The organism is Bacillus sp. CFBP9009 (genome assembly GCF_036541465.1).
In the GTDB taxonomy this organism is placed as follows: Bacteria; Bacillota; Bacilli; order Bacillales; family DSM-1321; genus Peribacillus.
On sequence record NZ_JAZHFU010000010.1, the window covers coordinates 1 to 115,343 of the forward strand.

Sequence of the window (115,343 nt, forward strand, 5' to 3'; positions counted from 1 at the left end):
TATTCTGCATTAATAATTCCTCCTTCCAATCAACCCTATCACAAATTTATGTTTAATATACTAACCATACTAACTAATGAACTAAACTGCCCCGTTAGTTCCATAAGAAAAAAGAGCTGCCAAAGCAACTCCCTTATTGAAGTAAAGCACCCGTTAGTTGAATAAGAACAATAATTATAAACTCATTAAATTCCCAGTAACGATTATTGCTAATGTTGCCCATACAAGAAAAAGGATTGCAGTAAGATGCGGGGATACTTCCTCTTTGATAGCTTTTATTAAATGTAAATATAAAACTATATCCAAAAATGAAAAATAAAATTACATCCAGAGCATGACTTTTTCCATTTTATTCAATTTTAAATACCCTTGTTTTAATTATCGAAACCAGGTTAGTTAACAAAGGGGCAAAATTATTTGACTTAATTATTGTTTGCGTATATATTATTTGCATGCGCAAGTAATTAAATAATATTTTTGTTGCTTGCGCAAACAACTAAAAAAGGAGACGATTTTTATGGCAACTTTACCAACGCCATTTACTATAAAAGGGTTAGAACTTAAAAACAGAATCGTGATGGCACCTATGTGTCAATATTCAGTAGATAAACAGGATGGTACGCCAAACAACTGGCACTTTGTTCATTATGTTTCAAGAGCAGTAGGTGGAACAGGACTTATCATCGTTGAAATGACAAGTGTTGATCCTGAGGGGCGTATTACAAATGGAGATTTAGGGTTGTGGTCAGACGAACAAATTCCTGCATATAAAAGAATTGTCAATGAAGTTCATAAATATGGAGCGAAAATTGGTATTCAAATTGCACATGCTGGTCGAAAAGCTGAAGATGCAACTCAACCAGTAGGGCCCTCAGAGATCGTAGTGGAACCTTTACCAGAAGAAAGCAAAAATGGAGAGTTAAAACCACCAAGAGCTCTGACAACAGAAGAAGTAAAAACAACAGTAGTTCAATTTAAGGAGGCTGCACGTCGAGCTGTTGAAGCTGGCTTTGACACAATTGAACTTCACGGTGCACATGGCTATCTAATGCATCAATTTCTATCACCGTCTATTAACAATCGCATTGATGAGTATGGTCAAGACCTATCTAGATTTGGAGTGGAAGTTGTTCAAGCTGTGCGCAGTGTTATGCCAAAGGACATGCCCCTTATTATGAGAATGTCAGCTATTGAATATATAGATGGCGGTTATAAGATTGAACATGCTATTGAAATGGCTAAAGAATTTAAAAAAGCCGGTGTCGATATGTTCCATATTTCAAGTGGTGGAGAAGGACCTCCAGGCGAATTAAAGCCAGCAAATCATCCGGGTTATCAAGTACCTTTTGCACGTGCATTCAAAGAAGCATTAAATATTCCCGTTATTGCAGTAGGTAACTTAAGTGACTCACAGGTAGCAGAAGCTACACTTGCAAATGGAGATGCAGACCTTATAGCTGTAGCTAGAGGAATGTTAAATGACCCATATTGGGGATTGCATGCTATAAAAGTAGTAGCTCGAACAGTAACACCACCTGTACAGTACGAGAGAGCAATTCGATAACGTTTTATAAAGCATTTCTTAAATAACTCTATAGTCTTGTTTCAAAATGTGTGCATGCGCTTTTAAAACAAGACTGATACTAATAAACATTAAACAAAGGAGATATTACAACATGACAAACATTACACGAGGCATTGACCATATTGGAGTAACAGTACCCGATATCGAAGAAGCTACAGTTTTCTTTAAAAAAGCTTTTGACGCTAAAATTGCTTATGATAATAAAAAATTAGAAGATGAACCTTTAGCCGGACCCGATGTAGAAAAAACATTAGGACTCAATAAAGGAACAAGAGTTGTCCATATGCGTATACTTTCTTTCGAAAATAGTGCTAGTATCGAACTATTTAAATTCGTAGATACTGATCAACGACAACCGTCTATTGCTTCTGATTACGGTGTTCAACATTTTGGCTTCTATGTGGATGAAATAAAAGAAGCTGCTAATCGTTTCGTTGAAGCAGGCGGAGAACTATTAAATGATCCTGGCGAATTGTTAGGTGATGTTGAAGATGGAACAGGACATTTTGTATATGGTCGTGCACCTTGGGGAATGTTAATCGAACTCATTAGCTATACACCAAATGGATTAGATTATCCAGAAGAGAGTGAAGCAAAACGTTTCACACCTTAATGGCTAATCTGGAGACTAGTCATATTTAAGATATAAAATAACAACTCAAAAGGCACATTTCTATAAATTAATATAGGAATGCGCTTTTTGTTCATTGAAATAGTAAGTTCTCTTTCTCTAAAAAATTATTTACTATATACTTTAAGTACAGATCGTAGAAGTTAATATATTATTTATAGGAAGGCGATTACTTTGAACACACAAAAAAACGTACTTAATCCTTGGGTTAATTTTTCAAAATACCACAACAGAATTTCAAATTCTCTTGACCATATACTTCAAGAGAATTATCAACTTGGTCTTAAAGAATTTTATTTAATGATGTTTTTATATGAGTCAGAAGAGAAGAAACTTCGACTTTCACAGCTCCAAAAAATGGTGGATCTAAGCCTGAGTGCTGTTTCAAGATTAGTTTCGAGATTAGAAAATCATAAATATAAGGCAGTAAAACGTTCTACTTTCGAAGGAGACAAACGAGGTTTTTATGTTGTACTTACTTCTGAGGGAGAAAAGCATATTGTTAAAATTATTGAAGAAGTAAATAAAACTCTTAATGAAGCGATGTCTGAAAAAGACATTAATAATTTACGTTTATTTACAGACTAAACAATTCTCAGTAGCAATCAGCTCTGTCGACCATAAAAGAGTTATGGGAGGACTATAATGATAATTTTTTTAATTATATTTGCATTATTAGCTGGCATGGCTTTACCTACTCAATTTAGTGTCAATGCTCAATTGAGATCTGTCGTACAATCCCCTATCATTGCCTCAACTATTTCTTTTATAGTTGGTGCAATTGTTTTGATTCTTATATCTCTGTTCGGAAAAGGCATGAGTGTAAATAAAGAATGGTTCGCAGCACCGTGGTGGGTATGGACCGGAGGCCTGTTAGGAGCTTTTTATGTAGTTGCATCTATTGTACTTATACCTCGTCTAGGAGCTACTGCTACAGTTGCTTATATTCTTGCAGGTCAGATGGTTGCTTCTACTTTAATTGACCATTTTGGATTAATAGGAGTGCATGTGCACTCTTTAAGTATTCCTAGAGCAATAGGAATACTTTTAATCATTTTTGGAGTTATTATCATTCAAAAATTTTAAAATACAAAATATAGAAGAAAATTGTTGTGAAATCGAGGTAGGAGCTCATGACAATGGCAGAAAATGATACAAATACATCAATATAGCAGCCTATATGGTTGCAAGAATATATTGATTCACCAGAAAGACAAATACATCTTTATAAAAAAACATTAAGAATTTTGATTTTTTCATATATCTTTGGGGGAGCAGGACTCGGAGCCGGTATAACAGTAGGAACGCTTCTTGCACAAGACATGCAAGGGACTGAAAATGCATCAGGGATTCCAACTGCCCTATTTACTTTAGGTTCTGCAGGAGCTGCCCTACTTATAGGCCGGTCTTCACAACGTTTTGGCAGTAGAGCAGGACTTGCAGGTGGGTTAGGTGCTATCGGTGTTATTATTGCAGCTTTAACCAACAGCATCGCACTTTAAATCAGAATTTTGTTGAACTATCCTGCCCCGTTAGTTCATTAAGAAAAGCCATTCATATTAAAAAATAGCGCCCGATTGCTGAACAAAAAAATCCTGCACATCAACACAGGACCTTTGATAAAACTTTTATATAAACGATCAGGCTTTATGTAGTAAACAACGTTCCATTTAGTGCTTTAACGTACCTAGTTGCAGATTTTTGAACTTGGTTATGGGCTTCTTCTTTAATTACTCGGTGAAAAGCGTCATATAACCGACCAAACTTAAATTCATTAACCCGATTTGCGATTCTTTCTACTGTTACACTGGGCATTGGGATGAAGTTTGGATAACTATACATAAAACTTACCCATTGGCGATCAGCAACGATCCGAATGATATCCCCAGTCAGTAATATTCCGTTCTGGCTGAATCCGTTTTTCCATTCTAAAACGGTGCCGCCTTTAAAATGTCCACCAATTCTCTGAAGTATGACACCTTGCTGTAATTCAAGCGATTCTCCAGACCAGAAAATGATTTTTTCGCTTGGCCTCGTTACCCAGTCTCTTTCATCTTCATGAATATAAATCGGAGCGTCAAAAGCTTCGGCCCATTCCACTTGACTAGAGAAATAGTGAGGGTGAGATAACGCTATAGCATCGATTCCACCTAAATCTTCAATTTGCGTAACCGTATCTTGATCAATATATGTAATACAGTCCCATAATAAATTAAAATTCTTATCTTTTATTAGATAAGCAGTTTGTCCGATTCCAAAATTCGGAATAGTATTTATGCTATATAACCCCTCTTCGTCAAGATTAATAGAATTTTTAAATATTCCATCTTTTTTCATCATTTCTAATGTTGTCCATGTTTGCCCTTTAGGACTAACATATTGTCTTTCTTCCCCGCAAATCAAACATTGATTAGGTACTTCTTTAGAGCCTTCATATTGGACTCCACATGTCTCACAAATATAATTAACCATAACCTTTTTCCCCCATATCTACAAAACCTTAACATTAATTATTATATATAAATAAGGTAAAATTTTTAAATTTAATGCTCAATTCCACTTCCTTTATGTTTGGGTTATATATAAAAAAATACAAATTCTTTAGTGGTCATTTATTCAACAATCTGGCCCAATTGTTGAACAACTCCATATGCACTCTTGAACTATCCTGCCGTTAGTTCTATAAGAAAAAGCCGCCTTAAAGACAGCTCCGATCTTCAGCTATAGCACCCGTTAGTTGATGAAGAATTAAAGTTTTTTGTATTTAATTCAAGAAAGGTTCATTGTCATTAATATTCGAGACTCGTTTGTCACAAAGCCGTTTTTTCTGAAAAACAACTCCGGCTTACCTTTGCCTCTCTCGGTTGATAAATATGCGGCATCGACTTTTCTCTGTTTAAGGATATTCCCTAAATATTTTAGTAAACTCGAACCAACCCCGTTTTGTTGGATATTATTTAGAACGCAGATTTCATTTATGTAAAAGTTCTTGCTATCAGCCCATTGCTCTTCATTTCCGACTAAAAAGCCAATCATTTGATTATTAGAATTAAAATAACCTATTCCTATATAGCCAGGGGTCTTACTTATATCTAACAATCGTTTGTAAGATGTTTGAAAAATCCAAGGTTCGTTCCAAGGATTAGAGCTAAAAACATTGGTGAAAATCTTTGATACTTCTTCTAAATCTTTTTCTGACAATACACGAATTGTATTCTGCATTAATAATTCCTCCTTCCAATCAACCCTATCACAAATTTATGTTTAATATACTAACCATACTAACTAATGAACTAAACTGCCCCGTTAGTGCCATAAGAAAAAGAACTGCCGAAGCAACCCCTTGTTAAAGTAAAGTGTTGTAATTCTTGTGCGAAAAGTGTTAGTTCACTAGAGATGATAGGATTCATAAAAAAACACCATCCTTTCTCGTAAACTTCTTACAATAAGCATAGCGTTTTTTCATTTTTGAAGGTATCGTTTTAACTTTGCTTGATGGGCATGTGAAGCTACCCTATCAAGTTTATCTTAGGTGATGTTTGACCATTTTTTTATATAAAGTAGTTCGGTGGATGCCGAGAATTTTAGCTGCCTTCGATTTGTTTCCGTCTACTTTCTGTAAGATGTTTAAAATAAGTTCACGTTCACGTTCTTCGTTCGCCACTTTTTCATTAACCAGCAAATTAGAGGTTGTTGAACTATTTCCTTGGTGAGGAGAACCTAATTGCTGATCTAATTCTAGCTCAGTAGTTATAAGAGGATTAATAGTATGAGTTGAGATTTGGCCTGTTTTTTCACTAGGATATTTACTATATTTATTTTTAGTCCTCATAAGATAGTCTGTAAGATGTGGTGGCAGATCTTCTAGTTGAATTCGTGCTTGATCTGAAAGAACAACTAAGCTTTCTAAAAGGTTTGCCATTTCCCGAACATTTCCAGGCCAATCATATTGAATGAAACTTTCCAAGACTTCTCGACTTAATTTAACGGGGGGGATTTGGTATTTGTTGTAACAATCTTCTAATAATTTCGATACTAAAATAGGAATATCTGTTTTTCTATTTTTAAGGGGAGGGATGTGCAAACGAATGATATTTAGACGATAGAATAAATCTTTTCGAAAGGTTCCCTTTTCAACCAACTGCTCTAATGGCTGGTTCGTTGCGGCAATAATACGTACGTTCACATGAATTTCATTAATGCCCCCAATCCTTTCAAATTTTTGTTCCTGCAAGATGCGGAGCAGTTTAGCTTGTAGATGAAGGGACATGTCTCCAATTTCATCCAAAAAAAGCGTTCCGTTATGAGCCAATTCAAATTTCCCTGGTTTTCCTCCCTTGCTTGCTCCTGTAAAAGCTCCATGGTTATACCCAAAAAGCTCAGATTCAAGCAACTCATCAGGAATAGCCGCACAGTTAATGGATATTAATGGACCATTTTTTACTGGACTTAAATTATGAATAGCTTTGGTAAACAACTCTTTTCCAACACCGCTTTCACCGATAATTAAAATCGTAGCCATTGTCTTTGCTGCTCGACGGGCTATTTTTTTAACTTCACCTATAGAGCTACTTTCACCGATGATTTTATCAAATGTAATCGTTTCTTCATCTTTCTTGGGATATTCAAGTGTAACCTGTTTATGACCCGATTTATCCTTAAGGGTCTGCATCCTATCAAAGACTTTAGAGAGCTCTGAAACTCCTTCGAAAACAAGCATTCCTATTGCACCAATCACTTTATCATTTCTCCATATCGGAATTACGCTAGCAATCATTTCTTGTCCCTGCAAAATGACCGCATTATTGCGTTCAGGAATTCCCGTTTCAAGAACAACTGGCAACCGGGTATTGTCAATTACTTCAGTACAATGCTTACCTATAACTTCTTCCTTCCTCTTTTGTACGAAACGGCTGTAGGAATTATTAAAAAGTTGGATTACGCCGTTTTGATCTACTACAGTTATACCTTCATAGGCTGTATCAAAACAAAGATCGTACATTTTTACTATTTGATCTAATGATTGTACTTTTTCGTTCAATACAAAGAATTGGTTTAGCAACCTTCTCGTTGAAGGGAAACGACCAATAAGACGTCCATTTCTATCTAATACTGGAATACGCGTTCCAAACTGAAAGGAAAGTTCGTTTATAGGATCGTCAGCATAGCAAGCAGGGAACTTCTTAATCATGATATTTTGAATTTCTTGTTCTAAAGGTGTGCCATCCATAAATGCTCTCATTATTATTGAGAAGGTGACAATCCCCTTTACTATACAATCTTCGTTAACCACTGCTATGTTATCTATTTCGTATTTCGACATGATATTAGCAGCTTTATAAATAGAGTCGTGAATTTGTAATAAATAAGACTCTTCTTCCATCCAATCTTCTACGATTCCGTCCTTAAAAATATTATAGGAGACGCTTTTATTATTTAAAACATTCATCAAGAATCACCTATCTTATATATAATTTTAAATTGAACGTGAATTTTGAATAATATTAATATTCAAAATAATACTAAAGGAAATTGTTGTCATTTGTCAACGAAGTTGTTCTTGTTTATCTACATAATTATCGATCGAGTGTCGCTTTTCGAAAACAGATATTTAAGAAACGGATGGGCACTTACAGGAGATTTGGCTTAATAACGAGTTGGCACAACTCTTGCATTATTTTATAACTGAAAGTCAATTTTTTATCAGGGGGTGCAGTATGAATTTCATTGGAGAATTACGTACGCCTAATATTGTATATTATGGAAATCTAAGCCTTTCTAAACTAGGCAAAGTGGCAAGTGATTTAGGTTCCAAAGCATTGTTAATCAGTGACAAGCCTATGAAGGATTTAGGTTATGTGGCTAGGGTTATTAGATATCTTCAAGGTGAGGGTGTTCACTCAATTACATATTTGGGAGTGGACTCAGAAACAAAAGATACTCATGTTGAAGAGGCTTTAACTCTTTTTAAAGAGAAGGAATGTGATTTAATTGTTGGCCTAGGCGGAGGAAGTTGCATTGATGCTGCTAAGGCGGTAGCTCTATTGGCTAGAAATGAAAGCGCATTAATTGAATATATGGGTGTGGAAAATGAGATTATAAATGATCCCGTTTCAGTAATAGCTATTCCAACAACAGCTGGAACAGGATCTGAGGTGACTGATGCCTTAGTTGTGACTGATACAATTAAAGATTTAAAAATGATGATTAAACAACCTAAAATAATGCCACAGGTAGCTATTGTTGACCCAAGTCTAACGCTTTCATCACCAAAAATGTTAACAGTTGCCACAGGGATTGATGCATTATGTCACGCTTTAGAAGCTTATATCTCACGTAAGTCTCATCCTTTAACTAATACACTAGCTTTATCATCTATCAAATTAATTATAGATAACATTCAACGTGTTTATGAAGATGGAAATGATTTAGAAGCAAGAACACAGATGGCTTTAGCTTCAATGCAAGCAGGCATTGCTTTTTCTAATTCATCCGTATGCCTTGTTCATGGGATGTCTCGGCCAATTGGTGCCTTGTATAAAGTACCTCATGGGATTTCGAATGCAATGCTTCTATCAACTGTGTTGGAATTTAGTGAAGGCAGCTGCGTTGAAAAACTAGCTCAAGTAGGTCGGACAATTATGGAGGGCATGGAGCAGCAAAGTGATGTGGTCGTGGCAAAAGAAACCGTATTATTCATTAAAAAACTATGTGTTGATTTAAATATTCCTAATCTTAAAGCATGGGGAATTAATGAAGAAGATTTTGAACAATCTTTAGAGAAAATGGCAACTGACGCATTAGCAAGCGGAAGTCCAGGAAATCACCCCCGAGTTCCTAGCAAAGAGGAAATTATTGATCTATATCGGGTCTCCTTTACTAATGACTATTCAACTATGAAACTACTCAAAAAATAATATTGAATTTGGAAAGGGGGGATTGGTTAATATGGCAATTAGTTTTTTAGGTTTAATAGTAGGTCTTGGACTACTCATGTATATGACCATTAAAGGGATAAACATCATTATTGCAGCTGTGTTGTGTTCTGTAGTTGTAAGTATCACAGGCAAGCTTAATCTAATGGAAGCGTTAACAACAGACTACATGGGGGGCTTCACTGGTTTCTTTGCTTCCTGGTTTTTAACATTTTTACTAGGGGCAATTTTTGGGAAAGTCATGGAAGATACAAAATCTGCAAATTCAATTGCAGATTGGGTTCAGCGTAGATTCGGAGCTAAGCGTGCAGTATTTGCTGTTGTAACCGCGTGTGCGCTTATGACGTATGGTGGTGTAAGCGTATTCATCGTTGCCTTTTCCGTATATCCTATTGCAGTTTCTTTGTTTAAAAGTGCTAATTTACCTCATCGTTTTATACCTGGTGCACTTGTCTTTGGATCCATCTCTTTCACTATGACATCGCCAGGGTCACCAGAAATACAAAATTTAATTCCTACTGAACATTTTGGTACGACTCCAACTGCTGGAGGTTGGGTGGGTGTGGTTATTGCTCTATTAATTATGGTTGGAGGTGGAATTCTCTTAGGAAGGATGGTTCAAAAAGCTGTAGATAGAGGAGAAACTTTTTCTATGGACCACATTGCTGAAGGTGCATCGAATGAGGTTGCTGCAACTCGGCTGGAAACAGAGGATGACCCGAATCGAGGAGTATCTGAAAAGGGCTTGCCTAATATAATTATTTCAATCATTCCTTTGATCTCTGTAGTAGCAGTCTTAAATATTGTTGCCAAGTATATCCCGACGGATCAAGCGGTTTTGGTTGCTTTATTTGCGGGAATTGTTGTGGGATGGGCGCTTATGTATAAAAATTCCATTGGCACTCATTGGAAAGCTCTTACTATAGGGGCAGAAAATGCACTTAATGCCATTGCTAATACATGTGCTGTGGTAGGATTTGGTGCAGTTGCAGCAAAAGTACCAGCATTTACTGCTATTGTGGATACGCTTACTAATATGCCTGGGCTAGAATATGCGGGTCTTGCTTTGGCTGTTACGACTATAGCCGCTATTACGGGATCAGCCTCTGGCGGTTTAGGAATCGCCTTACCTATACTTGCACCTATTTATCAAGCACAAGGTTTAGATCCAGGAGCTATGCATCGAATTTCATCCATTGCTTCCGGTGGACTAGATTCTTTACCACATAACGGATACGTCGTTACTACTATCAGAGCGGTATGTAAAGAGACACATCAACGAGCATATAAGCCAGTATTTGTTCTCAGTGTGGTCGTACCTACAGCAGCTTTAGCTTTAGCAGTTATCTTATATATGTATTTTTACTAGATGATACCTGAAGGAGAGATAGAGAGATGAGTTTAAAACATAGGATAGGGTTTATCGGATTAGGAAATATGGGGTTACCTATGGCAGAGAATTTGATTAGTCCCGAACATATAGTATACGGTTTTGACATTAATCCAACAGCCATTGTCAAATTTCAAGAAAATGGTGGACATGTATGTCAAAGTATTAAAGAAGTACTCCAAAATGCAGATGTGATTTTTATTAGTTTGCCTTCACCAGCTATTGTTGAAAAGACATTTTTCGAAGAAGGTATTATTAAGTATGGTGCTGATAATTTAATGATTATTGATACAAGTACAGTAACACCAGAATTAAACCGTAAAGTTTTTACTGCTTGCCAGAAAAATAACTTAAGATACTTAGGTTCTCCAGTAAGTGGCGGTGTTATTGGTGCCGTTAATGCAACCCTAACATTTATGGTTGGCGGACCTAAAGTATACTTTGATGAAGTACAGCCACTGCTAAATATTCTAGGAAAAAATCTGTTTCATGTTGGAGAAAATCCAGATAGTGGCACTGTGATTAAGTTAATCAATAATTTGATGATCGGCTTCTATACCCAAGCAGTTGGGGAAGCGCTAACTCTTGGTGAAAATATGGGCTTAGATCACGAGCGTATGTTTGAAATCCTAAATGTAAGTTATGGCCAAAGCAGAATATATGAAAGAAATTATAAGGAGTATATCGCCGAAAATAACTTTGAACCTGGCTTTACAACAAATCTGTTGTTAAAAGATTTAAAAATAGCTAAGCAAATGGCTGAGGAATGTGAAATTAAACTGCCAATTGGAGACCACTTGGTAGATTGGTATACGCAGGTAGCGAATGAAGGTTATGGAGAGAATGATATGTCTGCTGTTTACTTAATGACTAAGAAGCTAGCTGAAAAAGCAATACCAAAAAAATATTAATAAATTTGGAGGAATAAATAATATGACTATGATTAAAAGTGAATTTAATACGAAAACATTAACTCATTTTATTGGTGGAGAAATGAAACCTGGCAGAAGTGAACGCTTTGGAAAGGTATATAATCCTTCAACGGGTGAAGTAACGGCTTTTTGTCCATATGCTTCTGTAGAGGAAGTAAATGAAACAATTGAAGTGGCACATTCGGCTTTTGCAGCTTGGAAAAATACGTCTGTAGCAAAAAGAGTGGAAGTTATTCATCGCTTTAGAAGCCTTCTAATAGAAGAAACAGAACGACTGGCAAATATAATAGGTCTTGAAAGCGGCAAAACAATTTCTGATGCAAAAGGTGAAATTAGTAGAGGAATTGAATCGGTTGATTTGGCAATAAATGCTCCACATATGTTAAAAGGTGAATACTCTGTCAATGTTGGTGGAAATATCAACTCTTTTTCAATGAAACAGCCTCTAGGTGTGGTTGCAGCGATTTCTCCATTCAATTTTCCAGTAATGGTACCGCTCGCAATGACTTCTATGGCAGTTGTTTGTGGAAATGCAGTAATTTTAAAACCATCTGAACGTGTTCCGAACTCAGCTTTATTTATCTCGGAGCTATGGAAAAAAGCGGGTCTACCAGATGGGATTTGGAGTATCATTAACGGTGACAAAGAGGCAGTTGATGCATTACTTAAAAATCCAAAAGTATGTGCTATATCTTTTGTAGGTTCTACTAGGGTAGCTGAATATGTTTATCACGAAGGAAGCCGTAATAATAAGAGAGTAGCTTCTTTTGGTGGAGGAAAGAATCATATGATTATTATGCCGGATGCTGATTTAGATCAAGTTGTTACTGCCTTCCTAGGTGCAGCATTTGGTTCTGCATCCCAACGCTGTATGGCGATCTCAGCAGCTGTTCCGGTTGGTAAAGCAACAGCTGATGCATTTGTAGCAAAATTAAAAACTCGTGTACTAGAATTAAAAGTAGGGGCATATAATGACAAGAATGCAGACTTCGGAGCTGTAATTACACAAGAATCAAAGGATACTGTTATCAAGTACATTAATGAAAGTCTTGAAGAAGGTGCACAATTATATGTGGATGGCCGGAATCCTAAAATATGTGAAACGGAAAAAGGTTTTTATTTAGGACCAACGATTTTAGATCATGTTACTCCTGATATGAAAATTTATCGTGATGAGGTGTTCGGACCGGCACGTATTGTGGTACGCGTGAATAGCTTAAACGAAGCAATTGAATTAATTAATAATCACGAATATGGTAATGGGGTTACGATTTTTACAGAAAACGGACCTGCTGCAAGAAAGTTCTCAGAACAAATTGAAGTGGGAATGGTCGGTGTGAACGTACCGATTCCGATACCAGTCGGATACTACAACTTTGGAGGGTGGAAGCGTTCGAAATTCGGGGAAGGCCACATGTTTGGTCCAGACACCGTTCGCTTTTTTACAAAAACCAAAACGGTTTCAGAAAGATGGCCGGAATCCAAAGACAACGAAAATAAAGCGGAATTTTCTTTTCCAAGTAATCAATAACTAAATAATTTCATTACGTTGAGATAAGTCGAATTTTCATAGGGAAATGTAATTAACAAATGAAATATATTGAAATAAGCGCAAAACGCTTGGATGATTTTATGATTCCAAGCGTTTTTTGCTAATGAATTTATTAATTTATCTACGAAATTAAGGAACTCAAGATAATGGACAAAGAAAATTAGACATCTATCAAATAATTGCTACTGTGCTAAGTTGTTCTCCTTATCAAAGAGTGAAGTATATAGCAACATTCCCTTCTCTGTCCTTTTACCTGAGAATTTACTCTATGCTAAAAAGAGTCTTCCCCTTTGTGGCGTTTTATAAACGCGCTCTCCAGAGTTGCGTCCTATTATGTTCTTTTACCTGAGAGATTTGTTCCAAGGGTTTTTTTTGGAATTTGCTCCTTCGGTGGCTGTCTACATTGCACTCTCCCACAATCGTCATCCGTTATACATTTTTTAAACACTCTAAATAGACGATTATTTACATAAGTGCTTTTTATGATATCGCCTCTATATTTTCAGGAAACAAAGAAAAGATAAAACGGAGGAAAATCACTTTATATCAGCAAACGCTTTCAAATTTAACAGACTAATACTTCTTTATGAAGTTCTGCTCTTGATGATCGCTGATTGCATCCTGATTTTTCTCTTTTTCTTTTAAAATATAACTAAGCAAGTCTAATGAGAGGCGTGCTGCCACTTGTCCAGTTATTCCCGTATGATCGTAAGGAGTAGCTACTTCTACCATATCAAAACCGATTACTTCTCCTCTTTTTGCAATTCCATGGAGTAATTCGTTGACTTCATCATAAAGCAGGCCTCCAGGAGAAGGTGTGCCTGTCGCAGGGGCGATCGATGGGTCGAGGCCATCAATGTCCATGGTAATATAATATTTTTCACCTGCTGGAATAAGTTCCAGAACCTGTTCAAATCCCATCTTTCTCATTTGGCGGGGAGACAAGATGACACTTCCGTATTCTCTGGCAGCATCGACATCTTCTTTTTTACTGCTGCTGATTCCACGAATGCCCAATTGGAAAATCTTTTGAACATGATTCATTTCAGATAAGCGGCGTATGCAACTTCCATGTCCTACCCGCATTCCTGAACGGTGATCTGCCCAGTCTAAATGCGCATCAATCTGGATCACATGAAATGGCCCGAGTTCACCCAAGCCCTTTCCTACTGGAATTGTAATGGAATGATCTCCCCCTAAAACAACCGGCATTGCACCTTTTGAAACGATTTTTCGAATGGCTTCTTCCGTATTATCATGGGATTGCATCATATCCCCATGTACCATGTCTACATCGCCGCAATCAACAACTTTCCATTTCGGGCCAAGATACGTGATATCATTTTCAATATCATAGGCTCCATCTAACCCGAAACTATATAATGTAGAGCCTTCACGAATTCCTCTTGGACCCATTCTTGCGCCTGACTTCCATTGTGTTCCCATATCATTTGGAACTCCAATGACAGCTACATCTGCATCTAGCTGGTCTAGATCAGGACATACGGGATATTTCCCGAAAGTACAGATTCCGGTAAAAGGTAAATTAAGATGTTGTTTTTCATTATTCGACATATACTTTGCCTCCCACTTGTATTACGTTCTCGTTAATATATATGCAAGCTTCATGCCAACCTATAAAACTAGGCAAAACGGAATTGTGTAGTCACTAATGATTACCAGGAACCAACATATTTTCTGATTACTGGATTCTCCTTAGTAAACGCCACAGAGAAAGAGCGCGGGGAATATAATTCATATACAGTAAAATATTATTCTTGTCTTATTACTTTTTACTCGTAAAATAAACAAATAGGCTGACAGCTTTCTTTCTGTTAAAGCCCATCTCCAGAATTAATGTTTGAAAACAAAAATTTCTTCGATGTAAGCATTACTCACTCTCTTTTACTCATTTATCTCTACTTCTCCATTTTTAATGATCAAACCACTTGGTTGGCTCCACTTCTAAATTAATGTTGATTTGTTTTACCTCACTAAACTCATCTAACCCAAAAGTTCCTAACCCCCGACCAATCCCGCTCTGCTTATAGCCTCCCCACGGGGCTTCATTGTAGGCTAAATTATAGGCATTAATCCATGTAATCCCGGCTCTTATTTTCTTAATCACTTTTAAAGCCTTTGCACCGTCTTGGGAAAATACACCTGCCGCGAGGCCATATGGGGTATCATTAGCAAGCTGGATGGCTTCCGCTTCATCTTTAAACTTTTGTACAATCAGTACTGGCCCAAATATTTCTTCCTGAACAATTCTCATGTCCGGTTTGGTATCAACAAATATTGTCGGCTCAACAAAATAGCCCTTTTCAAGCCCATTGCTTGTGATACGCTTGCCGCCGCAGGCTAATGTCGCCCCTTCTTCTATGCCATGTTGAATATATTGGAGTACCTCTTTCATATGTGCTTCACTGACAAGGGCACCCATTTCTGTAGATGGTTGATCACCAGGGCCGACCCGGATCTTTTTCGCTTTCTCTATCAGTCTATCGATAAACTTGTCGTGAATGCTCTCTTCAAGCAGCAAACGCGATCCTGCATTACAAACTTGGCCGGCGTTGACAAAAATTCCATATAAAGCATAATCCACGGCCGTCTCAAAGTCTGCGTCGGCAAAAACGATGTTAGGTGACTTGCCGCCTAATTCGAGTGCAATGTTTTTAATATTTCCAGCTGCTTTTTGCATGACGTTTCTTCCTGTTGACGTGCTGCCAGTAAAGGAAACCATATCGACTTTATCGCTTTCAGCTAGTTCATTTCCTACTGTTCCCCCACCACCCATAACTAGGTTTGCAACGCCATCTGGTATGCCAACTTCTTTGATAATCTCGAACAATTTAGTGGTGGTAACCGGAGTTATCCCGGCTGGTTTAAACACGACCGTATTTCCTGCAGCAAGGGCAGGGGCTATTTTCCAAGCTCCCGTCAGTAAAGGAAAATTCCACGGAGCGATCAGTCCACATACCCCTACCGGCTCTCGAACAACCATAGCCTGTACAGGACCAGAAACAGGATACGTTTGGCCGTCAGGTTTAGTGACTAAGCCGGCATAATAACGAAAACAATCCGCTGCGTCAGCAATGTCAAACTCTGACTCTTTAAGAGGTTTTCCGGTATTGGCTGTTTCAAGTTGGCTAAGCTCAGATACATTTTCTTCAATTTTCTCTGCTATTTTAAATAAATAGGAAGCCCGTTCCGAAGCCGGTAAGTCCGACCAAATCCCGGAATCAAATGCGGTTCGTGCCGCATCAATGGCCATCTTGGCATCTTCTGCATTTCCGTTAGGAGCCTCTGCAATGATCTTGCCGTTTGCCGGATTTACAATATTTTTCTTCTGTTTACTTAAAGAATCCATCCACTCACCATTTATAAACATTTTCAACTTATGCAATTTGAAAAACCTCCAGTTCGTTATTCCTACTTTATAGCAATCTCATATCCATAAATAGCTAATTATGTACCCGCAGCAAGTGGGCATACGCATGTTTTCTGTAAACCATGGCGGCCGCCCAATTAAAACTCCCATTAAGCCGACCGCCGATTCAAAAATTCTAGATCAACATTAATCTAGTTAAATTTTTAAATTAATGTTGTGTTTTTCGCCTCATAAGTCTTTTGAAATAATTCCAAATAATCTGCAGGTGTCACTTTTCGTGAATTAGTCTGTGTACACAAATGAACGGATGCTCCTTCAGCAAGGAATGGGAAATCTTCAGGATTGATATTATTTAAATCTCGGAAATCAGGAATGCCAATTTTACGTGCAAGCTCTTTTAACAATACAACACCTTCATAGGCAGTTTCCTCTATTGTTTTACCTTCTTTATTTGCTCCAAGCTTTTCAGCTACAATCGCATGCTTTTCCGGGTTTGAAGGAATATTAAATTCAAAAACATGTGGAAGAAAGATAGAATTTGCTACCCCATGTGGAGTATCATAAAGACCTCCAAGTGGTTCAGCCATAGCATGTACAGCACCAAGATCCGCGTGATTAAATGCCATACCTGCAATTAAACTGGCTACAAGCATATTTTTCCTTGCTTCTAAGTTGTTCCCATTTTCTACAGCTAACGGAAGGTACTTAGCAATTAATTCAATTGCATAAAGACTGAGAGCATCTGAAATCGGTTCAGCAATATTGCTGGTATAAGCCTCTATAGCGTGTGTAAGTGCATCCATTCCGGTAGCAGCAGTAATAGATTTAGGCAGAGTTAGAGTTAATTCAGGATCCAAAATTGCTAGTTTCGGAGCCAGTCTAATGTCAAGTATAGCCTCTTTCTGTTTTGTAACTGTATCTGTAATGACAGAACCTGTTGTAACCTCACTTCCAGTACCTGAAGTTGTAGGAATACAAATAAGCGGAGTGATTTCTCTCTCTAGTAAATTAAAACCGTAACGATCTCTAAGCTCTCCTCCATGGGTTAAAAGTGTACCAATTGCTTTTGCTGTATCCATCGAACTTCCGCCGCCAAGACCTATCAAAAGATCTATTTCCTCATCTTTAAATTGTTGATAGGCTCTATGGCAATCTACATCTTTTGGATTAGGAGTAATTTCATCAAAAACAATATAATTGACACCTTCTTGGTCTAACGAATCGGTAACCTTTTGTAAAATTCCAGTTTGCGCCAGTCCTTTATCGGTAATTAGAAGTGCCTTTTTTCCTCCTAGCTCTTTTGCTCTTTTCCCAATATTTTTAACTTTTCCGTTCCCAAACTCTATAGAAGTAGGAAGATTGAAATTAAAATCCCAGATCATCATTAATGTCCCCTTTCAATTTTTCAAACAGTGTAATAGTACAGTGACTCACTCTCTTTTACTCTTTTACTCCTTTACTCTTTTACTCTTTTACTCTTTTATATCTACTTCTCCATTTTTAATGATCAAACCACTTGGTTGGCTCCACTTCTAAATTAATGTTGATTTGTTTTACCTCACTAAACTCATCCAAACCAAAAGTTCCTAACCCACGGCCAATTCCGCTCTGTTTGTAGCCTCCCCACGGTGCTTCATTGTAGGCTAGATTATAAGCATTAATCCACGTAATTCCGGCTCTTATTTTCTTAGTCACTCTTAAAGCCTTCGCGCCGTCTTGTGAAAATACACCTGCTGCGAGGCCGTATGGAGTATCATTGGCAAGTTGGATGGCTTCCGCTTCATCTTTAAATTTTTGCACGGTAAGTACTGGCCCGAATATTTCTTCCTGAACAATGCTCATGTCCGGTTTGGTATCAACAAATATCGTCGGCTCAACAAAATAGCCCATTTCAAGTCCATTGCTTGTGATACGCTTGCCGCCGCAGGCTAATGTCGCCCCTTCCTCTATGCCAAGTTGAATATATTGGAGTACCTTATTCATATGTGCTTCACTGACAAGGGCACCCATTTGTGTAGACGGTTGATCACCAGGGCCGACCCGGATCTTTTTCGCTTTCTCTATCAGTCTATCGATAAACTTGTCGTGAATGCTCTCTTCCAGCAGCAAACGTGATCCTGCATTACAAATTTGGCCGGCGTTGACAAAAATACCATATAAAGCATAATCCACGGCTGTCTCAAAGTCTGCGTCGGCAAAAACGATGTTAGGTGACTTGCCGCCTAATTCGAGTGCAATGTTTTTAATATTTCCAGCTGCTGCTTTCATGATGCTTCTGCCTGTCGATGTACTGCCAGTGAACGAAACCATATCAACTTTATCGCTTTCCGCTAGTTCATTTCCTACTATTGCACCACCACCCATAACTAGATTTGCAACGCCATCTGGTATGCCAATTTCTTCGATAATCTCAAATAATTTAGTAGTCGTAATCGGAGTGACCTCGGATGTTTTAAATACAATCGTATTTCCTGCAGCAAGGGCAGGGGCTATTTTCCAAGCTCCCGTCAGTAAAGGAAAATTCCACGGAGCGATCAGTCCACATACCCCTACCGGCTCTCGAACAACCATGGCCTGTACAGGACCTGAAACAGGATACGTTTGGCCGTCCGGTTTAGTGACTAAACCGGCATAATAACGAAAACAATCCGCTGCATCCGCAATGTCAAACTCTGCTTCTTTAAGAGGTTTTCCGGTATTGGCTGTTTCAAGTTGGCTAAGCTCAGATGCATGTTCTTCAATTTTCTCTGCTATTTTAAATAAATAGGAAGCCCGTTCCGAAGCCGGCAGGTCTGACCAAATCCCGGAATCAAATGCGGTTCGTGCCGCATCAATGGCCATCCGGGCATCTTCTGCATTTCCGCTGGGAGCCTCTGCAATAATCTTGCCGTTTGCGGGGTTTACAACATTAGTCTTCTGTTTACTTAAAGAATCCATCCACTCACCGTTTATAAACTTTTTCAGCTTCAACAATTTGAAAAAACCTCCTGTTCGTTATTCTTACTTTAACGATCTCGCTTTAAAAATAGGTAGCGCTTTCATTTTTCTTTATTTTCAAAATATTAGCACCTCCTTTAGTTACATATACTTACTTCAGTGTAAAAAACGGATTAAAAGTCTTCTACCTTTTGGGAAAGAACTTTTTCATTCATATCTTCTACCTCTTGAGGAATGATCTCTTCATCAAAATTAAACTCAGGAAGAGGCTTGCGAAAAAATTTTGTCATATTAAGAAGATATGCTAAGCCACATACCACCCAAATGCCTCCAAGGATCAATGCCTCCATTTCTAGATGTGACCATAACCACATAGTAAATGCTGCACCCATGAGCGGTAAAAATAAATAACTTATGCAGTCGTTAAAAGAACGTTTCTGATTTCTTATAAAATAATGGGCGATGACAGATAGATTAACAGATGTAAAAGCAATGAGCCCTCCAAAATTGATAAACTTGATGACTTGCTCCAGAGTTAACACGACACCTAGTAAAGAAATTATACCTATCACGATAATACCGTGTGACGGTGTTTTAAATTTGGGATGAATATAATCAAATTGCTTAGGCAATACAGAATCCCGGCCCATTGCATATAACACACGTGATGCGCTCGTAATTGAAGCAACGCCTGAAGAAAAGTTACCAATAATTACTGCAGTAATAAATAATGATTTGAATAGGTTTCCTCCAACTAGTATAGCGATTTCCATGGCTGCTGAATCAGTGTTTTCAAATGAAAAGCCCGGATAGACCAATTGTGCTAAGTAGGAAGAGCCAATATACAAAACTCCTATAAACAGCAACATTATGATAATAGCTCTTGGGATGGTTTTTTCAGGATTGATTGTTTCCTCTGACAAGGTAGTAAGTGAGTCAAATCCAAGAAAACTAAAACAAAGAATTGAAGATCCTGCTAAGATTACTGAAACGGGAACCTCTGAATTGAATAATGGTTTAATCGAGAAAAGAGTGCCTGTCCCTACTCCATCTAATAAATTTTTGACGGTTAATATCCAGAAAAAACAAACGAAAATGATTTGAGCAATAACGAAAATTTTACTTGCGGATGCTGATGTCTTTACCCCTAGTATGCTCGGTACAACTATGATAGTAGTTAAAAGAATAATCCACACATAATGTGGAATCCCTGGAAACACTGCACTTAAAAAGACAGTGGACATCAAACACGTCACCATAGGTGTTAACATATAATCAAGCATAATTGTCCAACCAACAATAAACCCAACTTTAGGATTAATAGATTTTTGAGTAAATGTATAAGCTGAACCTGAGATAGGGTATGCCTTTGCCATCTTTCCATAGCTGAGCGCTGTAAAAAATATTGCTAGAAATGCAATACTATACGCACCCGTAATTACACCATGTGAGGTTACGGCAGCTATTCCATAGGTATTAAAAAATACCATGGGGTTATTCCAAGCAATCCCTAAAAAAACAACCTGTGACAAAGTAAGTGTTCTAGCAAGTTTTTTCCGTTTCATAATCAGCTCCCTCACATTTATAAAGAATACTCAGAAGATTTAAATTATTGTGTATTTTGATTATAAAGGTTGTTGTTACACAAAGGTCAACACATGTATTATATTTTTTAAGGGGGCGATTAAACTGAAAGAAAAATTAACTATTGGTGAGATGGCAAAGTTACGAGGGATGACTACGGAGACCTTGCGCCACTATGATCGGATTGACTTATTCAAGCCGCAATATATCGATCCAAACTCGGGGTATCGCTTCTATTCTATTTTCCAGTACGAGGTTTTAGGAACCATTAAAGAGTTACGGCAACTTGGAATGAGTACGGACGAAATAAAGGATTATTTCAATGAACGCAATTTTAGTAAGTCTTTGGACATTCTTAAAGCAAAGCACGAAGATCTTGTTTCAAAGCTGAACGAATTAACTGACTTGGAGGAAAATATCCGGGAAAAAATTGTATATTTGGATCTCGTAGCAAGAGAAAAGGAACTTCAAACGGTTATGTTTCGTGAAATAGGACGCAGGAAGTTAATTACATTGAATGAAAAAATCAATAATAATTTGGAACTCTGTTATGGTGTTATAAGACTAGAAAATATGCTTGCTGAGAAGACACCGATTCTGGCCAGTAACAGACTAGGCATTCTCATCCAGGAAGCGGATCTTAGAACTAAACGTTTTGAAGAACCATCAGTCATTTTTGTTGTGGCAAAAAGTAAAGAAAAAATACCAAAACAGTACCAACGGATTGTTCCGGCTGGGTTATTTGCGTGTATCCGTTATAACGGAGAATTACTATGGAACCGAAGCGAAAGCTTGAGTAAAATATTTGATTATCTTGATGAAGGTGGTTATCAAATTACCGGCGATGCGCTGCAAATTATGCATGTTGATATTACGATCACAGATAAACCAAACGAGATTACCTTTGAAATTCAAGTTCCCGTTCAAAAGGTCTGACCTATTTGCGCAGGACAAATGTTTATGTGTATGGTTTAGACGAAAGATATCGGAGAAGTTTTGATATGGAATTGAACTAGCTAATGGCTAGTTCTTTTTTCAGAAGGGATGCCAACGAAAAACCAATTAAATGGGAATCTTCACTCTTCGCGTTGTAAAATAGCTCCTTGAATGGGAGGCTAAATATATTGTTTTCAACAGTATATCACCTTGTTCAACTAACTCACCCCTTTAGCTCCATAAGAAAAAAGAGCTGCCAAAGCAACCCCTATTCTTGAACTAACACCCGTTAGTTCATTAAGAGTTGAGTTAATAAATATATTTAAAAGTCTCATTTTTTTCCATACTTGATAACAGTTTTAAATTCTTCTCCACCATTTTTATCCTTTAACAAAGCATCCATCTTATCATCTTTAATACTGTAATGTCTCTTATTCAGAAAGCCTACACTTCGGATTGTTTGATGGTCTAAAATTGGTGATAAGTCACCATCTAACACATTAGTATCAACAAACCTGAAGTCAATTAGGTTAGGAAATTGATTTAAAAATTTCAAATTATCAAGATTACCGCAAGAATTAAGGCACAGAACCCGAAGATTTTTCAGAGAGAATAATTCTTCATTTGGTACAAATTTCTTTGATTGATTAATATGTAAATGTTCTAGCGTATTGGCTAATCCAGAAAAAACAAAGTCATTTTGTAATTTAGTACAATAATGTAATTCTAAACGCTATAATTTATTCATTTTTTCTATCCCAAGGAAATCTTGTATATTGGACCAGTTTAATTCTAGATAGAGGAGATTTTCAGGAATACCAACAAAGTTGCCCAGCTTATTCTTTTTATGATGCCAAAGAGTTAAATACTCAATGTTTTCAAGCTCCATCTCATTAAACTTATCTTCTTTTAAGCTTAAGTAAGACTGAAGATTATCTGGTATTTGTTCAAACCAAATCGTATTATTTCTCCAGTTATCCATTATGAACCTCCCCTATATTCGCCATCATCATTTCTTTTATCTTATCATTAGAACTTATTAATCTAAACTGCCCCGTTAGTGCCATAAGAAAAGAGCTGCCTTAAAAGACAGCTCTGATCTTCAGTTAACGGAACCGTTAGGTCAATAACAAAGCTTACCACTATGGTTGATGAGGTGTATTTTTATTTTTATTTTTATTTTTATTTTGGTTTTATTCTCCCCTTACATATTCAGGATTAAATTCGAATGGCATAATATCTGTTTTTTTGTAAGTGACGGGTTTTTCATTCGGCATCGTTATAGTAATTTCAGTTTTTTCCTTGTTCATTTCTAACGTTAGAAATGAAGTCCTATTTGAATCTTCACTATAAATTATAGCAGTTAGCTTATTTCCAGTTGATTCGGTTAACTGTATATGCTTTACGACTTTCTCTTTTCCCTTTTTCGGAATTTTTTGCAGTATATACTTAGCAGATCCTTTGATGTCGCTGCTACCATTAATCATTATGTAATATTCACCATTTGTCCAACCGCCCGTCATATGATACCTTGGTGCATCGTAAGAAGGCTCTGGGGGGGAATCTTGAACCTCGTTTTGTTGAGGAGTATCAACTAATTCATTTTTAAAGTCTAGTTCATTGTCACAAGCAGCAAGAATTCCTATAACCAGGAGTCCTACAGTGACTTTTTTAAAATTAAACAAAGGTATGTCCTCCTAAAAGATGAATGTAAATTTCAAATGATTAAATTATCCACCCTAACATTGAGTGTTGAAGACAATATCCCAAATATAATACCATAATAAACCAATTCCTTATACAACTATCCTGCCCCGTTAGTTCTATAAGAGGTAGCATCAGGAAATGGTATAGATTAACGATTAAGTAAACTGAATGAATAAAAGTTTTTGAGATGCATTAAAAATATTCTTGTTAAAGTCACAAAACTGAAGGTTTCACTGAGTTTAAACTTTCAGATGTAAACCCAGTGGCAATAGATCTATGGAACTACCAAGCAAAATATTTGAATAATCTGAAAACTTTAAGTATAATAAAAAAAAGGTCAAGGAGTTGGTTTCCTATGGAAAGGAATTTGGTTAATACGCCACCACAACCTGAAGTAAACGCCAAGGACTCTGAATTTGCTGAAATGGTGTTAAACAACGCCCTTCTTAATTTCCGAAAAGAGCAAATCCGAAAAGAGATTGACCAATCATTACAGGACCGAAACAAAGAAGAATTCCTACGATTAACTGGGGAATTGAAAAATATTTCTTAAAATATTGTATTATATATCGAGATGATTTTGAAATGAACTTAACATAATCATTGATTATCGGCATTGAAAAAGGATCTTCAAACGAAGATCCTTTTTAGCTGCTTGTTCAATTAAAACGCCCGATTGCGGAAGAACAAAATAATGATAATAATTGCTGCCTTTAGCTTAATGAACTAACGCACTCGTTAGTTCATTAAGAAAAACGATTCTTATTAAAGAATCGCGCCCTTTAATGGTTTATAAACTCTATAATTACCAGACAGGTCTTAACCTCGATGATAGTTTATCTTCATTTTCTTCATAAACTAATTTTGTTAAATCTTCTTTGAGCATTTGCAGGCGTTCAGCACCTATGTTTTCAATCCAACGTTGCTCAATCTCAGTTAGTATTTTCTCTTTTGCTTTCACTACTAACCAACCTCGTTCTGTCAAAACAATAATTTTCCCTCTCTTATCAGTGGGATGAGCTTTGCGCATTACATAGCCACTTTTCTCAAGATAATCCACCATTTTACTCACAGCTTGCTTTGTAATTCCTAAATATTCGGCTAGTTCTATACCTGTTGCTCCATTGGGAGTGATGCATTTAAACATAAAACCATGTGCAGGTCTAATATCTCCAAATCCCAATTCACTCAATCTGTCATGTAATTCATTAATTAATGTACTAAAGGATAATGATAAAAGTGATGTAAGATCCAATTCACTAAATACTTCATGATTCATAAATAAAACCTCCTTAAATAAAGTCAATTAGGTTGACTTTATTTGAAATCCATTGTACTATACACCATGTAGTCAATCAAGTTGACTATAGTTCAATTATAAAAGAAATAGGATTCACCTAAACAAAATTAATACATTATGGAGGGTTCTCATGGCTAACATCGTTAAAATTAGAGGAAGTGTATTTGCACCGTATGCTTGGTTGGAACCTATTAAAGATCCTGCAACAGAAAAGATATTCGAATACACTGGTGATGCACGTGAATTTACACCAAACGCTGTAAACACTATGCGGTCAAGATTAGAGCAAGAAGTGATTATTGATTTTTATAAAAAAGAAATTGCCACCTATACAAATGCTTGTACCGTAACTGTAAAAGTTACAAATCCAGATGGTTCTATTGATTATAAAAAAGGAAAAACAAGTACAGAAAATATTGTATGTATTAATGTTATTTGGGGCACTGATGAAGTTTCTTTTGAAATGAGGGCAAGTGCAAGCAACCCTTTAAATGCAGCAGCACCTGCGGCTGATTATTTATTAACTATACATGTTAACAAGAGTGGTGTTGCACAAATTGAAGGTGCACATGATGGGTTCCCCTGCTATGAATTTTATAAACAAACAGATTTTGGTCCATTTGAATTAATATATACACATGATTTCAGAAAAACTGGTGACACTCCAGCAGCGCTAGCTGGGGAAATGGAATACAGTTTTAAAACGACAATCTAGATATAAATACTAAGTAGAAGTTTACAAGCAGCAAATATTAAAGGAAAAGCAATAATTTATACGAAAGAAAATGCGATCTGCTTTGCTCAATGACTCAATATTATTATCCATAAAATTAAAAATCATAGAGGTATGTCTCATGACTAATATCGTTAAAGTTAGAGCAAGTGTATTTATTCCAATGTCTTGGACTGAACCTAAGAAGGATACTCAAACAGGAAACGTGATTCAATTCGAAGGTGACTCACGTGAATTTACACCATATGCTGTAAACGCTATGCGTTCCAGAATTGAACAAGAAGTAGTGGTAGATTTTCATAAAAAAGAAATCTTCACATATGCGAATACTGGCATAACAACAGAAAAAATCACAACTCCTGATGGTTCCGTTAATAAAAAAACAGGAAAAGCTAGTACGGAAGGTATTTTGTGCACTGATGTTGTATGGAGATCAGATGACGTCAAATTTCAAATGAGTGCTAGTGCTAGCAACCCATTAAATGTATATGCACCTCCCGTTGATTATCTATTAACTGTACATGTCAAAAAAGATGGTACTATCGATATTCAAGGTGCACATGACGGATTCCCTTGTTATGAATTTTATAAGCAAGTAAACTTTGGTCCGTTTGAAAAGATTCATACACATGACTTCAGAGAAACTGGTGATACAGCTGAAGCTCTAGGTGGAGACATGGAATATAGTTTTAAAAAGATAATGTAAAGACAATAGGATTCCCTTTTTAGTGAATAAATATATAACAACATAAGAGTGAGTAACAGGAGGAAAATAGAATGACAACAGTATTATTTGTAAAAGCAAACAATCGCCCCGCAAACCAGGCGGTGAGTGTGAAATTATATGAGGCTTTTTTAGCAAGCTATAAAGAAGCACATCCAAATGATACAGTGGTAGAACTTGATTTATACAAGGAAGAATTACCATATGTAGGAGTAGATATGATTGACGGTACATTTAAGGCTAGTAGAGGACTTGATTTAACAGCAGAAGAAGCAAAAGCAGTAACTGTTGCTGATAAATATTTAGAACAATTCCTTGCAGCTGATAAAGTTGTGTTTGGATTCCCATTATGGAACTTAACAATTCCAGCTGTACTACACACATATATTGATTATTTAAACCGCGCGGGCAAAACATTTAAATATACGCCAGAAGGTCCGGTAGGTCTTGTTGGAAATAAGAAAATTGCATTATTAAATGCAAGTGGCGGTGTGTATTCTAAAGGACCAGCAGCTGAAGTAGAAATGGCTGTTAAATATGTAGCAAGTATGATGGGCTTTTTCGGTGTAAAAGATATAGAGAAAATAGTGATTGAAGGTCACAACCAATTCGCAGATAAAGCAGAAGAAATTATTGCTGCAGGGCTTGAAAAAGCTGTTAAAGTAGCAAGTACGTTCTAATTAATAAAAAACTTGTCACTCAATATAGCAGTACCAACACTTTTATAGTGGTGGTACTGCTTTTTTTATTTGCTTATCTTGCTACTTTGAGAGGAGTTAGAACCCAATTGATGTAATAATTCCATTTTAATCTTATAAAACGATAGAAAGAAGGATTACATTACAATGAAAAGTTGATGGACAAAATATATATAAACTTGATTTCCTTATTCAACTAAACTGCCCCGATAGTTGCATAAAGAAAAAGCTGCCTTAAAGACAGCTCCGATTTTCAGCTAACGCACCCGTTACTTTAAGTACTGCCTGTATTTTTTCTTCTAAAGAAAATCTCGCCATAAAAACTGCACCTCCAATGCTATTGCATAAGACAGAGCAAACTTTTGAGGACGTGATTTCATAACTGAGCTCAAGGTATAGGTTTATTTAAATGAACCGAATATTTCTGCTGCCAATTTACGTCCTGTCGGAGTGGCAGCTAGACCGCCCTCTGCCGTTTCACGTAGTGCAACTGGCATGGTCAAGCCAATTTTATACATGGCATCGATAACTTCGTCACATGGAATGCGGCTCGTAATGCCTGCAAGTGCCATATCAGCTGCCGTTATCGCGTTAGATGCCCCCATTGCGTTACGTTTCACACAAGGAACTTCAACCAAACCTGCCACTGGATCACAAACCAATCCAAGCATATTTTTCAATGTGATTGCCATCGCTTCTGCGGCTTGACTTGGTGTACCGCCGGCCAGTTCTACAATCGCAGCTGCCGCCATTCCACTTGCTGAACCCACTTCTGCTTGGCAGCCTCCAGCTGCTCCAGAAATGGAAGCGTTGTTTGCTACCACGAATCCGAAGGCAGCGGAAGTGAAAAGAAAATCAATCATCTCCGCCCGGGTCGGGTTTAGTTTTTCTTTTACGGCAAATAACGTACCGGGAACCACGCCAGCAGAACCGGCAGTTGGTGTGGCACATATCATCCCCATTGCTGCATTCACTTCGTTCGTCGCAACAGCTTTACTGACGGCATCCAATAATAAATTGCCTGCGAGCGCCTTGCCCGTCTTGATATAATTTTGTAAAAGAACGGCATCTCCGCCCGTTAGGCCTGTAACGGATTGCACTCCTTTCAGACCTCTTTCCACCGCTTGTTCCATCACAGTCAAATTCCTGTCCATCTTTTCGATGATCTGTTCTCTCGACAAACTTAAGAACTCCATTTCTTGTAAAATCATGATTTCCGCGATTTTTACATTTTTACTTTCAGCAAGTTCAACCAACTCTGCTACATTTCGGAACATGTTTTTACCTCCATATCTATGCCCACACTTTTAATGATTATCATTCAACCATCCTTATGACTTGCGACACGTTTTCCAATCCTTCAATTTCCTTCATGACATCGCCCTTGATTTTCTGATCGACTTCAATCACCATAAGGGCCATTTGACCTTTTTCTTTTCGTGAAACTTCCATATGTCCAACGTTAATCTCATGATTAGCCAATACTGTCGAAACGGAAGATATGATTCCAAACACATCGTTATGCACGACTAAAATGGCTGGGTTTTCACCTGACAATTTAAGCTTGAACGTATTCAACTCCGTTATTTCTATCGTTCCGCCGCCAATCGAGATCCCAACAAGTTCCAATTCTTTATCTTCGTCGAACAGTCTGATTTTGACTGTATTAGGATGATCCGTCACAGTATCCTCGATTGTAAAGGAAACTTCCATACCGGCTTCTTCCGCTATCGTTAAAGAGGCAGGGATTCGTTCATCATCCGTATCGAAATCCAATATCCCGCCTACGACAGCAACATCCGTACCGTGTCCCCTGTATGTTTTTGCAAAAGAACCATATAAAGAAATAATGGCTTTCTTCGGTTGCTTTCCGAATAATGTCCTTGCTACTCTGCCAATTCTGGCAGCTCCTGCTGTATGTGAACTGGAAGGTCCAATCATGACGGGACCGATTATATCGAATGCAGATCTGTATTTCATTGTGTAATGCCCCTTTTCTGGCAAAGAAATTTGTTTAGCCGTCTTTCAATTGCTGCTTTTTGTTTTTCATTCACCCTTATTTGTGAAACAGTTCTAATCTTTTAATTCTGAACACGATTGAGCCAAGGAAACCTACCCCAGCTCCAACAACTGCACATATCCCAGCAGTGATCGTCACTTTTACAGGATCATTGAAACTGTACATAACTGCCAACCCTGCGATTGGTGTCGACGTCCCGGTTGCATTATGGATCAGAAGCATGGAAAAAGTTTTACAAGCAGAGAACGGCCGTTGAACGCGTCAATGCCTATTTAAAAGAATTCTTTCAACTAAAAATGTCCGTTATCGAACAGGCGAAAAAGCCAAAGTTCAGTTCAATCTTACCAGGCTTGTTTATATTTATAATCCTCCGAAATTAGCAGTAGATCTCCTCAATCAACAAATGCACAAAATGAATCAAGCTGTTAACCGTTTTTTTAATGTAGACTAAAATTCTGTAACTCTCACGAAAGAAAAACTTTTTATGAAATTGATTCAATTATAATAGAAATGGACATGTGGGTATTAATATAGGAATAGGTATAACTAGTACTGGTGTCCCGTTTGAGGTATGACAAAATACTCACAAGGTCGAGTATTTTGTCTGTTCTAATAGAATTAGTAGAAAAATCTTTGAAAATATTGAAAAAATATAATAAGTTACTCAATTATCTTTAAAATTTTTGTTTATCCCTATCTTTGAAGCATCTTAATATTGTACTCAATCAAACACGATTGTTTTATTACCATGAATAATAACTTTATCTTCAATATGCCAGGAAACAGCTTGGGCAAGAACTTGTCTTTCCACATGACTTCCGGCAACCTTTAATTCTTCTATTGTATGTCTATGATTAACCCGCTTTACATCTTGCTGAATAATGGGTCCTTCATCAAGATCATTCGTAACATAATGAGCAGTTGCTCCTATTAACTTAACACCACGATTATAGGCTCTCGCATAAGGATTTGCTCCGACAAACGCCGGTAAGAAAGAATGATGAATGTTAATAATTTGATTTGGAAACTCCGATATAAATGCAGGGGAAAGAATTTGCATATATCTAGCCAAGGCAATAAAGTCTACTTTCCCTTTCAGTAGTTCTAGCGCTTTCTGTTCTGCTTGTTGCTTCGTTTCATGAGTTAAAGGAATATGGTAATAAGGGATATCATAACTTTCTACTATTTTTTTAAAATCAGGATGATTACTGATCACCATCGGGATTTCTACTGGAAGTTCATTTGATTTCCAACGCCATATAAGCTCCATAAGACAGTGATCCATTTTGGATACAAAGATGGCCATTCGTTTTCTTTTCTTATTACCACTTAAGCTCCATTCCATCGCATAAGCCTGAGCCAGCACATGTAAGTCCTCCTCAAGTTTTGCATAGGAAGCATCAACATCGTTTAAATCAAATTCGATCCTCATAAAAAACATACCTGCTTGTGGATCCGTCGTATGTTGGTCAAAATGAACAACATTTGCTTTGCTTTCTAATAAAAGGTTAGATACAGCCGAGATAATACCTGGCTTCTCTGGACAAGATATTAATAATTTAGCACGGTTAACATTCACTTCTTTATACAATGGTCTCTCACCATCCTTTAGAGTTGTACTTAAAAGTTGTAAAAAGCTTTCGAATTCAGAATGATGGCTAAACACAACTGCTTTTGGTGTCTGAAAAATACTGTTACTACAATTCTGGCCTTCTAGATCTACGTTGAGGGCGGGCGATAGAACCTTAAAAATTACTGACAGACGTTTTTCCGTTCACACCTTCATATCTTCAGTTTTCATAGTGCTTAAAATAGAGGAAATATACTACCTGATACTTAATGCCTTGCTTCTCCCACCTATCAGAAGGTTCGCCCTTCCCACTATGAAGGAAGAGGTGCTCGCCTCTATTCTTTTACTATTTTTTTAGTTAGGCGTGTATTTCCTTACCATATACAGCTAGGGCAGCTTCCCCAATTGCTTCCGCTAATGTAGGATGAGGGTGTATCGTATGCGCAATATCCATAGCTGTTGCATTTAATACTCGTGCAAGACCCGCTTCTGAGATCATATCGGTTACATGAGGCCCAACCATATGCGCTCCTAACAACTTACTAGACTCTTCTTCAACAACGAGTTTGACAAAACCGTCTGATTCACCAAAAACAAGAGCCTTTCCAATCGCACGAAAGGAGAATTTCCCTGTTTTTACTTGATACCCTTTCTCCTTCGCATCCTCTTCTGTTAGTCCAACACTAGCTATCTCCGGGCTACTATATATGCATTTTGAAACAAGCGATGGATCAAGTGGCACAGGGTTTTCTCCTGCCATATGTTCAATTGCGATGATTCCTTCATGTGAAGCAACATGGGCAAGCTGCAATCCTCCAATTACATCTCCAATTGCATAAATGTTTGGCTCAGTCGTTTGATAATACTCATTTGTTTGAATAACACGTTCAACTTCAACTTTCGTATTTTCAAGGTGAATGCCTTCTATATTTGGTAATCTTCCGACAGATACTAATAATTTTTCTGCTGAAAATGTCGTGTCTTTCCCTTTATATTCCGCCTTAATAGAGACACCCTCACCTTTTTCTAACGATTCTGGAAGCACCTTTGCCCCTGTTACGATTTTCACACCTTTTTTCTTCATTAGTCGCTGTACTTCCTTTGAAATATCTTTATCTTCCGTCGGTAAAATGCGATTGGCATACTCTATCACAGTTACTTCTAATCCAAAGTCAATAAGCATCGAAGCCCATTCTATTCCAATAACACCGCCGCCGACAATAATGATGGAATTTGGGAGCTCTTTCATTTGTAGAGCTTCATCCGATGTCATCACATATTCGCTATCTGCTTCTAGGCCGGGTAATGTCCTTGGACGAGATCCTGTTGCTATTAAAATATTTCGAGGGTTCAATATCATTTCCCGTTCTTCATGATTCAATTTCACTAAAATATCTTTCGACTGTAAAATACTTCCTTTACCTTCAAACACATCTATTTTCCCTTTTTTCATTAAATGTTGTACACCTTTAAATAAGCGTTCAGTAATTTCTTCTTTCCTGGCCTGTACTTTTGAGAAGTCCAGTCCTACTTCCGGTGCAATAACACCGTATTTTTCAGCGTTCTTTGCATTCGAATATACCTCTGCACTTCTTAATAATGCTTTACTTGGAATACAACCTGCATGAAGGCATGTTCCACCAAGTTTACCTTGTTCCACGACCGCCGTTTTTAATCCTAATTGAGACGCACGAATGGCCGCAACATATCCACCGGTGCCGCCCCCAATGATAACAACGTCATATTCTTGATTCACCTAATACATCCCCCTTTTGTTTTCATAACCATGGATATATGGATAGAGTATGAAAAACAACTTATTAAACACGATCTATTCTATCAATAGGTAAGCCGTGACGATTCATTAATTTATTTCAATGGCACATGTACTGGATGCAAAGCTTTCTCCAACAATAAAGCCACGATCTTCTAAATAATCAATTTGTGTCTCTTCATCTAAATAGCGTTTTGTAAAATGATCTAATCTAAGCTGAACTCCCTCATATTCAATAATTGCATCGTTTCTGCGGGGCTCGTCCAATACGAGGGAGAACTTCACCGACACCCCGCAGCCGCCGGCTATAGCAGCATCAATGCGAGGAATTTGCGCATCCTTACGTGTCATTTCCTTCAGTTTATTCATGGCTGCCTCTGTTATTTTGACTATCATCTGATTCTCCCCTTTCTTAATGGATTATTGAAAAATGATTACGCATTAGCCTTAGTTGCACGGACTTGTTCATCTGCATGATAGGAGGAGCGAACAAGCGGACCGGCTTCGCAATGACTAAACCCTTTTGACATGGCAATGTTTTTCAATTCTTCAAACTCTTCTGGACTCCAATATTTTTCGACCTTCAAATGTCGTTTAGTCGGCTGTAAATATTGACCAATAGTCATAATGTCCACTTCATTAGTACGAAGATCATCCATCGTTTCCATAATTTCTTCTTTTGTTTCTCCTAGACCAATCATAATGCTTGATTTCGTCGGGATAGTGGAATTCATTTGCTTTGCCCGCCTTAAAAACTCTAGTGAACGTTCATATGTTGCACGTGCACGAACTTTTGGAGATAAGCGCTTTACTGTTTCAATGTTGTGATTCAAAATGTCTGGCCTTGTATCCATCAATGTTTTTAAGTTGTCATATTCCCCATTCAGATCAGAGGGGAGAACTTCAATGCTGCAAAATGGATTTTGCCGCCTCACTGCCTTTACAGTTTCCGCAAATACCTCTGCTCCGCCGTCTTTTAAATCATCACGAGCAACAGCGGTAATCACAACATGCTTTAAGCCCATTTGCTCTACTGATTCTGCGACACGTCCGGGCTCTTCCCAATCAAGCTCTGATGGTAGCCCTATTTGAACTGCACAGAACCTGCAAGCTCGCGTACATACACTTCCTAAAATCATGAAAGTTGCCGTTTTTCTGACCGCCCAGCATTCATGAATGTTAGGACATCTTGCTTCTTCACAAACAGTATGAAGCTTTTTTTCACGCATCATTTTCTTTAAGCCCGTATATTGGTCATTCGTATTTAATTTAATTTTAAGCCATTCTGGTTTACGAAGATTACTGATGGACATTTTATTTCTCACTCCTATGAGCAGATGTAATTTTAGCTTTAAAGAGGTTGTTCAATAGTCCTATAAAAAAACCGATTGAGTTTCTCCGTTCCTCTGACTTTTTGGTTCTCAAGACTATTTCTCCTTGCACTTCTTGGCTCTTTTGTCATCCTTTTTACACGCGTTTATATGAAACCACCATGAATGAAATAATGAGATTCTTCTCTTTATTTTCATCCCTGGTGGTCCATGTTCAAGCATTTATTTATGACTTTACCGTTTCTTCCTCTACTACTTCCTCTTTGGAATAACGCAAGATTGGTTGTCTAGCTGCTTGGACCTCATCCAATCGCCCAATGACCGTAGTATGTGGTGCGTCTAAAACAACCCCTGGGTTTTCTTCCACTTCTTTGGCAATTTGAATCATTACATCCGCAAAAGCATCGAGTGTTTCCTTCGACTCTGTTTCTGTCGGTTCAATCATCAAACATTCCTCAACATTTAACGGGAAATAGATGGTCGGCGGATGGTAGCCGAAATCTAGCAGACGTTTTGCCATATCAAGCGTTCTTACACCTAGCTTTTTCTGCCTAGATCCGGATAGAACAAATTCATGCTTGCAAATTTGTAAATATGGCGCTTTAAAATATGGCTCTAATCTTTTACGAAGGTAATTAGCATGAAGCACGGCACTTTCAGATACTTGGCGCAGCCCTTCAGGCCCCATCGTGCGAATATAAGTATACGCCCGCAAGAGAATTCCGAAGTTTCCATAATACCCTTTTACCCTTCCGATAGAGTGCGGATAATTAGCCTTCAGCACATATTTATCACCTTCTTTTTCTATGCGCGGCACTGGCAAGTAAGGAGTAAGTTTCTCTTTCACACCGACAGGGCCTGCCCCTGGACCGCCACCTCCATGAGGCGTCGTAAATGTTTTGTGAAGATTTAAGTGCACGATGTCAAAGCCCATTTGACCTGGTGTTGTTTTACCTAAAATGGCATTGGCATTCGCTCCATCATAATATAATAGGCCCCCTGCTTCATGGACAACCTGGGCGATTTCCACAATTTCTTTTTCAAAAAGTCCAAGGGTATTCGGATTCGTCAACATTAGCGCAGCTGTATCAGGTCCTACATGTTTCTTTAATTCTTCTAGGTCAACCAATCCATTTTTATCGGATGGGATCGTGATCGTTTGAAAACCAGCAACACTTGCACTTGCAGGATTTGTACCGTGCGCGGAGTCTGGAACAAGTACTTTCGTTCTGGTTTCACCTTTTTGAGCATGATACGCCTTAACCATCATTAAACCTGTCCATTCCCCTTGAGCCCCTGCAGATGGCTGTAAAGTTACAGCATCCATTCCTGTAATGACAGCTAGCTCTTCTTGTAATTCATATAAAACTTCTAATGCACCCTGTACTGTTTCAACGGGCTGATATGGATGAATGCGGCTAAAGCCTTCCAGACGTGCCACATCTTCATTTATTTTCGGATTGTACTTCATGGTACAAGAACCCAATGGATAGAATCCATTATCGATCCCATGGTTTTTATTAGAAAGCGCGGTGTAATGGCGGACAAGCTGCAACTCTGATACTTCTGGGAGCTCCGCCGGTTCGTCACGAATTAAATGCTTTGGAAATTTGTCATTTATATCAACATAGTCAACGTCACTATCCGGAATACTTGAACCTACACGTCCTGGACGACTTATTTCAAAAATTAACTCATTATATTCAACCATTTACAATCGCCTCCAAAGCATCAACAAATTGGTCAATTTCTTCTTTTGTTCGCTGCTCAGTCACAGCTAGCAGCATTTGATTTCCAAAGCCGTAATCACTTTCTAAATCAAATCCACCGATAATACCCGCCTTAAGAAGTTTTGCATTGACTTCCTTTACCGGTCGAGGAAGCCCGACAACAAACTCATTGAAGAATGGTGCTTCATTGATTATGGTAAAGCCCTTCTGTTTTAAAGTTTTCGCCATGTAATCAGCTTTCTCAATATTTAGCTGTGCCATTTGACGAATCCCTTGCTTTCCAAGTGATGTCATACAAATAGAGGAGGCAAGAGCATTTAATGCCTGGTTGGAACAAATATTGGATGAGGCTTTATCACGGCGAATATGCTGTTCACGGGCTTGCAGTGTTAACACAAATCCACGTTGTCCTTTTTCATCTGCTGTTTGCCCTACAATACGTCCTGGGATTTTGCGCATGAGTTTCTTACTTACCGCAAAATAGCCGCAGTGTGGACCGCCAAAGGACATCGGGATTCCTAATGGCTGCATATCACCGATCACAATATCTGCCCCAAGTTTCCCAGGAGCTTGCAAGAGTGCTAGTGCAAGAGGATTGGAGCTTACTATTAAAAGGGCACCTTTTTCTTCCGCAATTTTCTTAATTGCGTTTAGATCCTCAATGGAACCGAAGAAATTTGGATATTGAACAATTACGGCAGCAGTGTCCTTATCGATTTGTTCTTGCAGCTTCCCTAAATCTGTAACCTCATCAGCAAGATTTACTTCCTCAGCTGTGTATCCCGGACCTCCGGCTACTGTATGTAAAATAGCTCGGGATTCAGGATGTACCGCTTTGGATACAAGTACTTTTGAACGCCTTGTAGATGCAACGGCAAGTGATGCAGCTTCTGCAAGCGATGTAAAACCATCGTACATGGAAGAGTTAGCCACATCCATTCCTGTCAACTCACAAACCATCGTTTGAAATTCAAAAATTGCTTGTAATTCACCTTGACTGATTTCCGGTTGGTAGGGTGTATAAGCTGTGTAAAATTCGGAACGTGAAATCATATGATTTACCACACTTGGAATATAGTGATCATATGTACCCGCACCTAGGAAAGTTGGGTAATGATTTGCATTTTTGTTTTTTGTAGCAAGCTGATTCATTTTTTTCAAAAGAAGCGGTTCAGGAACCGCCTCTGGAATGTTTAGCTCATCCTGCAGGCTAATTTCAGCTGGAATATCTTCAAATAACTCATCTATTGAAGAAATATTTAAAAATTTGAGCATTTCCTCTTGGTCCTGTTTCGTATCAGGGAGGTATCTATAAGTGGCTGTCATATTATTCCTCTCCTTCATTAGTAAATGCTTGATATTCATCTTCGTTTAGAAGTGAATCTAATTCTTCTGGATTGGACATTTCTACTTCGACTAACCACCCTGCTTCAAATGGATGCTCGTTAATCGTCTCTGGAGCGCCTTCTAACTCTTCGTTTACAGTAACTACCTTACCTGAAACAGGTGAGTAAAGTTCGGAAACGGCTTTAACTGACTCGATCGTTCCCATCGATTCATTGACAATTACTTCATCATCAATCGCTGGATTTTCAACAAAGACGATATCACCTAACGCCTTTTGTGCATAATCAGAGATTCCAATACGTACATGATTTCCTTCTAATTGTTGCACCCACTCATGTTCTTTGCTATATCGTAAACTTGATATTACTTTCGTCATTGTATTTTCCCCTTTTCATTTTTACTATTGCCATAATTCAGAATATATTTTAGATAATTTACTCATAGCAGGTTTTCGATTTCGGGCTGCATGCAAAGTAACCGAATTCGACTTAAAACTACACGATAACTCAATTAAAATATTTCCACTTATCTTTTGTAGAATGGTGCATTAACAATAACGGCTTCAATCAGTTTATTACGAATTTCCACTTTTATCGGCGTCCCCACTTCAGCTTGGTCGGCTGATACCAAGGCAAGACCTAAGCTTTTCTTCAAAGATGGTGATTGTGTTCCGGATGTAACAATACCTATTTCCTCTCCACCTTTAGAAATTACCTTGTAACCATGACGCGGAATCCCTCTGCCTGTTACTTCAATCCCTACTAATTTTCGTTTTAATCCAGCTTCTTTTTGTTCTGTAAGAGCAGATTTTCCGATAAAGTCACTTTCTTTGTTCGTCTTTACGACAAAGCCGATTCCTGCTTCAAGCGGGCTGATATCGTTACTGAGTTCTTGTCCATAGAGTGCAAGACGTGCTTCAAGTCGAAGCGTGTCCCGTGCACCAAGTCCACATGGTTGTAATCCATTCGTGGTTCCTGCTTCTAAGAGCTTTTCCCAGAGTACTACCGCTTTGTCTGCTGCTAAATAAAGTTCATATCCATTTTCTCCTGTGTAACCTGTACGGGATACAAGTATGTCGGTAATCCCGGAGATGTTGACATGTTGGGCGAATTTAAAAGAGCCAATTTCTGATAAATCTATTTCCGTTAACTTTTGCAAAATGCTTTCTGCCTTTGGACCTTGGATGGCAAGCTGAGCGATGTCTTCCGAAATATTTTGGAGCGTCATCTCTCCTTTTACATGCTGCTTCATCCATTCGTAATCTTTCTCAATGTTTGCGGCATTAATAACGAGTAAATATTTTTCATTCCCTAATTTATAAACTAATAAATCATCGACCGTTCCGCCGTCTGGATAGCACATTGCGGTATACTGTGCTTGATTGATGCTAAGCTTTGTTACATCGTTTGTAACAAGGTAATTAATATAACTCTCGGCATCTTTCCCTTCCACAAGTACTTCTCCCATATGAGAAACATCAAAAAGTCCTGCTTCTGTTCGAACAGCTTCATGCTCTCCTAAAATGCTGGTAAATTGAACTGGCAGAGCCCAGCCACCAAAATCAATAACTTTTGCTCCGTATTTTTTATATACTTCAAAAAGCGGTGTTTGCTTTAATGCTGTTTCAGTACCCATGATTTACCCCCAATTATGTTTTTTTGCAAAATAGATGTTCTTTTCCTGTTTACCGGTTTCTTTCATCGCCAGGCCTCCAAAAGACGTTTCTCGAAGGGTCCTTGGCATACCATTTCCTATACCTTATACATGGCTTCAATTACCTCATTTACACAGTAATTGGCTGTTGAAATAACGGATAAACATCACAAATCCCTTTGGTTGTTTCTCTTGCTTTCTGAAGAACGTCTTTATTCCCTTTACTCTTTAGAACAGTTGCAATCACTTCACCGATTTTCACCATTTCATCCTGCTTCATGCCTCGAGTTGTTAAAGCTGCTGTTCCCATTCGGATCCCACTCGTAACAAATGGCTTTTCTGGATCATAGGGAATCGTATTTTTATTAGCGGTAATACCTGCTCCTTCTAATAATTTCTCTGCTTCTTTTCCTGTTAAATTCCAAGGACGCAGATCTAAAAGGACAATATGATTATCTGTTCCACCAGAAACAAGGGTTGCACCTTCATTTTTTAATGTTTCGCCAAGTGTTGCAGCATTTTCAATGACTTGTTTCGCATAATCCTTAAAGCTTGGTTGTAAAGCCTCGTTGAAAGCAACCGCTTTTGCTGCAATGATATGCATGAGTGGGCCGCCTTGAATTCCTGGGAACACGGATTTATTAATCGCTTTGATAATTTCTTCATCGTTCGTTAAAATGATCCCCCCCCGCGGTCCTCTCAATGTTTTATGAGTTGTACTTGTCACAACATCTGCATATGGGATTGGGGATGGGTGAAGACCAGTTGCTACCAGCCCGGCTATATGAGCCATATCCACCATAAGTTTTGCACCAACTTGATCGGCAATTTCTCTAAATCGTGCAAAATTAATCGTTCTTGGATAGGCACTTGTCCCTGCAATAATCAATTTAGGTTTTTCTTTCTTTGCGATAGCTTCCAACTCATCATAATCAATTAGTTGAGTATCTTCTTTAACTCCGTATGACACAACTTCAAACCATTTTCCTGAAACGCTGACTGGACTTCCATGAGTTAAGTGGCCACCATGTGAAAGGTTCATTCCCATCACTTTATCACCAGGCTGCAGCAGTGCGAAAAAAACTGCGAAATTGGCTTGTGCACCTGAGTGTGGCTGAACATTTGCATATTTTGCACCAAAAAGCTTTGTTAAGCGCTCAATAGCTGCTTGTTCTGCCACATCGACAAATTCACATCCACCATAATAGCGCTTTCCTGAATAACCTTCTGCATATTTATTTGTCATCACGCTTCCCATTGCCTCTAATACATCTGGGCTAACGAAGTTTTCTGATGCAATTAATTCCAGGGTTTGAAGTTGACGTTGTCCTTCCTTCTCAATCGCTTCAAAAATGGTTAAATCATTTTGTTTTAAACTCATTTTATTTTCCTCCTAGACATTTTTTAATTATTCTGAATTTTAATGTGGTTCAAGACACTAAAATCTCTTTCCCGCTACAGCTACTTTTCTATGAAGACTGTTAAAAACAGTATGATTTACTACCTTTTTTGCACGCAAAAAAGGACAGAAAAGGGTAACGTAGCGTTCACGTTCTCTACCCTTCTCTGTCCTTTTACCTGAGAGTTTAGCTCCATTTTAAATAGAACCTTTCCCCTTTGGTGGCGTACATGTTTATACGCGCTCTCCAGAGGTGCGTCCAGTTGTGGTTCCATCTACCTGAGAGATTTGTTCCAAGGGTCTTTTTGGAACTTGCTCCTTCGGTGGCTCGTGTCGCATTGCACTCTCCCACAACTGTCATCCGCTTATTCAATTTGGTACATTTAGAATAGTAGTTGTGATTAATTATGTCAAGCAATTTTGAAAGCGCTAACAACACTATTCTAAAATAATCTTTTTCTCATCAAAATATGATCATTCAGATATCATAATGGTTGCTTATTAAAGCGGGCAGATTGCCGCTTAATTTCCCGCTACCTTCCTCTGATCCATCTGATCTACCTTCGTTTTCCGCATCTTATAAATCGCAATCAGCGAAATAAACCAAACAGGAGTTACGAACAAGGCAACACGAGTATCTTCTGAAAGTGCAAGCACAACAAGTACGAACGCTAGGAAAGCAAGGATCAAGTAATTAGAAATTGGATAAAGTGGTAATTTAAATTTGTTCATTTTCGCTAGATCTGGCCTTGTTTTGCGGTATTTCAAATGACTGATGACAGTAATTCCCCAAATAAAGATGAAACATACTGTAGAAATACTTGTAATTAACGTAAATACTCCTTCTGGCATTAAATAATTCAAAACAACGGAAGTTAGAATGACAACAGTTGAAAAGGCCAATGCATTGGAAGGTACTTTACGGGCATTAAGTTTTGCAAATGGCACAGGTGCATTTTTATCTTTGGCAAGTGAGTATACCATCCGGCTTGTACTGAAGATTGCGCTGTTACATGCCGAAGCAGCCGATGTTAGGACGACAAAATTGACGATACCAGCAGCTGCAGCGATACCAACAGCCACGAATACTTGGACGAATGGGCTTTCCGATGGGATGATTGCGTTCCACGGATAAACACTCATAATGACAATAAGTGCGCCAATGTAGAAAATTATAATCCGAATAGGAATATTATTGATTGCTTTTGGGATAACTTTCTCTGGATCTTCTGTTTCACCTGCTGTAAGTCCTACAAGTTCAATACCAACAAACGCAAACACTACCATCTGGAATGAGAGGATAAAGCCATTCATTCCATTTGGGAACATACCTTCGTGGCTCCATAGATTCGTGAAACTGGCTGCGCCTGAATCTGTGGAAAAGCCTTTAATAATCATGAAAATACCGATAACAATTAGTGCTAGAATAGCGATAACTTTAATTAATGCGAACCAGAATTCCATTTCGCCAAAAAGTTTTACGGTGGCTAGATTCATAAATAGCAAAATGACAAGCGCAATTAAACCTGGCATCCACTGTGGTACGGAGGGAAACCAATACTGGGTATAAAGACCAACTGCTGTTAAGTCGGCCATTGCGATTGAAATCCAGCAAAACCAGTAGGTCCAGCCAGTAACAAATGCTGCCATATTACCTAAATAGTCTCTTACAAAGTCAACAAAAGAATGATAGTTCAAATTAGATAAGAGTAGTTCTCCAAGAGCGCGCATGATTAAAAAACAAATGACGCCTGTAATCAAGTAAGCAAATAAAATTGATGGTCCTGCTAAATGAATAGATTTTCCTGCCCCAAGAAATAATCCCGTTCCGATTGCCCCACCAATAGCGATGAGTTGTACATGTCTGTTTTTTAGGCCTCTCTCCAACTTTTGTTCCTGCATACGATTTCCCACTTTCTACTTTTATAGGCTATTTGTGATTTTTTCCTGATTAAAGGGTCAGTCCTTCAATGAGTTAAATAATTAGCGTACTGGGAGACTGACCCCACTAATGTAAGCGCTTTCTCGAATAGGTACTAGATATAGACTTTTTTCAAAATAGATTCATATTCTGTCCCCTTTTTTAATTTTTTTTCTAATCTACCAACCTTTTTGAAAAAAATATTGTGCGTTAATCGTTAAAATTAAAAGATTGACTCTTTTTTTAACAGATTTCAATGCACACTCCTCTCTTTTTCCTTTTTTTATCTTTCCAAATCAAAAAGGACAGAGGAAAGATAGGGGGTTTCCTAACTTCCTCTGTCCTTTTACCTGAGAGTTTAACTCCTTCGGTGGCCTATGGCTCTCTCCAGAGACGCGTCCAATTGTAGTCCATTTACCTGAGAGATTAGTTCCCTATTTTTAGGGTTTGCTCCTTCGGTGCTAAACAACGTTTAGTCTCTCCCACAATCATCATCCGCTGATATAAAGTTGCTTTAATAGTTGTATATTAACGGGTTTTAATGGGAATTTCAACGACTATCTGAAAAATCCTTATTTTCTGAAATTTAAACATAAACGATATTGATTTTTCTGACAGTTCATAAATTAGAAGTTATTAGCTATGCAAAATCAAATTTGTTGTATCGTAGGTGCAAACCGATCCACTTTTGAACGGATGCTGAGAAAAACGAAGGATTTAGGCATTTAGTCGATTGAAAATACATCTAAATCTAAAGGTGGGAAAGGACATAATGTCTATATTTTTAACACAATTAATGTATGGAAAAAGAGAAAATTGACGTATTGCGAGACTCGCGAGAATCCTTGCAGCAGTATTGATGGCTTAGAGGAACCATCCTTCTCTTCTTTCTTTTCCTCCTTAGGTTCAGCAGTAGTTTCAGTAGCCTTCTCTTCTTTAGCAACTTCCTCTTTGTCCCAATCACTTGCTATATTAGCAATGACGATAATTGCTAGAACCCATCCCCACCACTTCTTTGGCTTCTTTAGCTTGATTTTCTTTTCCTTACTCATTTTAGCTCATACCCCCTTTACAGTTCAGATCGACAGTTGTAAACAGAAATAGAATAACCTCGACTTTCAATATTTAACACTAGATTTTTACCCATTACGGCTAAACCTATCACACCGATTTGTTGTTTTGCCATGGTCCTTTCGTCCCTTCTTAATTATTCGAATTAAGCTTAGCTACTTTGAAATCAAACTTTAAATCTCGTCTCTAGTTATACAATAATAAACCTTATTGATCCAAATTATTTACTTGGATATACGTTACTCCGGTTCTATCTTCTCTTTTCAAAGCCTAGTTTTCAAGGTAGATAAACACATATTCTTCATGTAAGATTTAACTCCCGGCTGATAAACGGATTCAATACTATAAAACAAGAAGGAAAGGAGATTCACGTTTTCAACAAAAACTGTATTTCTAATGCAGTTGGTTGACTGGATTAAGCATTATCAATGTACCCATATTGTCTACTGGAAACCATGTGTGAATTTACTAGATGCTGAAGATATTGAGTTTTTGCCCAACATATGAAGCAGTCTGATAAAACTGATGTTGCAAAATGGATTGCTATTCTAATAGTTGAACTTACAGAATCCCGTTTAATTATCTAGTGGTGATAGGAGTGCCCTAACATATTTCAGATTATGAAATGGTATTAACCCCCTCCCTTACAAGGAGAATGCTTAATCACCCTAGCAATGACAATAATTTTTAATTTAGTTCTTCTTTTTTCGCCTGGATCATTTCTTTGATTTTATCTCTAAACCTCTCATTCGTGAAAATATCCTGTGTGGTTGTCATGTGTCGTTTGGCATGTCTGGAGAAGTTCGTCGCTGCCAACCACTGACCACAATAAGGACATGGTAGCTGTGCGTCTACTTGCCATTGTGTCGTTACGAATCTATTTGTATTTGAACGACTTCTTTTCGCAACCTTATTGACTACCTTTGTATTCGTATCGACTACATCATCATTCATTTTGTATTCGTCTGTGATTGCTAGTTCACTGGATACACTTTCATTCCCTGTCATTTCACGTTCTACTAGCAGACAAACCGCTTCACTGATAGATAAATTCAGTTCGTCACAGTAACCTTTGAAATCCCCGTACAAGCTTTCTGGAATGCGTGCGGTTAATACCTCGGTCTTTTCTCTTCTTCTCCGATTACGTGCGAATTGTTCCAAGTATGTCATCCCATTCCCTCCTAAATTCACTTATTGATTTATTCGGTACACATCCCGCTACCTCCTTCAACTCATTCTGTATACAATTCGAATCACAATCAAATCACTTTGAAACATTTTTATTAGGTCACCTTGTATACTTGTATAATAGATTGAAATATATATTCTATCGAGGTTATTCCTGAAATAACTAAGATGTAAACCTCACTATAGTAACTGATAAATTTGTCTCCTGGAATCTATGATGATTGTTCTTTATGACGCTCATACCGAGTAGTTTTTTTGTGCAAAATAAAAACGACATTTAAGTCGCCTTTTATCTATCTTTTTAATAAAAATCTCCTAGCAGCAAGTTTTGTTGTCCCACCCATAGCCCCCATCATGCCTCTGCCCGACCCAGATGAATACCACATGTTTCTAAGGACCGAAGGACTCTTAATCAAGAGAATACAGCATCCCATGAGTAATAGAAAATTAAGAAATGTAAGGTTTTCATTGATTAATATACTTAAAGCTATTACAAATAAAAAGATTTTGGAAAGAATCGTAACGATCAAACTTAGTAATTCACGCCACCAAACTCCTAAATATTCATTATCATCCGCAATAACCGACACACATGCCAAAGGGCTTAATAAATATAAGAACATCACATCCGCGTGGAATATCGCTACTGAAAATAAGAATGCAATAAACGCTATTGCAAAGACAGCTAATAATATAAGAAGTGCTGCCCCTTGGAAATGAAGTGCCTCAAAGTTGTTTGGTGCTAACATGTTTTCTATTTTTTCCTTACTAACCTTACTTCCTTCCCCAATCATCCAGTTTCCCATATTATAAGCAACTTCTTCTAATAAGATTTTCTGAACAAAAGGCATCGCTGGAATCAGTAGGGCGCTTTTTAACGTATTTACAATCACAGGTCCGTACGCAACGGCATCTCCTGCCGCATTCCTTGACATAACCTCTATAATTTTATATAAAATGATCGTTACAGCTATTGTTGAGGTTAGGGCAAGCAAAAGATTATTGACCGATGAAAGGAACTCTACTTCAGCGTTTTGCTTCAGTAACAGATCATTACACATTAAAAGTGCCCATTCAATAAAATCCTCTAGCATTCCCTGAATGGCTTCTACAATCTTTTCCTTAAAATCAAACAAATTGACTCACCTCTTATTCAGGATCCTGAACGGCTACGATTTTCCAAACTTCTTCCTGTTTATCTAAGGTGATCAATTTGTGATCAAAACCACTGCGCTCTATATCAAAAGTGAATATTTTCTTTTCTTGGTCAAGTGAAACATCTTTCATTTCTGTATTATGTGTAAATAATATATTAGATTTTGTTTCTCCATTACTAAGATCGTCAGCTTTATTAAGCGTCAAAAGATAAAGTAACCTCTTTTGATCCTCCTTTGATAAATCTTTTGAGATAGCAGCAATATTTTTTTCTTTTAAGTTCTTCCAAGCGATTATATTTGCTTCATCCCTTGTTTTTGCTTCAGCCACCTTCTCTTGATCCTCAAATGAAGTTAACACACTGTTTATCACTGATGTCGCCTTTTCTTGCTCAACCTTCGGATCAAAGCTTTCAGCACCTCCATTACATGCAGCCAGTAATAGAAGTAAAATGAATGATGGTATTAACAAAGGTACTTTTTTCAACTTAAGATCCCCCTTTTTTTGATGGATTGGTACTAGAAGTATCATTCATTTGAGAAAAGAAGCTCATGGCCAGTTCCTCTTGTCTTTCAGCCTCTTTTTCAGCTTTTACGACCTGTTTCTCATACATTTCAACGTCCGCTTTTTCTAATGTTTCTTGCCGTTCCGTTGATCTAAAATACTCATCATATTCCTCTCTTTTCCCTTCAAGCCAATCCAACACCTCTTGAGATGGTTTATTCTGATAACTTAATTGGCTTACACGTAATGAGCTCGTTACATTTGGAAACAGGACATATTGATAGGCTTTTTTAACCCTTGTTGGGTGTTTTCCAGTGATGATTACGATAGCGTCATCTTTATGCATCGTTAAAATTTCATCAACATTCATCAAGTTGCGTGCTGAATAAGAAAAGCTTGAGGAAGAAGACGAACTGGATGATTGTCCTTTTGATTTTGAAATTGAACCAGTTTCCATTTTTGCGGTGGTTTTCCCCATTAACCCTGAAAAGTATTTAGCGGTCGTTTCATTGACATTCCCTAAACAGATTTTTGTTCCACAGTTCCCTAAAATGGATTCTGCTTGTTCCCGGCCATACTTCTCTTGCAATTGAGTGATGCTTTGAACGATGGTAAGTACGCCAATGCCGTAGCCCCGGCAGGTTGCCAAGAATTTTTCATAGTCGGGAAACTTCCCTAAGTTCGGAAATTCATCCAAAATAAAAATCACTGGTTGAGGCAGCTTTGCTCTGTTTTGAGCCCCTACTTTATATAACTCCTGAAACATTTGGTTGAAAAATAAATTAATTAATCCTTCCCATGTAGAATCCATAACGGGAATAATCACATATAAGGCCATTTTCCTTTTTCCCACATCGCCTAAAAAGAAGTCGGAAAAGCTTGTAAATCGAGAGACCGAACTTGAAGTAAAGTCACCTATCGTCGTAAGTAAAGAAATAATAATATTCGCTCGCGTCTTTTCTTGGGATTTTTTAAATCCTAACTCATAAGCCCTTCTAGCTGGATGTGATTTGTCCATTCTTAAAAACTGTCCATCTAGCTCACTTGCTCCGTCTTTACTTGCTTCTGGGTCAAATTCCTGTAAGAAATCTAACAAACCCGTCATGTTACGTTGTTCGGGTGGTAATTCATGAACGGCGTATAAGATAAGTGCTTTTAACAAACTAAATTGGGCATTGTACCAAAAATCTTTTCGTTTCGGGTCATTTTTAGAAGCTATAATGGCATTCGCTACCGTGGAAGCTTGTATTTCCTCTCTAACGTAATCGAAGGGATTATATCGATCTGAGTATCCCATTTCTGAAAAATTCACCACATGGACTTCATAGCCTTGTCTACGTTTGACTTCGGAAGTTAGTTCATAGACCTCGCCTTTTGGATCCGTTACCACTAAGGAACATTCTTTTTCATGTAACACATTAGGCACAACATACCCTTGCGTTTTGGATGAGCCAGGGCCCCCGACTACAAAGTGGTTTCGGTTTGGAAGATTCGAATCCGTTGGCTGCACAATCACTGAATGGTTTAAAACGCCTGCTATGATCCCATTATTTTTCATATAATCGGAAGCCATGTCATTTTTCCCCTTTCGAATCTAGCATACTCGCATCAAGATCCTGCATAAGCTGTTTGGCTGGAACCTCCGCCGTCTCACCATGCGTAAATATTTCGTGCTTTTGAGCAAATCTACTTGAACCATGAACACCGTATTTATCTGCTAATTCATATCTACCCTTGCCGCCATTCGTAAAAAAGACCATAAAGACGGCTAATACGATTACAGCTGCACTACCAATGAAGAAAAGTGGATTCTTCTTTTCAATCATGCTGGTGGATGTTCCAATAGGGTTCATGAGGTTTTCTGTTACAAAGTCCATAAACGGGGCACTGGATATGTTGGCTTTATGTGCCGCAAGAAACGGAAGGATCCCCGCTATGTTGATCACAATCAGTTCAAATATGGCTAATAAAAAGGCCATTAACAACAGGCGTATTCCCATCACTTTCAAAAGGATCCACTCCTTTTTGATTACTTTCAATCTCTACAAATCCGGCAAAACACTCGATACACTCAGTTCTCTTCAAAAGGTTCGAAGGACCCCATTAACTCTAATTTATCAACGAGCCTTTTCTCTCCATCCAAAGCGATCGTGACCTCATATAGTTGATTTTTCCTAGGGAATGCACTGCCACCTACCGAGTATTGTGTTTCCATCTTTACAAGCGCTTTTGCTTGGTCCTTTTCAACAGCACTTAGATAAACATGTAAAGACTTCACTTCATTTTTGAATTCAATTTCCATACTGCCCATTTCTCCTGAAGCCTTCAATTTTGAAATAACGGACTCTGCTAACCGATCCTTGACCTGATCAAAACGTGAAGCATAATTTTTGTTATCGTAATTAAATAGTCCTCTAAAAGTTTCGTCTACAAAGCATTTAACCTCTTCACTATGTTCAATTTCATAATAGGTTACATTCCGTTGAAAGGTATTCAGTTCCTTGTCTTTTGCATTCACTTTACTTTTCAACTGAATCATCTGTTTTTGGGTTTCGATATTTTGATCCTCTGCTTGAGTCATCATGGTCTTTTGACCAACATACATAAATCCTAAAAACATATTCGCTAGGATGGATAGTCCTAACAATGTAGCGAAAAATTTATTCATGATGTTTCCTCCTAATGGGACACTCTACCAAAACCAGCTAAATGAGATTTCCAGTAAGGCGAATGTATGTCATGGATTCCAATACCCGAACCGTTAGAATCAAACATTTTGCCATCTCCTATGTAAATCCCGATATGTGTGATATATTTGTTGGTCTCATAAGTTCTAGTAAAATAGATAAAATCACCTGGTCTTGCTTCAGATGGCGGGATTTTCGACGACACATCATATTGTTCTTGAGCAGTTCGTGGTAGCTTTATCCCCACTTTAGCAAATATCCATTGTGTAAATCCTGAACAATCAAATCCTCTATGGGGATCTGAACCTCCCCATACATATGGCCAGCCTACATATTTATTCGCTTCTGTGATAATCGCATTAAATGCTTGTTCCCCCAAGGGGGAAACATCTTCATTCCCGACAGCAATTCCCGTCGGCATTAGATTTCCCATCACTTTCTCCACATACGTATAGTCTCCATAGCAGTAAGGTGCCCTCCAATCCGAACAACTCCATCCTTGTTTTTCAGTTTGGGCCAATGAGAATTGTTGGGCTAATTCAACTGAATGTTTTTTTCCGTTTGAAGAAATAAAACTCAGGTAACCAGAACCGAAATTGTATGACTGAACAATAGCTGGAAAATCCACCCCGTTCTTTTGTCCATCCTCTAACACCGATTTAAAATGTTGAACCCCTAAATTCACGGACATTACCGGGTTTTGAATGGCGTTTGGCGGTAACCCGACAGATTCAGAACTTTGCATAATATCCAAGGTTTGTGAGTTTCCTATTTCCTGATACATGAGGGCCAGTAGAAAATCTGTGTATTCCGGTATTCCGTACTTCGTCGTATATTCATGAAGCAGGCCCTTCCATTGTTCAATATGCGGTGGAACATTAGCCGTTCCAAATGGCGAGTTAATATATCCCTTTGGCTCCTCTTGAGATTGAGTTCCGAGTAATAAGCCCGCCATTAATATTAAGGAGAATACGACGCCTATCGTAATTTCCTTCCAGTACCGGACGACAAAAACGGTTCCCTTCACAGCGACTGTTACGGACACTTAATTAAAACCCAATTTCTTATCAAGTTTATCAAGTTCCGTTTTATATGTTGTGAGCTCCTTATTCTTTGGATCAAGCTGTTCCTTAATATCTTTTGATTTCACGTCTTTCTTTTTTTTGAGATTCTTTATTTGTTGTTCTAATTGAGCCACTTGGTTTTGCAATTCCTTTTTTCTGATCGTAACCGTTAATTCTTTGTTTTTTAACCTCTTATTGAGATCGTTGGCATCTGTTAGATCCCCGTGTTCAGCAAAGGCTTGTCCGATTCGAAGTTGTTGGTCCTCATCCTTTGTAAAAGCCTGCATCGATAACAAAACACTGTAATCATAGCTTACTATTTTCTTTTCGATGTCCAGATAGTCACTTTCGGCTTCTAATTCTAGTATTTTTTCCTTTTTATTCGCTTTATATAAGGCTTCCACACTAGGCTTTATCAAGTTATCGTCTGCCTCTATTGCCTTTTGATATTCACCTTTTTCAAAGTAAAGATTCGCAAACTCTTTTTTTGAACCACCCGTTTTCTTCAGCAAGGAAAGGGCATCATCATATTTGTCTTCACTTAATAGTTTATAAAATGTTGATTTTTGTTCAGCTTTTTCAAGTTCTGTTGCATAAACCGTTTCAGCTTCCTTGACTGCCATTTGTTGAAGAAAAAGAGCCAAAGTAAAGACTGCAGCAAAGATTCCGATAGAAATTCCTGTCAGGATCCTTTTTTGCTTTTTGATTTTTTGTTTTTCCGCTTCTAATCCGAAAAAATGCAGCGTTTCCGCCTCCTGAAGTTTACTCGCAATCAGCTCTTTCAAATCCTCAACGGAGCCAGCATTTTCAATCCGGAAGAAAAATTCATCTTTTTCCTTTTTAAGCAGATTTTCTTTTTCCCGTTTATACTTTTCATAGGAAAAACGGGAAAACATAGATAGGGTTAGAATTTTGTATTGTTCTAGTTTTTCAATATGGCCTTCAAAGGGCAACCATTGATTGCTTCTGTATAGAAACTTTAGTTTTTTCATATCTTTAAAGAAAATATTTCTTGGGTGGATCAGCACTCTCCCCTTAAAATTGTGTAAAGGATCCAATTCTAGCAACTGATTTAATAAAGCAAGCCGTAATACGATTGAATATGATTTTGCTATTTGAAGAGGTTGGTAACCTTCCTCCATTTCATAATCAAGAATCAAGCGATCGTTTTCTTTTTTTATATCTTTTAGGGTAAAGAAATACGGATGTTCTTTCTGAAGTTCTGTAAGGTCCTCTACCCGTTCAGCCAACACCTTATTTGTCGCAATTTCTAAACGATAGTGCCTATTTTTAAGGATGAATAACGTTCCGAGTTCAAATAATTGGATTTTCACTGTTGTCTCCCCCTTTACAGAACAAAATTTCGAACTTCTTCTTTTTCAATGGGAGTCATTTCATTCCTTCCCTCATAATCAGGGATTTCATTAGGATCTAAACCATATTTTTCAAGGTACCGTTTTTTATTCCAAAGACGTAGCTCTTCTTGCGTGAGCTCAACCCGAATAAATGCACGTTGAGACCCGTAAACAATTAATGCCTCTCCCTGACGTTTCGCTCGTAATAAGGAAATCTCTTCATCAGAGAATGATAGATTAATTTTTTTAACCACATCTTCAACACCCTTATTATCCAGTCCAAAAAATATTTTTGTATGACTATTTTCAATCATAGCTGCCCCTAGGTTATCCTCAGTATCAAGCACATCGATTATTTGTTGCGTGCCTGCGATAGCGCCGGCATTATACTTCCTAAATCGTTTATAAGCTTGATAAAAGAATCTCATCGAATCCGGGTTCTTTGATAAGAAATGGAATTCATCAATAAATAGGTACACCAATTCCTCGTTTGTTTTCGTCACTTCATCCCATAGGAAACCAAAGATATTAAAGTAACAAGCAGCCTGCACATCCACTTCATTTTGTAGGGATTTTAGATTAAAAGAGAATAGAGAGTTATTGATATTCACGTTCGTATGGCCATTAAATAACGAGTTAGATCCATGAACATAACTTTCCAGGATAAAATAAAAATCCTGTATTTTTTCATAGCGTTCTAAATCATTTGTCTTCAATGTACCTAAATCGTCATAAAAGTCCTCGAGAATTGGGAAGTCCTTAGCCATTAAACTTGTAAAATTGCTCTCTTCATTAATGGAAAAACGATTGTAAAGGTTGATCAGTGTCTTATCTAAAATACTAGATTCAACTTGGGATAAGTCAGCTTTTAAAACTTTGAAAAAGGCCTTAAGACGTTGAACCTTTTGTTTAACAAGGTCCCTTATGAATTCCGAATCATCATTAAAATCTTCGGTGTCCGTAATTCTTGTAGAGAATATCTCCAAAGGGTTGATTTTCGTTGAACTATTACTACTGAGATGAACAACTTCACCTCCAAGGATTTTCACAATATGCGAGTACTCATTTTCTGGATCAATGATATATATCTTGATTCCCATGGCGTAGCAGCGAAGAATCTTTTGAACCATAAAGGTAGATTTTCCAACACCTGATGTCCCAATGACCACCATATTTTGATTTAATGTACGTTGTGTATCCAAATAGTCTATCGCAACCAACGAATTGGTTGTCTTATTGATCCCTTCCACCTGAGCCGTCGGGGATAAATAGCAAATCTCTGAATCATCAAACGGAAAGAAAGAAGAGGCCGCTTCACTGTTGCACATCTGATAGGTATAATCCTTTAATTGATTATCCCCTAAAGGCAGAGCCGACCAGAATGCCATCGGTGTTGCGTAATGAGGGTTTAAAGCTTTCATTCTTAGTTTCGTTAAAATCCTCTGGACATTGTCTTCTAAGGTCTTCAGATCTTCTAAGGATGCAGCTTGTATGAAGATGTATGTATACAGATACATAAAGGTAGAACGGTTTGATAATACCTGATTTAGTTGATATTTTGCGCTTTCCAGTTCGGATTGCAACCTGATGCGAGTGGCTGGATCTCTTGTTTTTAATAGTTCCGCATCTTTATTTTTAATAGAGTCATTGTAATAGCTAATCATGCCTTCTGAATTGGACGGTTCTAGGTACTGGACAAAGGATATGTTTCCTTTTAACCGCTTCAGATCCGATAGCCAGTTCCCTTTTTGTTCTTTAGGATAAGCAACGACAGCCAGCACCTTAATAAAGTTGCCACCACTTTCGATATAATTCTTATTTTCCTTCCAGACAAAAGGATAAATGGAATTAAGTTCTTCGGTCTCTAACATCCCATGTAAAATGTCTTCGGGACTTTGTTTCACCTGTTCGTCCTGCTTATTTTCACGTTTTATTAAAGAAAATAAAGTAGCTAAAGAAAAAGGCATTTGACTTGCTCCTTTCCACTGGTTATCCGTATAGTTTTGACATTTCAAAATCAAAGGATCTGTATAGCAACGATAACGTATTTTTCTCAGACAATTTTCTAATCGTTATATCGTACGTTTCAAAAATGGATCGCAGGGAGTTTGTCATTTCCTCCACCTTTTTTGTTAGAATAGTTTCAGCACGTTCTAAATCTTGGAACGTACGTTTATTCATTTTCTCCCTAATGACAACAAAATGTTGTTTTGTCGACATTTCATCTTTCATCCTTATCCCTTGGAAGTGATCGATGTAAGATGTGATTAGGGTTCGCTTGTATTCATTACCTGTGTTTTCCATATCCTCTAGTTCATGCAAATAGCGTTTTTTCCAACCTAAGTTATAGGAACGGAAATCCACTGGAACCGTCATCGATATGGTTTGTAATTGATCATGGACTTGACTCATTAAGAATGAACCGTAATCTTCAAATAAACGATTCTGTTCATACTCCGCCAACAAATCTAGGTTGATACCACTCACTTGCAGAATGGACGTCAGATAACCATTTTTCAAAAGGACATAGTCTTTGTATATCCCTTCTATAATACTTATGTCTTGAATTGTCGATTCTCCTTTTTTTATAAGGGTTTCTACTTCATAGTCAAATTCTTTCCTATCCATTTTCTTATTATGATTAGCCACGGAAATCATCCCTTTTATTCGATTTCATAAAGAACATCTTCTGTCTATTGTTGTAATGAATAATTCGTTTTAAATAGCTACTATATGTGATATTGGGCCGAGAAGATATGGGCCGTAAAACAGCAAAGGTTAAGGAGCCTAACAGCAAAAGAGCCATAAAGAACAATTTAACCATCATAAATCCTAATGAATAAGGGGGAATGAACAAGATAATGGCGGAAATAACGACCGCCGGTAATATATATCTAAAGAAATTCATTAATGATAAGCCTTTAACAATGTTATATGATCGATCGACATTATCAGGGAAAACAAACGTTTTCCCCTTGCGACTGTCTTTTTCTCCAAGTAACTCTTTGAGAGCCTCTCTAAGCTCTTCTTTTGCCGTCATCTAGTTCACCTCAATTAAGCGAATAACGCGTACATCCACGGAACAAGCCATACGATTGCGGCTGCTAAGCCTACCCCTGCCAAAGCCATTCCTACTCCACGAAACATTTCGTTTTTAGTATGCGGATCATCCACGCCTGGTAGTTTTTTAATGATGATCCAGATGGAGACGCAGATGCCGACGGTAACAACAAGCCCCGTTAACAATGTTTGAACTTGTTTCAGTCCCTCTTTGATTTTTGCTGATACATTTGCTGCTGCAGATGCTTGCTCTGGGGCGATATATAAAAGTAAAAGAATTGCAGCAAACATCAGTAAGAGTTGTAATTTTTTTAACGAAGTCATATATTTCCTCCTTAGTCGTTTCCCCTAATTTCTTTGAATTGAATATCGGTTTCCACCTCTTTTACCTGTATTTCTTTCAGCTTTTCTAATTGAATATGATTATTTAAGCTTCCCAACTGTTTCTCGGCCTCTTTCTCAGAGAAGTAAGGGGAAACTTTCTTCACTTTGCCACTGCCACTCAATTTCCCAATATACGAGCCAACTTGATTTGAAATCACCTCAAAATCATGTTGTTTCTCTTGGCTTTCTTTATTTACTTCCATGCCATAAAAGGCAAGGAAACCTTCTGCAATAGAACGGCTATCCATGATAACTTCATCAAACATTACTTTCATTCCGGGGTTATCTCTTACTCTTTCCATCCATTTTTCTGCAATGTCAGGCAACCAGACGTCTCGTTCTTTTTGATTCTCTACTAATGATAGCCTTGTCCCTTGACCATCATTTGAAATATTTTGGATTGTAACAGTCTTTCCTAAAAGATCTGAAGGAATAAAATACTCTTCTATTGCCCTACGAAGAGATTGTTTTCTAAGTTTAGGATCATTTTTAAGTTCCTCTTTTACAATAGAAGAGCGTGCTTGTTCGATATTTTCATAAGTTGTTAGGGTTTTATAAGATATTGCTAACTTTAGCCGAAGTTGTTTATTGTCATGGAGGGAGAATGCTTTTCCATCTTCCTCAAGGAAGAATGAGTGCATTCTAAACTTTTCGAATTGGGAGGTTCCGAGTGTTTTTTGAAGCAGGTCCTCTTTGGTTGGAAATACTGGTGTGACGATGTGCGCTTCCTTAGATTCTTGTTTATAGACCCCGAAGTATGCATCTTTATCCTTCAGGATGACAAAAACACTTTTTTCCTTATCGACTGGGAATGTTTCAATAGAATTCCCTTTTATTTCAAATAACTGAGGGTGATGTTCCTTTATCATGGCGTAATATAGCTCATACTCAACCTCTGTCTTCTCTTTGGTTGACCAAGAAGTGAAATCTTGTTTCATACTCTTCTTTTCCTGGTTCATGAGACTTGTCCTATCTAAACTTTTTTGTTTAGCCTGTTCAATCATTTGTAGAATAGAGTCAGCAATCGTAAGCATGGAATCGTTGACCGATCTTTCAATCGAATCATTTCTCATAACAAGATCATCTCCTAACTGGCTCGAAATGATTTTACTGAATGAAACAACTTAGCGTACTAGGAAAAGGGACTTTCAATAACATTAATTCACCCAAAACATGTGAAAAATTGTAAAAATCATTCTCCTCACTTTAATTCTGAATGGGCTTGTTTACATCCATATTCCGCTGAACCATTATATCCAGTTGCGTACCCTCGGTTGCGATAAAATACTTTTGGTCCGATGGGCTACCTTTGTCATTTAATTTAGTTTCTGAAAACGCCTTATACAAGAACCGTGCTGCCCCCCCTTTAAGAGCTTTCATGATTTTGGGTATATAATGAGTGGTCTTACAATGGATGATTAAATTCACTCTGCACTCCCTGATATCCATGTCCACTATTTTAAATTCATGACGGGACGATACGGATTGAAAATATTTTTTAATAAAAGTCTTTTCCTCATCTTTTAGGGACCTGAAATGTTTTGTGAAAAAGGTAATATGATAGTGCAAGAAACTCACGTGATATTTGTTTATCTGTATCTCATACACAAACAATTTTCCCTCCCCACTAAAAAGGATGCTATTTCAATACCTTTGACGTCTCTCTTGCTTGTATTTTACCAGCGATATTCCTTTTATTGATTAAATCAGCCAAAAAAATACAAAAAATGAACCTATTGATGGGATTCGTAGTCATATAACCCTAACTTTTCTGGTTAGTATTCTAGAGACTTTAGTCTTGTTATTATCCTTTTTACTAATCCTTGATCTATTCTTTTCTGGCTAGATCAACCGCTAGATTCTGATTTCAATTAAGTTTTTTAAGTTCATAACGGTAAAAACCTTCTTTTAAGAAGAAAGAAAACAAAAATACGCGGCTGTATTATTCTCAAGGAATAATACAGCCGCGTATTTTTGTTGTTTTATTATCGTTATTGTTCCATCATCTTAACGTCTTCCAAATGTTTTGGAACATATTCATTAAATTGGTTAAATAAATAATTAAGGTAGGAGTTTAGTTCAAATCGATCTTCCTGAATAAAATTGACAAATGGGGTTTTATCTTCTTCTTCCATCTTTTCCTCCCCTTTACTTTATCTTTAATATCATCCAGAACCTTAAGCACACACCAATTTGAAGTTCATTGCATTTTCCGTTTAGAAATAGTAATTTTTTAATGAATCATCATTTTTATAAATGTAGTATTGGCCCTGCCTACGCCAAGATAACATCGCCTGTTTTTATTATAAAAGAAAACGCTTACATTTCCCAGCGCTACTGTAATACAAATTTTGACAAAACCTTCGAATATAAAATGTACGTCCTGTTTGAGAACTTTGTATAAAGATCCAGCCACTCGATGGAACCCCCTATATATAAAATTTCCAGTTAAAAAGGGCTCTTTCCATTTGATCTGGGTGTAAAATTAACAAAAAAAGAGACTGATTCAAATTAGTCGTTATTCAACGACCTTTTGAATCAGCCTCTTACATATATCTGAGCTCTATTTTTAAAAGTGTTTTATCCCTTTAAATTGGTCATCTTCCCCAACTTCAATAGTTTAGAAAGGGCTTCGTTTGATTGACCCTTACCTTCCTTAGCATCTTCTTCATGATTCACAGGCGCTTCAGATGGAACGATTGGTGAGGAAGCTGGCTTACTTTTCTGGGTTACCGGCTGCACCATTTGCTGGGCAAGCGCCGTCCCTTCGGGATTCCCTACAATTAAAGAAACGATATTATAAAGAATCCTTTGCCCTTCCTCCGTTTTCAAAAGTGCTAATTGATCATTCGCAAAGGTGTCTAGTGGAAGGTAAATACCTTGTTCTTTATAAGATCCATTCCGAACCTTTAATCCATCTTCAATAAGCGCGCTAATAAGTTCATTTCTGCTTTTAAAGCTGTCTACCAACTCATTAAATTCATTAGCCCATTTTATCGAGGTTTTTGGGGTATATTGAATTCCCCTACCTGGAGTGATTTTTCTATTGGACAACGTTACCACCACCTTGTATCACAACTAAAAGAAGATGCTGCTCCCACTCTTGAATTTTTATGCTTCAATTGATTGCTTTTCAATTTCAGCAATAATATTTTTCAAGAGATATGCCTTACTTGTAAAGAAACTGGCTTGATCGATATTCGGAGGAAATAAACAATCTTCATCTTTAAGTTCCGCTAGGTATTGATAAGCGAAGAGAAGCCCTCCCCCGACGATAATCATTTGCCCAACGTTTGTATCAACAAAATACCGGATGACTTTATCTTTCACTTCTTCGGCATATTGTTTTGTATATTTTTCTACAATCTTGGTGATATCTGCTGTTTTGGACTGCCATGTCGCTTTAAAGACAGGAGAATATTTAGGTTTTTTAACCATTTTATCGATTTCCGGCTTGATGAACTTCCTCATGAATTCTTCACGTGTAAACGAAATCTTAGGAGTTTTATTCACCCTTTCAAAACGAGCCCTTATGCTGTCGAATTCCTTTAGTTCAGCTGCTTCTTTCATGATTAAATCAATATATTTATTTGTACCTATCAGATGGTTTGTAGATTTAGTTGAGTTTAAACCATTTTCATCATAAAGAGCTAAATCCAATGTACCAGCTCCCAAATCAGCTATGGCAAACTCATCATGGATTTGTGATGAAAATTCAGTTTCCACCACTTCCCCATCCACTAAATCAAAGGCCAATGCTAAGTAGCTCGTTACGCCTTCTACATTAAGCTGAACATCCGTAATGTTAATGGTTATGGTTTTGCCTTTATAAGGCCCTTTTATTGCTGTAATTTCATGCTCACCCATATATAAGTTGATTTTTTCCGAAGACGCCTGTTTGGCCTCTTCTATTGGAAGCCCAAAACTCAATGGAACGTCTACCTTATTGGTCTTACCCGATTTCCAAGCAGCTAAGGCTAATCCCGCTAAAGTTGTTACAACATGGATTTCATTCCCTAATTTATCTCTTGCATCACTGCTGGTTTCTCTTAAATTATTTTTGTCATTCGTTGAAATTTGAGCATATTCCCCTACTGTATAATAAGCATTTGTTCTATTCTTTGGTAAGGCTTTACTTTTAATATGTAAATGAAGGATCATATCATCAGGAAAAGATTTATCTGCGCTTTCATCTGGCATATCTTCGGCAGTCGTTTCCGCGTTTTCCCCGATAATACTCGCGATATTTAATGAAACAACATTTCCATTTTGATCGATATACGTAATTTTATTAGAAATGTTCCCGCTATCCACTCCTGCAATTAAATAATCCTCTTTAAATAAAAAATCAAGTTTTGTCATGGTCTTCCTCCTTCGGACTAATCTAGTTTAGTCTACTTACTATCCAATATATAGAGATTCCCTGTTAAAGTCAATGAAAAACTAGCGCTAAATTGACGTTAACGATATTTCAGCGCTGATTTAATATCGTTAAACTAGCGATATCCCGCCGCTTAACACACACCTTTTTGCTCAGTCGGTTTGTTTTAACTATATATTTGACGGTAATTTGACATTATCGGTCATTTAATTCTTTTAATCACGAGAGAATTAATCGCAATTTATCGCTAATCCATTCCGCGTTATCGCTACTTATCGTCAAATTAACGTTATCGGTCATTTAACGTTGGAGATTGTAGGAGAATTCACTTCATATAAACCACATTAAACTAGATTAGATTAGATTATTAATGAGATAACCATCCACAAATTAAAGATAATAATTTCCTTATTGTTGCATTCTACCGCTAAATTAATGTTATCGGTCATTTAACGCACGAAATGTAGAAGAAACTCATTAAAAATCTAAACTAGATTAGACTAGATTGGTTATTATTGTACTTCCAGTTTAATCTAGTCTAGATTAAAATTGGTCGAATTCGTTCATTATTTCTAGTAAAGCAAACAAACCTAGTTGATTAGTCTTTATCTAGTAGGTAAACTATAGATACAGATAAATTGACGCTTAGCGATAGGTAGATAAAAATAAGCTATAGTTAAACTAGCGTTAAGAGGAGGGTTATCGTGACAAACAGAGTTCAGGCAAATAAGGATTTCATTACAGAAGCACTTCGTGACGATGCTTTATTCACTTCGTTGGTACTTGATAAGGAATACAGTGCCAAACTATTTAAAGAAGATATACTAGAGTTGGATCCGAATGCCATGTATTCAACCACCGATTGTTCCGATAAGATCTTTAATATCGCTAATTCGACGTTAAGGTATTACGTTAGGATGCTAGAGGGATACTTAGAGATTTATGTAGAAGGTAGAAAGAAGCGATTGCCATTTCTCACTGTTTTTAAAATCCATATGACTTTACTGTCAATTGAGAGGGGAGAAACGATTTCCGATATTCAAGTTAAGTTATCGCTAAAGTCGATTCCTCAACAAAATGGCGGAAAAGCAAAAGGGAGTAAATATAATGAGGATACCTTAGATCAATTATTCTCGGAATTTGATAGAAGGCAGAATGTAATGATGAGAACCTTCACGCTACAAAACACAATCAATCTAATTGAAGTGGAGTTGCTGAGAAGGAGAACTGGAATAGCTGATAGACAAAGACAAATTGAAGTTATAGAAGAAAAGATTAAAAATCATCGGTTAAATCGAAAAATGGATCGACAAGCAGCTAATGTGTTACGAAAAAGTTTGGAGCAAAAGAAAAATACAGGCTTTTTCTCTTTCTTTGCAAAAAAAAGTACAGAAGATACTCTGAATATAGAATCTGACATACTAGTGGATGAAAGGGATATCAAAGCTGACCATATAGAAGTGGAACTCATTGAAGAAATTAATGCAATAAGGCAGAAGATTAGTCAAATGGAAGAAGAATCACTTGCTTTAGAAAAAAGGTTAAAATCTGAAACAGCACTTCTAACAAATGAAAGGGAAGTATTAGAACAAACTATGGAAGATTAATGTTTATTATTTATTATTTATTTATTTTTGGTCTATGGGATAAGGTGGGAAATTGGAACCTCCCAAACTTTTATATGTAGTACGCTTTCTGGAAGATGGATATTTAACATTTAGATTCAAATTAGGAATAAGAGTGTCCTTTTGCTTTATGAAGATCAATGATGGTCTAGAGCTTCTCAATGAGCTCTCTAGAGCTTTATAGCAAGTAAAAGGGGAAAGGGGGGCCTTGCCCCTTAATTAAATACGTTGATTGCAGGAAAAAGATATAAGTTTAGGCCACCGTCTTGGGTGGTCTAATTTTTTTACAAATTATTTTCTTTTTTAAGGTAATACTTGCAGAATTTTTGGTGAAAAGCGATTTCCTGAAAGGTTTTATATAATGCTGCTCATTTGCTGAATTTTCATAGCTGTCGTTTTAAGCTCGCCCCAACTAATTGGAGGTTTCTTCTGTTGACTGTATAAAATTTATAAAAAATGAACCTTAATCTAACTAATGTGGGTGATTAATATTTCATTAGTTTTCAATATATAATTTTTGAAAGGCACATTGTTTTACTGCGAGTACATTATTCTTAATAATCTATTATTTTAAATTCTGTTTGAAGTGATTTATTTCGTAAATAAACAAATTTAATAAAAAGGCATATTTAATAAGAGAAAACAGATTTAATAAAAGAAACAGAAGTAATAGGCATTTTTCTATTGTTAGGTATATCCCTTGAGGGACAAGGTTTCTAGCCATTTCTAAGAGTCGTTTAAACAGAGTTTCCACTTTCCCACATATAGAATGTAAATGAAGTCACATATACACAGGACTTTTTTTTAACTATTTACATATTCACAGGAGGGTATTTTTAATATCCACTATTTCACAAGTCTACATTCGGAATCTATTAAGCGTAAAAAAATAATCCTTCTCGAAAATTCTGCCAGAATTCGTGACAGAAGAGGGAAGGAAAGACTTTTGTTATAAGGGAATACTTCAATATTTTTTTTGCGTATATTCGAATAGCCCTGTGAATGTCTTATTTTTTCACAAGGCTGGGTTAAGCTATTAAATTACACCGTGTAGCTCTGGTGCTTGGCCGGTTTTGGTGTACTCTCTGATTTTGGCTTCATGGATTAATTCATAAGGAATCTTTTTTAAGGCCCCAGGGAGATACTTTCTAAAGGCCATTCTGAAAAAGGCGCCAATCGAGTAGAAATGGAAAGAACCTTTTCGTTGTTTTTCTGTATGTATATGAATTCCTATCTGATCCATTGTTTGTAAAAAGAAGGTTTTCATGAATCGATCACGTATGGTGAAGCTTTCATAGTCCTCATCCATAAGATAGTTCAGTTTATTCATTACTTCCTGCTTAAAGGAAATCATGACATCGATTTGGTCTCTTGGTTTAAATTTAATTTGATGTCCATCAAAGAAGTAGGTGAGCTCTTTTGATAGTTTCGCCATGAGTGAGTTGACATTGAATTCATCCGTGTTTTCTTCGACACATTCCGGCTTCAATGAAAAGGAGGCTTTTTTAATCCATATTTGCTTGCCACGAATCTCTATCCCTGTGAATTCGATGGAAAAAAGAGCTTCTAAAACGCTTAAAGTTTTACGAACCCCTTTTGCATTTTTGTTTAGTTGAAGTTTAAGTGTCTTCATTGTCCGTTCTTGTTTTATTTTCTCCATTTCACCTGTCTTGCTGAAAGACAGACCAGTCCGGAACTGGTTAAGTAAGGATAAGAGAAGTTCGATACCTTCAGGGTTCGAGGTACGTACGAATTCTGCTAAAATATTCGTTTCAAAAAGGGCGTGCGGTATGATTAGGTAGTTGAGAGATACACCATTAAGTTCAGGTGTATTATACTTATCAACATCTTTTAACACGATAACAGGTAACCCTTCATGGATTTCCTCTTTTACAAAATGATGATCTTCTAAAAATCTTTTTCCTCCCCAAAGGGTAGAATAAGAGATTCCAAGTTTCTTTGCCCAGTAAGAAAGATTATATTCCTTAAGCATGCCTCGTTGGTTTTGTTCTACTTGTAATTGGTTTAACATGGTCATATATACGACATAGGCAGAGGCAGGAGGGCGCTCAAATGACTGATCACGAAGAAAATGGAATTCTTTTAAGATGGCGTGATGCATTCTAAAACCATCGATTCTTATTCTGGATTCTTTCATTTTAGGCCCTCCTCTCGTCTAATTTTCTAGTTTGAATTATAGCAGAATGGAAAAACAGGAAATGGTGTCCTTTATTAAGGGATTTTCAAAGTTGCACAACGTGTGCTCATCCCTTGGGGCGCAAGGGATTGAAAAAAACTCTAAATATTTTTGTGTGAAAGGAAACGTCATTTTTTCACACGGTTTGTGCATGTTGTGAAAGGAAACGTCATGAATTCATGGATAAGCAAATTAGGATAAACGTTGATATTTCAATGTTTTCATAAAATAGTCCATCCATAAATGGACAAGAATAAAAAAACTTGCACAGAAATGTGTGCAAGTTTGTGTGAGAGCAAACGTCATTTTTCTTCATTTTAGAACAAAAAGAGATAAATTTAGGCACTGTTTTGTGTGGGCTCCTAATTTTTGCTGAAATATTGTTGGTGATTTAGGGGTGTAAAAGGTTGGTTGATCAAAATGTTTTAAAAAATCACAGATTAAAAACAGGGAATTGTGCACATTGTGAAAGGAAACGTCAAACAAGAAAAAGTTGCACAGCTTATGAGTGAGATGTGCAAGAAGGCGTCGAGCTTATGGGATGTTGTTAATGGAAGATAAACTTGCATACCCTTATCTTTGTGCACATTGTGAGAGCAAACGTCCAATGAAGGAAAAGTTGCAATCCCATATAATGGTGTGCATGTTGTGAAAGGAAACGTCATTCTTTAATCATTAAGAGGGTTGAGATAACCACTGGTATATCAACGTTCTAATAAAAAAAGCCGTTTGTAATCGAACTAAAAGCGTAAAAGTTGCACAATACGTGTGAAAGGAAACGTCATTTCCCTTTTTATTTGACCAGAAGGAGATTACTTTATGCAAGGACTTTGGTAAAGAACCTATATTTTAAAAGAAGATTATTAAAAGGCTTGTGCACATTGTGAGAGGAAGCGTCAAATAAAAGATAAGTTGCAATTTTATGGAGAGTAGCCATCCGGCTGCTTTTTTGATTTATTTTCCCCATTTGCCTCCCGAATCGTAAGACAGCGGAAGCCTTCTAACCTTCCAATCGGCAGGAAGGTTAGAAGGCAGCCAATAGGTCAAGGGGTACCAAACTTGCAAAAGGGGAGAAATCATCCCCCTTTGTGGAAAAGATGCGCTTCGTGAGTTAAAAGGGAAAATATCGCAAGTGAACAGAGAAGAAGTGTTATGTGCACATTGTGAAAGCAAACGTCAAAATTAAAAAAGTTGCACGTTTAACTCATGTGTTGACAAAAGCAACAATGCTCACTCATAATTATCATATTACTAGATTAGAAGGGGAACACATATGGATTTTTTAGTAGGAGTTAAAGAGGTGGGGGAAATTCTCGGATGGGATCGGAGAAAGGTTTCCACCTATCAGCTGCGTGGTGTGCTTCCTAAACCTGTGGTCCAATTATACAGTGGTCCCATATGGTTTCGAAAACAAATCGAATTTTATAAGGTTGGGAAAGATTTTGGTGTCAGGACTTATTATATAAAAGATGAGATGGTCTATGAATGTTTGCATAATCAACCTCTCAAAGATACTATCTATTCCCCTAACGACATCAAAGAACAGATGGGAAATTATATCCTTTATCAGGAAAAGGACATCCAACAGTTGAAAAATGCCATCCTAGAAAAAAATCCGATCGTTCAGTTCCTTTCTTTTGAGTCCGTTAGCTTTCTGCACGATTTGGGTATTTTGGAAACCGTTGTTTTTCAAGATTACATCCAACAGTACTCATTTGAGGACATAGAGTCGACAAAAGAAGGGCGGGTTAAAGAATAATGTTACAACCCCTGCAAACGAAATTTTTGAATGTCATGAAAACGATTTTTCCAGATTATCCTCAACTCTTTGTCGATTGGAATATGGATATCAACCATCTTATGTCAGGTCAAGATGATTACCAGCCTAGCCAAACATTAAAAGCATTTTTTGTGATTTTGGATAGCTTGGTGAAAGATTATGGATTGAAATTCGAGGATATGGAACAATGGGTTGATGATTACATAGAAGAAATTAGAAATTTTGTCCTTCCATACATACAGATTATAGGAGAAGAGAATTCAGCACCTTCCCCAAAGTCTAACAACAGGGAAGTGATAAATGCCTTGTTGAATCAAAATTTTGCCGAGTCCGGTTCGGCCTTATTATTTCATAAATTAAGGGAGACCATCAGTAAAAATGAATTCGACATTGCGACCGAGATTCCTACTGCAAAGATTGCGGAGAGGGCTTTAGAAGCGACGGCTCAAGTGAGGGCAGAAAATGATTATCTGATGATGAAATCAAATGTAGCCATCGAACAATGGAAAAATCTCACCTCTCAAGCCATCACGTCGATGGATGACTTAACCGCAGATATTTTTGATATTGTCTCGATTCTTTGGATGCAACAGGCTACTCATAAGGACCAAATGATTCATTTCCATACGGATGATGCTTTGAATCTAAGGAGATTGCAAGGTCGGAAAGAAGATTTAGACGGCTATCAAATGTCTTATAGAAAAAAAGAACGTGACGATATCATGAAAAGGTTGGCCGCTCTCACAACGATATGGATAAGAATTGAAAAAGAGAATTTGAGGTTCATTAATGAGGATCAGGGAGATTTTGAGGAAATTGGACAAGTCCAGTTTAATCCCTTGTTTTTGGTGGATAGCGTGACGGTAGCCTATCGAGGGGATAATCCGATTGGTATTTATGAATGCAGCATTCGTCCAGGGGAATTGCTTGCAAACTTCTTATACGGTTCCCAAAGGAGCAGTGGGCTGCTTGCATTAAAGACTCTAGAATACCATCCAATTAAGCAAAAGTACCATAAACGGTTATCCAGGTATCTGTCCTGGCAGTGGAGGATTCGCCAGAAGAGTGCAGACTATCTCAGGGCTTATCATATTGGGGGAGACAAAGGGCTTTTAAAAGTCATGGATTTGGACGTGAATCCGCGATATGGTTCAAGGATCAGGGAACAATTTGAGGAAATATTGGACACCCTGCAGCAGGATGGAATCATTAAAGGGTGGAGCTATAAGGAAACAACCCTTGAGAAGCAAATTGAGCAGGAGAGAAATTGGTTCGCAAACACCTGGTTGAAGGCACGTGTCCAAATCATCCCACCTACTGAAATCACGGGAATGGGAGATGACCAGGACTTATTATTGATTGAGGATCAGGACTATGACACAGAGAATTTTCTAACGATGTTGAAGGGGATGACGGACAGGGAGTCTAGTGCAACCAAGGAGATGGTTGAAGAAAAGCAGGTTTCTCCTGAAACGATAAATAAGGAAAGAACGGATCGGGGATTAAGCATTTTAGAGGCAGCTAAGGAAATGGGAATCTCCCATAGTACCTTGTCCAGGTATGAAAGGAATCTAATTAAACGCCCGTATACAGTCAGCTTAGAAAAGATGAAAGAGTGGTTAAATGCAATAAGCATCTAAACGGTGCTTATTTTTTTTGAAGTTTTTCCTAACATATCATGCGGAGCATCATCTCAATAAATAAAGATAAATACATCTTAATTTGCACCGACATAAATCATGAAGGGTGTATGAACGATCAGTTATTTTTCATGTGGAATAAAATGGTGATGAATGTTTGTGTTGAAATGTGTGTTCCATGGGATTTTAAATGCTTTTATACAAGAAACAAAAGAACGTTTATAGTTTATTGAACAAGCAATAAAGATTGAGGCCATTATAATTTTTGTGATTGAAGCAGAGAGCAAGGATCGCTGGTGAAAGTGCTATTGGTGACTAAGTTGCCTTGCTCGAAATATACTATTCCCTCAAAGGGCTAATGTTACATATCTGCAACAAACTGTGAAAAGTTGCAGACCGAAAAGGTAACTAGCCAACGGTCAGTCAAATGTTGCTACAAATACTAACCATAGATAGGACTTGTCTCCTGTGTAAGCCAGTAAGCCAATTCGATATCCGATAAATTTGGGGTGATTATTGATGCAAATATTGTTGGATCAATAGTCCGTTGATATGAAATAGAAGAGAAGTTATTGGTTAACAAAGGGGGATAGTGCTGAACACCGAAAAGCATAGGTAATGAGCTTGGAGAAACTTATACAAGTTCATTACCTATGCAAATTGCATTGTGAATGCATAGGTTCATATTTTGAAATTTAGTCTGAGATTAATGGACTTTCCCCTTCAATGTGTTCCTTAGCCTTTCATATATTCTATTCGGTTTCATCATCAAGCAGGCGCAGGATATTTTCTATGACACCCGCATGATCACCTTTTCGAAATTTATCAATAAAGTCTATATAAAGAAGCTCAAATACCTTTTCTAGTGTGTAGCCATGTTCTGGCTGAACTTCCTCCATATCGGCAAGCAAAATCTCTCCACGTAAGGCGTATTTCCTTCTCATGCGTAAATTCAACGTTTTTATTTCTTGGTTCTTTTCTTTATGGATTAATTTAAAAGCAGATTCCCCATACTTTTCAAGTCTTGAATCTTTACCAGCATACTTATCCAATGAGGTGAGCAATCGGAATATGGCATTTGAGTCTGGATTCTTTTTCGCAAACAGTAAAAAGTCATTATATAAAAGATTCATCAAGTCGTTTTGTTCGAAATGCAGGTCTGATAGGTCTTGAATATCTTCACAGAAAACTTCTGCTCTTAGAAATAAATTCAAGGGGACGTCTATATTCAGTAAGATGGTTGAAGATTTATTTACTTTATGGAGTAGCTTCCCGATAAAGTTTGTTGATCCAATTAAAGATAGTTCTTCATCTATAAGATTGGCTTGGCTATATTTCCCCATCGGTTACGCCCCCTAGTTGCCTTTTTTTGTATGCTTCTATAAATATCCGATGGGCTGCTTTTCGAACGCTGCATTTCCAACCGGCCGCATAATCACCTATCTTTTGATACGTTTCATGATCTACTTTGCAATGAACCGTGTAAGGCTGGTCTGTATAGGTGACGTCAGGGTATACGAGCACCTGTTCAAGACCAAACAACAGTATTTCCGTGCCAAATGCTGTTTTGGAGCCATTCCAGTATCGACGGGATTCCCGTCTTAAAATCATGTCCATGGGTTCGTCCACCGGGATTTTTATGTCATGAAGCTTATCCGAACGAACTTTTCTTTTTTGTGGTTCGTTCGTTTTTTTATTAGAAGAAGAGAGAACCGGATTCAAATGTTTAACCTTTCCCATTTGGTTTTCCCCTTTCAGAATCGTCTTTTTCTTTGGGTTGGTTGGTCAGTTGGTTACATCGTTACGCTATGCCAAGAGTGGAGGGAGGTATATTTACTAGGGATTGTGGCAAGGCTTTTTTTAAGTGAGGTGATACGAAATGAGTAAAGATATTTCAAAAGAACTGGCTGAAAAGCTTGCTAATAAGGCATCCACGCTACATTACGTAAAGAGCACAAATGAATCTAAAAAGAAATAATTAGCCTAAAATAATCTTAATTCCACCCTGTTCAGTGAGTTTGTATGGGGCTTGATTCTGTTTTGTAATATAGTTTTGATCTGTCCAGCAACCATCTTCATCCCGCCCCCAATCCGGGCAGGGGAGAGGGACGTCAGCAATTTTATGTTTTCGAAGGATACTTTTATACTCGTTTGAATGTGCGGCAACAAATAAGGCCAAACGGATAATTTGATTACGGTCTAGATCGGTCGCTTTATACACATTCTCAATATAATTTTTATAAACGTCCGGGTATCTTACGGTAGGTCTATACACCATTTTCCTTCCTCCTTTTTAAATAGTATATGGACGTCTGCTGGTTAAAATGCCATTTGGTCAAATATGGTTTAGTGCAAAAATTCTGAGGTTGATTAAGGAATAATTAACCTAGATTAGTCTGGTCTGGTTTTTAAAAAACCAAACTAGTCTAACCTAGATTAGACTAGTTTGGTGTGGTTTAGTTTATTTTGTTATTTGAAGCCATGGAACTTTCAATAAAGAGGGATAGTGAAAAAAAGAAAGAAAATTCGTCTGTTTGTTTTACTACTACACCGTTGGATTAAGAAGGTAAGAGGGGGCATGTCCTACCCGAAACAGAGTAAGATAAGGACAAGTCTAGATTTTGAATAGCCAGTAGGGATCCCTTTTTTAAAACAAAAGTACGTGTGCCTCTGCATTAATATCGATTGATAACCACTACCTGTAAGGTTAACCCTAAAACTGCTTCATTTAGTCACATTTTGGGCTATCGGCACCATAGAACGTTCTGAAAACCAGAAGATATTAAAAGACAAAGAGAATAAAAGGTTCAAGGAGAGCTGCATATTCTTATCAAGAATTACCACCTAAAATCGATGTAAAAAGGCAAACACATATTAGTCATGGCTAATATGTGTTTGCCTTTTTTTTGAAGCGAAACAATCTATGATCGTGTTCATTTTACTTGATCTAATTTTGGTTTTTTCATTCATGATAATTAATTATTTTAAAGACAAAATAATACCATTACTGATAAGAACTAAATAATTCATACTAAGTATAAAAAAACTAAAAGGATAAAAAATGATACCTCTATTATGAAAATTGAAATGAAGAAAATAGCGAAACTGTTTATGTGTGGTTAATTTATGGGGCGTTCAAGAATGGCTTTATCTTATTATTTTTAATGGACTTCTTCATCTAAACTTTTTATCTGTCGAATTACATATTCTTTATTTTTATTTTTAAAATTAGCTAATACTTTTAGTAAGTTTTCAGTGTCCTTGAGGGACATACTTTCTTCTTCTAAGTACTTTTCCAAAAGTGCTCCTTTTTGAATCAGCCTTCGCGTTCGTTCTTTTCTGGCTTCGTTTGAAACTTTATGTTCTAAAACCCTCTTCTTTTCCTCCAGAACCTTTATTCTGTCCTTCATTTTTTGTAATTCTTCATTAGGCATATGAATTACCCTTTAGGTGGATTTTGTGGGAAATTCTTCTCTTGCTCATCATCCACTTTTGAAGAAGAGGCTTCACTTAATGATTTCACTTGATGATTAAATGAATCAATTAATTCCTTTGCTTCATTCACATCTTCCACTTCCCATGAATCCATTAGATATTTCCCAATCTCCCTTTGAGTGTTGTTCAATATCCTTTTCTGTTTTTCCTTCAATCTTTTGATTTGCTCTTCAATACCTAAAATTTGTTCTTTCGTATTCTGTTTTACCAACACAAGCACCCCTCATGGATATTTTTCCTAATTGTAACACTTGTCCTAGAATATGGAAAGTGATAGAATGATCCCGAAGATTAAATCAAGGGCGCACTTATATACCACTAAAGTGGTATTGTGCATTGGCTCCTTCTTAGAAGAAACCAATTTCGTGAAGCGTCTGAAAAATTCGCTTCGCTCATGTTATGAAAAGAAAGTGGGGTGCTTGAACCGTGGCCATCTATCATTTCTCAAATCAGATTATTTCAAGAAAAAAGCAACAAAATACCATTGCTGCAGCTGCATATCGTTCTGGTGATAAATTGGTAGATGAAAGAACTAATGAGTCCAAGTTTTATAAAAGACAAGTGGAACCCATTACTCATATTCTTGCGCCCAGTCATGCACCTAAATGGGTATATGATCGTCAGCAATTATGGAATGAAGTGGAGAAAGTAGAAAGACAATGGAATGCACAACTTGCCCGTGAAATGAATGTAGCCTTACCAAAGGAACTATCTCATGAAGAGCAAGAACAATTAGCCATTAAATTTTGTAATGAGGTTTTTGTGAAGGATGGCATGGTTGCAGATTTAGCGATCCATAGAGATGATGAAGAAAATCCACACTTTCATATCATGTTAACCATTCGTCCTTTTAATGAAGAGGGAACATGGGGAAATAAACAAGTGAAGATTAAAGAAATCATGAATGGAAAACAACAAATAAAAGCCATACATACAACCGATTGGAATACCAAAGAAAAGCTTGTTTACTGGAGAGAGCAGTGGGCGATTTATGCAAATCAATTCTTAGAGAAAAATGGTTTTCCAGAAAGGATCACACATTTATCGAATAAAGATCAAGGGCTTGAAACACTCCCGACCATTCATGAAGGAGTTGTTGCAAGGCAGCTGCAAAATGAAGGAAAAGGATCTGAAAGAATTCGAATAAATATGGAGCGTAAAGAGTACAACAAAATCGTCATCGAACTGTCAGAAGTGAAGAAAGAAAAACAGATAAAAGAAAGAACAGAGATGTTTGTTCGCCGCTTCACTCCTTTAGAGAAAAAACAACTACGTGAGTCAGCCAAATCCTTACGACTTTTTGTCAATTACGAAAACATTAACATTAGAAGGAGCCAGTTAGCCAAATGGCATGCGCGACTAGAGTTTAGTCAGGATTCCGTTGATACATTTAAAAAAATGAACCGGATTGAAAGAGAAACAGACATGTTAGATCAAGCTGAAAATATTTTGGAAAATGAGGCCAATAGGTTTTTAGAAAAGTATTATCCGAATTTTAATATTGAGGATCATTCTAAAGAACAAAAAATTGAGGTTGTTGAAACAACGGTCACGCAGAATAAAAGGTTAAGTAGCCATGAAATTGAAAAAGTTTTTACCTATTTAGAGAAAAAGCAAATCGAAAAGGACTTATATGTTTTACTGAACAATAGACCACAGTTTGTTCTTTCCATACAAAAAGAAATACAAAGTGCAGAAAGGCAGTTCGAGAATTTGCGTTTGAAAAATGGGGTCAATTTTGCTGATGGATCAACAATCAAAAATGCTTCTGAAAAAGAGTTAAGTCAAATGCAGTTTTTATTAAAACAAAAAGAGAATTTGAACAAATCATTAGGCCTGTTGGGTCTACTTTATGACCACCGACTTCAAGCTATGTATCCTAATTGGGTTGGACGTAATTATTTATCGATTGAACAAAAGGAGTTCTTTGTCATGGCAGAAGAGTATTATGGGAAAGACATTACGCCTGAGGATTTTTCAAACCCACCAAGAAAATACTCTAAAGAAGAACAAATTGAAATTATTTCCTTTTTTTATCAAATTAGTAACGGTCATATTGACTCATATAAACGAAATCAATCTATTGAGCTCTTAAATAAGAAGTATCCAGATTTCCAAACGGATAATCAATCTTATAAACATATGTTCTATTATGAGTGTATGCGATATTCTGACGAAATTGGCCAAGAACGAATGAATCAACTTCAAAGTGCATTTGATGTCCAGTCGTTTGGTAAAGAAGAGGACTCCGAACTTGAGCGTTCCACCACTTTCGGTCCGAAAACTAATCATAATTCAAGTTTCTTGTCTTATGATGGTTCTGATTTCTTTTCTATTCTTGAGAGTGCCATCCGTGAAGCTGATCGAAAATGGAGAGAAGATGAACTTGAACAGAAGAATAAAAACAAGAGGAAAAGACAAAAGGGAATGGAACGCTAGTATTGGGGTTATTTGATGGATGTCGAACACATTCTAGCGTTCTGGTCGAAGGCTTGCTATCTCACCCTTTTTCGTAGGTGGACAACAAAGTAGATAAAATCAGCAGGATCACTTACCTTGAAGCATTTTGAGGGTCCTCTACCGATTTGGAAGCTATAACCTATGGTCCAATGATTATGTAGAACCAATCTGTTTTTGTTGAAGATAGAAATCTGAGTCATATAGCTAGAGAAGGCTTTTATTGTTCATCCCCTGTGCATGCGATTAAGAAATTAGGATTATAATAAGTTCCATTATCTTCTACATATCGGAGACTTTGTTTGTAGCTGGAAAAGATGCACATCAATAAATGGAAATTAAAGGGGGGTATATTTTTGACCATTAGGATGAGAGCATATTAACATATTAGATGATTGAATAAAATAAAAAAAAGAGTTGATTTCCCATTTATTTTTTAGCCGGGGTTATGTGAAATGTTGGAGTTACCCGAGCTATTGTCGATAGAACCATAATAAAGATTTTAATTATTTTAAAATAAACCTCGTTAGAATATATATAATAACCTTCATCCAAAATAGCTAAATACTCATTATTCTTATGTAGCAAGAGTTGTTTGAGATTCTCACTATAATGTTGATTAAAAATATAAAGTTTAATAAACTCGTTACTGAAAAGAAAACACTAAAAAAACCTTTGGAATCACCAATTCCAAAGGTTTTACTTTTGATAAGATCCCTTATTTTATTAGATTGGTTGAAAGTAAACTAAAAAGACAGTTGTGAATCAAGGATTTTAATAAGCGTTTAGACGACAGTATGAAAAACGGTTCTGGCATCCAAATGAGACAAGTGAAATATCTCAATAATATCGTAGACACAAGATCATCGGTTTATTAAAAAGCGAGTTCGGTCGATGTTAAGATTGAAATCTTTTCGCACAGCAACGTCCATATTTCTAGAATAGAAGCTATGAATATGGTGAAAAAGTCAACTCGTTTTACAGGATAATTCTGTCCAAAATCGAAAAGAATTCATTGATAAACTGTTTGGCATCGCATCATAATCCGTAAGTTAGCAGGAAATTCATGTCCTATGTTTTTTTGAAATCATCTTTGCACCAGAACCCAATATTTTACATCCGTTTAATGTATTGATAAAAGGGCTGACTGTTCCATTTTTAAAAATCAAAGTGAGGAAAAGAATTATCGAAGTATAGGAATGAAATTCATTATTCAAAGGAAGTAAATAGAATTAAAAAGTTATGCCTAGATTACTTATACAGAGTGATAACAGCCAGTTGCTAGTAAAATGAGGCAACTGATTGCAAGATAAGGTGTTTTTATTGGATAATTCCTCTGCGCAAGGCTTCGGCTACTCCTTGCACTCGATTGAACACCTCGAGTTTTCGAATGGCGGATCGTACATAATCTTGAACGGTAAATTCGCTAATACCAAGGGATACAGCCATTACCTTCGTGCTTTCACCCCAAGACATTTTCTGCAATACTTCAATTTCCCTCCTGCTAAGTCTTTTGGAGTTTCCAGGGTAGTCGTCTTCCCCAAATATTTGCCCTAAATGTTGCCCATATACACCTAAAGAGTGAAGAAGGTTATCTCTAACGGTAAAGGAATCTGTACTCCCCATACAGGCATAGCCAACTACGTGTGAGCTATAGCTAATGGGAACTACTAGAATTTCAGTAGTGATGCCATTGGTATATTTTATAGGTAGTTGGTGAATCGATTGCGAATCGACATGTTTGGGCTTCCTTTCTTGAATGGCCGAATAGATGGGTGGCATGTTTCGAACATCTTCTCTCCACTCCTGCAAGGAAGATACTCCTTGTTTATCGATTCGTAATATGCCTTCACCGATTTTGCTTAACGTCGAATAGAAATAGAGACCCACACGGGAAAATTGAAAAAGATCCATAAATCCACGAACGGCAAGGATTTGCTTTTCGTGATGTGCAGGAACTGATGAAATGGATTGAATTTGCTTTTTTATTGCTATATCTAGCATGACTGTCCCCTCCATATGCTAAGTTTAAATATTTTAAATATTCCTATTATAACAAAAGTTATTCTGATTACAAATATCGTGAACGATCGAATAAAACTCTAGGGCTGACTAATCTATGGATCATTTAGGAGGAGAAGATAACTTTTCATGGAGAAGTACCCCTTAATTTTAGGGGATATGTTAATCAGAAAAGTTAAACTATTATTAGTGTTGCGAGCGGTTACATCTAGAGAAATAGCCACGAAGTGTAGGAATGATAAAAGTCATTTCTATTCGAATGAACCTTAATTTTCAGAAAGCAGGCGATGGAAATGAATAATTCTTTTTCTGAACTTCATTTAAGAACATCCATATCTAGCGGAGCGGGGGCAAGAAGTTTACTCCCGCAAATGATTCAGGGATTAGGCGGAAAGCGGGTCATCCTGTTTACGGATAAGGGATTAGTCCAGGCAGGCGTTGCTGCCCAAATCATTGATCTGTTTAAAGGCATAGAGGAGCACGTAGAGCTTGTTGGTGTCTTTGATGAGATCGAACAGGATGCCAAAGCGGAAAACGTCACCAAGGCTGTTCGGTTTTTCCGAGAGCATCAGGCGGACGCTTTGATTGCTCTTGGAGGTGGAAGCGTTCTCGATGCTGTAAAGGGCATCAAGTGGATGCTGCACAAAGGGTATGACGATACGGAGAAAGTTCTCCATTCCAGCATCAGAGAATTTCCGCCAGAAGCCCAACCGACGGGCATCCCGCATGTGGCAATTCCTACTACAGCAGGAACTGGTGCGGAAGTTTCGCCAATGGCAGTCATTTATAATGAAAAACTAGGCATGAAACTTGTGATTAGAACTCCATATCTTAATGCGGACATGGCCATCTTGGATCCTGAGCTGACAGTGGGATTGCCCCCGAAGATAACGGCCTTTACGGGAATGGATGCCTTGACACATGCGATAGAAGGCTATTTTTCAACAACAGCTACTCCATTTACGGATTCTTACGCCTTGTATTCTACCCATTTAATTGCAGAGAATCTGCCCATCGCAGTCAAGGAGGGATCCAACCTTGAAGCCAGAGGGAATATGCTGATGGCAAGCGCAATGGCGATAACGGCATTCGGTTTTGGTAACAATGGAGTGCCGGTGCATAACATGGCACATGTATTTGGAGCCAAGTTTAGAATTCCGCACGGCCTGGCCAATGCGGTGCTCTTGCCTAACATGATGGTTGCCCTGCCTTCTTTATATTTACCGAAAATTAAGCGGTTTGCCGAAGCGTTGGGAATTGAAAACCTGTCGTCTGATCCTCAAGAATGCTTGACGAGGGTAATCGAATTCATTCGTAATCTGCGGCAGCAAATCGGATTGCCGGATACCTTTGCTGAATTTAACCTTGAGTCTAATGTGCTTCAATGTATTGTCGATGAAGTGCAAAGTGATTCTGCCTCAGCCAGGTTCCTCATTCCAGCTGATGTAATCACCAAAGTGACTGAAGAAGTTTACGGACTAACTTCAAGCAAGGTGAACTCGTAACATATTCAAAGGAGGAATCAATTCATGTTAGATCCTCAAGCGAAGGACTTCCTGCATTTGTTGGGGGAAAGAGAACCAACCTCCGCTCTGACACCTGAAGAAAACCGTGCCAAAGGGGTGGCACTACAAAAATTGGCAGGTCCAGCAGAGCCGGTAGCCAAGGTAGAAGAGTACTGGATTCCTGTGGAAAATGGCGAAATTAAGGTGAGGGTGTATACCCCGGAAGGAGAAGGGATTTTCCCGGTTTTTATCTACCTTCATGGAGGAGGATGGGTTTTAGGAGATCTTGAAACGGTCGATGTACCATGCCGCAGCCTTGCCAATCAGGCAGAGTGCATTGTGGTGTCCGTCGATTATCGCCGGGCTCCTGAATATAAGTTCCCTACTCCTCTTGAAGATTGTTATGAAGCAGCAACGTGGGTAGCCGATTATGCCAGAGAATGGAAGGGAGATCCGACGAGAATCGCAATTGGTGGGGATAGTGCTGGTGGAAATCTCGCTGCATCCGTCACGATGAAGGCAAGGGATCAGGGAGGACCAACTTTTGTGTCAAAAATTTTGATTTATCCGGTAACGAGCCTCTCTTTCGATACGCCTTCGTACAAAGCGAATGGCGAGGGGTATTTCCTTACACATGATAGCATGGCGTGGTTTGCGCGACAGTATCTGGATAAAGAAGAAGACATGTTCAACGCCTACGCAGCACCACTACTGGCCAAAGATCTGAGTGGACTTCCACCGGCACTAGTCATTACGGCGGAATATGATCCACTTCATGATGAGGGATTGGCCTATGCCAACAGGTTGCGTGAAGCAGGCGTTTCTGTAGAATACACTTGCTACGAAGGCATGATTCACGGATTCTTCTGGATGGCGGGAATTATGGATAAAGGCAAGCGGGCGATTGAGCAAGTAGCCCACCACTTGCATTCATCCTTTCATGAATAAATGCCAGTTATATTTAGGAAGCTTAACGAATTTGATTGTTGAAATAGCTTAACTTTCTATAATCCGCCAATTTAGGTGGTTGAAGAAATCCTGCCATGCAGATGTTCTAACGGATAGAAAATATATTGCCGGTTCCCTTGACGATATGCCCATCAGGGGGACAAGGCTAGAACATTGCAAGCTATACTACGGGACGCTCTGAGTGATTTAATCGATTGTTTGAAGATTGATAAGTTCTTGAGTACAACTAGATTGTGATTAAGGGGAGGAATAAATATGACAAATAAGAATCAAATCATTAACCTAGATGCAGTTGTTGTAGGAGCCGGTTTTTCGGGGTTATACATGCTATATCGCTTACGTGAGGCTGGATTTTCCGTCAGTGCTTTTGAGGCGGCGGCTGATGTCGGTGGTGTATGGTATGCAAATCGTTATCCTGGAGCGCGATGCGACTCAGAGAGTATTATTTATAATTATACTTTTTCTGATGAGCTTCTTCAGGAATGGACATGGACTTCTAGGTTCCCGGAACAGGCGGAAATATTAAAGTACCTTAATTTCGTGGCAGATAGGCTTGACTTACGTCGTGATATCCAGTTCAATACACGCATTACAGCTGCTCATTACGATGATTTTAATAAAAATTGGAGTATCCAACTGGATGACGGTACCAATTTGACTGCTAAGTATTTCATCACGGGAGTAGGCTGTCTTTCTGCATCGAACACACCTAACTTTAAGGGCTTAGCTAGTTTTGAGGGGGAAGCATATCACACCGGACACTGGCCGCATGAAAAGGTAGACTTCAGTGGGAAGCGTGTCGGTTTGATTGGTACGGGTTCAAGCGGTATCCAATCTATCCCGGTCATTGCGGAAGAAGCGGGTCATCTCAACGTTTTTCAGAGAACGCCGGCGTATAGTACTCCTGCGAGAAACTATCGATATGACCCAGAATTTATACGTCAAACTAAAGAAAACTATGAAGAGATTAGGCAACAAATACGTTGGTCCTCAATGGGTTATCTTCATTCGGTGATCAACGATAAATCGGCATTGGAAGATACACCAGAAGAACGTCAGGAACAATACAAAAAGGTCTGGGAAAGAGGGGGATTAGGGTTTAGCCAAACGTATAATGACCTGTTGGTAAACGAAGAATCCAATGAAACAGCTAGTGAATTTATTCGTTCTAAGATAGGTGACGTTGTAAAAGACCCAGAGGTAGCTGAGAAATTAAAACCAAGCTACTACTATTCTGCAAAACGACCAGTCATAGACACCAATTATTATGAGACGTTTAATCGTGATAATGTCACCTTGGTAGATGTAAAGGATACGCCGATTGTTGAAATTACGCCTAAGGGAATAAGAACTTCGGAAGCGGAGTATGAACTGGATGTCATTGTTTTTGCTACTGGTTACGATGCGATGACAGGGCCTTTGTTTAAGATCGATATCCGTGGAAAAGACGGAGTGTCACTAAAAGAGAAATGGGCTGATGGAACACAAACGAGAACATACCTCGGTATCGCAAATGCTGGTTTCCCGAACATGTTTATGATTACTGGCCCTGAGAGTCCTTCCGTACTGTCCAACGTTCCCGTATCTATTGAGCAGCATGTTGAATGGATTGGTGATTGTATCGAATATCTTCGCGAGCATGAGGTGGAAACGATTGAGGCTAATAGGGAGGCGGAAGAGGCATGGAGTAAGCATTGTCAGGAATTAGCTGAAGCTTCGCTTCTTACTAAGGTCGACTCTTGGTACACGGGTGCAAATATTAAAGATAAGCCACGTGGATTCCTCATTTATGTTGGGGGAGTTGGGAAGTACCGTAAGATATGCGACGACGTAACAGCTAAAGGCTACGAAGGGTTTACTTTAACAACTTCGCACTCTAAAGAACCGGTTTCCTGAAAAATGGTATTGCGCGAATGAGGGGATATGTAAGGTGTCTATTGTATTCGGAAAAACAGATTCCTATCGCAAAGAAACAGTGAATTAAGGTTATCGTTCCGAAAAATCCTAATGGTGACTGAAGCGAAGATAATCGAATGGTACAACTAGAACCCAGCGTATTACAAGGTACCTCGCGTGAACAATTTCAGAAAAATTTGAATCGATTAACGGCAAGATCCTTCACCATGTATTGATAGAGGACGAAAAAAAGAAACAGCTGAATCGCGGAGAACAGAGGAAGAGGAAACATTCTTGATAGCGTCCTAATAAGTTTCATTACTCTGGAAAAGTCGGCTATACCTAGTTCGACTTTTCCTATAGATTAAAATCACGGAGGGAGCGTTGATGATGTATATCAATGGGGAATGGTTGGAAACGAATCAGGTATTTGAAGTAAATAATCCAGCAACAGGGGAAAAGGCGGGTACCGTTTATTTTGCTGGTGAAGAAGAGACGAACTTGGCCATTCAAGCCGCAGAGAAGGCGTTTCCCCAATGGGCTGGACTCACGGCAGAGCATCGCAGTTCGTATTTATGGCGAATTGTGGAGAAACTTGGAGAAAAAAGGGAAGAAATAGCTCAAATCATAACAAAAGAAATGGGGAAAACAATTCATCATGCCCGGCAAGAAGTAGGTTCGGCCATCGCCTTTTTTCAATGGTATGCAGAAGAGGCACGCAGAATTTATGGAGATATCATTTCCCCCTCCATAGCTAACAAACGTATCCAGGTGATTCGACAACCTGTTGGTGTTGTAGGAGCCATTACTCCCTGGAATTTTCCGTTGTCCATGGCTGCTAGAAAGTTGGGACCGGCTCTAGCGACTGGGTGTACAGTGATCCTAAGGCCTTCGAGAGAAGCTCCGTTGTCTTCAGTTGCGTTATTTAAAATCTTTGATGAAATAGGTCTGCCGAAAGGCGTGGCTAATCTCGTCATCGGACAATCAGGCCCTATTGTCAACACGATTATGAACAGCAGTATTGTGAAGAAAGTTTCCTTTACTGGTTCAACGGAAGTGGGGAAAATTCTCATTGGGCAGTCTGCAAAAACTGTCAAGCGAGTGTCGATGGAATTAGGGGGGCATGCCCCTTTTATCGTTTTTGATGATGCGGATATCGACTTGGCTGTTGAGGGTTTGGTAAAAAGTAAATTTGGCTCCAATGGACAACAATGCATCTGTCCAAACCGGATTTATGTGCAGGATAAAGTTTATGAGGAATTTGCTGAGAAGCTGAAAGAAAAAGTTCAAACTATCAAAGTAGGTAATGGATTGGATGAACAAAATGAAATGGGGCCTTTGGTAAATGCAGGAGCCATTGAAAAGGTCCAAGAGCAAGTCGACGATGCGGTTCAACTCGGAGCGTGTATCCTTAACGGTGGGAAAAGGCTGTCGGACGGAAGCTATTCCAATGGAAATTTTTACGATCCCACTGTTTTGTCTAATGTAACGGATAATATGCTGATTACTAGGGAAGAAACATTTGGACCCGTCATTCCACTTTTAAGGTTCAGTAGCGAGGAAGAAGTTATTGAAAGAGCAAATGCTATTGAATATGGACTTGCCTCTTACTTCTATACAAAAGATCTTTCCCGCAAGTACCGTGTTTCTGAACAACTGGAATACGGTATGGTAGGAGTGAATGATGCTATTCCCTTTGCAGTTCAAGCGCCATTTGGCGGCGTAAAAGAGAGCGGCATGGGTCGCGAAGGCGGAAAGTATGGATTGGATGACTATCTAGACACAAAAATGATTTCCGTACAGATTTAATAGATGATTGATACAGCTATATAGTTCGTTTTGAAACAGTATCAGGTTAGGTATATGTGAAGAGGTTCCGCATATACCCACTTTTGCACTTGTTTATCTTCATTCATCAGAAAACGCCCACCTCAATAGGTAGGTGAGATGAGTGCGGTTTACTTTCCTGTTCAGCGGGAGTCCAAACACCGGCTGAACGAAGTAAGGAAGGAAACCTAAGTACGCCGAGGCGAAATTGATTGTGCGTTTCTGTCTGTCATCGCTTTTACCCCGTGTTTTGCATATCGTTATAATAATGGGAATCAAGGTTTGTAAGAGGAAATATCTATATCCATAGATAGGGGGGGATGTTTATGCGTTGGGTTGTTCTGATTATTCTATTTTTCGGGTTTTTGATTAACTTTGCTGACAAGAGTGTTGTCGGACTTGCTGCTGGTTCTTTAATGGAAGACTTAAGTTTGAGTTATGCACAATGGGGAATTATTGGAAGTAGTTTTTTCTGGATATTTCCCGTAGCTGCGGTTTTCGTAGGGGTTCTTACCGATAAAGTCTCTCCCAAGAAAATTATAGCCTTCATGCTTTTAGCATGGTCACTTCTCCAGTTTGGAGGCTATATAATCGGCGGTTTTGCAACACTCCTTCTGTATCGTATTTTTCTTGGCCTCGCTGAAGGTGGATATGCTCCGGCATCCCTTAGACAATTGTTTGCTTATTTCCCCCCAGCTATGCGGGCACGGGTGACCACCATTTTTACCTCAGGTTCAACGGTTGGAGCTTATGCGGTCGCTCCTTTGGTTGTACTCTTACTCCAAATGGTAGGTTGGAGACATACGTTTGCTATTATGGGATTAGTCAGTTTGGTTCTATTAGTCGTGTGGGTTACTGTAGTTCCTAAAAAAACTCCAGAACTAGCAGAACTGGCAGTTAAGTCTAACTTTGCTCCAAAAAGGAAAGTTACTTGGTCGGAATTATACCCGGTTCTGTTGTCACGAACTAGTATATTTACTTTGTTTGTTGCATTTGGATTCTTCTGTCTATCGAGTTGGATGCAGATTTGGATGCCTTTATACTTTCTAAAAGTGATTCAAGTATCGGAAATGGGAATGGCATATGCCACATTGACAGTCGGAGGAACATCGCTGATTGTGTCGCTATCCATGGCAACTATCTCTGACCGCATATTTAAAAATACACAAAACGTACGTGCGGGACGGGTGAAGGTAACAGGAATTGGAATGCTTCTTGGTGGCTTGTTTTTTGGATCACTTTATTTTACCCAATCGGTGGCGTGGGCTATCATCGGAATTACATTGGCGTATGGATTTAGCTACCTTATTGTTTCAACATCCCATATCATTATGTGCAATCAGCTTCCTGAACGCACATCCACTATTTCTGGAATGATTGTTGCCTTTCAGAACGTCGCAGCAGCTTTATGCTCGTTGATCACTGGATTTATTATCCAATCCACTGGGAGTGATAATATAGTTCAAGGATTTCAGTATTCATTTCTAATGATTTCTTCGATCATGGTAGTTGTTGCAATACTATTTATAGGCTTTGTTCATCCTGATCGGAAAGAGAAAAAAGTCAAATTGGATGATATGGAGAAGGCGGTGTCCAGTTCTTAAGAAATATGGACTTGCTATACGCAAAAAAATAAGGTAGGGGGAAGAGCAATGGGTTTTGAAGAAAAAGTTGTATTAATCACAGGGGCGACCGGTGGAATTGGTAAGGAAACGGCTCGTTTATTTGCCAACCAAGGAGCGAAACTGGCGTTAGTCGATTTGGATCATAAAAAACTAGAATCGCTTGCCGAGGAACTGGAGCTAGAGGATTATTTGCTGCAAACTGCTGATGTGACAAGTGAAGAGCAAGTAAAGAATTTTGTTCAGCTGACAAAGAAGAAATACGGAAAAATTGACGTTTTCTTCAATAATGCGGGAATAGAAGGAAAGGTTGCTCCGATTACAGAAACATCTTCAGAGGATTTAGATCAGGTTTTGAATGTCAATATCAAGGGTGTCTTTTTTGGTTTAAAGCACGTGATGGCTATCATGATGGAGCAAAGGTCAGGAAGTATCATCAATTCGTCATCTATTACGGGGTTAAAGGGCTCCGTTGGCTTGGCTCCCTATTCTGCCTCTAAGCATGCCGTGCTTGGATTGACCAAAACAGCATCCTTAGAATCGGCAGAAATGGGGATTCGGGTGAACGCAATCTGCCCCGGATATGTCGACACCCGAATGATGCAGGCCATTGAGGGTGGAAAAGGACCAGAGCATGTGAATCAGATGAGAGATAGAGCGTTAGCGAAGGTACCAATGAAGCGCTATGCCCAGCCGGAAGAAATTGCAGAGCTTGTTTTGTTTTTAGCTTCAGATCATGCTTCTTTTATCACAGGAAGCCATTATGTCGTTGATGGAGGGAATCTGGCATAAGATTGTGTGAAACAATAGTTGATATAGCGATTGAAGGGGGCTCTTTCAAAAGAAAGAGCCCCCTTCATTGTGCGCCCAGTATGGGCGTAGTCTATAGGGTGCAAGTCCCGAACTGCGAAGGCTGAAGGCGCGAATCGAACGTTGGAAATAATTCAGCTGCACGAGGTCGCAATAATGTGAAAACCTCCACAAACCAATCAATAGTTAATGCATTAAATCGAAGAAGCTCAATAGTCTGGTCTAGACCAAAGTTTAATTCTCCATTAGTAGGAGAAAAGGGGCTTCTTATGTTAGGCGGGTTCTGGTGCAAGAACTTCAAGACTATTGCAATTAATCTCTAAATCTTGGACATACTGATACTATTACTCTAAAAAAAGGTGTGTGATCGGTATGGAAAGAGAAGATTTGTTCAAATGGAAGCACTATCAGCCTGACATTATTTTGTTAACAGTACGATGGTACCTACGGTACAACTTAAGTTTTCGTAATTTGGTTGAAATGATGGAGGAGCGTGGCTTATCCATGGCTCATACAACGATTATGCGTTGGGTTCATCAATATGGACCTCAATTAGATAAAAGAGTACGTCGTCATCTTAAGCCAACAAATGACTCTTGGAGAGTCGATGAAACGTATATCAAAGTAAAAGGTCAACGGATGTATTTATATCGTGCAGTCGATTCAGAAGGGAATACCATTGATTTTTATCTAAGTGAATCAAGAGATAAACAAGCAGCCAAGCGCTTTTTCAAGAAAGCCTTGGCTACTTCTCATGTTTGTAAACCTCGTGTCATAACAGTGGATAAAAATCCAGCCTATCCTGTAGCGATTCAAGAGTTAAAAGAAGAGAAACGCATGCCTGAAGGCATACAAATAAGGCAAGTTAAATATCTCAATAATATAGTAGAACAAGATCATCGTTTTATAAAGAAGCGAGTTCGTTCGATGTTAGGATTGAAATCATTTCGTACAGCTACTTACATACTGAGTGGCATAGAAGCCATGCATATGATTAAAAAGAAACAGGTTCATCAAGGGGTGAAGTCTGCCCAAAATCAAAAAGAATTCATCCATAAATTGTTTGGATTAGCTTCATAAGTTAGCAATTTAAAGGAAACTTACACTCTATGCTTATAACGAGTGATTTTTGTACCAGAACCCAATTTTTTTCCGAATATTTTCCTCCAAGTCAGTTAATTCATTCAGCTTTAAAACAAGATCTGCGTGCTTGGCTTTAAGAATGTCCAAAGACTTACTAAAATTACGTTCATTGAAATAATCCTTTATATCGTCCGTACTCATTCCAAGTTGCCGTAACTCTTTAATGGTCCCTAAAACCTCGTACTGGGAAATAGATTAGTAGCGATACCCCGAGTGTGGATCGATATATTGCGGCTTAAATAAGTCAATCCGATCATAGTGGCGCAAGGTCTCCGCAGTCATCCCTCGTAACTTTGCCATCTCATCAGCTATTGACCTTTGTGTAACAAAAACCTTTATAATCAAAGATACACAATATTCAAAAGAATCTGAGTATTCTTTGTGAATTGGAGGGAGCTGATTATGGCAAGGAAGAAGCTTGTTAGAACACTTACTTTTTCACAGGTTGTTTTTTTAGGGATTGCTTGGAATTGCTTGGAATAACCCCATAGTATTTTTTTATACCTATGGAATAGCTGCCGTAACCTCACATGGTGTAATTACGGGTGCGTACATTATTGCATTTTTAGCAATACTTTTTACAGCGCTCAGCTATGGAAAGATGGCGAAAGCATACCCTATCTCAGGTTCAGCTTATACATTTACTCAAAAATCTATTAATTCTGAAGTTGGGTTTCTTGTCGGCTGGACAATTATGCTTGATTATATGTTAACACCTATGGTGACGTGCTTGATGTCCACTGTCTTTATAAGTGCAGTGTTTCCGTGGATTCCGCATTATGTGTGGATTATTCTTTTGACTGCTATCATAGTGGTACCGAGCATACTAGGTGTAATGATATCAGCGTCCACAAGTAAAATTTTCGTTATTGCTCAAATCATTTTCGTTTGTTTTTTCTGAATATTAACCGTCAAAAGTTTATTAGAAGGAGTAGGGACAGGCACTCTTTTCTCAAGTAAACCATTATTCAATTCAGATGTTCCCTTGTCAGTTTTCTTAGCAGGAGCTTCAATTCTTTGTTTTAGTTTCCTCGGTTTTGACTCACTTACTACCTTGTCAGAGGAAACAATCAATCCCGAAAAAACCATCCCAAGAGCTATTATCATAATGCTTATGTTTATAGGGATTTTGTACATTGGCTCTTCCTACTTAGCACAATTGGTGCAGCCGGGTTTTTCATTCGAACACGCTGATTCTGCAGCCATGGAAATCGCGATAATTGTTGGGAACTTTTCTTCGGGAGTCGCTACAATTACAAGTGCATCACGTGTGTTATATGCAATGGGACGGGATTCTGTATTGCCTAAAAATCTATTTAGTTATTTTCATCCCAAATTTAAAACACCGTCACACGGCATTATTGTGATAGGTATAGTTTCTTTACTAGGTATCTTGTTAAACCTGGATCAAGTCATCAAGTTTATCGGACTCATTGCTTTTACATCCGTTAATCTATCTGTCATCGCCCATTATTTTATAAGAAATCAGAAACGCTCTTTTAAGACTGCATACGGTATCATTTTTACCGTTCATGGGTGCAGCATTTTGGATGGTATGTGGCTTGGCATATCTTCTTTACATGACAAAATTTTTTCACAAGCCCCTTCCTGAGTTTCATTTTGATGAAGAGATAATTCCTCAAAAGGTAGAGGACATGCAATCAGGTTTTTCCACTGAAAGGAGTAAGTATATGTAACTGAAGGAGGTGTTTTTTCAAATTAAAGAAACTTGAAAGCACTATCTATTTTTGGATGTAAGATCGTTAAAGTAAGACTATTATTAGTCGAAAAAAGAACCCAATTTTGTAAGGCCTTTCAAAATGCCGTTTTTTCCTTTAATACCTATTTTCGTAATAATAGCAACTACTATAGCTATATATACTCAATCATGGAAAGACATTAGTCTAGCTGTTGCTTTTGTCTCTTTTCCTTAATTTATTATTATTTTTATATACGACCTAGAGATAATAAAGAGTCTAAGGAAAATATAAAGTCCGAATCTTCTATCATTAACAAATAAGAGGTATTTTAGATTAAAAAAATATAGGAGGAGTTGTAAATGAACATTTTAGTTACTGGTGGCAAGGGTTATTTGGGAAGATATATCGTAAAAGAACTGCTAAACCAAGGGCATACCGTTATCGATTATATAAGAGATATGAGTCTGCCTTCCGAAGATCCAAAGCATGTACATGTGTTCGGTGAACTTTATGACGTACCTAGACTCATTACGACCATTCAAAATCATAAGATTGATAGAATTATTCACACTGCTGCACAATCACATCCAGATGTAGGGGTAGAGGTACCAATTGCGACTGCTGAAGCCAATGTCATGGGAACCATGGGTGTACTAGAGGCAGCAAGATTGACTGGAGTTAAAAGAATTGTTGTCTATAGTTCTGAATGTGCATATGGTGATACTCATGAGGATATTATTACAGAGGATCATCCGTTAAATCCGAGAACTCCTTATGGTGTAACAAAAGCAACTACAGAGATGATGGCTAGGGCATACAATGAATGTTATGGCATGGATATAATAGCCTTACGAGTTTGTCAAGTTTGGGGCCCTGCACAGGTCATGCAGGAATATATCCGTGATGCTATTAAAGCTGCTGTAAAAGGCGAAATGTTCTATTTACCGTCGGGAAGTGAACAGAAGTTTCAGTTGATATATGTAACTGATGCAGTAAGAGCCTCATTAGCTGCATGTTTTACAGAAAAGAAAAATGAGTTAGCAGTATACAACATTACAGGTGGCTATCAGCAAACATTTGGAGAGGTAATTAAATTGTTACAAGAAGTTATTCCCGATGCTAAATTTGATGTTGGGCCAGGGGAACTTGGTTATGATCATCAGAGTTTATTTGATATCAGCGCTGCAAAGAATGATCTAGGTTATGTTCCTCAGGTGTCCTTAATGGATGGCCTAAAAATGTATGTCAACTGGTTAAGAGAAAATGATTTTTAATTTTGTTTAATGGCCTATTTTGAATAAGTTGGAGCGAGGAATATAAAATGAAAAAATACTCAGTTAACAATACCCCTCTTTACCTGAATATGAAGAATATATTACTTGAAGCAATAAGGAATAACGAAATTGGTGATAATGGAAAACTACCATCTGAGCAAGCCCTTTCAAAATAATTTGGTGTGAGTAGAGCTACAATTTGTAGCGTATTGTAGTCACTTGAAATGATGGTGTAATTTATAAGAGGCATGGGAGTTCAACGGTGATTAATACTGAAGGTTTACAGGTAAAGATGTGTATTGACGAATTTAAAGGGTTTTTCCAACTTATTCAGGAAAGTGGGCATTAACCATCCATTGGGCAAAAGGATCTAGTTACCGTTTCCCACGATAAGAGAATTGCAGATTTTTTAGTTGTAGATAAAGAGGAAGAGCTTTTATTAATACAACGTTTATTCATGTGAGACGGTAAACCTGTGATTTTGGCTCTGAGTACACCCTAAATGTAAGCTTATAAAAGAACTAAAAGTTGACGAATTTCCTGAATCCATTTTTGAACTGGCAGATATGTTTAGCAATGACTCGATTGCACACTCAATTACTGAACTTAGATCATCAATGGCTGATCCTAATCTGAAAAAGAAGATGAAGATGGAGAAAAATGAAACACTTCTTAAACTAGAAGTTCACTATTGTAAATAGGGAGAACCACTTATTTTTTCTGAAATACTTGTAAGGGATAAAATAATACGTTTTCATGCCGCTAGAAGAAGAAAGGGAATTTTAGAGGTGGTGTTTAACTTCCTAATTCAGGGAGCTATTCTGCCAGCAAGTTTTGTACTAGGGATAGGCGACTTTACAAAAGATTTAATTCCAGGTTTACAGGTTTCAAGCCAAGTAGTAGCGCTTATTGCTTTGAGTCTGGTGGTGATTATTGCAATTATGAGTGTTGAATTGGGTGCTTGGGTAACAATTGCCGTGGTTATTGTACAGTCAAGTGTGCTGATAGCTGTGGTTGTAGCTGCCTTTGTTAATCCACATCAGGCATTTATGGATATTACATTCAATCCCACTATGTTAAAGGATGGTGTCCTTGTTCCTGTTACTTTAGGAGTTATGATTACTACTTTAGCGCCAGCATTTAATGTTATTAACGGTTATGATGCAGTGTTAGGTTTTTCAGAAGAAATGAAGGGTGGACCAAGGGTTCTTGCGAATACAGTAATTAAGGCTGCAATACTAGCAGCTGTTTTGATTATAGTGCCACTCATTGCAGGCGTTATTGCTGCTCCAAACTTAGAAGAATTCTTCGGTTCAAATGCACCGATCGTTTACTCGGTAAAACAAGCCTTTGGACCTCAGATTGGAGCTTTGATAAGTATCGGAGTGATCTTTGCACTATTTAATACAGCATTATCTCTCTTTATGTACTTCAGCCGAGTTGTCTATGCGACAGGCCGTGATAAAGTCTGGACACGTAGTATTAATAATGTGCTTGCGAAATTAAATAAGCATAGTGTACCTGCAGCAGGAGTTGTGGTGTTGTTTGTTCCCTGTGTAGCTTTTCTTTTTATCTCACAACTTAATTGGCTTCTTATTTTTTCTGGAACAGTTATATCCGTAGTATATTTTTCGTCGGAGTATCTGGAATTCTAAGTAGAATTAATAATTCGGATGTAGAAAGGCCCTTTAAAATGCCATTGTGGCCATTACCAAGTCTTATTTCTTTTTACTGGCTTTGCTATTGTTACTCAAGGAACTCAGTATCTGATTGGGGAGTTAGTTCTTGCAGCGGTAGCCTTAATATCTTATTTTTTCTTTTCAAAAATTAACATGAACACTAATGAAGATAGCAATGAAAGTTCTAAAACGAAAGGAGTAATATAATGTCTAAAAGAGTTGTGGTTATTACTGGTGCAGGAAGAGGTATTGGATTAGCGACTGCCAAAAGATTTGCCCTAAGTGGAGATTTGCTTTCACTCAATTTCCACACATCAGATGATGAATTAGCTGAGGTAGCAAAAATCGCAAAGGAGAATGGTGGAGACGCAATAATTCTTCAAGCAGATTTGAGTGTACATGAGGAAGCTGTAAATTTTATTAAAAAAACTGAGGAATATTACGGAAGAATAGATGTGTTGATTAATAATGCTGGCATTCTTCAATCAAAAGATGCTCATACCATTGAATGGCATGAATGGCAAAGAATGATTAATACAAATTTAGGGAGTACTTGGTCTTGTATTAGTACTACATTACCCGGTATGATTGAGCGGAAAAGTGGGAGGATCATTAATGTTAGCTCTGAGCTAGGGTTAGTTGGATTCCCAACATATGCATCTTATTGTGCTTCTAAAGGTGCAATCATTGCTTTAACCAAAGCTTTAGCTAAAGAATATGCTCCCATCGGCATACTTGTAAATTCAATTGCACCTGGACCAGTGGAAACGGATATGCTTATTAAGGACACAATTGAATACAATGATGAGACTAGGGAACAGATTCCTTTAAAACGTTTTGGACAGCCGGATGAAATTGCATCGGTCATTGAATTCTTGGCAGGGTCTGGTGGAACATTCCTGGTTGGGCAAATAATTAGTCCTAATGGGGGAACAGCAATATAGTATTGAAAGGGGCTAAACAGAAATGAGAACACGGATTATGGCAAACTTAACGTGGCCGGAGATTAAAGAAGCAGCTGATCGGAATACTGGAGTCATATTGCCGATAGGATCAACTGAACAACATGGATATCATTTACCCTTTTAGACGTTGGTTAAGAAAATCAAGGATATCTTTTTGATTATTTACATTTCCAGGAGGCAAAAAACTAGCTTGACCTTGAATAAGGGGATAAATAATTTGGTGTTTCGTACTTCTGTAAAGCAATTTTAAAACATTCAAGGTTCCTTGAGATGTAAGTACTAATCTGTGAAATTCCCTTAATATTTTTTCTAGATTCCGCAGCATCTGATGATGATGATTAATAATTATAGAATGTAAATCTTGAGTTATGTCTACAAAACGTACATTTTCGGTAATTAAAAGTAAGGGAAAGTCATGTTGGTTTGCCAAGGCAATCATTTCTTCTGGAAAGGACTCGAAATAACGGCCTATCTCTAAGCATAAACAAGATGCATTCAATTCTATTAAATTTTCAAGATAGGATAAAAAAGATACCTTGTCTGATTTGAAGTTAATCCCTGTTGTTAGGATCATTTCTTGGCCATGAATTAACGAGTCAAAATTATCAATTTCCAGAACATGAACTCAACGAATACTTCTTTGTAACCCATTTTTACCTGCAACCACTCTAGTGCCTTTAAGAGAGGGCGTTTTAACACATCATTTATGGAAATAGGGAGATCAGAACTCATAGAACTATCCTCCAATCGTTAATTATTGTTCAGGTTTTATTATTATACATGAAACGAATAAAGAAATCAGAAGGTTGTAAAAATAAAATCTCTTTTTCTTTACACTTTGTCCAATGGAAACGCTTTCTGGATTTATATAATTACCTCATGAATAGATTACAAAATAGAGTAGCAGAAGGAAGGTGATAGATTACTAGGGAAGTTGAGAGAAAAATTTCAGGTAATGAGAAAGAAAAAGGGAGATAGTGAAATGGAAATCAATATCAAACGGGTGATGAATGACTTCGCAAATATTGTAAGATACACGAAAACCCCGCAAAATGGTTGTACACGGTTTTCCTACAGCCCTGAGGACAAACAGGCAAGAGACTATCTGATCTCACAGATGATGAAGCTGGGCCTTGTAATCAGGATAGATGCTATTGGAAATATTAGAGCTAAGTATGGGAAGGAAATAGATAAACCATCCATCATGATCGGATCACATATTGACACCGTAGAAAATGGTGGGAAGTTTGACGGGTTAACTGGCGTTTTAGCGGGTTTAGAGATAATTAGAGTGTTGAAAGAAGAGGAAACTGAATTAAAGCATCCTATCGAGTTAATTATTTTTGCCGAGGAAGAGGGTTCTAACTTTGGGATTACTATGCTTGGCAGCAAGGTATTGACAGGAAAGTATAAGTTAGGGGATTTAAAATTCATAAAAAATGGAGAGGGGAATTCCGTTTACGAAACAGTTAAAAGTTTTGGGGTAGACATAGAGAATGTAGAGAAAGATGTTTTGAGAAAAGATAAAGTGGATTCGATGATTGAACTGCATATTGAGCAAGGGGCAGTACTGGAGACGCAAAATAAATCGCTTGGGATCGTGCAAGCCATTGTTGGAATGAAGACATTTAAAGTTACCCTGGAAGGAGATTCCAATCATGCGGGCACTACTCCTATGAATCTAAGACGCGATCCAATGGTGGGAGCGGCAAGTATCATTTCCCATATCCAGAAAGCGGCAAGCGAACTTGCTCTGCCAACAACGGTTGCCACTGTTGGGAAAATATCCTGTCAGCCAAATATGGCGAACGTCATTCCTCAGAAAGTGGAATTCTTTGTGGATATAAGAGATGTAGAACCTCTAGGGATTGAAATGGTATCCCATGAACTAGCTGAAAAGGTAAAGGCTGTTTCAGCTGAAAACTCGCTGAAGAGCCATATGGAATTGGTGGGGGCCTCCAACAGTGTAAAACTATCTTCCAGGATTATTGAGCTTATTGAAGAAACAGCAAAAGAACATCATTTTAATTACATGAATATGAATAGCGGTGCTGTTCATGACGCAGCGATGATGACTGAAGTGACAGATGTAGGCATGATTTTTATCCCGAGCATGGGCGGTAAAAGCCATTGTCCTGAAGAATATACAAAAGAGGAGGATATTAAAGCAGGATGTGATCTACTTCTAAATGTTATTAAGAATTTGGCTGTAAGTAAAAAAGAATCACAGAAAGTTAATAATTCTAGCAAGTAAAATTTATCCTAATACTTATACGAGGAGGAATAATGATGAGTTTATTAATCAAAAACGGAACAATTGTAACGGCTATAGACGAGTATGTTGGAGACATTTTAATTGAGGGGGAAAAAATCGTTGCAGTTGGTCAAAACCTGAACTACCCAGTCAGCAAGGTAATTGATGCAATGGGTAAATATGTCTTGCCTGGTGGAGTCGATCAGCATGTTCACTATTCTTTTGATTTTAAAGGTGAAAAAGTAAGAGGATTTGAAACTTCTAATGCTGCAATTGCAGGTGGAACAACGACAGTTATTGAGTTTGTTAACCAAGAGGCTGGCAAAGGGATTGCCGAAACTATTTTTGAATATGACAAAAAAGAAGTTTCTAAGCTAGCGATGGTTGATTACTCCTATCATGGCGTAATATGCGAACCAACAGACAAGGTATTTGCGGAAATCTCGAATTTACCGGACAAGGGTATATCGACAGTTAAAATATTTATGGCTTATAAAGGTCTTCCATTCCATTCCGATGACGCGGCCCTTTTTAAAGTATTAAAGGCTTCAAAGGATTCCGGAGTCACTGTTATGGTTCATGCGGAAAATGCAGATGTGATCGATATTTTGCAAAAGGAATGTGTTGCAAAAGGTCAAACAGCTCCTTATTATCATGCAGTATCTCGGCCTACGCTTGTAGAAATTGAGGCTACACAAAGAGCTATTAATCTAGCAGCTTTAGCTGAAGCACCTATTTATATTGTTCACGTTACAGCTAAGGATGTTATGGAAGTTATCAGGGATGCTAATAATAGCGGAATCAAAGTGTATGGTGAAACATGTACCCATTATCTTATGCTCGATAAAAAAGATTTAGCCAAGCCAAATTTTGAAGGTGCAAAGTATGTATGTTCCCCTGCCCTTAGATCTGAAGCTGATCGAAAGGCCCTTTGGGAAGCTATTAATCATGGCTGGTTAAATTCTGTCAGCTCTGATCACTGCGGATTTGACTGGAAGAATCAAAAGCATATGGGAGTTGATGATTTTACAAATATTCCAAACGGATCTCCAGGAGTTGAAAATCGGTTAGGCATTCTTTGGACATATGGCGTGAATACAGGAAAAATCTCTAGACAACGCCTAGTTGATTTATTCGCAACTACTCCTTCGAAAATAAACGGGTTATCTCATCGTAAAGGACATATCGGAGTTGGGATGGATGCTGACATCGTAATTTATAATCCAAACCATGAATCTATTATTACAAATGAAACGAGTTTGCATGGTGTTGATTTTAATATCTATGAAGGATTTAAACAAGAAGGAAAAGTGGATAAGGTATTTCTACGTGGAAAAATGATGATTGAAGATGGAAAATTTATAGGTCAAGAAGGTGAAGGACAATTTATTCCTCAAAATGCATTCGGATTATGTTTTGAAGACATTAAAAAAGTAAAAAAATTGGAGTCTGTCAGTAAAATTTAATATCATTTTGTATTTCGTATTGTCCTACCTTTTGAAAAGTCAAAAGACAATTAATGTTAAGGAGTGGTCAAATGAATGCAGAAAAAGACTGAAAATTCTGTAAATCAATCTGTTGATATAGATTATACTTTGACTCATGTACCACATTCTGCACGTAAAAACTGGATTGCGATATTTGCAGTTCTTCTTGGTTTTACCTTCCTTGCAACTACAATGTCTGCAGGGGCAAATCTTGGTACTGCGTTTAATTTTTCCGATTTATTAAGTATTTTAATGATAGGAAGTATCATAGTTTTCTAGGGGGATTGATTTGAATGTTAATTAAGAATGTAAATATTCGTAAAAAAGATGGTTTATGGGATATAGCAATACAGGATGGAAAGATCAAGAAAATAGAAAGAAATATAGACCCTATTGAAGGAGAAGAGATAATAGATGGAGGGGGAGGATTAGTAATACCTCCATACGTTGATTCTCATACACATCTAGACTATGTTGGTACTTATGGGGATCCAATATATAATTCAACCGGTACCTTATTTGAGGGGATAGATATATGGAATGAACGAAAAAAGGACATAACTTTTGAAGACGTAAAATCCAGGGCTTCAAAAGTTTTAAAATGGAACATTGCAAATGGAACGCAGTATGTGAGAACACATGTTAATACAGATGAACCTGGATTAACATCACTAAAGGCAATGTTAGAGGTAAAAGAACAATTCGCCCCATTTATTGATGTTCAGATCGTTGCCTTTCCCCAGCACGGAATCTTAAATTTTAAAAATGGATTAGAGTTAATAGAAGAAGCCCTAGTAATGGGGGCAGATGCAATTGGTGCCATTCCACACTTTGAGGACACAAGAGAAGATGCGGTTGATTCGATTAAGGAAATATTTAAACTGGCAGAAAAATACGGAGTGCTTGTAGACGTACATTGCGATGAAACTGATGATGATCAATCACGAGGGATTGAAGTAGTTGCAGCACAAGCTTCAAGATATGATATGGGGAAATTAGTTACAGCCAGTCACACAACTGCAATGGCTTCATATAATAACGCTTATGCGTTTAAACTATTTGGATTATTGAAAAGAGCAAACATTAATTTTGTTGCAAATCCCTTAATTAATATTCATCTTCAGGGACGTTATGACACATACCCAAAACGCAGAGGAATTACACGAGTTAAGGAATTACTAGAGGCCGGATTAAATGTAAGTTTTGGAAACGATGATATTATGGATCCATTTTACCCACTTGGGGTAGGAAATATGCTTGAGGTCCTTCATATGGGTGTTCACGTTTGCCATTTGACGGGCTATCAGGAATTACTAGACTCCTTTGATTTAGTTACCACTAATGGTGCAAAAACACTTAATATAATGGATAGATACGGTATTGAAGTAGGAAAATCAGGCAATTTAATCATCTTACCGGCCCAAAATGAGTATGAGGCCCTTCGAAAGCAAGTTAAACCATCCTATTCTATTAGAAATGGGAAAATTATAGCGAAGGTGGAGTCTCCAAATCCAGTAATATATAGGGGGAACGAAGCAGAGAAAATTGACTTTTTAATGGAAGCTTCCAGTTTAAAAGCTTCTAATTTGACTCAAGCTTAAATAATAAACAACCCTAAACGATGTAACAACAATTGGTAAAGGAATGAATTTCATAATCCTGAGCCCTACGGGCTCAAGGGTTTTAAAAACTAAAAAAGGGAGTACCTCCCCAAAAAGTCGAATTGTAGGTTTACAACCTTTAATGAAATTGAAGCCGCTTGGTCTAGTGGGAAAATACAATTTGATCACCTTCAAAATGTGAATTTAAATAAACTTTTAAATTCATAGCAAAATGTAAGCGGTATCCTTTTAATGCGCTAAAGAAGGATTAATAAGCACTGCAAACAAAAGGAGGGATTACGTATGGGTTTCTTAAATTTTATTGGTTATGACAAGAACGGGAGTATTAATGAATTGCCAACTACACTTCATAAAGGACAATTGGGAACAAAGGATGTAACTCTATCAGCATTAGGTTTTAATGCGCCAGCATGGGTAGCCGCATCTTCTATGTCTATTTTATATACTATATCAGGACATGCGGCTCCTTTGGCTATCCTTATTGCTTACTTTTTCCCAATGCTTGTTATTGCAATCAGTATGGTCTATTTAACACGAGAGGCTCCTTCAGCTGCTGGTGCATTTACATTTTCCGCAAAGTTTATACATCCAAATATAGCGACTATTCTTGGGTGGTCATATGTCATTAATTGTTTGGCAGTTGCAGCCATGACGGCTGTAATTGGAGCCCAGTATATTCAATCACTTATCCCTGCACTTAACGGTATAATTGTGGCGAAAATTTTGGGAACAGTTATGTTAATTGTTTTTCTTTTTGTTGGGTTGAGAGGAATTAGTATAACAGCTAAGGTTGCTGGCATTTTTCTTATCTTTGAAATAGCTGTAGTTGTGGGATTAGGCATATTAGGTATTCTAAATCCACATGTGAAAGATGTGTCATTTACCTCATTATATTCTCCTTCTGCAGCTGGAGGTTGGTCAGTGATCGGACCTGGTGTCTTATATGGAATGTGGATGCTAGCGAACTTTGATTCAACCATAAACTTTATAGAAGAGGCTAAACACCCTGTACGTACCGTGCAACGTTCTCTTTTACTTGTTTTGTCATCGGCATTTGTTATTTACAGTGTTGCAGCTATTGGCTGGCAATATGCAGTTCCGGTCGAAAAGTTAGCTGCTGTAGCTGAAGGTGGAAATGGTGGAGCTATCGCTGCCGTCGCTAATGAATATTTACCTTCAACCTTTAGTTGGTTCGCAATTTTTGTGGTTATAACTTCGTCAGCCGCAGGCTTACAGATTTCAATGACTTCTGGTGCACGTACTGCTTATCGTATGAGCCAGGAAGGACATATTCCGGCAATTTTTAGCTCTATAAATAAGCACAAGGTTCCTTGGTTGGTAAGTTTAATTATTATTCTACTAGCTATTGGTTTGGTCTGGTTTAAACCGTATTCTCAGCTTGCATTTTATTATGATGTAATCACTATTACACTTGTTTTCAACTATCTGGCTATAGCATTGTCTTTTATATTTGCTATGTTTAAACGTTACGGAAAGGGAAAGGCATTGTTAATATCCATTCTACCGATACTTTCTATGTTTGTGCTTGGTTATATTGGTTATACAGCCGGAAGTTCTGCTTGGTATATCGGAGTGGGAATTATCATTACCGGAATTTTGATTATTTACGGAAGGGGTGGAAGGAGATCAACTAATTATAGTTACAGTAGTATCCAAGAAGAAGCAGAGGTTAAGTGATTTATAATCCTAAAGCTTAGCTCTTACTAATAATATAATACATCATAATGAATATAATATTACTGGCGGCACACAAATCAGTTATGAAGAATTAATAACTTATGTTAAAGAAATATATCCGACTGCGGATATATCTATTGGTCCGGGAACGATTGATATTCTTGATATGAATGCCCCTTTTGATATTACAAGAGCAAAGGAAGATCTTGGATTTATTCCGGAAATTGATCTATCTACAGGAATCTACGAATATGCTAAATGGTTAGAAAAACATCCGTATTAGTGATAGAAATATAGATATTAAGAAATATTCTTTTGTTTCTTTTTTGTTTAATTAATGGTGTCACTAAACCTTGAAGTGCCCCCTATCAAGTAGACAGTGGAAATAATAAAAAGCGATTTAAGCGGCTTTAGCTCTATATTCCATAGGGCTAAGGCCGTTTAATCGTTTTTGATATCGATTGTAATGATAAAAATTTATATACTCAATAACTGCCTCTGTTAACGCTTCAAACGTTTCATACATTTGTAGATATGAAAGATATGTAACAGCGGTTTTTAACCGTTACAAAAACAAGGTGAAATATTGGATGACGTTCGATGAAATTAACAGCAGCCTACATATGCCGATTTTAGGTTTTGCAATCCAAAAAGAAGAAGATCGCTATCAACCTACTTTTCAGGCATATCACCATCAATTTGTTGCAAGCGCTAGAGCAGTACAGCTTTGTCATGAAATCATTCCAGGTTCTCAAATTGGATGTATGATTGTATATGCTCCTACTTATTCTGTTGATTGCAACCCTGAAAATGTGTTATATGCACTAAAAGAAGAGCAATTGTTTAATTACTTCTGTGGAGATGTTCAAGTAAGAGGAGAGTACCCAGCTTTCATTAAGCGATAGAACATGGAATAAAACTTGAAATTCAAGAAGGTGACCTTGATATAATGAAAGGAAAATACTGTTGATTATATCGCTTTTAGTTATTATATGTCCCGTACAGAGAAGAGGGAAAAAACACCTGAAGATGTGGGTCAAGGGAATATCTTAGGTGGAATTAAAAATAAATTTTTAAAAGTAAGTAATGGGATGGGAAATTGATCCGATCGGACTTCAAATCTCTTTAAATCAATTGTATGATCGTTACCAAAAGCCGTTATTCGTTGTGGAAAACGGTCTTGGAGCCTTCGATAAAGTAGAAAACGACGGTTCGATAAACGACGATTACCGAATTGAGTATCTTCGCGAGCATATCAAAGCGATGGGCGAAGCGATTGAAGATGGAGTACAATTGATGGGGTATACTTCATGGGGATGTATTGATTTAGTTAGCGCATCAACTGGTGAGATGAGTAAGCGTTATGGTTATATTTATGGAGACAAGTACGATGATGGTTCTGGAACACTAGAACGCAAGAAGAAAAAACCATTTTTCTGGTATAAAAACGTGATCGCAACAAATGGGGAAAAGCTCTAGGCGGTGCCTAGTAATCCTAGAATAATGTCGAACAATTACTTTATAGAAAAAGAACCAGTCAACCGGGCTGGTTCTTTTGTGTGTGCGCCCGGCATGGGTGCAGTCTATAGGGTGAAAGTCCCGAGCCAAGAAGTCAGTAGTAGTGGTTAGCCTAACTCAAGGGTGTCCGCGGGGACGCAGAATCTGAAGGAAGCGAGCGGCAAAACTCCGGTCTGAGGAACACGAACTTCATATAAGGCTAGGTATCATTGGAAGAGTCTACACATCAAGAAAAAGTCCATACTGCCGAAGGTGATACAGAGTAAATGAAGCAGATAGATGGAGGGAAAGGCTTCACTCTTACCCGGGGAGGTCTGATTGGAATGCCAAGTGCACTTGGTAACCTATTCAAGAATGGATAGCTGAACAATCAGAAGTTAGCAGAGGTAATTAGAAGCACAATTATATTAGAGATTAGTAGTGATTTGCGGAAAATATCTAGTGTTTGACTCTGAAAAATTATTAATAACTTTGCTAAAGGATTAGGGCTCCTATTGATGGACTATGTAATAAAATTAGGCCCCGACAAACTGATTTTTAATAATTTCTGTAAAACGCTCGTTCGAAAAAGTACACTTTTACGAACAAATTTTGATTTTTCTTCTTCAACTAAAGGGGCAGTTTAGTTCATTAAGGAACCTAATAAAGTATATGGTATTATATGTAATAAGATACATAAGAAAGACTACCAAGGGAGAGTTATGAATGTTTCCAATATTAGAGACAGAAAGACTAATACTAAGAGAAATAACAAAAGAGGATGCAGAAGGTATTTTTGCTTGTTTTTCTAACCACAATGTAACACGTTATTATGGACAAGAAACATTACAGAGTATAGAACAGGCAGAGAAGTTCGTTGATTTCTTTTCAAAAAACTCCGATGAAAAAAGAGGCATACGTTGGGGGATTGAAAGAAAAGAGACCAAAGGTATAATTGGAACAATTGGCTTTAATGCTTGGTTGCCTAAACATAAAAGAGCAGAAATAGGATATGAAATCCATCCAGAGCAGTGGAGAAAAGGATATACTTCAGAAGCAATATCTAAAGTTCTTTCATATGGCTTTGATGTTATGGATTTAACTCGTATAGGTGCTGTTGTATTTATTGACAATGAAGCATCTAATAATTTACTAACTAAAATTGGTTTTCAAAAAGAGGGAGTTTTGAAGAAATATATGCATCAAAATGGTGAAGCACACGATACCTATGTCTATTCATTACTTAAAGTAATAAGTAATTAGAGTTCTTCCGCCAACAGGTTAGTTAGTTAGTTTAATAAAGGGTTGGTGCGGCAACCTTTTTCTTGTGGAACTACCGGGGCAGGTTAGTGGAAGAAGTCACAAAAAAGAGAGCATAATTATATGCTCTTTTGATTAACATTTATCCAATTAAGATTTTTTCTTCTGCATAACGAATTTTTGATTTATCATTTGAATGAATAGCAATTGCAAACGCCATTGTCAGAGGTCCAATCCTACCCACCAACATCATAATTGTAACCAAAATACGACCGATAGGGCTCAGTTCCCCAGTAAAACCAGCACTTAATCCAACTGTACCAAAAGCAGAGACCGTTTCAAATAATATCTTGGACATGTCAGCCCCTTTTTCTGTTATCGTGAGTAAAAAGAAGATTATAAAAATAAATATTACCCCTGAAACAGCAATTGATAAAGCTCTAAAAACCTGAGATTTTGGAATTCTTCGTTCAAAAACACTTATATCTTCCTTATTGGTTATGACTGACCATAGGGCAAAAAGTAACAAAGCAAATGTTGTTACTTTTATTCCGCCCCCTGTTGATCCTGAAGCTGCCCCTATAAACATTAATCCCATCATATATACTTGAGAACTTAATGTAAGTTGGCTTATATCGACTGTATTGAAGCCAGCCGTACGGGGGACAACACCTTGAAAGTAAGCAGCCCACCATTTATCCACCATATCTAACGTTCCTAATGTAGCAGAATTATTGAATTCTAAGCCGAAAATGATAAAGGTACTTACCACATTTATCAGTAACGTAAATAATAACGTAATTTTGGTGTGTAGAGATAACCTTTTTATTTTTGAATTTTTCTGTCCATATATATCTGTGATTACAAAAAATCCGATTCCCCCAAGCATAAACAACAAAGTAATAGTAAGATTTATAGTTGGGTCCCCTACCCACTTACTCAAGCTATCAGGTTCTAAGCCGAATCCTGCGTTGTTAAAAGCCGAGATAGAATGAAATATTCCATAATAAACTGATTTTCCCCAACTCATTTCCTGTGACCAGCGAATGGCGAGAGCAACAGCACCTATGGTTTCAACAATTAAAGTAATGATAATAATTCGTTGAACTAGTTTGATTACCCCTTGTACGGTAAACGTGTTCAAAGACTCTTGAAGCAATAACCTTTGTTTCAAGCCAATCTTTTTCCCTAAGATAATAAACATCAGTATACTACTGGTCATAAACCCCCAGCCACCCAATTGAATAAGAATAAGCAAAACAATCTGTCCAAACAATGTAAAAGTGGTACCAGTATCCACAACTGCTAATCCCGTTACACAAACAGCAGAAGTAGCTTCAAAAAGGGCGTCAATTAAACTAAGATGATGCCTGTCTTTAGTAGCCGCAGGGATCATTAATAAACACGTTCCAATAAAAATTAACCCTGAAAAACCAAACAATAGAATGTGTGCTGGGTGAAGTTTAATAATGTTAAACCGACGGTGTTTTTTACTTGTATGTAACATACTCATCTCCATTTTCTAAGGAATTATATCGTCCAATCTAATTTAATTTATCCCTTGGCACTTGAACTTGAATTAAAGGGGTAGGGTTAAGTAAAGATCATAATAGAAAGGATATATAAACCTTGTAGCCTACTGACAACAAAATCTTAATGTGTTCAGCAGGACAACTGTTATTCTATACTTGAAAATCTGGCTAGATCCTCTTTGTCCCCAATCAACACTAATAAATCTCCTTTAAGAATAATCTGATCTGGAGATGGGGATATGATAATATCTGCTCCTCTTAAGATGGCAATGGCACTGATATTATATTTAGCACGAATATCAAGTTCCCGCAGACTTTTTTCAGCCATTCTTGAAGGGATTACTATTTCCTCTATATTGTACTCTTTTGACAGTTCAATATAATTCAACAAATTTGGTGATAAGAGCTGATTTGCAACACGTTCTCCCATATCTCTTTCAGGATAGATAATCCAATCGGCCCCTACTTTGTCTAAAACCTGTCCATGTTGCTTACCTAGAGCTTTCGCGATTACTTTTTTTACACCCAGCTCCTTAAGAAGTAAAACGGTTAAAATACTGGACTGCATATCGCTCCCAATTGCTACGATTACACAATCAAAGTTGCGAATTCCGACTGCTGTAAGTGTTTGCTCCTCTGTGGTATCCGCCACGACTGCATGAGTCACGTATAATTTAGCATCTTCTACTCGTTCTTCATTAACATCAATTCCTAAAACCTCATGTCCAGCCTCATATAACCTTCGAGCTACACTAGTACCAAATCTTCCTAAACCAACAACTGCATATTGTTGTCTCATCATCTCTATCTCACTCCCCACATTTTGATTATCCAATAATATATTTCCTTTCGGATGAAGGTTAGTATCCGGTTAATACCTCATAGTAATTCCAAATGCAACTGAATGTAACTGTTAAAAGTCCTAATCTCCCTCAAACATCTTGAAAATAATGAGTTCGCGACGAATAGGGGGGGATTTTTATCTCACGCCGACTAAAGCGACTACTTTTTTAAGTGTCGTTCCCTGAACTAATAGAGAAAATACAACATTGCTAAATGTCATTGCTAAAAGCAATTCTCGTCCTTCAAACTCCGGTGTAACGCTTAATATAAGAGCAATAGAAAGAGACCCTTTTAATCCCCCCCAGGCAATTACATGCTTCCAGGAGGTAGGAATGTTTTTATCAAAAGCAAGACTGATATATACGGCAATAAATCGAGCCAAGAGTACGATTAAAATACTCCCAATAATTAACCATCCTTTATCTAGAAAATTAATACTACTGACTTCTAACCCCACCAATAAGAAAATGAGTGCATTCGAAAGGAAGGCAACAATTTCCCAAAAGGAATCCATTTTCTCATGTGTCAGGTCAGACATCCCGATATTTTTCCCATATGTCCCGAGGATTAAACCAGCTGTCACTACTGCGATCACACCTGAAACATGAAAATGTTCCCCAAGATCAAAAGCACCGTAAAAGAGAACCATCGAAAGTCCGATTTCCACCAAATAATTGTCGATTTTGGACGTAATACGGGAAGCAATAAATCCGCATAATCCACCGATAAGGATACCTCCAATGACTACTTTTACGAACTCAATAGAAGCCTCAAAAGTGCCTGTTAGACTTAAAACGGTGGTCACAAGTGCAATTTTAAATAATACAACGGCTACTCCGTCATTCGCTAAACTTTCTCCTTCGACAATAATGGATAACCGTTTATTCAAGCCGAGAGCCTTGAAAATACTAAGGACTGAAACAGGATCTGTGGCAGCCATCAATGCTCCGAAGATTAGTGCTTGCTGAAGAGAAAGGTTCAGCAGAAAGTACATTAGAAAAGAAACGATTAAAAACGTTAAGAATGTTCCAACAAATGATAATAATAGGATAGGTTTCTTACTCCGATTTAGTTCATCAATTGGAAGTTTAAGCGCTGCATCTCCTAATAGAGCTGATAAAAAGATTACAATGACTGTAGTTTGGAATACAGAATCAGTTGCAGCATAACTCTTGACCTCAGACAAGCCGGGAATAGGTAGGATCCCTATTATCAATCCAACAATAACAAGAAATGTAGGATACGGTTGTTTCATTTTTTCTGCGATAAAAACAATCCCTACCGCGATAGCCAATAAAATGATCCAGTATGTAATCAGATACTTATTCTCCCTTCAAATGATGCATATTACACCCAATGACGGCCGTATAACATACCCTTTATTTACATTACTCAGGATTCGTATGCGGGTAAATCCAATCATACATAAATCCCACCTCTGTATTTGTTGTTTTCTATAGTATGAACTTTTTTTTAGTGTTATCAATACTCATATTCATAAGTAGAGTACCCAAGAGATACCGCAAGAATGCAGGATAGTTGGCCAAGAAAAGATTTTTACGGGATAGATCCAAAAGTACCAAATAAAACTTTCTAAATGAACTACCGGGTGCTTTATCTTAGGATCGGAGCTGTCTTTAAGGCAGCTTTTTTTTATGCAACTAAACGGGCAGGATAATTGAAGAGTGCTGTTTGATCTTCAACAAGTGGGCCATTTTACAGAATAAGTAGGAAATTTTCTAAAGAGGACAGAAGTAGTATTTATTCCTTATAAAATTAAATAGAAGGATTTCAGTACATTAAAAATGGGGCTGTTTTATGGAAAGAAAAATAGAGGTCTTTTCAACAGAAGGTATTACAATTGAATATTCGATAATCGGTAAAGGAGAGCCAATATTAGTCATGCACGGTGGTCATTCTAATTGTAATGAAGAATTTGGGTATGGCTTTCTAATTGAAAATGGTTTTTCAATAATTACCCCTTCAAGGCCAGGGTATGGGAAAACATCAAAAGAAGTTGGGGAAAGTCTTCCAATAACATGTGAATATTATACAAAATTATTAAACCAATTAAACATCGGAAAAGTTCACATTCTAGCCATTTCTGCAGGAGGTCCTAGTGGAATTTATTTTGCTGCCAAATATCCGGAACACGTTAAAACACTCATTTTACAATCAGCAGTTACAAAAGAATGGCTTCCCCCTAAAGATAAAGAATACAAAATTGCAAAGTCCCTTTTTCATCCAAAATTCGAGAAAACTACATGGAAATTAATTTCTACTATGAATAATAGGTTTCCTTTGTTTATTTTAAGCAAATGTTTCCATCATTCAGTACTTTAAAATATAATGAGGCAAAAAATAAAATAGAAATTGATGATATAGAAGCAATTAGAAGAATGAATCATCGTCAAAGATCTGGTTATGGGTTCTATATAGATCTGGAACACATAAATGAAATAACTATTGAAGATTTACAAGCTGTTTCATGTCCAACTCTTATAATGCAAAGTAAATATGATGGTTCTGTACCTTTAGAACATGCGTATTATGCACAAGAAAACATTCCCTCTTCTGAACTTTGTTTGATTGACTCATGGGGACATTTGATTTGGCTTGGCAAATCATCTAATGACACTAACTATAACCTTATTAAGTTCCTTAGATCTCATAAAGATTCTTAATTTGTTACATTTGATTATTATTATTCAAGAAAGGTTCGCTTTTCTTATGGCACTAACGGGGCAGGTTAGTTGCATAAGGCATACGTTAGAGTACTGCAAGGCTACCCTTTAAATAAACTGTGTCATCTATCTATGTGGCACATAATTAGCCTAATTTCTCGGTGTTATAAGTGAGAAATTAGGCTTTAGTTACTTCATTAAAGCGCCCTTCTTGACATAATCATTGATTATAAGAAGTCAAAGCAAAGAACTGTGTACTCGCCTAAAACATATATTAATTTGAAACCAATTTAGAGGGGATGATAATGTGTCTCGTGAACTGCGTGCCACTTTGACTGGTCTGGATTCACAATACGCAAAAAGACTGGCTGATGCCTTTAATAGATACTTGGCTAATCTTCATGTAGTTTATATCAAATTACGTAACTTTCACTGGAATGTGGTTGGTGTTGATTTCATTGATTTTCATGAAAAATTAGGCGAACTGTATGAAGAAGTTGCTCTTGAAATCGATCGAATTGCTGAACGAATCAAAATGTTGGGTTTTTTTCCTCTTGCCTCTATGCATGAATTTGTCCGTTATGCAACTCTAGAAGAAGCCCCTAGTTGTCCTTACAATACCTCGACTATTGCTTTTGCCGTTGCCAATGATTTCGCAGCAACAGCACGTTACTTGCGTGAAGTCGATGAATTCGTAAAAGAGACAACAGATGAATTTACAATAGATCTTATTGCAAATGCATTGGCCTTTCTAGAGAAACATGTTTGGTTCTTTACAGCATACCTAGAAAGAATGGATTGCGTTGATTCTCAAAGATGATAATTTCTATATAATCAATAAAAGCTACTCCTGAGAAGTAAAGGGTAGCTTTTTCTGTTTTGTTACCCCAACCCGATTTAAGAGCTCATTAACTTCAAGAAAATCAGCTTTTTCTTTATGCAACTATCGGGGCAGGATAGTTGCATATATAAAAGGGTAATTATGGATAATTAAAAGGGGAAAGAAATATAAGTGGAGAATGAGTTTATTCAAGTAATTAAAGGAGGAAAACAGGGTGAATAAAAAATTATTAAGGGTTGGAACTACTTATATCCCAGTTTCAAATGTAGAACTTTCTTCTGAATGGTATGTAAACAAATTGGGGGCAGAGTTAAGCTATAAAGACGAAGACAAAGCAATTCTTAATTTTGCGAACCAAAGTATTTTCCTTGTTAAATCTAAAGAAGATCAAAGCTCAATTTTCTATGATATTTACGGTGTTGAGCGTTTTTCTATAACTTTTGAAGTTAATGGATTAAATGCTTTAGAAGCTATACATAGAGATTTTAGCGATAAACAGATTAGAGTTGGTGTAATTGAAAATAGAGGACATTCTGGAAGGAATTTTGTTTTCTTTGATTTAGATGGTAATAAATTTGATGTATGGAGTGAATTAAGTCCAATTTTCAAAGAAAAATACCTTATTTCGCAATAGAAAAGACTGTTTTCTTATAGAACTGACGGGTGCGTTAGTTGATTAAGGAATACAAAAATGATCAATCTTTTTTATAAAAGAATAATCCAATTAAATATTATAAGGGCATGTTTTGATTAATCTTTTTTCAAAACATGCTCTTTCTATTTGTTCATTTATCAAGGTTTTTTGTATTAATTTGATCAAAATTTGTTTCGAAGCTACAATTGTGCGTAAAAAAGGTTTTCAACTTGGTTGTGTAAAACAAGCGTTAAATCGTAACTTAGGGCTAGTTATAGCAATAATTGATTTTGCGGTAAACCTGCTTAGCCTGTAATGGGCTGGGCTTTTTTACTTTTTAGGGGTACCACCACATGCCCATCAAGCCAAGAAAATAGGTCACCCCCAAAACGATAAATTGAGCTTATAAGTTACAAGAAAATCCAAAATTTCGTTCTGGGGGTACTACAAAACTTTAACTTGATGGGTATGGGGTAACATCAGGAAAATGCGGATTTATAACGTAAAGCGAAATTCCAATATAAAAAGCGCAATTTCCCAATTTTAATGCTGAGAAATTGTGCTTTTTTCATTACTACATAATCGCACCCGTTAGCTGAATAAGGATTACTGACTTTCTTTTCTAATACAGCAAGTTTTTAAATTTTTTATCATAACTTTGACGTTGAATAAGATTAGTTAACCAAAATTTTGCCCTTTCGATGTCCTCATTTATTATAAATACTTCAATGGCTTGTTTTAAATTGTTATGGTATTTAAAATTCTCATTTATCATTAGTTCAAGGCCTTGATGGTTGCAATCTGAAGTTAATTTATATTCCTTTATTTTTGAATATAAAATCCCCAAATAAATAAAACCACTTGATTTCTCTTCTTTACTGAAATTTGGTTGTTTAATGGCTAAATTCAATATATCTGTTGTCGGATTTCGTATTCTAATAGACGTGATTGCACAGAATAATTTTGATTGGACACCTTCTTTTCAAGCCCATTTTTCTAGTTTTTTCTTTTATTTTACGTTTTCTTGTATTTTTTATGTGGCAAAAGTCAACCGTTTTTACAACCGGCCTTTGATTATCGGATTGATTGGCATTACCATTGAAATTTTGTCCGAACTTGGTGGAGTTAATCGCGCAATATATTGTATTGGGAACAACAATTACGTTAGCGGCACTACGGAATGATCATTATCGCGATTTCTCACAGATTTATTGTTCTCAGCTTTTTCAATATGATAAAACTGTATGAAGCACAGTCGAGGGAACGACAAATTAGAAAACAGAATGAACATATGTTGATGCTCATTTCCAATTTATATGAGGAATCGGTTCTTTTAAAAAAAAACGCTGCAAAAAAAGTTCCCGTATTTTTTGTAGTTTTTCGTCTGATTCTGTAGTTCGAATTATATCATTATCAATAACAGGTATGGAAGCGCTTTCAAATAGTTGAAAACGTAGAAATCCATAGACAGTATGCAAAGCGACACGAAAAGTTTCTGGAGTATGTCCGGATATCTCTTTTGCGATCCTTCCACCGTAATAAAACTATAGAAAGCGAGGTTAAACCTTGATGGTTCAAAGGATGATACAAGAGGAAAAACGTCAATTACGCGACCTGCAGATGGATTGCCTGGATGAATGGGTCACGCATTACCGTTCCTTTAGCGGTGAAGGACAATGTGCAGCCTATATTCCTGCGCTGGAAAAAGCAAATCCCTTTGACTTAGGCATTTGCATCATAGGGCCTGGTGGAACGGTAATAAAATCTGGCGATTGGCACGTCTCTTTTACTTTGCAAAGCATCTCAAAAGTGATCAGCTTTATCGCTGCCTGTCTGGGCCGTGGTATTTCTTATGTATTAGAACGAGTAGATGTTGAACCGACAGGAGACCCCTTTAACTCGATTATTCGTTTAGAAATGCATAAACCAGGGAAGCCATTTAACCCGATGATCAACGCTGGAGCGATTACGGTAGCTTCCCTTCTTCCTGGGGAGTCACCACAAAATAAAGTAGAATCTCTATGCACAATAATAGAAAGCATTGTGGGAAAACGGCCAACGATTAATGAAGCCGTTTTCCAATCTGAGTGGCAAACGGCTCATCGAAATAGAGCGTTAGCCTACTATCTAAAAGAGACGGGCTTTTTAGAAGTAGAGGTTGAGGAAGCCTTAGAGATTTATCTGAAGCAATGTGCGATCGAGGTAAATGCAGAAGACATCGCGATGATTGGGTTAATTCTTGCTCATGATGGATACCATCCTCTCCGCAATGAACAAATTATTCCGAAAGAAGTAGCTAGATTAACGAAAAGTTTAATGCTCACGTGTGGAATGTATAATGCTTCTGGCAAATTTGCCGCTTTTGTCGGAATACCAGCAAAGAGTGGTGTATCTGGAGGTATTATGGCGCTCGTACCCCCAAGGAGCCGGCAAGAAGTACCTTTTCCAAATGGATGTGGTATCGGTATTTATGGACCGGCTATTGATGAATATGGAAATAGCCATGCAGGTGTAATGTTACTAAGGCACATTGCGGAAAAATGGGATTTAAGTATTTTCTAAAAGAATTATGGCAAACACTTCAAGGATCTTTTGCCTCATTTTTGGCATTTGAAATAGTTTGATACATTTATTGATGTATAGGAGGATTGTAAAATGAAGGAAGTTATCAACTGGCTTACAACAGACTTTAGTAATTTTCTTTGGAGTTATGTACTCATTATTATGCTTATTGGTATCGGGCTTTACTTCACATTCAGGACAAAGTTTGTCCAATTCCGCATGATCGGTGAAATGTTCCGCCTGTTAGGGGAGGGAGCAGCATCTTCTTCTGAAAAGAAAGGTGTCTCATCATTTCAGGCATTCTGTATAAGCACAGCTTCCCGTGTAGGTACGGGCAACCTGGCAGGTGTAGCTCTGGCGATTACAGTCGGTGGGCCGGGCTCTGTTTTCTGGATGTGGTTAATTGCCCTTATCGGTTCTGCATCCGCTTTCGTAGAAGCGACACTGGCGCAAATTTATAAAGTTAGGGATAAAGATACAAATATATTCCGGGGCGGACCGGCTTATTATATGGAAAAAGCATTGAAAGCCCGCTGGATGGGTGTTCTCTTTGCAATTATCATCACCATAACATTCGGTCTTGCGTTTAACTCTGTACAAGCGAATACGATAACGAGCGCTTTTAACAATGCATTTGGATTCGATCCGGTATGGACAGGCCTTATCATTACTGCTGTAACTGCGGTTATTATCTTTGGCGGTATTAAACGAATTGCGAAATTTGCCGAATGGGTGGTCCCACCTATGGCTGGTATGTACATCCTTATTGCAATCTATATCGTTGCAAAAAATTTCGGGGAACTTCCTACCGTGTTCTCACTTATTTTCAGCAATGCGTTTGGTTTAAATGAAGCTGTCGGCGGAGGACTTGGAGCCGCAATGATGTATGGGATAAAACGAGGTCTTTTCTCTAACGAAGCTGGTATGGGTAGTGCGCCAAACGCTGCAGCAACTGCAGATGTGAGCCACCCTGTTAAGCAAGGGCTTATCCAGGCACTTGGCGTGTTCGTCGATACACTTGTGATTTGCAGCTGTACAGCATTTATTATTTTATTGTCAGGCGTTTATAAATCATCCGAATCTGACGGTATCACCCTTACACAGTCAGCGCTAAGTTCTGAAATGGGATCCTGGGCCACTATTTTTGTCGCCATTATCATTTTGCTGTTTGCGTTCAGCTCTATTGTCGGCAACTACTACTATGGTGAATCGAACATTGAATTTATTAGTAAAAATAAAACATGGTTAGTTATTTACCGTATCGCAGTAATTGGCATGGTTATGTTTGGCTCATTAGCCCAGCTTGCAACCGTTTGGAGCTTAGCCGACGTATTCATGGGCATTATGGCCATCATTAACTTGATTGCGATTGTGTTACTTGGCAAGATTGCTTTTGCCGCATTGGGTGATTACATGAAACAGAAGAAAGCAGGCAGAAACCCTGTCTTTCACGTTTCTAACATTCCAGGTCTAAAGAATGTAGAATGCTGGGGAGCCGATGAAAAACAATCTTTAAAGAAGGATGCGTAAAAAACAACTAAGACATTCTTATGGAAGTTAGAAGAGTGGTAAAGTTAGATGGTAAAATTGTTAAGGGAACCAATTCTAACTGGATATTATATACTTTTAAATAATGTAATTCTTTACAGGATATTTTTGTGGGGCAACCTTTGGAAGTATTAATGAGTTGCCCCGATTATTCAAACTTCATTTTTTAGGTGATAACAAATTGACCACTGACCACAAGATGACCACACACTTAAGTAATTTATATGAATTTAGTGCACTTTAATATAAGAATAAATTCTCATATGTATAGGCTCTATAAACATAATCCTCATACTTTCTTAATGGTTTGATTAGTGAAATTAGGGGTCCTACCACATGCCCATCAAGCTAAGTTTAAACAATACCTTTAAAAATGAAAAAACGCTATGCTTATCGTAAGAAGTTAACGAGAAAGGATGGTGTTTTTTTATGAATCCTATCATCTCTAGTGAACTAACACTTTTCGCACAAGAATTACAACGCTTTACTTCAGCAAGGGGTTGCTTCGGCAGCTCTTTTTCTTATGGCACTAACGGGGCAGGATGGTGCAAGAAGGATTACAAATAGATAGAGACAAGCTCATTTAATCTTTGTTTATTATGGCCTAAAATTTTTTGAGAAAAAATAAAAAAATTTAAGCCAAATGAAACTCTAGTTTGTCTAATGTATGTAGACTTAAAACGGAGAGGGTGAATGATAATTATTAAATTAGTAAAAAAAGCTCAAAAAGGTGATGATAAAGCCTTTTTAAAACTTTTCCAACAATATGAAGAAGATATTTATCGAATGGCTTATGTATATGTCAAAAATGAAAGTGAAGCCTTAGATGTGGTTCAAGAGGTGGCATATCGTTCATTCAAAAAAATAGAAACATTGAAAAATCCAGAGTATTTCAAGACGTGGTTAATAAAAATAGCAATCACTTGTTCCATTGATTTAGTTAGAAAGAATAAAAATGTGATTCAACTTAAACCAGAGTATGATGAGTGCATTATCTTTGAGGATGAAGATATTCCACTTTCAATAACACTTCAAGAATTACTAGATCAGTTAAATGAAGATGAAAAAAGTATCGTTATTTTAAAGTTCTATGAGGGTTATTCATTTAAAGAAATAGCAGATTTGTTAAATATGCCTATAGGATCAGCAAAATCGGTGTTATATCGTGCGTTAGGTAAACTTCGAAAACAATTTAAGGAGGCTGATCTTTCGTGAGTAATATAAAGCAAGAGTTAGAAAAAATTAAGATTCCAAAAGAATTACACGAAAGAACCAAACTTGGCGTAGAAAAAGCAAAATTAGAGCAACGAAGCAACAAGAAAAGAAAACTTTACAAAAGGTTTTCAATAGCTGCAGCAGTTTGCTTGATTGTTGTTTCGACATTAACTCTTACACCCGTATTAGCAGCTATTCAAGAGGTATATGATAAAATATTTTCGAGTAAGCATATTGATGATACAGGTGTAAGAACTGCAATTGATCTAGGACATGGTCAAGCTGTTGATCAAACATTTTATGATAAAAAGCATGACATAACAGTGCATTTTGAGAGTGTGATGATGGATGATAAGGAGACAAAACTCTTATTGACCTATCAAAGTAAAAAAACAAATTTAAAAAACTTTTATATCGACCTTTTTGAAGGTGAAAGTTCTATCAACTTGATTGTTGGAAATGAACAAAAGAAATCATTAGATAATGTGGGTTGGGGAAGCAGATATTACGATAGTAAAGAAAATAAAGTAGCTGAAGCATTATCTTTTGAATCAATAAAACAATATGAAGGACAAAACATTCGTTTAGAAATTGAAAATTTAACAATATATGATAAAAATGAGAAACGTAACGTACAAACGATATGGCCACTCGGTTTCAAGCTCGATAAATCTGCCATCTCAGAAAGAGAAACAGTAGCAGTAAATAAAGATTTCGTTTTTGAAAAAGTAACATACAAGATTAAGCAGGTAGAGTTTTCAGCACTAGAAACAAGAGTTGTTGTTACAGGAAAAGATACTAAGCTTATGAGGGATGAAACCGGAATGAAATATAGAGTGATGAGTAAATTGGAACATCAATTCCTTAATGCAAGGAGATTTGATAAAAAATACGGTTATATCGTAAATGATAAAAAATCTGGTGTATTTTTGAAATCAGCTGGTGAAAAAGTTGAACCGGTTTTTAGTAAAGGGGAAGTAGAAGGCGAAGACGATGAATATATTATGATTTTTGCTCCAGTTAAGGATCGCCAAGACTGCATTCTTGAAGTTGGTGATGATATTAAAATACCATTAACTAAGTAGGCGCGTGTTTCCTGATTGTTTAGTGAAAAGCTTCATTTTTACTAACTGTTCAAACTAATGGATAGCTTTACTTTAATAAGGGAGGTTGCAGAGGCAACCTCTTTCTTATGCAACTAACGGTGCAGCTTAGTTTAATAAGATCTTTAGAATCAAACTATTAGTTGAAACCTTTTTAGGAAAAATCTTGTATATAGATTTAGGAAAATGTTTTTTAGAATAGGAGGAACAAATCATGTTAGGGGATATTATATATCAAGTTATTGTTTTCGGAGGTATAGCATTAATTTTAGGTGTTTTAGGATATTTATTTTTTAAGAGGACCAAGAAAAGCTAATTAAATTTCTAATTCAAGTATCGGGTGCTTTAGCTGAAGATCGGAGCTATTTCTTTATGCAACTATCGGGGCAGGTTAGTTCAATAAAGATATTGGGAAATTGTGTTAAAATCAAAAGTGAAGGGAGGGGCACTATGAAACTATTTGGTGTGGCACTTTTATTTTCAGGGATAAATTTAATGGGATTAAGTGGTTTAGAAAAGGTACTTATTTTTTTAGCTTATAATGGTGACATACATAAAATGCAAGCTATTCTTGATTTAACCCCCACATACATTTGGGGCATAACAAATTTCACCTTTGGATTTGGATTGGTATTATTAATAGTAAGTGTAGGTGTTTTTTTAAAACAAATAAAAACAAAAACGGTGAAATAAGTAATAAATTTTACTGCACCAATCAACTAACGGGTGCGTTAGCTGAAGATCAGAGCTGTCTTTAAGGCAGCTCTTTCTTTATGCAACTAAAGGGGCAGGTTAGTTGCATAACTGTTACAGAAATCAGTATGAAATCCTTACTTCAATGCAGGAAGTAAGGATTTTTTGTTGAACAAATAAAATTAGAATATTATGGAATCGTTCTGTGAATAGGAGAGGTTAATTTGTCGTTTATGATGGTTAAAAAAGAATTTAAGCTTGTTGGATTAAAAGGTAGTGGGGAGTTTGTTAACTTTGGTAATTTAGTACCCTTGCTTGCAAAGCAACTATTAAGTCGATCAAACGAAATCCTAAATCTAACAGAGAATGAAATTGCATTATTTGAGCCTAAAAAGGATGAGGAGCATAGGATAGGTCATTATTATGTAGGGTTAATTGTGAGTGAGAAATTAAATGAAGTACCAACAGGAATGGATTATATTGAAATAAATAAAAGTTACATAACTACAAGAGGGAATATATCTAATTTGGGAGAACTTCATTTGAATTTATTGAATTGGGCAGAAGAACAAGGTTATCAAAGAAATCTCGATTCTTATATTATCGAGACATATCACCCTATGGGGGAAGGAGATGAAGAAGTACAGATTTATTTACCAATTCAAGCTTAAAAGACAAATCGAAAGTCTTCTTCAACAAACGGGTAGTTTAGTGAAAGAAAATAAGGGTCATTTTTTTATGGACCTCGAGTATTATGAAAAAGGATTTGCCCAATTTGGAATAACAAAAGTTGGTGAAAGAATGTACTTAAGCTAAAGGGTGCGTTAGTTCTTTAAAGAGCTGTGACGATCACTCTTTTTCTTGTGGAGCTAACGGGATAATTTAATATAATAAGAATTATAGAAAGTATAAAGGACCGGAAATTCACTATATTAAAGGGTGGGAAATGACATGCCAAGAAAGTACCGATTATATCAAATTGATTCATTTACGAAAGAAAAATTATCGGGTAATCCTGCTGGTGTAATTACAAATGCAGATGGTTTATCTTCGGGTGAGATGCAGAGGATTGCAAGAGAGCTAAACAATTCGGAAACGGCATTTATCTTTAAATCAGCCAATAGTGAATCTGATGTACATATTCGTTTTTTTACGCCTACACATGAGGTTCCCATTTGTGGACATGCGACGATTGCAGCCCACTATGCTCGTGCAGTTGAAAATAGTTTAAATACAGGTAAAGTTTATCATAAAACCGGTGCCGGCATTTTACCAGTCGATGTGATTAATGAAGATAATGATTACAAAATTATAATGACGCAGGGTAGTATTAGTTTTGAAACGGTGATTGATGGTGTAGCTTTGGAAAACATATTAACGGCTCTCAATATTAGTGAAAAAGATTTATTAGAAGATTGTCCAGTACAAATCGTTTCTACCGGGCATTCCAAGGTGATGATTGGAATTAAGAGTTCGGAACTTCTTCACCAATTAAACCCTAATATGGATCTACTTACAAAAGTCAGTGGATTAATTAATTGCAATGGTTTCTATGTTTTTACGATGAATGCTCCCGACTCGGAAATTTTAATTCATGGAAGAATGTTTGCTCCTGCAATTGGTATTAACGAAGACCCTGTTACGGGTAATGCGAACGGTCCTTTAGGCGCATACTTAATACACCATGGACTTGTCAAACATGATAATTCTTTATTCAGTTTTAAAGCAGTGCAGGGCGAAGCTATAAAACGGTCGGGTATCATTGATGTCCAAGTGAAAATTTGTAATCAGGAACCAGAGGAAGTAAGGATTGCGGGAAATGCTGTAATCGTATTTAAGTCCGAGTTATTACTTGAATAGCCATTCAACGTGCGTTAGCTTAAGATCGAAGCTGTCTCAAGGCAGCCTTTTTCTTATGGCACTAACGGGGCAGGTTAGTGCAATAAGGGGAATATTTAGAAGGACGTCGAATTAGGTAATTTAAAGGGAGTTATTCAAGTAACATAGCAAGTTCAGATATTATTTAATAATTTATATTTAGCTTTGTTGGGTAGTCTTCTTCAGAAGGCTATCTTTTTTTATGAAAAAATTTGATAATTATTGTTTACTTATCGAATACTCAATCGTTAATAGTGTAGGAGGGTGGTCATGGATGAACAACAATTAAGCTTGTACCTAAATAAAAAATTGAAGGCTGTGTATTTCTTTTTGCTAAAAATGGGAGCGATCAAAGAGGATGCGGAAGACATTGTTCAAGAAACGGCTTTTCAATTTGTGCAATATCTAGATACTCTTCAGGAAGAGTATGTTGATGCGTGGCTTTACAGAGTAGCAATTAATAAATATTACGATAGCTTAAGAAAACTTAAGTATAAAAATAATTATGTAAATACATTTAATCTCGAAGAGTTACTGGATTGGACAACACCAGAGCAAATTATTATAGAGAATGAATTACATATAATGCTATCAGAGTGTTTACGTAAAATACCACAAAAATATGCAGAAATACTGTTACTCAAATATAGTGGAGATTTATCCTTAAAGGATATTGCTATTATTTATGGTACAACGGATAAATCAATTAAAACACAGTTAGCAAGAGCAAAGAAAAAAATGAGAAAGATGATTGAGG

The 115,343-nt window shown here is 37.4% G+C and carries 104 protein-coding genes, 8 pseudogenes and 4 riboswitches (1 of these 116 running past the window's edge); of the genes and pseudogenes, 52 read left to right on the forward strand and 60 right to left on the reverse strand.

Annotated elements, in window-relative coordinates; genetic code table 11:
* The first annotated feature begins 517 nt into the window (after positions 1–517).
* From V3595_RS20100 to V3595_RS20120, 5 genes and pseudogenes are all read left to right on the forward strand, one after another.
* A complete protein-coding gene (locus V3595_RS20100; protein WP_485909024.1) occupies positions 518–1,564 on the forward strand; it encodes an NADH:flavin oxidoreductase/NADH oxidase in 1,047 nt (348 codons plus the stop codon).
* A 112-nt stretch (positions 1,565–1,676) separates the two neighbouring features.
* Positions 1,677–2,198 carry a VOC family protein gene (locus tag V3595_RS20105; protein WP_430114026.1) on the forward strand — a complete coding sequence of 174 codons (522 nt, stop codon included), beginning with the start codon at positions 1,677–1,679 and terminating at the stop codon, positions 2,196–2,198.
* Positions 2,199–2,390: 192 nt separating this feature from the next.
* The gene (locus tag V3595_RS20110) at positions 2,391–2,804 is read left to right on the forward strand and encodes a MarR family winged helix-turn-helix transcriptional regulator (RefSeq protein ID WP_430114024.1); all 414 of its coding nucleotides are present in this window, start codon (positions 2,391–2,393) and stop codon (positions 2,802–2,804) included.
* Between the two features lie 57 nt (positions 2,805–2,861).
* On the forward strand, positions 2,862–3,302 hold the full coding sequence (locus tag V3595_RS20115) for a DMT family transporter (protein WP_430114023.1): 441 nt from the start codon (positions 2,862–2,864) through the stop codon (positions 3,300–3,302).
* Positions 3,303–3,394: 92 nt separating this feature from the next.
* Positions 3,395–3,715 (forward strand): annotated as a pseudogene (locus tag V3595_RS20120) (MFS transporter); the annotation flags it as partial.
* A gap of 148 nt (positions 3,716–3,863) precedes the next feature.
* Here the strand turns inward: V3595_RS20120 and V3595_RS20125 are convergent.
* From V3595_RS20125 to V3595_RS20135, 3 genes are all read right to left on the reverse strand, one after another.
* Positions 3,864–4,688, reverse strand: a complete 825-nt coding sequence (locus V3595_RS20125) for an MBL fold metallo-hydrolase (protein ID WP_485909027.1) — start codon at positions 4,686–4,688, stop codon at positions 3,864–3,866.
* A gap of 297 nt (positions 4,689–4,985) precedes the next feature.
* Positions 4,986–5,438, reverse strand: a complete 453-nt coding sequence (locus V3595_RS20130) for a GNAT family N-acetyltransferase (protein WP_072272946.1) — start codon at positions 5,436–5,438, stop codon at positions 4,986–4,988.
* A 301-nt stretch (positions 5,439–5,739) separates the two neighbouring features.
* Positions 5,740–7,665 carry a sigma 54-interacting transcriptional regulator gene (locus tag V3595_RS20135; RefSeq protein ID WP_485909030.1) on the reverse strand — a complete coding sequence of 642 codons (1,926 nt, stop codon included), beginning with the start codon at positions 7,663–7,665 and terminating at the stop codon, positions 5,740–5,742.
* Positions 7,666–7,933: 268 nt separating this feature from the next.
* Here V3595_RS20135 and V3595_RS20140 point away from each other — a divergent pair, with 268 nt between their 5' ends.
* Genes V3595_RS20140 through V3595_RS20155 form a run of 4 tightly spaced genes read left to right on the forward strand, consistent with a single transcriptional unit; the run spans position 7,934 to position 13,004 of the window.
* A complete protein-coding gene (locus tag V3595_RS20140) occupies positions 7,934–9,133 on the forward strand; it encodes an iron-containing alcohol dehydrogenase (RefSeq protein ID WP_485909032.1) in 1,200 nt (399 codons plus the stop codon).
* Between the two features lie 31 nt (positions 9,134–9,164).
* Positions 9,165–10,520, forward strand: a complete 1,356-nt coding sequence (locus tag V3595_RS20145) for a GntP family permease (protein WP_485909034.1) — start codon at positions 9,165–9,167, stop codon at positions 10,518–10,520.
* Between the two features lie 26 nt (positions 10,521–10,546).
* Complete coding sequence (locus V3595_RS20150) at positions 10,547–11,452, forward strand: NAD(P)-dependent oxidoreductase (protein ID WP_485909036.1); 906 nt, start codon at positions 10,547–10,549, stop codon at positions 11,450–11,452.
* 28 nt (positions 11,453–11,480) lie between these two features.
* Positions 11,481–13,004, forward strand: a complete 1,524-nt coding sequence (locus V3595_RS20155) for a CoA-acylating methylmalonate-semialdehyde dehydrogenase (protein ID WP_485909215.1) — start codon at positions 11,481–11,483, stop codon at positions 13,002–13,004.
* Between the two features lie 345 nt (positions 13,005–13,349).
* A riboswitch (glycine riboswitch) is annotated at positions 13,350–13,451 on the reverse strand.
* A 147-nt stretch (positions 13,452–13,598) separates the two neighbouring features.
* Here the strand turns inward: V3595_RS20155 and speB are convergent.
* The 5 genes from speB to V3595_RS20180 form a co-directional block, all read right to left on the reverse strand.
* A complete protein-coding gene (speB, locus tag V3595_RS20160; RefSeq protein ID WP_485909038.1) occupies positions 13,599–14,600 on the reverse strand; it encodes an agmatinase in 1,002 nt (333 codons plus the stop codon).
* A gap of 358 nt (positions 14,601–14,958) precedes the next feature.
* The gene (locus V3595_RS20165; RefSeq protein WP_485909040.1) at positions 14,959–16,431 is read right to left on the reverse strand and encodes an aldehyde dehydrogenase family protein; all 1,473 of its coding nucleotides are present in this window, start codon (positions 16,429–16,431) and stop codon (positions 14,959–14,961) included.
* A gap of 188 nt (positions 16,432–16,619) precedes the next feature.
* The gene (locus V3595_RS20170) at positions 16,620–17,798 is read right to left on the reverse strand and encodes an iron-containing alcohol dehydrogenase (protein WP_148359616.1); all 1,179 of its coding nucleotides are present in this window, start codon (positions 17,796–17,798) and stop codon (positions 16,620–16,622) included.
* Between the two features lie 118 nt (positions 17,799–17,916).
* Positions 17,917–19,389, reverse strand: a complete 1,473-nt coding sequence (locus V3595_RS20175; RefSeq protein ID WP_485909042.1) for an aldehyde dehydrogenase family protein — start codon at positions 19,387–19,389, stop codon at positions 17,917–17,919.
* A gap of 137 nt (positions 19,390–19,526) precedes the next feature.
* Positions 19,527–20,918 (reverse strand): APC family permease, encoded by a 1,392-nt coding sequence (locus tag V3595_RS20180; RefSeq protein ID WP_485909044.1) that lies wholly within the window; start codon positions 20,916–20,918, stop codon positions 19,527–19,529.
* 151 nt (positions 20,919–21,069) lie between these two features.
* On the opposite strand from V3595_RS20180, the gene V3595_RS20185 reads away from it, so the two are divergent.
* On the forward strand, positions 21,070–21,873 hold the full coding sequence (locus tag V3595_RS20185; protein WP_485909046.1) for a MerR family transcriptional regulator: 804 nt from the start codon (positions 21,070–21,072) through the stop codon (positions 21,871–21,873).
* A gap of 331 nt (positions 21,874–22,204) precedes the next feature.
* On the opposite strand, the gene V3595_RS20190 is transcribed toward V3595_RS20185, so the two are convergent.
* The 3 genes from V3595_RS20190 to V3595_RS20200 form a co-directional block, all read right to left on the reverse strand.
* Positions 22,205–22,429, reverse strand: coding sequence for a hypothetical protein (locus tag V3595_RS20190; RefSeq protein ID WP_485909048.1), 225 nt, complete (start codon positions 22,427–22,429; stop codon positions 22,205–22,207).
* A 177-nt stretch (positions 22,430–22,606) separates the two neighbouring features.
* Entirely contained in the window at positions 22,607–22,855 is a 249-nt protein-coding gene (locus V3595_RS20195) for a hypothetical protein (RefSeq protein WP_485909050.1), read from the reverse strand.
* A gap of 211 nt (positions 22,856–23,066) precedes the next feature.
* Positions 23,067–23,558: a hypothetical protein gene (locus tag V3595_RS20200; protein ID WP_485909052.1), complete on the reverse strand. Its 492-nt coding sequence runs from the start codon at positions 23,556–23,558 to the stop codon at positions 23,067–23,069.
* Positions 23,559–23,935: 377 nt separating this feature from the next.
* Between V3595_RS20200 and V3595_RS20205 the strand changes: the two genes are divergently transcribed.
* On the forward strand, positions 23,936–24,133 hold the full coding sequence (locus tag V3595_RS20205; RefSeq protein ID WP_485909054.1) for an IDEAL domain-containing protein: 198 nt from the start codon (positions 23,936–23,938) through the stop codon (positions 24,131–24,133).
* A 252-nt stretch (positions 24,134–24,385) separates the two neighbouring features.
* On the opposite strand, the gene V3595_RS20210 is transcribed toward V3595_RS20205, so the two are convergent.
* Positions 24,386–24,859, reverse strand: a complete 474-nt coding sequence (locus tag V3595_RS20210; protein ID WP_101226140.1) for a MarR family winged helix-turn-helix transcriptional regulator — start codon at positions 24,857–24,859, stop codon at positions 24,386–24,388.
* 151 nt (positions 24,860–25,010) lie between these two features.
* Between V3595_RS20210 and V3595_RS20215 the strand changes: the two genes are divergently transcribed.
* From V3595_RS20215 to V3595_RS20225, 3 genes are all read left to right on the forward strand, one after another.
* Positions 25,011–25,595 (forward strand): DUF3238 domain-containing protein, encoded by a 585-nt coding sequence (locus V3595_RS20215; RefSeq protein ID WP_485909056.1) that lies wholly within the window; start codon positions 25,011–25,013, stop codon positions 25,593–25,595.
* Between the two features lie 139 nt (positions 25,596–25,734).
* Positions 25,735–26,319 (forward strand): DUF3238 domain-containing protein, encoded by a 585-nt coding sequence (locus tag V3595_RS20220; RefSeq protein ID WP_485909058.1) that lies wholly within the window; start codon positions 25,735–25,737, stop codon positions 26,317–26,319.
* Positions 26,320–26,390: 71 nt separating this feature from the next.
* On the forward strand, positions 26,391–27,017 hold the full coding sequence (locus V3595_RS20225) for an FMN-dependent NADH-azoreductase (RefSeq protein WP_485909060.1): 627 nt from the start codon (positions 26,391–26,393) through the stop codon (positions 27,015–27,017).
* 419 nt (positions 27,018–27,436) lie between these two features.
* Here V3595_RS20225 and sdaAA read toward each other — a convergent pair whose 3' ends face one another.
* The 3 genes from sdaAA to V3595_RS20240 all read right to left on the reverse strand — a co-directional run bounded on the left by sdaAA (position 27,437) and on the right by V3595_RS20240 (position 29,277).
* A complete protein-coding gene (sdaAA, locus tag V3595_RS20230; protein WP_340861946.1) occupies positions 27,437–28,312 on the reverse strand; it encodes an L-serine ammonia-lyase, iron-sulfur-dependent, subunit alpha in 876 nt (291 codons plus the stop codon).
* Between the two features lie 40 nt (positions 28,313–28,352).
* Complete coding sequence (sdaAB, locus tag V3595_RS20235; protein WP_144479140.1) at positions 28,353–29,015, reverse strand: L-serine ammonia-lyase, iron-sulfur-dependent subunit beta; 663 nt, start codon at positions 29,013–29,015, stop codon at positions 28,353–28,355.
* Positions 29,016–29,091: 76 nt separating this feature from the next.
* Positions 29,092–29,277: a hypothetical protein gene (locus tag V3595_RS20240; protein WP_485909225.1), complete on the reverse strand. Its 186-nt coding sequence runs from the start codon at positions 29,275–29,277 to the stop codon at positions 29,092–29,094.
* Here V3595_RS20240 and V3595_RS20245 point away from each other — a divergent pair.
* Positions 29,265–29,506, forward strand: a pseudogene (locus tag V3595_RS20245) (transposase); the annotation flags it as partial. The gene V3595_RS20240 and the pseudogene V3595_RS20245 sit on opposite strands and share 13 nt — an antisense overlap.
* A 270-nt stretch (positions 29,507–29,776) precedes the next feature.
* Here V3595_RS20245 and purU read toward each other — a convergent pair.
* The 29 genes and pseudogenes from purU to V3595_RS20390 all read right to left on the reverse strand — a co-directional run bounded on the left by purU (position 29,777) and on the right by V3595_RS20390 (position 58,610).
* On the reverse strand, positions 29,777–30,646 hold the full coding sequence (gene purU, locus V3595_RS20250) for a formyltetrahydrofolate deformylase (protein ID WP_137017270.1): 870 nt from the start codon (positions 30,644–30,646) through the stop codon (positions 29,777–29,779).
* A 337-nt stretch (positions 30,647–30,983) separates the two neighbouring features.
* Positions 30,984–32,381, reverse strand: a complete 1,398-nt coding sequence (lpdA, locus tag V3595_RS20255; RefSeq protein WP_485909064.1) for a dihydrolipoyl dehydrogenase — start codon at positions 32,379–32,381, stop codon at positions 30,984–30,986.
* Between the two features lie 108 nt (positions 32,382–32,489).
* Positions 32,490–32,795, reverse strand: a complete 306-nt coding sequence (locus V3595_RS20260; RefSeq protein ID WP_485909066.1) for a HesB/IscA family protein — start codon at positions 32,793–32,795, stop codon at positions 32,490–32,492.
* 38 nt (positions 32,796–32,833) lie between these two features.
* Positions 32,834–33,712: a lipoyl synthase gene (gene lipA / locus V3595_RS20265; RefSeq protein ID WP_485909068.1), complete on the reverse strand. Its 879-nt coding sequence runs from the start codon at positions 33,710–33,712 to the stop codon at positions 32,834–32,836.
* A 244-nt stretch (positions 33,713–33,956) separates the two neighbouring features.
* Complete coding sequence (gene gcvPB / locus V3595_RS20270) at positions 33,957–35,441, reverse strand: aminomethyl-transferring glycine dehydrogenase subunit GcvPB (RefSeq protein WP_485909069.1); 1,485 nt, start codon at positions 35,439–35,441, stop codon at positions 33,957–33,959.
* Complete coding sequence (gene gcvPA, locus V3595_RS20275) at positions 35,434–36,786, reverse strand: aminomethyl-transferring glycine dehydrogenase subunit GcvPA (protein WP_485909071.1); 1,353 nt, start codon at positions 36,784–36,786, stop codon at positions 35,434–35,436. Before gcvPA ends, gcvPB begins: the two co-directional genes overlap by 8 nt.
* A gap of 1 nt (position 36,787) precedes the next feature.
* Positions 36,788–37,183 (reverse strand): glycine cleavage system protein GcvH, encoded by a 396-nt coding sequence (gene gcvH / locus V3595_RS20280; RefSeq protein WP_485909073.1) that lies wholly within the window; start codon positions 37,181–37,183, stop codon positions 36,788–36,790.
* Positions 37,184–37,332: 149 nt separating this feature from the next.
* Positions 37,333–38,442 carry a glycine cleavage system aminomethyltransferase GcvT gene (gcvT, locus tag V3595_RS20285; RefSeq protein WP_485909075.1) on the reverse strand — a complete coding sequence of 370 codons (1,110 nt, stop codon included), beginning with the start codon at positions 38,440–38,442 and terminating at the stop codon, positions 37,333–37,335.
* A 148-nt stretch (positions 38,443–38,590) separates the two neighbouring features.
* On the reverse strand, positions 38,591–39,841 hold the full coding sequence (gene glyA, locus V3595_RS20290; RefSeq protein WP_485909077.1) for a serine hydroxymethyltransferase: 1,251 nt from the start codon (positions 39,839–39,841) through the stop codon (positions 38,591–38,593).
* A 274-nt stretch (positions 39,842–40,115) separates the two neighbouring features.
* A riboswitch (glycine riboswitch) is annotated at positions 40,116–40,220 on the reverse strand.
* Between the two features lie 161 nt (positions 40,221–40,381).
* A complete protein-coding gene (locus V3595_RS20295; protein ID WP_485909079.1) occupies positions 40,382–41,761 on the reverse strand; it encodes an amino acid permease in 1,380 nt (459 codons plus the stop codon).
* Positions 41,762–42,116: 355 nt separating this feature from the next.
* A riboswitch (glycine riboswitch) is annotated at positions 42,117–42,173 on the reverse strand.
* A gap of 3 nt (positions 42,174–42,176) precedes the next feature.
* A riboswitch (glycine riboswitch) is annotated at positions 42,177–42,275 on the reverse strand.
* Between the two features lie 281 nt (positions 42,276–42,556).
* On the reverse strand, positions 42,557–42,832 hold the full coding sequence (locus V3595_RS20300) for a hypothetical protein (RefSeq protein ID WP_485909081.1): 276 nt from the start codon (positions 42,830–42,832) through the stop codon (positions 42,557–42,559).
* 35 nt (positions 42,833–42,867) lie between these two features.
* Positions 42,868–42,966, reverse strand: a pseudogene (locus V3595_RS20305) (NAD(P)-binding domain-containing protein); the annotation flags it as partial.
* Positions 42,967–43,538: 572 nt separating this feature from the next.
* On the reverse strand, positions 43,539–44,021 hold the full coding sequence (locus V3595_RS20310) for a hypothetical protein (protein WP_137017287.1): 483 nt from the start codon (positions 44,019–44,021) through the stop codon (positions 43,539–43,541).
* 311 nt (positions 44,022–44,332) lie between these two features.
* Positions 44,333–45,175 (reverse strand): conjugal transfer protein TrbL family protein, encoded by an 843-nt coding sequence (locus V3595_RS20315; protein WP_440439994.1) that lies wholly within the window; start codon positions 45,173–45,175, stop codon positions 44,333–44,335.
* Between the two features lie 13 nt (positions 45,176–45,188).
* Positions 45,189–45,680 (reverse strand): hypothetical protein, encoded by a 492-nt coding sequence (locus V3595_RS20320; RefSeq protein WP_137017290.1) that lies wholly within the window; start codon positions 45,678–45,680, stop codon positions 45,189–45,191.
* A 1-nt stretch (position 45,681) separates the two neighbouring features.
* Positions 45,682–47,271 (reverse strand): VirD4-like conjugal transfer protein, CD1115 family, encoded by a 1,590-nt coding sequence (locus V3595_RS20325; protein ID WP_485909084.1) that lies wholly within the window; start codon positions 47,269–47,271, stop codon positions 45,682–45,684.
* A gap of 1 nt (position 47,272) precedes the next feature.
* Positions 47,273–47,707 (reverse strand): hypothetical protein, encoded by a 435-nt coding sequence (locus tag V3595_RS20330; RefSeq protein ID WP_485909086.1) that lies wholly within the window; start codon positions 47,705–47,707, stop codon positions 47,273–47,275.
* 62 nt (positions 47,708–47,769) lie between these two features.
* Positions 47,770–48,366: a hypothetical protein gene (locus tag V3595_RS20335; protein WP_485909088.1), complete on the reverse strand. Its 597-nt coding sequence runs from the start codon at positions 48,364–48,366 to the stop codon at positions 47,770–47,772.
* A gap of 11 nt (positions 48,367–48,377) precedes the next feature.
* A complete protein-coding gene (locus V3595_RS20340) occupies positions 48,378–49,430 on the reverse strand; it encodes a bifunctional lytic transglycosylase/C40 family peptidase (protein WP_485909090.1) in 1,053 nt (350 codons plus the stop codon).
* Positions 49,431–50,783, reverse strand: coding sequence for a type VII secretion protein EssB/YukC (locus V3595_RS20345; RefSeq protein ID WP_485909092.1), 1,353 nt, complete (start codon positions 50,781–50,783; stop codon positions 49,431–49,433).
* Between the two features lie 14 nt (positions 50,784–50,797).
* The gene (locus V3595_RS20350) at positions 50,798–52,771 is read right to left on the reverse strand and encodes a VirB4 family type IV secretion system protein (RefSeq protein WP_485909094.1); all 1,974 of its coding nucleotides are present in this window, start codon (positions 52,769–52,771) and stop codon (positions 50,798–50,800) included.
* 22 nt (positions 52,772–52,793) lie between these two features.
* Complete coding sequence (trsD, locus tag V3595_RS20355; RefSeq protein WP_485909096.1) at positions 52,794–53,453, reverse strand: TrsD/TraD family conjugative transfer protein; 660 nt, start codon at positions 53,451–53,453, stop codon at positions 52,794–52,796.
* Positions 53,446–53,844: a hypothetical protein gene (locus V3595_RS20360; protein WP_137017301.1), complete on the reverse strand. Its 399-nt coding sequence runs from the start codon at positions 53,842–53,844 to the stop codon at positions 53,446–53,448. Before V3595_RS20360 ends, trsD begins: the two co-directional genes overlap by 8 nt.
* Before the next feature lie 14 nt (positions 53,845–53,858).
* Positions 53,859–54,188 (reverse strand): CagC family type IV secretion system protein, encoded by a 330-nt coding sequence (locus V3595_RS20365; protein WP_241665080.1) that lies wholly within the window; start codon positions 54,186–54,188, stop codon positions 53,859–53,861.
* Positions 54,189–54,199: 11 nt separating this feature from the next.
* Complete coding sequence (locus tag V3595_RS20370) at positions 54,200–55,321, reverse strand: hypothetical protein (RefSeq protein ID WP_485909099.1); 1,122 nt, start codon at positions 55,319–55,321, stop codon at positions 54,200–54,202.
* 133 nt (positions 55,322–55,454) lie between these two features.
* Positions 55,455–55,856 carry a transposase gene (locus V3595_RS20375; protein WP_485909101.1) on the reverse strand — a complete coding sequence of 134 codons (402 nt, stop codon included), beginning with the start codon at positions 55,854–55,856 and terminating at the stop codon, positions 55,455–55,457.
* Between the two features lie 383 nt (positions 55,857–56,239).
* Entirely contained in the window at positions 56,240–56,383 is a 144-nt protein-coding gene (locus tag V3595_RS20380; protein ID WP_477577272.1) for a hypothetical protein, read from the reverse strand.
* A gap of 445 nt (positions 56,384–56,828) precedes the next feature.
* Positions 56,829–57,302, reverse strand: a complete 474-nt coding sequence (locus tag V3595_RS20385) for a hypothetical protein (protein WP_137017306.1) — start codon at positions 57,300–57,302, stop codon at positions 56,829–56,831.
* 57 nt (positions 57,303–57,359) lie between these two features.
* Positions 57,360–58,610 (reverse strand): ParM/StbA family protein, encoded by a 1,251-nt coding sequence (locus V3595_RS20390; protein ID WP_063596936.1) that lies wholly within the window; start codon positions 58,608–58,610, stop codon positions 57,360–57,362.
* Between the two features lie 723 nt (positions 58,611–59,333).
* On the opposite strand from V3595_RS20390, the gene V3595_RS20395 reads away from it, so the two are divergent.
* Complete coding sequence (locus V3595_RS20395; RefSeq protein WP_137017307.1) at positions 59,334–60,236, forward strand: hypothetical protein; 903 nt, start codon at positions 59,334–59,336, stop codon at positions 60,234–60,236.
* Positions 60,237–61,290: 1,054 nt separating this feature from the next.
* Here V3595_RS20395 and V3595_RS20400 read toward each other — a convergent pair.
* On the reverse strand, positions 61,291–62,412 hold the full coding sequence (locus tag V3595_RS20400) for a hypothetical protein (protein ID WP_289348084.1): 1,122 nt from the start codon (positions 62,410–62,412) through the stop codon (positions 61,291–61,293).
* A 1,312-nt stretch (positions 62,413–63,724) separates the two neighbouring features.
* Between V3595_RS20400 and V3595_RS20405 the strand changes: the two genes are divergently transcribed.
* Positions 63,725–64,210 carry a hypothetical protein gene (locus V3595_RS20405; RefSeq protein ID WP_477577277.1) on the forward strand — a complete coding sequence of 162 codons (486 nt, stop codon included), beginning with the start codon at positions 63,725–63,727 and terminating at the stop codon, positions 64,208–64,210.
* A complete protein-coding gene (locus V3595_RS20410; protein WP_485909105.1) occupies positions 64,210–65,871 on the forward strand; it encodes a helix-turn-helix domain-containing protein in 1,662 nt (553 codons plus the stop codon). Before V3595_RS20405 ends, V3595_RS20410 begins: the two co-directional genes overlap by 1 nt.
* A 752-nt stretch (positions 65,872–66,623) precedes the next feature.
* Here the strand turns inward: V3595_RS20410 and V3595_RS20415 are convergent.
* The 5 genes from V3595_RS20415 to V3595_RS20435 all read right to left on the reverse strand — a co-directional run bounded on the left by V3595_RS20415 (position 66,624) and on the right by V3595_RS20435 (position 69,577).
* A complete protein-coding gene (locus tag V3595_RS20415) occupies positions 66,624–67,214 on the reverse strand; it encodes a hypothetical protein (protein ID WP_161922982.1) in 591 nt (196 codons plus the stop codon).
* A complete protein-coding gene (locus V3595_RS20420; RefSeq protein ID WP_485909108.1) occupies positions 67,201–67,611 on the reverse strand; it encodes a hypothetical protein in 411 nt (136 codons plus the stop codon). The genes V3595_RS20415 and V3595_RS20420 overlap by 14 nt, the downstream gene beginning before the upstream one ends.
* A gap of 238 nt (positions 67,612–67,849) precedes the next feature.
* Positions 67,850–68,149: a hypothetical protein gene (locus V3595_RS20425; RefSeq protein WP_207117955.1), complete on the reverse strand. Its 300-nt coding sequence runs from the start codon at positions 68,147–68,149 to the stop codon at positions 67,850–67,852.
* An 883-nt stretch (positions 68,150–69,032) separates the two neighbouring features.
* The gene (locus V3595_RS20430; protein ID WP_318285181.1) at positions 69,033–69,305 is read right to left on the reverse strand and encodes a DUF3847 domain-containing protein; all 273 of its coding nucleotides are present in this window, start codon (positions 69,303–69,305) and stop codon (positions 69,033–69,035) included.
* A gap of 5 nt (positions 69,306–69,310) precedes the next feature.
* Entirely contained in the window at positions 69,311–69,577 is a 267-nt protein-coding gene (locus tag V3595_RS20435; protein WP_485909111.1) for a hypothetical protein, read from the reverse strand.
* A 215-nt stretch (positions 69,578–69,792) separates the two neighbouring features.
* Between V3595_RS20435 and mobQ the strand changes: the two genes are divergently transcribed.
* Both mobQ and V3595_RS20445 read left to right on the forward strand, forming a co-directional pair.
* Positions 69,793–71,805 (forward strand): MobQ family relaxase, encoded by a 2,013-nt coding sequence (mobQ, locus tag V3595_RS20440; RefSeq protein WP_485909112.1) that lies wholly within the window; start codon positions 69,793–69,795, stop codon positions 71,803–71,805.
* 830 nt (positions 71,806–72,635) lie between these two features.
* A pseudogene (locus tag V3595_RS20445) lies at positions 72,636–72,867 on the forward strand (DDE-type integrase/transposase/recombinase); the annotation flags it as partial.
* Positions 72,868–73,143: 276 nt separating this feature from the next.
* On the opposite strand, the gene V3595_RS20450 reads toward V3595_RS20445, so the two are convergent.
* A complete protein-coding gene (locus V3595_RS20450; protein ID WP_485909114.1) occupies positions 73,144–73,827 on the reverse strand; it encodes a LuxR C-terminal-related transcriptional regulator in 684 nt (227 codons plus the stop codon).
* 305 nt (positions 73,828–74,132) lie between these two features.
* Here V3595_RS20450 and V3595_RS20455 point away from each other — a divergent pair, with 305 nt between their 5' ends.
* From V3595_RS20455 to V3595_RS20485, 7 genes are all read left to right on the forward strand, one after another.
* Positions 74,133–75,350, forward strand: a complete 1,218-nt coding sequence (locus V3595_RS20455) for an iron-containing alcohol dehydrogenase (RefSeq protein WP_485909116.1) — start codon at positions 74,133–74,135, stop codon at positions 75,348–75,350.
* Between the two features lie 24 nt (positions 75,351–75,374).
* The gene (locus V3595_RS20460) at positions 75,375–76,298 is read left to right on the forward strand and encodes an alpha/beta hydrolase (protein ID WP_485909118.1); all 924 of its coding nucleotides are present in this window, start codon (positions 75,375–75,377) and stop codon (positions 76,296–76,298) included.
* Positions 76,299–76,574: 276 nt separating this feature from the next.
* Entirely contained in the window at positions 76,575–78,215 is a 1,641-nt protein-coding gene (locus V3595_RS20465) for a flavin-containing monooxygenase (RefSeq protein WP_485909120.1), read from the forward strand.
* A 390-nt stretch (positions 78,216–78,605) separates the two neighbouring features.
* Complete coding sequence (locus V3595_RS20470; RefSeq protein ID WP_485909217.1) at positions 78,606–80,024, forward strand: NAD-dependent succinate-semialdehyde dehydrogenase; 1,419 nt, start codon at positions 78,606–78,608, stop codon at positions 80,022–80,024.
* A gap of 344 nt (positions 80,025–80,368) precedes the next feature.
* Positions 80,369–81,646, forward strand: coding sequence for an MFS transporter (locus V3595_RS20475; protein ID WP_057218503.1), 1,278 nt, complete (start codon positions 80,369–80,371; stop codon positions 81,644–81,646).
* Positions 81,647–81,694: 48 nt separating this feature from the next.
* The gene (locus V3595_RS20480) at positions 81,695–82,456 is read left to right on the forward strand and encodes an SDR family NAD(P)-dependent oxidoreductase (protein WP_485909122.1); all 762 of its coding nucleotides are present in this window, start codon (positions 81,695–81,697) and stop codon (positions 82,454–82,456) included.
* Between the two features lie 390 nt (positions 82,457–82,846).
* Positions 82,847–83,554 (forward strand): IS6 family transposase, encoded by a 708-nt coding sequence (locus V3595_RS20485; RefSeq protein ID WP_485909124.1) that lies wholly within the window; start codon positions 82,847–82,849, stop codon positions 83,552–83,554.
* Between the two features lie 33 nt (positions 83,555–83,587).
* Here the strand turns inward: V3595_RS20485 and V3595_RS20490 are convergent, their stop codons facing one another.
* Positions 83,588–83,809, reverse strand: coding sequence for a MerR family DNA-binding protein (locus tag V3595_RS20490; protein WP_485909219.1), 222 nt, complete (start codon positions 83,807–83,809; stop codon positions 83,588–83,590).
* Positions 83,810–83,812: 3 nt separating this feature from the next.
* Positions 83,813–83,917, reverse strand: a complete 105-nt coding sequence (locus V3595_RS20495; protein ID WP_402882905.1) for a MerR family DNA-binding transcriptional regulator — start codon at positions 83,915–83,917, stop codon at positions 83,813–83,815.
* A gap of 160 nt (positions 83,918–84,077) precedes the next feature.
* Between V3595_RS20495 and V3595_RS20500 the strand changes: the two are divergent.
* The 5 genes and pseudogenes from V3595_RS20500 (at position 84,078) to V3595_RS20520 (ending at position 89,359) form a co-directional block, all read left to right on the forward strand.
* A pseudogene (locus V3595_RS20500) lies at positions 84,078–85,229 on the forward strand (APC family permease).
* A gap of 447 nt (positions 85,230–85,676) precedes the next feature.
* Positions 85,677–86,591 (forward strand): NAD-dependent epimerase/dehydratase family protein, encoded by a 915-nt coding sequence (locus V3595_RS20505; RefSeq protein WP_485909126.1) that lies wholly within the window; start codon positions 85,677–85,679, stop codon positions 86,589–86,591.
* Between the two features lie 791 nt (positions 86,592–87,382).
* Complete coding sequence (locus V3595_RS20510; RefSeq protein WP_485909128.1) at positions 87,383–88,246, forward strand: APC family permease; 864 nt, start codon at positions 87,383–87,385, stop codon at positions 88,244–88,246.
* Positions 88,247–88,476: 230 nt separating this feature from the next.
* A complete protein-coding gene (locus tag V3595_RS20515) occupies positions 88,477–89,214 on the forward strand; it encodes an SDR family NAD(P)-dependent oxidoreductase (RefSeq protein WP_485909130.1) in 738 nt (245 codons plus the stop codon).
* A 22-nt stretch (positions 89,215–89,236) separates the two neighbouring features.
* Complete coding sequence (locus V3595_RS20520; RefSeq protein ID WP_485909132.1) at positions 89,237–89,359, forward strand: creatininase family protein; 123 nt, start codon at positions 89,237–89,239, stop codon at positions 89,357–89,359.
* Here V3595_RS20520 and V3595_RS20525 read toward each other — a convergent pair.
* Positions 89,348–89,809 (reverse strand): PucR family transcriptional regulator ligand-binding domain-containing protein, encoded by a 462-nt coding sequence (locus V3595_RS20525; protein WP_485909134.1) that lies wholly within the window; start codon positions 89,807–89,809, stop codon positions 89,348–89,350. The two genes, V3595_RS20520 and V3595_RS20525, sit on opposite strands and share 12 nt — an antisense overlap.
* A 14-nt stretch (positions 89,810–89,823) precedes the next feature.
* On the reverse strand, positions 89,824–89,967 hold the full coding sequence (locus V3595_RS20530; RefSeq protein ID WP_485909136.1) for a hypothetical protein: 144 nt from the start codon (positions 89,965–89,967) through the stop codon (positions 89,824–89,826).
* 223 nt (positions 89,968–90,190) lie between these two features.
* Here V3595_RS20530 and V3595_RS20535 point away from each other — a divergent pair, with 223 nt between their 5' ends.
* The 5 genes from V3595_RS20535 to V3595_RS20555 all read left to right on the forward strand — a co-directional run bounded on the left by V3595_RS20535 (position 90,191) and on the right by V3595_RS20555 (position 96,296).
* Entirely contained in the window at positions 90,191–91,489 is a 1,299-nt protein-coding gene (locus tag V3595_RS20535) for an allantoate amidohydrolase (protein WP_485909138.1), read from the forward strand.
* Between the two features lie 35 nt (positions 91,490–91,524).
* Positions 91,525–92,955, forward strand: coding sequence for a dihydropyrimidinase (gene hydA / locus V3595_RS20540; protein WP_485909140.1), 1,431 nt, complete (start codon positions 91,525–91,527; stop codon positions 92,953–92,955).
* Between the two features lie 75 nt (positions 92,956–93,030).
* Positions 93,031–93,255, forward strand: coding sequence for a hypothetical protein (locus tag V3595_RS20545; RefSeq protein ID WP_485909142.1), 225 nt, complete (start codon positions 93,031–93,033; stop codon positions 93,253–93,255).
* 14 nt (positions 93,256–93,269) lie between these two features.
* A complete protein-coding gene (codA, locus tag V3595_RS20550; RefSeq protein ID WP_485909144.1) occupies positions 93,270–94,577 on the forward strand; it encodes a cytosine deaminase in 1,308 nt (435 codons plus the stop codon).
* A 303-nt stretch (positions 94,578–94,880) separates the two neighbouring features.
* Complete coding sequence (locus V3595_RS20555; protein ID WP_485909146.1) at positions 94,881–96,296, forward strand: APC family permease; 1,416 nt, start codon at positions 94,881–94,883, stop codon at positions 96,294–96,296.
* A 400-nt stretch (positions 96,297–96,696) separates the two neighbouring features.
* Here V3595_RS20555 and V3595_RS20560 read toward each other — a convergent pair whose 3' ends face one another.
* The gene (locus V3595_RS20560) at positions 96,697–96,822 is read right to left on the reverse strand and encodes an IS3 family transposase (protein WP_485909148.1); all 126 of its coding nucleotides are present in this window, start codon (positions 96,820–96,822) and stop codon (positions 96,697–96,699) included.
* Positions 96,823–96,829: 7 nt separating this feature from the next.
* On the opposite strand from V3595_RS20560, the pseudogene V3595_RS20565 reads away from it, so the two are divergent.
* Both V3595_RS20565 and V3595_RS20570 read left to right on the forward strand, forming a co-directional pair.
* Positions 96,830–97,775 (forward strand): annotated as a pseudogene (locus tag V3595_RS20565) (glycoside hydrolase family 1 protein); the annotation flags it as partial.
* A gap of 744 nt (positions 97,776–98,519) precedes the next feature.
* On the forward strand, positions 98,520–99,056 hold the full coding sequence (locus V3595_RS20570) for a GNAT family N-acetyltransferase (protein ID WP_485909150.1): 537 nt from the start codon (positions 98,520–98,522) through the stop codon (positions 99,054–99,056).
* A 139-nt stretch (positions 99,057–99,195) separates the two neighbouring features.
* On the opposite strand, the gene V3595_RS20575 is transcribed toward V3595_RS20570, so the two are convergent.
* From V3595_RS20575 to V3595_RS20585, 3 genes are all read right to left on the reverse strand, one after another.
* Positions 99,196–100,560, reverse strand: a complete 1,365-nt coding sequence (locus tag V3595_RS20575) for a TrkH family potassium uptake protein (protein WP_137024035.1) — start codon at positions 100,558–100,560, stop codon at positions 99,196–99,198.
* Between the two features lie 170 nt (positions 100,561–100,730).
* Positions 100,731–101,387: a potassium channel family protein gene (locus V3595_RS20580; protein ID WP_485909221.1), complete on the reverse strand. Its 657-nt coding sequence runs from the start codon at positions 101,385–101,387 to the stop codon at positions 100,731–100,733.
* 177 nt (positions 101,388–101,564) lie between these two features.
* Positions 101,565–102,722, reverse strand: coding sequence for a cation:proton antiporter (locus V3595_RS20585; RefSeq protein WP_485909152.1), 1,158 nt, complete (start codon positions 102,720–102,722; stop codon positions 101,565–101,567).
* A gap of 524 nt (positions 102,723–103,246) precedes the next feature.
* On the opposite strand from V3595_RS20585, the pseudogene V3595_RS20590 reads away from it, so the two are divergent.
* The 3 genes and pseudogenes from V3595_RS20590 (at position 103,247) to V3595_RS20600 (ending at position 105,587) form a co-directional block, all read left to right on the forward strand.
* A pseudogene (locus V3595_RS20590) lies at positions 103,247–104,112 on the forward strand (alpha/beta fold hydrolase).
* A 307-nt stretch (positions 104,113–104,419) separates the two neighbouring features.
* Positions 104,420–104,932, forward strand: a complete 513-nt coding sequence (locus V3595_RS20595; RefSeq protein WP_485909154.1) for a Dps family protein — start codon at positions 104,420–104,422, stop codon at positions 104,930–104,932.
* A 235-nt stretch (positions 104,933–105,167) separates the two neighbouring features.
* Positions 105,168–105,587: a VOC family protein gene (locus V3595_RS20600; RefSeq protein WP_485909156.1), complete on the forward strand. Its 420-nt coding sequence runs from the start codon at positions 105,168–105,170 to the stop codon at positions 105,585–105,587.
* A gap of 622 nt (positions 105,588–106,209) precedes the next feature.
* On the opposite strand, the gene V3595_RS20605 is transcribed toward V3595_RS20600, so the two are convergent.
* Entirely contained in the window at positions 106,210–106,497 is a 288-nt protein-coding gene (locus tag V3595_RS20605; RefSeq protein WP_485909158.1) for a hypothetical protein, read from the reverse strand.
* Between V3595_RS20605 and V3595_RS20610 the strand changes: the two are divergent.
* The 10 genes and pseudogenes from V3595_RS20610 to V3595_RS20655 form a co-directional block, all read left to right on the forward strand.
* Positions 106,439–106,929: pseudogene (locus V3595_RS20610) on the forward strand (ATP-binding protein); the annotation flags it as partial. The gene V3595_RS20605 and the pseudogene V3595_RS20610 overlap by 59 nt on opposite strands.
* A 239-nt stretch (positions 106,930–107,168) precedes the next feature.
* The gene (locus V3595_RS20615; RefSeq protein WP_485909223.1) at positions 107,169–108,149 is read left to right on the forward strand and encodes a glutaminase; all 981 of its coding nucleotides are present in this window, start codon (positions 107,169–107,171) and stop codon (positions 108,147–108,149) included.
* A gap of 93 nt (positions 108,150–108,242) precedes the next feature.
* On the forward strand, positions 108,243–109,679 hold the full coding sequence (locus V3595_RS20620; RefSeq protein WP_485909160.1) for an alanine/glycine:cation symporter family protein: 1,437 nt from the start codon (positions 108,243–108,245) through the stop codon (positions 109,677–109,679).
* 711 nt (positions 109,680–110,390) lie between these two features.
* Positions 110,391–110,912, forward strand: a complete 522-nt coding sequence (locus V3595_RS20625; protein ID WP_485909162.1) for a sigma-70 family RNA polymerase sigma factor — start codon at positions 110,391–110,393, stop codon at positions 110,910–110,912.
* Complete coding sequence (locus V3595_RS20630; RefSeq protein ID WP_485909164.1) at positions 110,909–111,997, forward strand: DUF4179 domain-containing protein; 1,089 nt, start codon at positions 110,909–110,911, stop codon at positions 111,995–111,997. Before V3595_RS20625 ends, V3595_RS20630 begins: the two co-directional genes overlap by 4 nt.
* Positions 111,998–112,229: 232 nt before the next feature.
* The gene (locus tag V3595_RS20635) at positions 112,230–112,331 is read left to right on the forward strand and encodes an LPXTG cell wall anchor domain-containing protein (protein ID WP_096341107.1); all 102 of its coding nucleotides are present in this window, start codon (positions 112,230–112,232) and stop codon (positions 112,329–112,331) included.
* A 134-nt stretch (positions 112,332–112,465) separates the two neighbouring features.
* A complete protein-coding gene (locus V3595_RS20640) occupies positions 112,466–112,708 on the forward strand; it encodes a hypothetical protein (RefSeq protein ID WP_485909166.1) in 243 nt (80 codons plus the stop codon).
* Positions 112,709–112,941: 233 nt separating this feature from the next.
* Positions 112,942–113,379 carry a GyrI-like domain-containing protein gene (locus tag V3595_RS20645; protein WP_485909168.1) on the forward strand — a complete coding sequence of 146 codons (438 nt, stop codon included), beginning with the start codon at positions 112,942–112,944 and terminating at the stop codon, positions 113,377–113,379.
* A 280-nt stretch (positions 113,380–113,659) separates the two neighbouring features.
* Positions 113,660–114,568 carry a PhzF family isomerase gene (locus V3595_RS20650; protein WP_485909170.1) on the forward strand — a complete coding sequence of 303 codons (909 nt, stop codon included), beginning with the start codon at positions 113,660–113,662 and terminating at the stop codon, positions 114,566–114,568.
* Between the two features lie 288 nt (positions 114,569–114,856).
* A protein-coding gene (locus tag V3595_RS20655) for an RNA polymerase sigma factor (protein WP_098177314.1) crosses the window boundary here: on the forward strand, positions 114,857–115,343 show its 5' portion. 11 nt of this gene lie beyond the right edge of the window; the window shows 487 of its 498 coding nt (coding positions 1–487); it begins with the start codon at positions 114,857–114,859; its stop codon lies beyond the right edge, outside the window.

Bases quoted from the DNA above. Each gene is read 5' to 3' on its own strand.
- V3595_RS20300 (WP_485909081.1), bottom strand. From the start codon at position 42,832: ATGAGTAAGGAAAAGAAAATCAAGCTAAAGAAGCCAAAGAAGTGGTGG.
- glyA (WP_485909077.1), bottom strand. From the start codon at position 39,841: ATGAGTTTAAAACAAAATGATTTAACCATTTTTGAAGCGATTGAGAAG.
- V3595_RS20535 (WP_485909138.1), top strand. From the start codon at position 90,191: ATGAGAAAGAAAAAGGGAGATAGTGAAATGGAAATCAATATCAAACGG.
- sdaAA (WP_340861946.1), bottom strand. From the start codon at position 28,312: ATGTTCCGAAATGTAGCAGAGTTGGTTGAACTTGCTGAAAGTAAAAAT.
- V3595_RS20620 (WP_485909160.1), top strand. From the start codon at position 108,243: ATGAAGGAAGTTATCAACTGGCTTACAACAGACTTTAGTAATTTTCTT.
- hydA (WP_485909140.1), top strand. From the start codon at position 91,525: ATGAGTTTATTAATCAAAAACGGAACAATTGTAACGGCTATAGACGAG.
- V3595_RS20505 (WP_485909126.1), top strand. From the start codon at position 85,677: ATGAACATTTTAGTTACTGGTGGCAAGGGTTATTTGGGAAGATATATC.
- V3595_RS20555 (WP_485909146.1), top strand. From the start codon at position 94,881: ATGGGTTTCTTAAATTTTATTGGTTATGACAAGAACGGGAGTATTAAT.
- V3595_RS20480 (WP_485909122.1), top strand. From the start codon at position 81,695: ATGGGTTTTGAAGAAAAAGTTGTATTAATCACAGGGGCGACCGGTGGA.
- V3595_RS20470 (WP_485909217.1), top strand. From the start codon at position 78,606: ATGTATATCAATGGGGAATGGTTGGAAACGAATCAGGTATTTGAAGTA.
- V3595_RS20475 (WP_057218503.1), top strand. From the start codon at position 80,369: ATGCGTTGGGTTGTTCTGATTATTCTATTTTTCGGGTTTTTGATTAAC.
- V3595_RS20360 (WP_137017301.1), bottom strand. From the start codon at position 53,844: ATGACGGCAAAAGAAGAGCTTAGAGAGGCTCTCAAAGAGTTACTTGGA.
- lipA (WP_485909068.1), bottom strand. From the start codon at position 33,712: ATGTCCATCAGTAATCTTCGTAAACCAGAATGGCTTAAAATTAAATTA.
- V3595_RS20465 (WP_485909120.1), top strand. From the start codon at position 76,575: ATGACAAATAAGAATCAAATCATTAACCTAGATGCAGTTGTTGTAGGA.
- speB (WP_485909038.1), bottom strand. From the start codon at position 14,600: ATGTCGAATAATGAAAAACAACATCTTAATTTACCTTTTACCGGAATC.
- V3595_RS20405 (WP_477577277.1), top strand. From the start codon at position 63,725: ATGGATTTTTTAGTAGGAGTTAAAGAGGTGGGGGAAATTCTCGGATGG.
- V3595_RS20310 (WP_137017287.1), bottom strand. From the start codon at position 44,021: ATGACATACTTGGAACAATTCGCACGTAATCGGAGAAGAAGAGAAAAG.
- V3595_RS20210 (WP_101226140.1), bottom strand. From the start codon at position 24,859: ATGAATCATGAAGTATTTAGTGAATTGGATCTTACATCACTTTTATCA.
- V3595_RS20645 (WP_485909168.1), top strand. From the start codon at position 112,942: ATGATGGTTAAAAAAGAATTTAAGCTTGTTGGATTAAAAGGTAGTGGG.
- V3595_RS20420 (WP_485909108.1), bottom strand. From the start codon at position 67,611: ATGGGAAAGGTTAAACATTTGAATCCGGTTCTCTCTTCTTCTAATAAA.
- V3595_RS20580 (WP_485909221.1), bottom strand. From the start codon at position 101,387: ATGATGAGACAACAATATGCAGTTGTTGGTTTAGGAAGATTTGGTACT.
- V3595_RS20640 (WP_485909166.1), top strand. From the start codon at position 112,466: ATGAAACTATTTGGTGTGGCACTTTTATTTTCAGGGATAAATTTAATG.
- V3595_RS20335 (WP_485909088.1), bottom strand. From the start codon at position 48,366: ATGAATAAATTTTTCGCTACATTGTTAGGACTATCCATCCTAGCGAAT.
- V3595_RS20220 (WP_485909058.1), top strand. From the start codon at position 25,735: ATGACTAATATCGTTAAAGTTAGAGCAAGTGTATTTATTCCAATGTCT.
- V3595_RS20350 (WP_485909094.1), bottom strand. From the start codon at position 52,771: ATGCCTTTTTCTTTAGCTACTTTATTTTCTTTAATAAAACGTGAAAAT.
- V3595_RS20240 (WP_485909225.1), bottom strand. From the start codon at position 29,277: ATGCTTCTGATCCATAATGCAACCGGGACGTCGACACCAATCGCAGGG.
- V3595_RS20260 (WP_485909066.1), bottom strand. From the start codon at position 32,795: ATGATAGTCAAAATAACAGAGGCAGCCATGAATAAACTGAAGGAAATG.
- V3595_RS20520 (WP_485909132.1), top strand. From the start codon at position 89,237: ATGAGAACACGGATTATGGCAAACTTAACGTGGCCGGAGATTAAAGAA.
- gcvPA (WP_485909071.1), bottom strand. From the start codon at position 36,786: ATGACAGCCACTTATAGATACCTCCCTGATACGAAACAGGACCAAGAG.
- V3595_RS20130 (WP_072272946.1), bottom strand. From the start codon at position 5,438: ATGCAGAATACAATTCGTGTATTGTCAGAAAAAGATTTAGAAGAAGTA.
- V3595_RS20135 (WP_485909030.1), bottom strand. From the start codon at position 7,665: ATGAATGTTTTAAATAATAAAAGCGTCTCCTATAATATTTTTAAGGAC.
- V3595_RS20140 (WP_485909032.1), top strand. From the start codon at position 7,934: ATGAATTTCATTGGAGAATTACGTACGCCTAATATTGTATATTATGGA.
- V3595_RS20430 (WP_318285181.1), bottom strand. From the start codon at position 69,305: ATGCCTAATGAAGAATTACAAAAAATGAAGGACAGAATAAAGGTTCTG.
- V3595_RS20460 (WP_485909118.1), top strand. From the start codon at position 75,375: ATGTTAGATCCTCAAGCGAAGGACTTCCTGCATTTGTTGGGGGAAAGA.
- V3595_RS20530 (WP_485909136.1), bottom strand. From the start codon at position 89,967: ATGAGTTCTGATCTCCCTATTTCCATAAATGATGTGTTAAAACGCCCT.
- V3595_RS20515 (WP_485909130.1), top strand. From the start codon at position 88,477: ATGTCTAAAAGAGTTGTGGTTATTACTGGTGCAGGAAGAGGTATTGGA.
- V3595_RS20575 (WP_137024035.1), bottom strand. From the start codon at position 100,560: ATGTTACATACAAGTAAAAAACACCGTCGGTTTAACATTATTAAACTT.
- V3595_RS20425 (WP_207117955.1), bottom strand. From the start codon at position 68,149: ATGGTGTATAGACCTACCGTAAGATACCCGGACGTTTATAAAAATTAT.
- V3595_RS20325 (WP_485909084.1), bottom strand. From the start codon at position 47,271: ATGGCTTCCGATTATATGAAAAATAATGGGATCATAGCAGGCGTTTTA.
- V3595_RS20100 (WP_485909024.1), top strand. From the start codon at position 518: ATGGCAACTTTACCAACGCCATTTACTATAAAAGGGTTAGAACTTAAA.
- V3595_RS20125 (WP_485909027.1), bottom strand. From the start codon at position 4,688: ATGGTTAATTATATTTGTGAGACATGTGGAGTCCAATATGAAGGCTCT.
- V3595_RS20390 (WP_063596936.1), bottom strand. From the start codon at position 58,610: ATGACAAAACTTGATTTTTTATTTAAAGAGGATTATTTAATTGCAGGA.
- V3595_RS20400 (WP_289348084.1), bottom strand. From the start codon at position 62,412: ATGAAAGAATCCAGAATAAGAATCGATGGTTTTAGAATGCATCACGCC.
- V3595_RS20625 (WP_485909162.1), top strand. From the start codon at position 110,391: ATGATAATTATTAAATTAGTAAAAAAAGCTCAAAAAGGTGATGATAAA.
- V3595_RS20205 (WP_485909054.1), top strand. From the start codon at position 23,936: ATGGAAAGGAATTTGGTTAATACGCCACCACAACCTGAAGTAAACGCC.
- V3595_RS20450 (WP_485909114.1), bottom strand. From the start codon at position 73,827: ATGCTAGATATAGCAATAAAAAAGCAAATTCAATCCATTTCATCAGTT.
- V3595_RS20485 (WP_485909124.1), top strand. From the start codon at position 82,847: ATGGAAAGAGAAGATTTGTTCAAATGGAAGCACTATCAGCCTGACATT.
- codA (WP_485909144.1), top strand. From the start codon at position 93,270: ATGTTAATTAAGAATGTAAATATTCGTAAAAAAGATGGTTTATGGGAT.
- V3595_RS20145 (WP_485909034.1), top strand. From the start codon at position 9,165: ATGGCAATTAGTTTTTTAGGTTTAATAGTAGGTCTTGGACTACTCATG.
- V3595_RS20105 (WP_430114026.1), top strand. From the start codon at position 1,677: ATGACAAACATTACACGAGGCATTGACCATATTGGAGTAACAGTACCC.
- V3595_RS20455 (WP_485909116.1), top strand. From the start codon at position 74,133: ATGGAAATGAATAATTCTTTTTCTGAACTTCATTTAAGAACATCCATA.
- V3595_RS20570 (WP_485909150.1), top strand. From the start codon at position 98,520: ATGTTTCCAATATTAGAGACAGAAAGACTAATACTAAGAGAAATAACA.
- sdaAB (WP_144479140.1), bottom strand. From the start codon at position 29,015: ATGAAATACAGATCTGCATTCGATATAATCGGTCCCGTCATGATTGGA.
- gcvH (WP_485909073.1), bottom strand. From the start codon at position 37,183: ATGACGAAAGTAATATCAAGTTTACGATATAGCAAAGAACATGAGTGG.
- gcvT (WP_485909075.1), bottom strand. From the start codon at position 38,442: ATGGGTACTGAAACAGCATTAAAGCAAACACCGCTTTTTGAAGTATAT.
- V3595_RS20615 (WP_485909223.1), top strand. From the start codon at position 107,169: ATGATACAAGAGGAAAAACGTCAATTACGCGACCTGCAGATGGATTGC.
- V3595_RS20495 (WP_402882905.1), bottom strand. From the start codon at position 83,917: ATGGCAAAGTTACGAGGGATGACTGCGGAGACCTTGCGCCACTATGAT.
- V3595_RS20415 (WP_161922982.1), bottom strand. From the start codon at position 67,214: ATGGGGAAATATAGCCAAGCCAATCTTATAGATGAAGAACTATCTTTA.
- V3595_RS20380 (WP_477577272.1), bottom strand. From the start codon at position 56,383: ATGGAAGAAGAAGATAAAACCCCATTTGTCAATTTTATTCAGGAAGAT.
- V3595_RS20635 (WP_096341107.1), top strand. From the start codon at position 112,230: ATGTTAGGGGATATTATATATCAAGTTATTGTTTTCGGAGGTATAGCA.
- V3595_RS20545 (WP_485909142.1), top strand. From the start codon at position 93,031: ATGCAGAAAAAGACTGAAAATTCTGTAAATCAATCTGTTGATATAGAT.
- V3595_RS20115 (WP_430114023.1), top strand. From the start codon at position 2,862: ATGATAATTTTTTTAATTATATTTGCATTATTAGCTGGCATGGCTTTA.
- V3595_RS20185 (WP_485909046.1), top strand. From the start codon at position 21,070: ATGGCAAAGTTACGAGGGATGACTACGGAGACCTTGCGCCACTATGAT.
- V3595_RS20215 (WP_485909056.1), top strand. From the start codon at position 25,011: ATGGCTAACATCGTTAAAATTAGAGGAAGTGTATTTGCACCGTATGCT.
- V3595_RS20410 (WP_485909105.1), top strand. From the start codon at position 64,210: ATGTTACAACCCCTGCAAACGAAATTTTTGAATGTCATGAAAACGATT.
- V3595_RS20150 (WP_485909036.1), top strand. From the start codon at position 10,547: ATGAGTTTAAAACATAGGATAGGGTTTATCGGATTAGGAAATATGGGG.
- V3595_RS20170 (WP_148359616.1), bottom strand. From the start codon at position 17,798: ATGATCTGGGATTTTAATTTCAATCTTCCTACTTCTATAGAGTTTGGG.
- V3595_RS20155 (WP_485909215.1), top strand. From the start codon at position 11,481: ATGATTAAAAGTGAATTTAATACGAAAACATTAACTCATTTTATTGGT.
- V3595_RS20180 (WP_485909044.1), bottom strand. From the start codon at position 20,918: ATGAAACGGAAAAAACTTGCTAGAACACTTACTTTGTCACAGGTTGTT.
- V3595_RS20295 (WP_485909079.1), bottom strand. From the start codon at position 41,761: ATGCAGGAACAAAAGTTGGAGAGAGGCCTAAAAAACAGACATGTACAA.
- V3595_RS20560 (WP_485909148.1), bottom strand. From the start codon at position 96,822: ATGTATGAAACGTTTGAAGCGTTAACAGAGGCAGTTATTGAGTATATA.
- V3595_RS20370 (WP_485909099.1), bottom strand. From the start codon at position 55,321: ATGAGAAATGATTCGATTGAAAGATCGGTCAACGATTCCATGCTTACG.
- V3595_RS20225 (WP_485909060.1), top strand. From the start codon at position 26,391: ATGACAACAGTATTATTTGTAAAAGCAAACAATCGCCCCGCAAACCAG.
- V3595_RS20525 (WP_485909134.1), bottom strand. From the start codon at position 89,809: ATGATCCTAACAACAGGGATTAACTTCAAATCAGACAAGGTATCTTTT.
- V3595_RS20365 (WP_241665080.1), bottom strand. From the start codon at position 54,188: ATGACTTCGTTAAAAAAATTACAACTCTTACTGATGTTTGCTGCAATT.
- V3595_RS20650 (WP_485909170.1), top strand. From the start codon at position 113,660: ATGCCAAGAAAGTACCGATTATATCAAATTGATTCATTTACGAAAGAA.
- V3595_RS20195 (WP_485909050.1), bottom strand. From the start codon at position 22,855: ATGGATAACTGGAGAAATAATACGATTTGGTTTGAACAAATACCAGAT.
- gcvPB (WP_485909069.1), bottom strand. From the start codon at position 35,441: ATGGTTGAATATAATGAGTTAATTTTTGAAATAAGTCGTCCAGGACGT.